The following is a 91,782-nucleotide window of genomic DNA, read 5'->3' as shown; positions in this document are numbered from 1 at the left end:
TGCCTGAAATACCGGTTTTTCTGAATCACGATAGGAACTTAGCTTAGCTGTCGATAAGCTCTGGTTCCTAAGCCCCTTTTTTAATAGCATATGCAAGCGACTCCTGATTCGGTTTGGGGAGGCCCCCATCCCTGCCTTCCCCCAGAGGGGGAAGGAGTCAAACGGGAACCAGGTCGATTCAGGAATAAATCTCGCTGCCGCCCTTGCGAAATTCCTCGGCTTTTTCCGCAAAGCCGCTGCTGATCTGCTGGATGGCAATCACGCCCGGCGCCTTCGCCAAGGTCGTCGTTGAGGGGTTCAGCCGCGCAAACTCGCGCACTTCCTGCGAAATTTTCATCGAGCAGAACTTCGGCCCGCACATCGAGCAGAAATGCGCCACCTTGGCGTTTTCCTTGGGCAGGGTTTCGTCGTGGTAGGCCATCGCCGTGTCGGGGTCGATCGCCAGGCGGAACTGGTCTTCCCAGCGGAACTCGAAGCGCGCCTTGCTGACCGCGTTGTCCCACATCTGCGCGCCCGGGTAGCCCTTGGCCAAGTCGCCCGCATGCGCGGCGATCTTGTAGGCGATCAGGCCCTGCTTCACGTCGTCGCGATTCGGCAGGCCCAGATGCTCTTTCGGCGTCACGTAGCACAGCATCGCCGTGCCGTACCAGCCGATATTGGCCGCGCCCATGGCGGACGAAATATGGTCGTAGCCGGGCGAGATGTCGGTGATCAAGGGGCCAAGCGTGTAGAACGGCGCTTCAAAGCAGGCTTCGAGCTGCTTCTCGACGTTTTCCTTGACCAGTTGCAGCGGCACATGGCCGGGGCCTTCGATCATCACCTGCACGTCGTGCTTCCACGCGATTTGCGTGAGTTCACCCAGCGTGTGCAGCTCGGCGAACTGCGCTTCGTCGTTCGCGTCGGCAATTGAGCCGGGGCGCAGGCCGTCGCCCAATGAGAAGCACACGTCGTAGGCCTTCATGATTTCGCAGATGTCCTCGAAATGCTCGTACAGAAAGCTTTCCTTGTGGTGCGACAGGCACCACTTGGCCATGATGGAGCCGCCGCGCGAGACGATGCCCGTGAGCCGGTTGGCCGTCAGCGGCACATAGGCCAGGCGCACACCGGCATGGATGGTGAAGTAGTCCACGCCCTGCTCGGCCTGCTCGATCAGCGTGTCGCGGAAGATTTCCCAGGTCAGGTCCTCGGCCTTGCCGTTGACCTTTTCCAGCGCCTGGTAAATCGGCACCGTGCCAATCGGCACCGGCGAGTTGCGCAAAATCCATTCGCGGGTTTCGTGGATGTTCTCGCCGGTCGAGAGGTCCATCACGGTGTCGGCGCCCCAGCGGATCGACCAGGCCAGCTTGTCCACTTCTTCTTCGATGCTCGACGTGACGGCCGAGTTGCCGATGTTGGCGTTGACCTTGATCAGGAAGTTGCGGCCGATGATCATCGGCTCGGTTTCGGGGTGGTTGATGTTGTTTGGAATCACGGCGCGGCCGCGCGCCACTTCGTCGCGAACGAATTCGGCGGTGATGTCCTTGGGAATCGACGCGCCGAACGAATGGCCGGTCTTGGGCATGCGCTCGGTCGCCAGGCGTTCGGCCAGTTGGGCGCGCACCAGGTTCTCGCGGATGGCGATGTATTCCATCTCCGGCGTGATGATGCCTTTGCGCGCGTAATGCATCTGCGAGACATTGGCACCCACCCTGGCGCGGCGCGGCACCGGCGCGTGGGCCATGCGCAGTGCAGCCAGCGAAGGGTCGTTCAGGCGTTCGCGGCCATAGGCGCTGCTGATGCCGGGCAGGACGTCGGTGTCTCCGCGCTCGGCTATCCAGGCGGCGCGCAATGCAGACAGGCCGCGCGTGATGTCGATCGCCACCGTCGGGTCGGTGTACACGCCTGACGAATCAAACAGGCGCAGCGGCGGATTGGCCTCGCGGCGGGTCTCGCTGCCTTCGGCCACCAGCGTGTCCGTCAGGCTGACCTCGCGAAACGGCACGCGGATGTCGGGGCGCGAGCCTTCGATGTAGATCTTGCGCGAGCCCGGAAAAGGCGTGCGCGTGATGCGGCGAGTCAGGTCCGCTGCGTTGACGGAAAGAGGGGTTTTGGCCATGGCTGTCTCCAGAAAAAGGTGGTGTGCCTGCCTGGGGAGCCGGAGCTGTCGCCGTCAAAAAACCTTCTCTACGAGGAATGACGGATTTCCGGAGCCAAAGTGCCTTGTTTCCTACGCGGGGATGATCCCGATCAGGTTCAGCGGGTCTCGCAAATTTGCGATCTCAGCCCCGGATGTGAACATCCCGGGCACCCCGACAAGCTGCAAACATTGTAAGCACTCACGGGCTGGCCGGGCAATATCCCTGTGCGGAAAGGGACGCCGTTGTCAGCCGAATCGGCTGGGCTGGCCGACCAGCTTTTTTGCCAGTTCGTCGAGCAGCCGGTTCGTGACCTGCGCGGCCGGATAACGGGTGGTGAGCACGCCGAAGCCGCCCACGTTGGTCACGCGAAAGGCGATGCAGCCGGTGTCATGGTCGGGCGTCAGCGTGATGAAGGCGTGCGCTTCGGTCTGGTAGTCGAACACATAGGCTAAAAGCTTGCTGGTTTCGGGATGGCGCTGCTCCTTGCGCTCGTGGGCGATCTGGCCGACCGACAGGCGCTCGGTCACCCGCGCCAGGTCGGGCGGAAAGTTCACGCTGACGGTGTGGGTGGCGACCGGCCCGGTGGCGGGCAACAAATCCCAGCCAACGCCGATGTAATCGCACACTTCGGCATTGCGCAGCATCTTGCGGCGCGCGTCACAGCGGAAATTGCGCTGCGCCAGCGCCGCGAAAGGGGCAAAAGGCGCCTTGCCGTCCAGGCTGTAAACCACTGGCGCCGGCGGCTTGATCACATTGAGCTGGGCGCACAAATCCTGCAGATACACCAGCGCCGTTCGGCAGGCCTGCTCGCAGGCTTGGGTAGAGGCCATGAGGTCACGCTGCGCGCCGAGTTCCAGGCCTTGCAACGCATTGGCCCGACTTTTCAGTTCCGATAAAAAACTCATGGCCAGCCCGGTTCCTGTTACGTTTGGAGGCCAAAGCATATCCCAGGCAGGCTGTAAAAAACCGGTGGTTGCCACACGGATTTCACCCAACTTTACAAACCATCACAACGGCGCAATGGCGGCGATACACAGGCGCGCCAGACTTGCATCCAAGCTGTCGCCAATTCCTGGTGCCAGACCTTTTTCACCCAAAGGGAAGCTTTTATGAAATTCGCACTCCAATCACTGAACGGCCTGGTCCTTGCCAGCCTGCTGGCCACCGCCGGCGTGAACGCCATCGCGCAAGGCACCGACGCGGCCCCGGCCGCGCTGCAACCCGGCACGTCGGCACCGGCAGCCCAGAACGCCATGCCGCATCACGGCGAACACACGATGGGCCGCCACGACTCCGCCAAAATGCAGGCCTGGATGGCCAAGCGCCAGGCCGAACTGAAAGCCAGGCTCAAGATCACGCCAGCCCAGGAAGGCGCCTGGACCACCTTCACCGCCTCGATGCAGCCGCCGGCCCGCATGATGAGCGGCGAACGTCCCATGGCCGCGCAGCGCGCCGAACTCGACAAGCTGACCACGCCCGAGCGCATCGACAAAATGAAGGCGCTGCGCACCCAGCGCATGGCTGAAATGAATGCCGAGATGGACAAGCGCGGCGACGCCACCAAGGCTTTTTACGCCGCGCTGAGCCTTGAACAGCAAAAGACCTTTGATGCCGAGCACCGCAAAATGGGTGACAGCGAAGGCCTAGGCCACCACGGCGGCATGCACTACAAGGGCTGACCGACAGCTTTTCGGTTGCGCGTATTTGCCAAGCCGGCGTCTTGAAAAAACCTGCACGGCTGCGCTTTTGCGCGCGGTGGTGCGGGTCTCTTCATGTCCGCAAGAAATAGCGGCCACTCCTTTTTTAATAGCTGACAACAACCACAGTTATTGCGTAATAGCCGCTCACCATGCATTTTTTCCCAATTCATCGGAAAAATCCTAAGGCGTTGTAAGACAAAATCCAGACCTGGCGCTGGCAGCGCCCGGCGTGCATAAACTGGTGCAATGACTGAAGTACGCAAAGGCCAGGCGCCAGCCCCGTTGTCGCGCAGCGCGTTCCATGAACGCTTCATGCAATCTTTCATGGACCCGGCATTTCGCGCTGAAGACGAAGCCATCACGCGCGTCGAAGCTCTTGCCTGGGATGCCTACCAGGAAGGCCGCAAGGAGCCACTGACAGACAAAGCTGGCCCGGGCTACGCCGATCCAGACTACGACCTGTCATCGGAGTGGCGGGCGACGCGCGAAAAGATTGAAACCGCGCAGGCCGCTTGGCACAAACCGGCCACGCGTTCACGCGTGCTGCTCATCTGTGGTTCGTCGCGCAACGACGGCTCCTGCCCTGGCGAAATCTCCAAGACCTTTCGCATGGTGAAGTGGGCCGAAGAAACACTCAAGGAGTCGCAGCTGGAGGTCGATGTGCTCGACTTAAGTCTGCTGACGTCAAGCTATCACCTCAACATCCATCCGTGCAAGGGCTGTGTGTCCACCGCCATGCCGCTGTGCCACTGGCCGTGCAGCTGCTACCCCAACCATGCGCTGGGGCAGACCAGCGACTGGATGGCCGATATTTATGAGCGCTGGACCGCCGCGCATGCCGTGATCATCGTCACGCCGGTGTACTGGTACCAGTCGCCCAGCCCGCTCAAGCTGATGATCGACCGGCTGGTCTGCGCCGACGGCGGCAACCCGGACCCAAGCTCGACGCATGGCAAAAAACCGGCAGAGGCCAAGGCGCTGGAACTCCAGGGATGGGACTACCCCAAGCACCTGGCCGGCCGGGTTTACGGCTTGGTGGTGCATGGCGACGTGGCCGGCATTGAAGGCTCGCGGCGTGGCCTGTCGGACTGGCTGGATTGGATGGGGCTGGTGGACGCCGGCAGCAAGTCGCGGCTCGACCGGTTTGTTGGTTATTACGAGCCCTATGCCACCAGCCATGACACATTGGACGTTGACACCGCCATGCAGGAAGAAGTTAAGAATGTTGCACGCGCCATAGGCCGAGCAGTTGCTGAATTGCGCGACGGGACACTTTCACGGCCCGACAAATCATTGATAGCACCCCGGCCTAAATAAACACCGCTTGCCGGCAAGCCTAGTTGCATACTGAGTATTTGGTGACCAGACCAGTCAGCGAGCGTCATATGGAGTGTTTGATCGTGCCGGGTATGGCCAAAGTTCGACAAAAAGGTATTTCAAGCCTTTCCCTGGACCCACTCGGCACCCTACTCAATTGGGAATGACTTTAAAAATTAGCTGGATAACTCGTTTCATCGCGTATTGGTGGTGGATTGACTATTAGGAGTCATGCCAGAGTTGGTTGCAGGGTTGGTCGCACTGTTGCGTTCGGTGCTTTTTGAATCCATGCCAGATTTGCCTTTCATGGAAGAACTTTGCGATTTGTCTGCTTTCTTTTCAGAATTTTTCATACTGGATTCGCGGGTCTTGCCGGCGGTTCCAGAAGCATCATGGTCACTGGCCATGCCGCCAGATTTGGCCATGCCACTGCGCGGTTTAGCGGTACCGGTAGCAGGAGGATTGCTGGAACTCATGGGCGTTCCAGAAGCGTCATTAGGGCTATTCGTAACCGAGCCCGCCATGCCCGCAGGGGTTCCACCGCTAGCGCTCGGCATTGCAGGCTTGCGTGCGGCATTGCCTGATGCGGAAGGGTTTTCAGCACTCAAAGGCTTTCCAGAAGCATCATTGGAACTATTCGTGCCCGAGCCGGCCATTCCTGAGGTAGAGCCTGCAGCCGTTCCACCGGTTTGCGCCTGGGCCACACCCCCAAGCAACAACGAAACTGCCACTGCAGCAGTCATGGAGATCGATTTCAAAAACAATTTTTTCGACATGCTATTTCCCTTACCCCGCAGGGTTGTTAAACATTACGCTCGACGCGTCGCATGCATCAAGAGCTGTCTCGAATTTAAGGTTGCTCGCCTGCCTTTTTCATCGAAAGAAAACAGGACTCCATGTAGGACGTATGGCTTTCAATAACAACAAACCAGCGCTGCCAACTGTTGGCTGCATTTCAATTCACTCCTAGTTGGGTGATGAAACAAGCACAATGCCGATGGCCGATGCCGACGATTGAATCGCCGCAGCAAGCTTTCCAGAAAACCATTCAGCCCGCAGTCAGTTAGGTTTGCCTGTCATGCCAGCTGCCGGATTGAAGAGATGTGGCGCTGGCTGGACAGGCTTAAATAAGTTACTGTCCTACAGATCCTCCAACCCTGCAGACAAACAATCACCAGGGCTTTTCGTGCCTTTTTCCGGTTCTTCACTTCCTATGCAGCCTTTCATTCCCGACCCGTCCCTGCCTGCATCGCCTAGCGCACCCGCCGACAAGGCTGCTGACCAAGTCGATTCCGAAGTCAGCGCGCCTTGTTCGTTCAAGGTGCTGACGGTCAACATCCACAAGGGGTTCACCTTTTTCAACCGCAAGTTCATCTTGTCCGAACTGCGCGACGCGGTGCGCACGGTAGGCGCGGACGTGGTGTTTTTGCAGGAAGTCGCCGGCAGCCATCTCAAGCATGCCGAAAAGTTCGACAACTACACCGACGAGCCACATTACGAATACTTGGCCGACAGCATCTGGGAACAGTTTGCCTATGGCCGCAACGCGGTCTACACCAACGGCCACCACGGCAACGCGGTGATGTCGAAGTTTCCGATTGTCAAGTTTGAAAACCGCGACATCTCCATCAGCGGCCCCGAGCGGCGCGGCATGTTGCATTGCGAACTGCAGGTGCCCGGCCAGAGCCGCAATGTGCACGCCATCTGCGTGCACCTGGGACTGGTCGAAACCCACCGCACCCAGCAGATCAAGCTGCTGTGCGACATGGTGCGCAAGGAAATCCCGGCGCGCTCGCCCGTCGTGGTGGCTGGCGACTTCAACGACTGGCGCCGCCGCGCCCATGCGCAGATGGCCAAGGGCGCGAACATGCACGAGGTTTTCGTGCAGGCCAACGGCCACGCGGCGCGCACCTTTCCGGCCCGGCTGCCGCTGCTGCAGCTCGACCGCATCTATGTGCGCAATGCGGTCGGCCATTCGCCCATCGTGCTGCCCAGCCATCCGTGGTCGCACCTGTCGGACCATGCGCCGCTGGCGGCCGAAATCAGGCTGTAAAAGCGCAGACCCAATGGCACGCCCCGGCACGACACGACAAGGTTCCCTGGAGCGCGCCCAGGCCTGCAAAGCAGGCCGCGCGGGGTCGTCATGACGCGCTGGGTCAGCGGCAACTCGTTTCACTTGCTGGAAAACGGCGAAGAATTTTTTCCGCGCGTGTTCGAGTGCATTGCAGCAGCCCGGCGCGAGGTGATGCTGGAAACCTTCATCCTGTTCGAAGACAAGGTCGGGCTGGCGCTGCATGCGGCGCTGCTGCAAGCGGCTTCGCGTGGCGCGCAGATCGACATCACGATTGACGGCTTCGGCTCGCCCGACCTGTCGCCCGCCTTCATCTCCGCCCTGCTGCAGGCCGGCGTGCGCGTGCATGTGTTCGATCCCGCGCCCCGGCTCTGGGGCTGGCGCACCAACCTGTTTCGCCGCATGCACCGCAAGATCGTGGTCGTCGATGGCGAGCGGGCCTTTGTCGGCGGCATCAACTACTCCGCCGACCACCTGGCTGACTTCGGCCCCGAGGCCAAGCAGGACTACTCGGTGGAGATCGTGGGGCCGCTGGTTGCGCAGATTCACGCGTTTGTGCACGATGCGCTGGCCGCCGGTCAGCGCAATGCGTCCCAAACCATGGCCGGCCACCTGCGCGAGCGCTTGGCCGATCGCGCCTACCGGCTGGCCGAGGGCTGGCGCACCCCATCAGCGCCAGCGGGCGACGCCGCCGCCATTTTTGTCACCCGCGACAACCGCCAACACACCACCGACATCGAGCGGCATTACCGCATCGCCATCCGCGCCGCCCGGCACCGCGTGGTGATTGCCAACGCCTACTTTTTTCCGGGCTACCGGCTGCTCAAGGAAATGCGCTGGGCCGCCCGGCGCGGCGTCGAGGTCAGGCTGATCCTGCAGGGCGAGCCCGACATGGCGATTGTCAAGACCGCCGCCAACATGCTGTACCACCACCTGCTGTCGGCCGGCGTGCAGATCTTCGAATATTGCGAGCGGCCGCTGCACGGCAAGGTTGCGGTGTCGGACGATGCCTGGTCCACGGTCGGTTCAAGCAACCTGGACCCGCTCAGCCTGTCGCTGAACCTGGAGGCCAACGTGATCATCAAGGACCGCGCCTTCAACCAGCTCCTAGGCGCGCGGCTCGACGACCTGGTGCAAAACAATTGCAGGCAGATCCATGCAGATGATCTATTGGAATCGAACTGGTGGCGCGTGTTGCGCAGCTTTTTTGTCTTTCACCTGCTCAGCCGCTTTCCGGCCTGGGCCGGCTGGCTGCCGGCGCATGCGCCGCGCCTGATGCTGGCCACGGCGCCCACCGACGCGGCCGAAACCGCCGGCACCGACCAGGTCAGCCAGGCCGACGCGGTGTGAGGCGCCCATGAGCGACAGCCTGCGGTCTTCAGCGCCCCCGGGCGGGCCGCAAGGCGTGCGGCGCAAGCTCGCCGACCGGGCTTGGTGGCCGTGGCTGCGGCGCGCCGCCTCGACCCTTTTTTTCGCGCTGGTCGCCTGGCTGCTGGTGTCGCAGGCGCACAGCATCGAATGGGGCAGGGTGCTGTCCTCGCTGCGAAACTATCCGCTGTCCGCGTCTTGGGGCGCGGTGGCGCTGGCCGCCGCCAGCTACGGGCTTTACAGCTGCTTTGACCTGCTGGGGCGCCATTACACGGGCCACACGCTACGCGCCTCCACCGTGATGCAGCTGACCTTCGTCAGCTATGCCTTCAACCTCAACCTCGGCTCGGTGGTAGGCGGCATCGCTTTTCGCTACCGGCTGTATTCGCGGCTCGGGCTGGCGCTGGGCACCATCACCCGCGTCATGTCGATCAGCATGCTGGCCAACTGGATCGGCTACCTGCTGCTCGCCGGGCTGGTGTTCAGCCTGCAGCCGCCAGCCTTGCCGCCCGGCTGGAAAATCGACGCTTTCCAGCTGCGCCTGATCGGCTTCGCGCTGCTGGCTTTGGCACTGGCCTACCTGGGCGCCTGCGCCTTTTCCAGCCAGCGCAGCTTCAGCCTGCGCGGCCATGACATCGAGCTGCCTTCGCTCAGGCTGGCCGGGCTGCAAATGGCCATGGGCGCGGCCAACTGGCTGCTGATGTCGGGCATCGTGTTCATCCTGCTGCAGCAGCGCATCGATTTTTTCAACGTCGCCAGCGTGCTGCTGCTGGCGGCGATTGCCGGCGTGATCACCCACATCCCCGGCAACCTGGGCGTGCTCGAGGCAGTATTTGTCGCACTGCTGTCGCACCGCATGGCGCAGCATGAGCTGCTGGCCGGCCTGGTGGCCTACCGCGTGGTGTATTTCCTGGCGCCGCTGCTGGTGGCTGCGGTGGTTTACCTGATGATGGAAACCCGGGCCAAAAAAGCAATCCAGACCCCTGCCTGAAAGACCGGCCAGCATTGCGGTCATTGCGCCAGCCCGGGAACCCGGCCGGCCGAATCACTGTACATTATTACAGTGCTTCAATATACCCTTCAACACAAACTGGCCATCCTGGCCGACGCCGCCAAATACGATGCGTCGTGCGCCTCCAGCGGCACCGGCAAGCGCAACTCCGTCGGCGGACGCGGCATTGGCTCGACCGAAGGCAGCGGCATCTGCCACAGCTACGCGCCCGACGGCCGCTGCATCTCGCTGCTGAAGATTTTGCTGACCAATTTCTGCACCTATGACTGCCTGTACTGCGTCAACCGGGTCAGCAGCAACGTTCCCCGGGCGCGCTTCACCGTGGACGAAGTGGTCGGCCTGACGCTTGACTTTTACCGCCGCAACTGCATAGAAGGCCTGTTCCTGTCCAGCGGCATCATCCAGAACCCCGACTACACCATGGAGCAGGTGGTCGAGGTGGCGCGCGCGCTGCGTGAAGACCACGACTTTCGCGGCTACATCCACCTCAAGACGATTCCTGACGCTTCGCCCGAACTGCTGGCGCGCGCCGGGCTGTACGCCGACCGCCTGAGCATCAACATCGAGCTGCCCACGCAAGCCGGCCTGCAGGCGCTGGCGCCCGAAAAGGACGGCCCCGCGATACAGCGGTCGATGGCGCGGCTGCGCGGTCACATCGACGACGCCCGGGGCGCCGCGCAGGACCAGTCGCGCAGCGCCATCATCTCGCTGCCGCAGTCGCGCAGGGCCGGGCGCAGCGCCGCGCCGCTTTTTGCGCCGGCCGGCCAGAGCACGCAGATGATCGTCGGCGCCGATGCGACCGATGACCGCACCATCCTGAGCGCCAGCGCAGCGCTGTACGGCGACTTCAGGATGCGGCGGGTGTACTACTCGGCCTTCAGTCCGATTCCGGATGCGTCGGCGCGCCTGCCCCTGAAACCGCCGCCGCTGATGCGCGAGCACCGGCTGTACCAGGCCGACTGGCTGATCCGGTTCTACGGCTTCACCCATGACGAGATCGTGCCTGATGCGGCCGCTTCAGCCAGCGGCATGCTGTCGCTCGACATCGACCCCAAGCTCGCCTGGGCGCTGGCGCACCGGGCACAGTTTCCGGTGGACATCAACCGCGCGCCGCGCGAAATGCTGCTGCGCGTTCCCGGCCTGGGCGTCAAGGCGGTGGTGCGCATCCTGCAGGCGCGGCGGGTGCGCGATGTGCGCGCCGACGACCTGCGGCGGCTGCATGTGCCGTTGAAAAAAGTCTGGCCTTTCGTGCTGCTGCCCGACCACCATCCCGGCGCCACGCTGGACGCCGCCAGCCTGGCCGCGAGCCTCCAGCCCGCGCCGATGCAGGCCGGCCTGTTCGACGAACCGGAGGCCGCTGAACCCCTGGCGGCGCTGCCGTCACCCCCCGCCTTGAAAGACCCGGAAGGGCAGGCCGCATGGGCCTAGAAAATGACCGGCAGACCAGCGAGTTGTTCCCGCACGCGCTGGGACCGGTGATGCTGCGCGGCCCCGCCGACCTGGACGGCTTTCGCCAAGCGGCGCGCAGCCTGCTGGCCCGGCAGGTACCGCCCGGACAGGTGTCCTGGCACACCGCCGGCGCGCCCGTACAGGACCTGTTCTCCGCGCCAGGCAATGCGGCGGCGGACCATGCCGAAGCCTTCAGCGGCGCACCGGCCGTGAAAGTGCCGGCCGAATTCATGGCGCTGTGCGAAAGCGTCGTGCTGCACCGCGACCCGAACCGCTTCGGCCTGCTCTACCGTATTTTCTGGCGCCTGGCGCACGAGCCCGGCCTGCGGCACGACCCGCTCGACCCAGACCGGATCCAGGCCGGGCACATGGCCCAGGCGGTACGGCGCGACCTGCACAAAATGAAGGCCTTCGTGCGTTTCCGCTCGGTGCAGGACGAGCGCTTCCGGGCGCATCCCGAGGACGGTCCGCTGCATGTCGCCTGGTTCGAGCCCGAACACCACATCGTCGAAGCCGTGGCGCCGTTCTTTGCGCGCCGCTTCACGCAGATGCGCTGGGCCATCCTCACGCCCGCCTGCAGCGTCGAATGGGACTGCGTCAGCCGCCACGGCCCGGTGGCCACGGCGGGCCAGCTGCGTTTTGGCCCCGGCGCGAAAAAAAGCGATGCGCCGCCCGCCGATGCCGGCGAACAGCTCTGGCTCACCTATTACCGACACACCTTCAATCCGGCGCGCCTGAAGCTCAAGGCGATGCAAAAGGAAATGCCGCGCAAATACTGGCGCAACCTGCCCGAAGCCGACTTGATCGGTCCGCTGGCTGCCATGGCGAACGAGCGCACGGAGCGCATGGTCACGCAACCGCCCACCGTCACCCGGCGCCGCCTGACCGCCGGCAGGACGACACAGCCCGCAACGCCTGAACCGCATAATTTTGATAGCTAAACACGCCCACCGGTATTGCGCTGTCGCCTTGTTTGGCTTGCAGTCTGGTGGCTATTAACGCTGCTGATTTGATCGCTGCGTTGTTTGTTGATGGCCTTTGGCTTGGTGGGTTCTTCTTTGGTTTAAGGGGTGAGCGCCTGCCCGCCGGGCAGGCGCTCCAAACTTAAAACCCAAGAAAAGCAAGCAAAAGCGAACGCAACCCTGCGCGTAACCCAAGCAAGGGCAACACCAAGAACCGATAAAGCCGTAGGCCTGCGACAAGGGCAGGTAGTTACAAAATCTGGTGGCTTTGCGTGGCATGGCTGGCCGGGGTGCAGGCCCAGCCAGCAGGTCCAAGAAGCGCCAGCCAACAATTCAAGCCGCCACCAGCCGCAAGCAGGTAATTTCCGAAGGCGAGCCAAACCGGTTCGGCGGCCCCCAGTAGCCCGTTCCCCGGCTGGTGTACACCCACAGCGTTCCCCAGCGGTGCAGGCCCGCCGTGAACGGCTGCTGAAACCGCACGAACAGGTTCCACGGATAGAACTGTCCGCCATGGGTATGCCCCGACAGCTGAAGGTCAAACCCGGCTTCAGCCGCCGCAGCCGCACTGCGCGGCTGGTGCGCCAGCAGCACGCGCACCGCCTCAAGCGGCGCACCCGCCAGCGCGCGCACCGGGTCGCTGCGGTGCGCCGGGTCAAACTGCCCTGCATTGAAATCGGTCACACCGGCCAGCACCAGCGGCCTCGCGGTCTCGCCTGCAGCAGCAATCACCACATGCTCATTGAGCAGCACCGTCAGCCCCAGGCGCCGCAGCTCGTCGATCCAGGCAGGGGCGCCCGAATAGTATTCATGGTTGCCGGTCACGAAAAACGTGCCGTGGCGCGAACGCAAGTCGGCCAGCGGCGCCACCTGCGCGGCCAGCTCGTTCACCCGGCCATCGACCAGGTCGCCGGTGATCGCCACCACATCAGCTTCCAGCGTATTGACCCGGTCCACGATGCGGCGCAGATAGCGCTGCCGGATGGTCGGCCCGACATGCACATCGCTGATCTGCGCCACGGTGAAGCCCTGCCAGGCCAGCGGCAGCGCGGCAATCGGCACATCGACCCGCACCACCGTCGCCGTGCGCCGGGCGTTCAGGAATCCCAGCAGCGCCGACAGGCCGCCCAGCAAGGGCACGGCCTGCGCCGAAAGCGTTCGCCAGGGCGCCAGTTCCAGCCCGCCCGGCGCCAGGAAATCCGCCGCCCACAGCAGGCTTAGGGCCGCGTCGCGCAGCAGCGTCAGCACCATCAGCGTCGAGAACAGGCCCATGCACAGCAGGCCGGCCCAGCCCAGCCGGTTGGCCAGCGGCGGGCGCGCGATGCGCCGGGCCATCAGCCCCAGGGGAATCAGCAGCGCGGAAGCCAGCAGCACAGCGGCCAGCACAAGCCGGGCCGACGCAAATGGCGCCAGATCGGGAATCAGGCGCAGGGCGACGTAACCATGAAGCGCGGCGCTCAGTCCGGCCAGCGTTAGAAAGTTCATCAAGTTCCGGGATAATGACCGTTTTTGTTTTCAACGTTTCCAGATGGGCGCAATCTGCATGCATTCAATGCTTGAGGCGGTTCAGACGCCGGGTCATCTCCCCGCAGCGTTTCACACGCTAACAAATGCCGCTTCCCGACGCCGGGAAGGCCGGGCTTCCTGCGCTACCCTCTGGTTTCCAGCCAGCATGGGCGCCGCCGCGCCATCGGGGTCTGCTTTCCTTTGTTCACCAAGCCTTGCCCGCCCATGACTGTCGCCACGCCCACCACCTTTGAAATCAAGAGCGCCAATTTTCCGCTGGTCGCGCTGCTACTCAAGTCCGCCGACCTGGCGGCGCTGGCGCGCGAGATGACGCTGCGCTTTGGCGACATTCCCGATTTTTTCGACCAGGATGCGCTGGTCATCGACCTGTCGCCGCTGCAAGGCCAGGGCGCGGCCGACATCGACTTTCCCGCGCTGCTGGGCCTGCTCGGCAGCTACCGGCTGGTGCCCATTGCCGTCAAGGGCGGCAACCCGGCGCAAATGGCCGCCGCCCGGCAGGCCGGACTGGTGCCCGGCAACGATACGCATTTGCTCACGCCCCGGCCAGCGGCGGCATCGGCCGAACAACCGCAGGAGCCGCAGGAGCCGCAGCAAGTGCATGCGGCGCCGCTGGGCGCGCTGGTCATCGACAAGCCGCTGCGTTCCGGCCAGCAGGTCTATGCCCGGGGCCGCGACCTGGTCGTGCTGGCCATGGTCAATGCCGGCGCCGAAGTGATTGCCGACGGCCACATCCATGTCTATGCGCCGCTGCGCGGCCGGGCCATTGCCGGCGCGCGCGGTAACACCGAGGCGCGCATCTTTGCGCTGGCGCTGGAAGCCGAACTGCTGTCGATTGCCGGCATCTACCGCACCAGCGAAAACCCGCTCCCGCCCGAAGTCGCCGGCCGCCCGACGCAAGTGCGGCTGGTCAATGACCAGGAAGGCGAAAAACTGGTCATGACGGCGATGAGCTAAAAATGGCGCATTTGCTTACATATCCGATGAGGTTTGATGCATGATGTCTTTATGACGTCCTGCCAGCCTGACCTAAACAACGCGTTACCGATTCAATAAGGACTTTTTCGAATGGCAAAAATCATTGTGGTCACCTCCGGCAAGGGCGGTGTCGGCAAGACCACCACCAGCGCCAGCTTTGCAACCGGCCTGGCCCTGCGCGGCCATAAAACCGCCGTGATCGACTTTGACGTCGGCCTGCGCAACCTGGACCTGATCATGGGCTGCGAGCGCCGTGTGGTGTATGACCTGATCAACGTGATCCAGGGCGAAGCCACGCTCAACCAGGCGCTGATCAAGGACAAGCAGGTCCCCGAACTGTTCGTGCTGGCCGCCTCGCAAACCCGCGACAAGGATGCACTCAACACCGAAGGCGTGAAAAAAATCCTCGACGACCTGGCCGCGATGGACTTCGAATACATCGTCTGCGACTCGCCCGCCGGCATCGAGACCGGCGCGCTGATGGCCATGCATTTTGCCGACGAAGCGCTGGTCGTGACCAACCCCGAAGTCTCTTCGGTACGCGACTCCGACCGCATCCTGGGCATGCTGTCGAGCAAGACGCAACGCGCCATCGACGGCGGCGAGCCGATCAAGGAGCATTTGCTCATCACTCGCTACAACCCCAGCCGCGTCGACCAGGGCCAGATGCTGTCGCTCGAAGACATCCAGGACATCTTGCGCATCAAGCTGATCGGCGTGATTCCCGAATCCGAAGTCGTGCTGCAGGCGTCCAACCAGGGCGTGCCAGCGGTACACATGCAGGGCAGCGACGTGTCCGAAGCCTACAAGGACGTGATCGATCGCTTTCTCGGCCAAGACAAGCCGATGCGCTTCATCGATGCCCAAAAACCCGGTTTCTTCAAACGCCTGTTTGGAGGAAAGTAAAAAGCCATGGCCTCATTTTTCTCCTTCTTCCTCGGCGAAAAGAAAAAAACAGCGAACGTCGCCAAGGAGCGGCTGCAGATCATCCTGTCGCATGAACGCTCCGGGCGCACCAGTTATGAGCCCGACTATTTGCCTGCACTGCAACGCGACCTGATTGCCGTGATCGCCAAATACATCAAGATCAATCCGGACGACATCAAGCTCAACCTGGAACGACAGGAAAACCTCGATGTGCTGGAAGTCAAGATCGAGCTGCCCGACAAGTAAGCGCGCCTTCCTGCGTTGTGCGTCCAAACGGGCCCGGCGGCGTGGCACATCGCGCTGCAAGGCCGGCTACATCGGCCGGATGCCGATCAGCAGGCCGTGCGCCCAGAAGGCAAACGCCGCCCAGGCCGCAAGGCCCGCCAGCACAGTGATGACGGTGCCTGAAACAGTGCCGGCCGGGTACAGGGTTCGGGCCACGCGGTCGCGCATGCGGGCCGAAAAAAAGCTCAGCACCGCCCACACCAGAAAGCTGCCAAACAGCACCACGTGGCCCCGGTTGCCGTTGGCCAGCAAATGCGCTACGGCCCAGAACGCCACGCCCAGCGCCATCGGATGGTGCACCCGCGCCTTGATGCGGTTGCGCGGGACATAGGCGGCAGCTAAAAGCACAAAGGCCACGGCGGTCAGCAGCCAAGCCACATGGCGCATGAAATACGGCGCCGGCCACCACTGGACCGGCTGCTGACGCGCCAGACTGAAGCCCCAGATGATCAGCCCCAAGCCGATCAGCGACACCAGCGAATAAGCGGTTTTCCAGGTTCCGGCGCCCAGGCGCCTGATCATGGCGGAACGCCAGCCTTCGGAAACGATGCGCGTGGAGTGCGCACCCAGGAAAAGAATCAAACCCACGATCAGCATGCCCATATGTCGCCTCCACCCGGAAATAAGTGGGTTGATTATGGGCGGCGCTTTGGCCCGTGCGAGCCGTGCAGGGCGAGCAAGCTGAAGACGGGTTGAAAAAAGCCCCGGGCCTGGCGGCTAATGCCCGCCCGAGCTTCCTCCACTGTTTCCCCGGCGTGACTGCGTCTGGTTGCTGCTGCCGATGTGCGACTCCCGGTCATTGCGGCTTTGGGGGGTTCGCCGGCCTTCGTTCTTTTGCGTGGGCTCGTGGGCGCCGGTCTTGTTGGTGTCGTTTTCAACCTTGCCGCCGTGGCCCTGGCCGCTTTCCTCATCTAGGGGCTGGTTGTCATTCTGGGTCTGTTTCTTGGTCATGCGCATCCTTCTGGAGTGTGGAGGGATCAGGACTTTTCAATCCCTTCCCGGTTCGGCCGCGTGGGCCGATGGCCGCATTTTGCGCGCCCGGCGCAAACATGCGGTGTCAGACAACAGCGCCATCCACTGCGCATAAACGGGGAGCGCAAGCCATGCCGTTGTCGTGCACTTCCAAAATGCTATGTTTTCAATAGCTATTTGCGCTTACGCAGCGTGCGCAAAAGGCATATTTATTCATAATTTTTTCAATTTCCAGCGTCCTGACGGCGGCAAGGCCTGAAGCGTGAACCAGGCGGGCCATCGGTCAGCCGGCCAATTCCGCTGTTTTTCCGAGTTACTGCCCTTTGGTTAAGCTGCATTGGATGAATGACTTTCTTGACTGGTTTCAAACCGCCGATATTTTCTCCCTGTCACTTGTCAGCCTGTCACTGGCCATTGCCGCCACGCTGGTTTCCTACCTGCTGATGCGCATCGCCTTGCGATTTGCCGTGGGACGCATGAAAAGAATCGCCGAGCAGACCACCAACCGCATTGACGACACGGTGGTCGAGGTGCTTGGCGGCAGCAACCGCTGGCTGATGCTGCTGGCCGCGCTGCTCATCGGCCTGGGCATGCTCGACCTGAACGACCGCTGGAACGCGCGCGTCGGCCAGCTCTGGTTTGTGGCCGTGGCCCTGCAGCTCGGGCTGTGGCTCACGCGGGCGATCAGCATCGGCCTGCGCCGCTACCAGGAGCGCCACTCGACCGACGGCATGACGCAGGCAGGCGCCTCCGCCACGCTGATGTCATGGGCGCTGCGCACCGTGCTGTGGACCGTGGTGCTGCTGGCCGTGCTGTCCAACGTCGGCGTGAACATCACCGCTTTTGTCGCCAGCCTGGGCGTGGGCGGCATCGCGGTGGCGCTGGCGGTGCAGAACATCCTGGGCGATTTGTTCGCCTCGCTGTCGATCGCGGTGGACAAGCCTTTTGAGGTCGGCGACTTCATCGGCATCGACAGCTTTGTCGGCACGGTGCAGTTCATCGGCCTGAAAACCACGCGCATCCGCAGCCTGAACGGCGAGCAGATCATCATCAGCAACACCGACCTGCTCAAGCAGGTGGTGAAAAACTACAAGCGCATGGAAGAGCGGCGCATCGTCTTCAAGTTCGGCGTGACCTACCGCACCACGCCAGAGCAGGCCGAGGCGATTCCGGAAATTGTCAAGCGGCTGGTCGAAGCCATCGACACGCTGCGTTTTGATCGCGCGCATCTCCTGGGTTTTGGCGACAGCTCGCTCGATTACGAAGTGGTCTATATCGTCAAGAAACCAAGCTACAACGCCTACATGGACGCCCAGCAGACGCTGAACCTGCAACTCATGCGCGAGCTGGCCGCACTGGGCGTCGATTTCGCCTTTCCGACGCGCACGGTGTACTTGGCGCCGGGGAGCGACGCCGGTGCAACGGCAAGCGAGGAGGCCGCAAATTCGGATGCGTCGCATGCGCTGGTGCGGCCAGTGCTCAACTGATAATCAGCTGGTTGGTTGCGGGCGATCCCGCAAGGCGGGCCATCCGGCTTGCTCTTAAAAAACACAAGGAACGATGGCATGGGACTGATGGACCGGGACTACATGCATGACAAATCCCGGCGTTCACGGCCGTTCAGCCCCCCGCCCGAGCGGTTTACGTGGGGCACCTTGGGTATGGTGCTTGTCTTTGTGGCGCTGCTGTTGTTTTTCTACAAGGTAGCCGAATGGAAACTCAATGGCCGACCAGCACCGCAGCCTGTTGCCGAGTCGGCACCCCAGCCAGCCCGGCCTTCAATCCCGGCGCCAAGGCCAACCCCTCCAATGCAGCCCGCCTACCCCAGCCCCTCCAACGCGGCAGCGGGCATTTCCCAAGTGACCAAGTGCGTGACGAACGGCCGCACCAACTACGGCGACGCCGCGTGCCCGCAAGGATCGGTCAGCAGCCAGGTCACCACGCGGGACAATCACAACCTGATGGCGGCCATCCGGCCAACAGCCGCCAGCCCAGCTGAAGCAACACCAACGACCCAACACATCGTTGAGGTACAAACCCGTTCCATCAGCGATGCAGCAGCCAAAAAAACGGAATGCGATTGGCTCGATTCACAAATCAAGCATTGGGATTCCATGGCGCGCCAGCCGCAAGGCGCGCAGACGCAGGACTGGATCAGCGTGCAGCGCAAGCAGGCGCGCGACCGGCAGTTTCGGATTCATTGCCGGTAAGCCTTCACCAAGCCACTGTCAGATTTTCCAATTCAAGCTCGCTAACCAAAACTGGCTCGGTAGATCACAGGGTCCAAAAGACAATGCTGATCAAGTGCCCCGGGAAGATCAAACAGGCGAGGAGATTTTCTGAATTCAAACAAACGGTAAAGATGAAACTGGTCCTTGGCTCCTTCAGACAGTGCCAGTTCACCCCGTGAAACAAAAAATGGCGTGTCGCGTCCAAAGGTCGTTGTCTTGACTTCGATGAGCCGCTCCTTGCCATCGGATTCAAATGAAAGAACGTCGTAGCCCAGGCCGTCGCCTTTCGATACGGAAACATGCTCAACCCTGTCGGCGAGTCGATGTTGACCCATCGCGACAAGGCGCCAATGCTCGAATTGAACGACAAATTCCTCCCCCGCCAAGCCGAGCGACCTGTTTTGCGCTTCGCGTTCCAGGTAGTCGCGCTTTACAGCCCTGAAAAGCAAGGAATTGACGGATTCATTGACCTGGTGCTGTTTTTTCGGTGCTTCTGACTTCACTTTCGCAAAGTCGGTCTGCACTGGTACGACCGCAGGCTGTTGCACAGCGGCGAGCGCAGCTTGGTCCAAGGTCGGTTTGCCGCGCACCTGCTCCTCTGCGACGATGCCCAGAAGCGCTTGATAATTTGAGCGTCGTTGATAACCCCGAATGGATGGAAACCCAAGATCAATCATGGCCGCGCTGATATTGCAGTGCTTGAACTCTATCGAAGCGTCAGAACGCCCATTGAGCTTGCCTTGCAGCCAGCGCCGATGCTGGGTCTTGTTGAAGCTCTGTCCAGCCAGTTCCATCGTCAGCATGTGCAGATAGTCCGCGACGATGGCCTCGACTTCTTCCCGTGACCAATCCATTGAAGCGCCCTGACCCTGTTTTTAATATGCACAAAACGGCGCCGTATCGACTCACACCAAACGCCGCGCCCGCACCGCCGCCGCCAGCTTCTCCAGCACCGGCACGGTTTGCGCAAAACTGATGCAGGCGTCGGTCACCGACACGCCGTGCTGCAAGGGCTGGCCAGCGACGATGTCCTGCCGGCCTTCGTTCAGGTGGCTTTCGATCATCAGGCCCATGATGCGGTGGTCGCCCGCCGCCACCTGACTGGCCACGTCGGCCGCGACCTCGATCTGGCGCTGGTGCTGCTTGCTGCTGTTGGCGTGCGACACGTCGATCATCACCTGCTCGCGCAGGCAGGCGGCCTTGAGCTGCGCGCAGGTGGCATCGACATCGGCTTTCGCGTAATTGGTCTGCTTGCCGCCACGCAGAATCACGTGGCAGTCGTCGTTGCCCCGGGTCTCGAAAATTGCCGCCTGGCCCATCTTCGTCATGCCCATGAAGGCGTGCGGCGCCTGCGCCGCCTGGAGGGCGTCGGCCGCCACCTTCACGCCGCCGTCGGTGCCGTTCTTGAAGCCGACCGGGCACGAGAGGCCGCTGGCAAGCTGGCGGTGGCTCTGGCTTTCGGTGGTGCGCGCGCCAATCGCGCCCCAGCTCACCAGGTCGCTAATGAACTGCGGGCTCAGCAGGTCGAGGAATTCGGTGCCTACCGGCATGCCGAGCGCCAGCACGTCGAGCAGCAGCTGGCGCGCCATTTCCAGCCCTTCGTTGATGGCAAAGCTGCCGTCCAGGCGCGGGTCGTTGATGTAGCCCTTCCAGCCCACGGTGGTTCGCGGCTTTTCGAAATACACGCGCATCACGATCAGCAGCTCGTCCTGGAGCGCTTCGGCTTGGGCCTTGAGTTGGCGCGCGTAGTCCATGGCTTGACCATGGTCGTGGATGGAGCACGGTCCGACCACGACCACCAGCCGGTCATCAAGGCCGTGCAGCACGCTGGAGATCGCGGCGCGGCTGCTTGCCACCAGCGCCTGCGCGCTGTCGGGCGCGGGCAGCCATTCCTGCAGCAGCGCCGGTGTGATCAGCGGGCGCACCGCGCCAATGCGCAGGTCGTCGATGCGGGTGTTGTCCTGGGTGGAAAGCGGCGTGGCAGTGCGGGCGTGGGTGTTCATGGTAAAAATTTAAGTTTTTTAGGGCTTTTGCGCATATTGGACGGGCGCACACAGCTATTAAATCAATAGCGTTTTAAAAAGTGTTTACGTGCTTGCATGCCTGGCCATGAGCGCGCCAACAGCCGATTTGGCACAGCGTTGCAAGGCCATCAGCAGGGCATTGTCGGGTTGGCGCACGCCGTGGCGGGTGCGCAGGTCGTGCTGGATCTGGCCGAGCAGGCCGGCGGCCATTTCGGCATCGGCCAGCGCCCGGTGCGCCTGGCCGGTGCGCGGCAGGCGGTGGTAATCGACCAGCGAGCCCAGCTTGTGGTTCGGTGCCTGTGGATAAAGCCGGCGCGACAGCAGCAGCGTGCAGATGAAGGGCTGCGGCGCGGCCAGCCCGCCAAGGGCCAGTTCTGCCTGCCAGAACTTGCGGTCGAACGCGGCGTTGTGCGCCACCAGCGGCACATCGCCGACAAAGCGGCTGGCCTCGCGCATGACCTGCGCCGCATCGGGCGCGCCAGCCACCATGGCATTGGTGATGCCGGTCAGCTGGGTGATGAAGGCCGGAATGCGAACGCCGGCATTCATCAGGCTCTGGAAACGGTCCACCACGCGGCCGCCATCGAGCAGCACGATCGCCACTTCAGTGGCGCGGTCGCCGCAGCCGGGCGAAATGCCGGTGGTTTCAAAGTCAATGACCGCAGTGATGCTCATGGAAAGCTCGTGAAAAAGGCAGGCGCCCGCCAGCGGAAGCGGGCGCTTGCTGCACCCCTCTTTCGCCTTCAGGTATCGATGTTCCCCGCGCGCAAGGCGTTTTGCTCGATGAACTCGCGGCGCGGCTCGACCTCGTCGCCCATCAGCATGGTGAAGACGCGGTCGGCTTCGATGGCGTCATCAATCTGCACCTTGAGCAGGCGGCGCACTTTCGGGTCAAGCGTGGTTTCCCAGAGCTGGGAAGGGTTCATCTCGCCCAGGCCCTTGTAGCGCTGGCGGGCCGTGCCGTTTTCAGCCTGGCCGATCAGCCAGCGCATGGCCTGGCGGAAATCGCTGATTTTTTCTTCCTTGCGCCGCTCGCCCTCGCCGCGCATGACCTTGGCGCCGCTGCCAATCAGACCCCGAAACGCAGAGGCGGCTTCGGCCAGCGTGGCGTAATCGGCCCCGACCACGAAGTCTTGCGTCAGTACGGTGCTTTTGACATTGCCGTGGTGGCGGCGGCTGATGCGCAGGATCGGCTTGTCGGAGCGTACGTCAAACTCACCCGCCACTTCGGCCGGTGCACCGGTCGTGTTCAGTTCGCGCAGCTTGGCCTGCAGAAGCGCGGCGGACGCTTCGGCGTCAGCAACCGTGTCCAGGTTCAGCGACACGCCATCGGCAATGGCGCGCAGCGCTTCGGCGTCCATGAAACTCATCAGGCGGTTGATCACTGACTCGGCGCGCTGGTGCTTGCGCGCCAGCTCGGCCAGGTCTTCGCCCGTCAGCACGGCGCTGTCGTCGGCGCTGGTTTGCACCGACGCATCTTTCAGCGCAATGCGCAGCAAGAAGCCGTCGAGCGCGGCGGTGTCCTTCAGGTATTGCTCTTCCTTGCCGGCCTTGACCTTGTACAGCGGCGGCTGGGCGATGTAGATGTGACCGCGCTCGATCAGCTCGGGCATCTGGCGGTAGAAAAAGGTCAGCAGCAGTGTGCGGATGTGCGCGCCGTCCACGTCGGCGTCGGTCATGATGATGATGCGGTGGTAGCGAAGCTTGGCAACGTTGAAGTCGTCGGTGCCGGGCGTTCCGCCCACACCGCCGCCCTTGCCGATACCGGTGCCTAAGGCAGTGATCAGGATCAGGATTTCATTGCTGGTCAGCAGCTTTTCATAGCGCGCTTTTTCGACGTTCAGGATCTTGCCCTTGAGCGGCAGAATCGCCTGGAACTTGCGGTCGCGGCCCTGCTTGGCCGAGCCGCCGGCGGAGTCGCCCTCGACCAGGTAGATTTCGCACATCGCCGGGTCTTTTTCCTGGCAGTCAGCCAGTTTGCCGGGCAGGCCCATGCCGTCGAGCACGCCTTTTCGGCGCGTCATGTCGCGCGCCTTGCGGGCGGCTTCTCTAGCCCGGGCGGCCTCGATGATCTTGCCGACGATGATCTTGGCGTCGTTCGGGCGCTCCTGCAGGTAGTCGTGCAGCAGCTTGCTGACGATGTCCTCGACCGGGCCGCGCACTTCGCTCGACACCAGCTTGTCCTTGGTCTGGCTGGAGAATTTCGGCTCGGGCACCTTCACGCTCAGCACGCAGCACAGGCCTTCGCGCATGTCGTCGCCGGTGACCTCGACCTTGGCTTTTTTCGCCAGTTCGCTGTCGTCGATGTACTTGTTGATGACGCGCGTCATCGCGGCGCGCAGGCCGGTCAGGTGGGTGCCGCCGTCACGCTGCGGAATGTTGTTGGTAAAGCAGAGAACCTGCTCGCTGTAGCCGCTGTTCCACTGCATCGCCACTTCGACGCCGATGTTGGTGCCCTGGTCGCTCTGGCGGTCGCCCATCGCGGCAAAAACGTTCGGATGCAGGACGGTTTTTCCCTTATTGATGAAAGCGACAAACCCCTTGACACCGTTGGCGCCGGCGAAGTCGTCTTCCTTGCCGGTGCGCTCGTCCTTCAGGCGAATGCGCACGCCGTTGTTCAGGAAACTCAGCTCGCGCAGGCGCTTGCTCAGGATTTCGTAATGGAAATCGTTGTTTTCCTTGAAGATGTCGGTGTCGGGCAGAAAGTGAACTTCGGTGCCGCGCTTGTCGGTCGGCCCCATCACCTTCATCGGCGACACCTCGACGCCGCCCACCGACTCGGTGATGCGGTTTTGCACAAAGCCGCGCGAGAACTCCATGACATGGACCTTGCCGTCGCGGCGGATCGTCAGCCGCAGCATTTTGGAAAGCGCATTGACGCAACTCACGCCCACGCCGTGCAGACCGCCCGACACTTTGTAGCTGTTCTGGTTGAACTTGCCGCCGGCATGCAGTTCGGTCAGCGAAATCTCGGCCGCCGAACGCTTGGGTTCGTGCTTGTCATCCATCTTGATGCCGGTCGGAATGCCGCGCCCGTTGTCCACGACGCTGACCGAGTTGTCGGTGTGGATGGTCACCAGGATGTCATCGCAGTGCCCGGCGAGGGACTCGTCGATGGAGTTGTCCACCACCTCGAACACCAGATGGTGCAGGCCGGTGCCGTCCGACGTGTCGCCGATGTACATGCCGGGCCGCTTGCGCACGGCCTCCAGCCCTTCGAGGATCTGGATCGAGCCTTCGCCGTAGGCTTCGGACGCGCCGGCCTGGTTGGTGTCGATCTTGGGCTGGAAATTGGAGCTTCCTTCGCCCGCCGACCCGTCCGAGACGTGGACTTGATCGGCTTCGTTCAGTTTGTTTTCTTCAGTCATGGCCAGCTGTTCCCAATTTCTTCAATCTCTTGAATGACCAAACCCGCGAAGCTGCGCGGGTCTGTCTTTCGCTTCAGGCGTTTTGCGCTTCCAATTGCCTCAAATCCGCATCGGCATCACGACGTATTTGAAGGCGGCGTTGTCCGGAATGGTGAGCAGGGCCGAACTGTTGGAGTCGGCCAGCTCGATTTTCACCATGTCCTGGTTCATGTTGTTCAGGGCATCGATCAGGTAGGTCACGTTGAAGCCGATCTCGATCGAGTCGCCGCCATAGTCGATGTCGAGCTCGTCGACCGCCTCTTCCTGCTCCGCATTGTTCGACGCGACGCGCAGTGTGCCGGGCTCGATGTTGAGCCGCACGCCCTTGAATTTTTCACTGGTCAGGATCGCGGTGCGCTGCAGGCTTCTGAGCAACGGTTCGCGGCCCAGCGTGATGATGTTCTTGTGGTTCTTCGGAATCACGCGGTTGTAGTCGGGGAACTTGCCTTCAACCAGCTTGGTGACGAATTCCATGCCTTCAAAACTGAACTTGGCCTGGTTGCCGGCAAACTGCATCTCGATCGCGCCTTCCTTGTCGCTGAGCAGGCGCTGCATTTCCAGCACCGTCTTGCGCGGCAGGATCACTTCCTGCTTGGGCACTTCCACATCGAGCGTCGCCGACGAAAACGCCAACCGGTGGCCATCGGTGGCCACCAGGCTGAGCTGCTTGCCTTCGGCGACGAACAAGATGCCGTTGAGGTAGTAGCGGATGTCATGCACCGCCATGGCGAACGACACCTGGTTCAGCAACTCTTTCAGCACCTTTTGCGGCACCGAGAACACCGGGCCAAAGCTGGCAGCTTCCTGCACCAGCGGAAAGTCCTCGGCGGGCAGGGTTTGCAGGGTGAAGCGACTTTTTCCGCCTTTCAAAATCAGCTTGTTCTGTGCCGATTCAAGCGAAACCGTCTGGTCGCTGGGCATGGAACGCAGCACGTCGATCAGCTTGCGGGCGCCCACGGTCGTGGTGAAGTCGCCGTCATCGCCGCCGAGCTCGGCGGTGGTACGAATCTGGATCTCCAGGTCGCTGGTCGTGAGCTGCAGCTGCGCACCCGTCTTGCGGATCATCACATTGGCCAGGATGGGCAGGGTGTGCCTGCGCTCCACGATGCCGGCGACCGATTGCAGTACGCCTAAAAACTTGTCTTGGGTGGCTTTCAGAACGATCATGTTTTCCTCTGTCTTTGTCTTTAGTTCTTTAATTCAAATTAGTAGCAGTAGTAAGGGCGGCGCTTTTCTGTGGACAGCGTCATTATTCCCTTTTTAATCAAGCACTTGGCGGTTGTTTAACCATGTGTTGCAGCGCTATGCGGATGGCTTGTCAAACATGAACAACTTTCGATTGTCATCTGCTCCTGTGGATAAGTCGTAACTTGTTCAAAACTTGTCCACAGCTTTAAAAGTTTCCGGTTTTCAACCCTTGAGTGTTTGCTCCAGCACATGCAGCTGCTGGTTGAGTTCGGTCATCAGCTGGCGTTCGGCGGCCATCTTGCGGACTGCATGCAGCACGGTGGTGTGGTCGCGCCCGCCGAACAGCTCGCCGATTTCGGGCAGGCTCTTTTGCGTCAGTTCCTTGGCCAGGTACATGGCGATCTGGCGCGGCCGGGCAATGCTGGCCGGCCGCTTCTTGGAATACATGTCGGCGACCTTGATCTTGTAGTAGTCGGCTACCGTTTTCTGGATGTTTTCCACCGAAATCTGCCGGTTCTGGATCGACAGCAGGTCGCGCAGCGCTTCCCGGGCAAGCTGGATAGAAATTTCCTTGTGGTTGAAACGTGAATACGCCAGTATCTTGCGCAGAGCGCCTTCAAGTTCGCGCACGTTGGAGCGGACATTTTTGGCAACGAAAAACGCCACTTCCTCGGGCATCACCGCGCCCTCGACATCGGCCTTGCGGATCAGGATGGCGACGCGCATTTCCAGCTCAGGCGGCTCGATGGCCACCGTCAGGCCGGAGTCAAAGCGCGACACCAGGCGCTCATGGATGTCGGTCAGCCCCTTGGGATAAGTGTCGCTGGTCATCACGATGTGCGACTTTTTCGTCAACAAGGCTTCGAACGCATTGAAGAACTCCTCCTGCGTGCGGTCCTTGTTCGCCAGAAACTGCACATCGTCGATCAGCAGCAGGTCGAGCGAGTGGTAGCGCTCCTTAAACTCGTCAAAAGTCTTGCGCTGGTAGGCCTTGACCACATCCGAGACAAACTGCTCGGCGTGGATGTACAGCACCTTGGCCGCCGGGTTGTCGGCCATCAGCTTGTTGCCGATCGCATGCATCAAATGGGTTTTTCCCAAGCCGACGCCGCCATAAATGAACAGCGGGTTGTACAACTGGCCCAGGCTGCTGGCGACATGCAGCGCGGCCGCGCGGCCCATGCGGTTGGCCGTGCCTTCGATCAGCGTGTCGAACGTCAGGGCGGAATTGAGCCGGTTCTTGAAAGCCGAACCAGCGGCGTCTTCTGCCGCTGCGACGGCAGAGGCCTGTTCGGCGGTGCCTGTGGAAGCGTCGAATTTTCGGACCAGCGGCTCTGATTTCGTGGGCGCCTCACGGGGCGCAAGAGTCAGTTCGATCGGGATTCGCTGGCCGGAAACCTGTTCGAGCAGCGCCGCAATGCGCGCCGCATACTGCGCCCGGACCCAGTCGAGCTTGAACCGGTTGCCGACCTGGACAGTCGCCTTGGACAAATCGGACGCAATGCCCACCACCAGCGGTCGTATCCAGGTATTGAACTGCTGCTCAGGAAGCTCCTGGGCCAAATGGTCAACGCAGATTTGCCACAAATCGTCGGTCTGACCCGACACAGACACTTCGCTCATGACAATTTTTGTCCTGCGAGCCGATGTAAAGCAGCCGTTCGCTGCTTGTGGATATTGTTAATTTTGAGCACCCGCAATTGTAGTCGGGGTGGCCGGTTATCCACAAATCAGGGATTTTCAAAACGAGCCTGCGCTGGCAAAAGTCGGCTGACCAGGCTGCAGATCCATCCCGCCGATGAGGCTTTTCCATTGCCCTTCTGCCGACATAAAGGCTGCCAAATGACAGGGGAAGCAAACCCTGGGGATAACTTTCTAGCAACCCATGACTTATCCACAGGTATCGGTCAAAACAAAAAGTTGTTCATATCTCAAAGACAGCTTGCATGGCGCCTTGCCACATGGTTAAACAACCGGCAAGTGCTTGATTCGAAAAGGAATAATGACGCTGTCCACAGAAAAGCGCCGCCCTTACTACTGCTACTAATTTGAATAAAGGAATTGAAGATAAAGATAGGGAATTACCATGCCAGAAAGCCGCCGTAGCGATCTGATACATCCCTCACCTTTACGTCCCCGGAACCGTGTGACTCTTGGCCTAAATTTCAGACTTTCCCCTCAGTTCAGCTGTCTGCCTTGTTGCTAGACTGTGAAAATCTGTGATAATCACGGGTTTTCCCGATTCGTAGCGGCCTGAGGCTGCCTGCGCAGCTTTGTGCGTGACTTCGAAATGAATTCACCTGTCAGGGTAGAGCAGATGTGTTGTCGGTTGCCGAGACTTGCCAGATTGGCCGTGGTTTCGTTCAGCCAATCAAGATCATTCGAATCGCCAAATGAAGCTTTACAGCTGACAGCCCAGTAACAAGCCCGTTAGGGCCACCAGGATTTATCATGAAACGCACATACCAACCCTCCAAAGTCAAGCGCGCCCGTACCCACGGTTTCCTGACACGCATGAAAACCCGCGGTGGCCGCGCAGTGATCGCTGCCCGCCGCGCCAAAGGCCGTAAACGCTTGGCTGTCTAAGCTGGTTTTCTGCGGGTAATCCGGTATTTCCGCGTTTGAACTGATGCTGGGCGCCAGTGCAGCGGCTTAAAACCCGGGCGCAGTTCCAGGCCGTTCTGGCCGGAACCATCATTGCAAAAACACCGCACTTTGCCCTGCATCGGAACCGGCTTGATGCCGGGGTCACGGCTTCACAGACCGACAAACCAGCTGAACCGGGCAGATTGTTTCGCCAGCAGGACATGTGGATCGGTGCGATGGTTCCCAAACGCTGGGCCAAACGGGCCGTGACGCGCAACGCCATCAAAAGACAAATTTACACGGTGAGTGCTGACTTTTCCCAACTGTATCCGCAGGCTGCATTCTTGGTTCGCCTGCGTAGCGGCTTCCCCCGCACTGAGTTTGTCAGCGCCGTCTCTGATCAGCTGCGGCAGGCTGTTCGCAATGAAATTCAAACCCTAATGCAAGCTGGAGCCAAGGCAGCATGAGACGTATCTTGATCACCTTGTTGCGCCTTCCACAAAAGGTTTTGATGGGCATGGTCACAGCTTACCGCTTGCTGATCAGCCCTTCACTGGGTTCGAACTGCCGTTTTGAGCCCAGTTGTTCGGCTTACTCGCTGCAGGCATTGGGCCAGCATGGCGCGGTAACGGGCAGCTACCTGACATTGCGCCGCCTGGCGCGCTGCCATCCTTGGTGCGATGGGGGGCACGACCCGGTGCCGCCGCCACAATCTGCCTCTTTTTTCAGCCGCCTGCTCAAGCCTGCGGCTTTCATTCCTTCTAAAAAGACGCCGTCATGAACGACATCCGCCGCACCATCTTGTGGGTGATTTTTGGTTTTTCCATGGTCTTGTTGTGGGACCAGTGGCAGGTTTTTCAGGGCAACAAAGCCACCTTTTTCCCGTCGAGCACCCAGACGGCCACATTGCCCGTCGCCGCTGCGCCAGCGTCTGCCGACAGCGCCGCCGTGCCGTCGCCTGCTGCCAGCGAAGCGCCCGGTTCTCCGGCTGCGGTGCCTTCCGGTGCGCCATCGGTTGCACCGTCTGCCGCCAGGGAGCGCGTGGTCGTCAACACCGATGTGCTTTCGCTGACTTTTGACAGCGAAGGCGGAACCCTGGTTCACTCGGCCTTCATCAAGTACAAGGATATGACCCACAAGGAGCAAGGGTTTGTATTGCTTGATGAAAGCACGAACCGTGTCTACGTGGCGCAGACCGGCCTGATTGCCGGCAGCAACGGCGGCACGTTCCCCACGCACAAGACGCCGATGACCTTGTTGCCGGGCGAGCGAGCGTTCAAGGAGGGGCAAAACGAGTTGCTTGTCCAATTTGAATCAACCGACCTGGGCGGCGTGAAACTGCTCAAGACCTACACCATCAGGCGCGGCGCGTATGACTTGGCGGTGCGCCATGAGGTCATCAACACTGGCACCACGCCAGTCGCTCCGCAGCTCTACCTGCAACTGGTGCGCGACGGCAACAAGCCGCCCGGCGAGTCGTCGTTCTATTCGACCTTTACCGGTCCGGCTATCTACACCGAAGCCAAGAAATACCAGAAAGTTGAATTCAAGGACATTGAAAACAACAAAGTTGATGTCGAGAAGCAGGCGACCAACGGCTACGTGGCCATGGTGCAGCATTACTTTGCATCGGCCTGGATACTGCCTGACGGCCTGAAACGCGACCTGTTTCTGCGCAAGGTCGATACCAACCTGTATGCCGTTGGCATGATCACGCCGCTGGATCCGATCGGGCCGGGTACCGCGAAGATCATCGATTCGAAATTTTTCGTCGGCCCCCAGGAGGAAAAAGTTCTTGAATCCCTGTCGCCCGGCCTGGAACTGGTGAAGGATTACGGCTGGCTGACGATCCTGGCCAAGCCGCTCTACTGGTTGCTCGACAAGCTGCACAGTTTCATCCAGAACTGGGGCTGGTCCATCGTGGCCTTGGTGCTGCTGCTGAAAATCGCCTTTTACTGGCTCAATGCCAAGGCGTATGCGAGCATGGCCAAGATGAAGGCGATCAACCCGAAGATCACCGAAATGCGCGAGCGCCTCAAGGACAAGCCGCAGGAAATGCAGCAGGCGATGATGAAGATCTACCGCGAGGAAAAAGTCAACCCGATGGGTGGCTGCTTCCCAATCATGGTCCAGATTCCGGTCTTCATTGCGCTCTACTGGGTGCTGCTGTCCAGCGTTGAGATGCGCAATGCGCCGTGGATTCTGTGGATCAAGGACTTGTCTTCACCGGACCCGCTTTACATCCTGCCGGTGGTGATGGCCCTGACGACGATGCTGCAGACCGCCTTGAATCCCGCGCCGCCTGATCCGATGCAGGCCAAGCTGATGTGGTTCATGCCGCTGATTTTCAGTGTGATGTTCTTCTTCTTCCCGGCCGGCCTGGTGCTCTACTGGATCACCAACAACATCCTGTCGATTGCCCAGCAGTGGGTCATCAATACCCGGATGGGCGTGCCGCCGCAGTTCAACCTGCCGAAGTTCAGATAAACAAAAAGGGCCGCTTAGCGGCCCTTTACCATTAAGGCGTCATGCTGGCCCGCCATCACCATCCCATTGTTGCGATTGCCACCGCGCCGGGTCGCGGCGCCGTCGGAATTATCCGTATTTCAGGCCAGCGCATTGCGCCGGTGGTTCAGGCACTGTGTGGCCGCGCACTTTCTCCGCGTCAGGCGACTTACCTGGCATTTCGGGATGCGGACGGCCAGGTGATCGACAAGGGGCTGGCGATTTTTTTTCCCGCCCCGCATTCTTTTACGGGTGAAGACGTGCTGGAATTGCAGGCGCATGGCGGCCCGGTCGTCCTGCAGCTGTTGCTGGCGCGATGCCTTGAAGCGGCCGCTGCGGCCGACCCGGTGACCGGTCAGCCGGTGCTGGCGGCGTTGCGGGTTGCCGAGCCCGGCGAATTCTCCGAGCGGGCTTTTCTCAACGACAAGATTGACCTGGCCCAAGCCGAAGCCATTGCCGACCTGATCGACGCCAGCACCGAAACAGCCGCGCGTTCCGCAGCGCGTTCCATGTCGGGCGAGTTTTCGCAAGCTGTCCAGATGCTTCTGGACCAGTTGATTCACCTGCGCATGCTGGTCGAAGCCACGCTCGATTTTCCCGAGGAAGACATCGACTTCCTGCAGCAGGCTGATGCGCATGGCCAGCTGCTGCGCCTGCAGGCGACGCTGGCCAGCGTCATGCAACGCGCTACGCAGGGTGCAATTTTGCGGGAAGGCATCAAGGTCGTGATTGCCGGCCAGCCCAACGTCGGCAAAAGCTCGCTGCTCAATGCGCTGGCGGGCGCCGAACTGGCCATCGTGACGCCGGTAGCCGGCACCACCCGCGACAAGGTGTCGCAGCTGATCCAGATCGAAGGCGTGCCGCTGCATGTGGTGGATACGGCCGGTTTGCGCGAGGCGCTCGATGAAGTCGAAAAAATCGGCATCCAGCGGGCATGGGCTGAGATTGAAAGTGCCGATGCCGTGCTGTTCCTGCACGACCTCACCCGGCAGAACACCGGCGAAAGCATTGAAGATGCTATTATTTACATAGCTGAAGACGCCCGTCTGGAAAGCGCACTGGCTATAAAACTCGCAAAAAAAACACCGATCATCGATGTCTGGAACAAATCCGACATGGCCAGCGCGGAAGTCTTGCGTCAAGTGGACGGCGGCGTGTTGATTTCCGCCAAGACCGGAGCCGGCCTTCAGACCTTGCGAGCGCAGTTGCTGCAGGTGGTGGGCTGGCAGGCTTCACCTGAAGGGGTTTTCATGGCGCGTGAACGCCATGTCAGCGCATTGCGCAAGGTGCATATGCAGTTGCTTACTGCTCAGGACCAGTTGGCCTCGGTGCTGCCCGCACTCGACCTGCTGGCCGAAGATTTGCGGCAAGCCCAGTTGCATCTGAGTTCGATCACCGGCACGTTCAGTGCTGACGATTTGCTGGGCGAAATTTTTTCCAAATTCTGCATTGGAAAATAGCGGAAATTCTCTGAAAACAAGGTATTGAAAAACTGTCTTTTTCTGTTTCTACCTTGTTTATTTTGGAAAAACAAAAATCTCGACGTATCAAAAGTAAGTGAAAGTTCAATTGATACATGAGGTGTTGGCGCAAAGGTATCTTTGCAACATCATGAATGCACTACTCCCCGGAGCTATCCGTTTCGACGTCCAGACCCTGGCCCAGGTCATCCAGAACTGCGAGGCGAGTGACGCCTTGCGCTGTCAACTCAGCCAGCCGCACTGGACGACGCTCGCCTCGTTCATGCATCCTTTTCCCCTGAACAAGGGCCAGGTCCTGATTGAGCAGGGCGCTCGGGACGCTACGCTCTATTTCATTGAAAGTGGCACCTTGAGTGCTCATTGCGAAGAAGGTGATACAAAGATCCACACGGCTTTGGTCGGCGCAGGAACTGTGCTGGGCGAGGGTTCATTTTTTTCAAACCAGCCGCGCAGAGCGACGGTCTATGCATCGAGCCCGTGCAAGATGTGGTGTCTTACCCCGCTGCGTTTCAAGGACCTGGCTCGTCACCACAGTTCCATTGCGCTTGAACTGACGTTGGCAATGGGAGCAGTCATGGCCAAGCGCCTGTGCATTCCTCCCAAGCGGGCGGCGGTGACCTGACACGCAAGACACGACAGTGATTTTTACCGCAGCAGCAGCAGCATCATCATCCTGACTGGCCTTTCATGGCGCTTAATGGATTAAATCGTTTTTGCTATTTTAATAGCTGCTTATGCAATGCAGGCGTGCGCAAACAGCCTATTTGATGTGGAAAAATTTGTTTTCTGTTAAAAATGAATGCTCTATAACCGCCAGTTGCAAGTCACTCGGTTCGTGCGCAATGACAGCCGTTCAAAAAATGGCCATGGTTCAAGGGTCAAGCAAAAGTACTTCGGGCAACAACTTTTCCCATGGCATCAAGCACCAGCGCTTCACCCATCGCCATGCCTTCCCCGGTCAGCGCGGTGATGTTGACCTGGTGCGTGACCCACACCTCGAACTTGCCTGACGGCATACCTCCCAACGCAGCGCGCAACTGCGCTGTCTGGGCGTCTCGGGTGCGGTATTCGTCAAAAAAGGAATTGAGCGCTGGCCAGACTTTGTGGCGGCCAAATGCCAGGTCGGCGGTGTCCTTGCAGCGGCACCAGGCGCTGGACTGGACAGCGCTGGGTTCCAAACCACGCGATTTGAACCATTGGCCGATGCGTTCGGCCCGGGCGCGTCCTTCAGCGCTGAGATTGCGTTGGGTGCTGCAACGGTCCAGTCGAAAGCCCGGTGGATCGCCAATGCCCGGATCGGTCTGCGCATGGCGCAGCATTACCACGCAGGCGCCAGCGACCAGGCGCGCCGCCAGCGCATCGGTTTGCGCCTGCGCCAGCCAAGGGGTGGCCAGCAATGCGCCAATAAATTGTCGTTTGTGCATGCAGGTTGGAACCCCTAGCTGTTCAAAAGTTTCTGCTCGGCCAGTGCCAGCGCTTCCGGTTTGCCCGACAGGACCAGGGTGTCCCCATCCTCCAGGCTGATGTGGTCAAGCGCCTTGAGTGTTTTGCCGTTGTTGCGCCGCAGGCTGACCACGCGCACCTCGACCTTGTGCAGGGCCAAGTCGCCGAGTGTCTGGCCGACGGAACTGAGGCCGGGAACCAGCGTCACCGTGGACAGGCGCTCTTGCTCTAGCTCGTCTGCCGTGTCGTCGTCGGCACCCCGAAAATAACCGCGCAGCAGGTTGTAGCGCGCGTCGCGCTGGTCCTGCACCACGCGGATCACGCGGCGCATGGGCACACCCACCAGCGCCAGCGCATGGCTGGCCAGCATCAGGCTGCCTTCAATCGCCTCGGGAACGACTTCTGTAGCGCCGCCTGCCTTGAGCTTTTCCAGGTCGCGGTCATCCACGGTGCGCACAATGATCGGCACTGTGGGTGCATGCGTGCGGGTATTGGCCAGCACTTTCAATGCGCTGGCTGTGTCCAGATAGGTCACCACCACGGCGCTGGCCCGCGCCAGCCCGGCCGCGATCAACGCCTGCAAGCGAACCGCATCGCCAAACACCACCGGGCTGCCTGCGGCGGCCGCCTGCCGCACCCGGTCAGGGTCCAGGTCCAGCGCGATATAGGGAATCCCTTCGCGCTCCAGCATGCGGCCCAGGTTCTGGCCGCAGCGCCCGTAGCCGCAAATGATCACGTGCCTGTTGGCGCTCATGGACTTGCTGGCAATCGTGGTCATTTGAAGCGACTGCTGCAGCCACTCGCTTGAGACCAGCTTCATCACGATGCGGTTGGCGTAGAGGATGATGAAGGGCGTGGCCAGCATCGACAGCACCATGCTGGCCAGGATGGGATTCATCAACGCAGGCGGTATGAGCTTGCTGCCTTGCGCCAGCGACAGCAGGACAAAGCCAAACTCGCCGGCTTGCGCCAAGTACAGGCCGGTGCGCAGTGCTACGCCCTCGGTCGCTCCCAGAGCGCGCGCCAGCACCGTGACCAGGATCAGCTTGAACAATACCGGCAGCGTCAGCAGCACCAGCACCAATGCCCAATGGTCAACGACCTCGTGCCAGTCCAGCATCATGCCAACGCTGATGAAAAAAAGGCCGAGCAGCACATCGTGAAAAGGCCGGATGTCGGTTTCGACCTGGTGCTTGTACTGGGTTTCGGAAATCAGCATGCCCGCGATAAAGGCGCCCAGCGCCAGGCTCAATCCAGCGAGTTCGGTCAACCATGCCAGCGCCAGCGTCACCAGCAGCAGATTCAGTACAAAAAGTTCCTCACTCTTGCGACGCGCCACGATCGTGAGCCACCAGCGCATGAGGCGCTGCCCGCCTGTCAGCAGCAGGCCCAGCAGCAGCGCAGCCTTCAGCGCGGCAATGCCCAGGCTCATGAACAGTTCCTCAGCTGGCGATCCGAGTGCAGGAATCAGCACCAGCAGCGGTACCACGGCCAGATCCTGGAAAAGCAGGACGCCCATCACCCGCTTGCCATGCTCTGACGCCATTTCCAGCCGCTCGGCCAGGAGCTTGACCACGATGGCGGTGCTGCTCATGGCCATGGCACCCGACAGCGACAGCGCGGTTTGCCACTGCATGTTCCAAAGCGTCGGCGCCATGACCGCCAAAAACAGGGAACCCACGGTGACCAGCAGCATCGTGAGCGCCACCTGAAGAAGACCGAGGCCGAACACATGGCGGCGCATCGATCGGAGCTTGGGCAGGTTGAATTCCAGCCCGATCACGAACATCAGAAATACGACGCCGAATTCGCCCAGGTGGCGCACGCCTTCGGAGTTTTGCGACAAGGCCAGCGCATGCGGGCCGATCACCACGCCGACGGCCAGATAGCCCAGCATGGGCGGCAATTTGAACGAGCGGCAAATGACTACCCCCACAACGGCGGCCAGCAGGTACAAAAGGGTCAGTTCAAGCGCACTCATTGGCTGATGGTAGCTGAAGGATATGACGTGGCTGGCCAGTCTGGTTGACCTGCCGGCATCTCTGGCAGTGACAGGCATCGATAGAATGCAGCCATGAATTTTGATGTCGCGACTATTAATGCAGGACAGGTTTTGAGCCTGGCCAGGAAAACGTTCGAGATTGAAGCCGCTGCCGTGCTGGACCTGGCCAGCCGGATCGGTGATGAGTTTGTCCAGGCGGTCGGGCTGATGGTTGCCTGCCCCGGCCGCGTGGTTGTCATGGGCATGGGAAAAAGCGGTCACATTGGCCGAAAGATTGCCGCCACGCTGGCTTCTACCGGCACAGCGGCCATGTTTGTGCATCCGGCTGAGGCCAGCCATGGCGATCTTGGGATGATCCAGGCCAGCGACGTGGTGCTGGCCATTTCCAACAGCGGCGAAAGCGAGGAACTGGTCGCGATTCTCCCCGTGTTGGGCCGCTTGGGCGTGGCGCTCGTCGCCATCACTGGCGGCCGGGAATCCACGCTGGCCAAGCAGGCCCGCATCACGCTCGACACCAGTGTTTCCAGGGAAGCCTGCCCGCTCAATCTTGCGCCGACGGCCAGCACCACGGCGCAGCTTGCCATGGGCGATGCGCTGGCTGTGGCGTTGCTCGACGCGCGCGGCTTTCGTGAAGAAGATTTTGCCCGTTCGCACCCTGGCGGTGCGCTGGGTCGCAAGTTGCTGACCCATGTGAGCGACGTGATGCGCAGCGGCAGCGCTGTCCCGCAGGTCGTTGCCGAAACTTCATTCACCGACCTCATGCGCGAGATGAGCGCCAAGGGATTGGGCGCTGCAGCTGTCGTGGATAGCCGCCAGCAGGTTCTTGGAATTTTTACCGATGGCGACTTGCGCCGGCTGGTTGAAAAAGGCGTGGATTTGCGAAGCCTTACCGCCAATGACGTGATGCATGCCGACCCGCGCACCGTAAGCAAAAGCGCGCTTGCGGTGCAAGCCGTGGCGCTGATGGAACAGTACCGCATCAACAGTGTGCTGGTGGTTGATGAAGCTGGAAGGCTGTGCGGCGCTCTCAGCAGCAACGACCTGATGCGTGCCAAGGTCATCTGATATGCCAGTCCTATCTCCTGCGACGGCTGAGCCGTTCCTGAATTTTCCACCGGAACTGCTGCTGCGGGGCCAAGGCGTCAAGGTTGCGTTTTTCGATGTGGATGGTGTCCTGACCGATGGTGGATTGTATTTTTCGGAATATCCGGACGGACATGAGCATGCCCGGGCGGTGGACGGGTTCAGGTCATCCGGCGAAATCATCAAGCGCTTCAACACACTGGACGGTCACGGGCTCAAGCTGCTGCAAAAAGCGGGCATCACGCCGGTTGTCATCACCGGCCGGGACAGTTCCGTGCTGCGTGGACGTCTGCAGGCGCTGGGAATCAACCATTGCCACTTCGGAACCGAAGACAAGCGCCCAGCCGCCGAGCAGACCCTGAAGGCCCTTGGGCTGGACTGGAGTGCGGCTGCCGCGATGGGCGACGACTGGCCGGATGTGCCCGTCATGAGCCGCTCGGCATTGAGCTGCGCGCCCGCCAATGCCCACCTGGAAGTCAGGTCACGCGCCCATCACATCACACAGGCCCGGGGAGGCGAGGGAGCTGCCCGTGAATTTTGTGATTTGTTGCTTGTCGCCGCCGGTCACTATGCCGGGCTGCTGCGCGAGTACCTTGCATGATGGATGTCTTGGACGGCCGCAAAAACGCAGGAAACTTCAAGGTGCCGCATAAAAGTGGATGGCGAAAATTTCTCTCCCTCTGGGACCGGACGGCCATGTACATGCCGCTTCTCATGATGGGAGCGCTGGCTTTGGGAACCTATTGGCTGGTGCGCAACACGCCGACTTTCAGCGCCCCGGAGGCGGTCCGGGCGGTCGTGCATGAGGTGGATTATTTCATGCAGAATTTCACCATCAAGACCTTTGACGAGGACGGCAAACTCAAAAGTGAAATTGCGGGAACGGAGGCCCGGCATTTTGCCGATACCGACATTCTGGAAATTGACCAGGCACGAATCCACAACATCAACATCAACAGGCAACTCACCACGGCCACTGCCAATCGGGCTTATTCAAACGGCGATGGCTCGGAGGTCCAATTGACTGGCAACGCACGGGTGGTGCGTGAAGCCAGTCGCAACGTACAAGGCAAGGAAGCACCGAAGCTGGAATTTCGCGGTGAATTTCTTCATGCTTTTTTGAATGAAGAACGCGTCCAGTCGCATCTGCCTGTGGTCCTGATCCGGGGCACTGACCAGTTCACCGGCAATGTTTTTACCTACAACAATCTCGACCAGGTGGCTGTTCTTACAGGCCGCGTTCGTGGGGTTTTGATGCCGAATTCAGCAAAGCAACCCCTCGCTCCTGTTTCCAAATCCCGGTGAGAAGCAGGCTGCTCCGCTTGGGTTGTTTGCTTGCCATTGACATGCAAGGGAAGTGAACTGAAATGCAAAACGGCTTCAAAATCGAAGTTTTGAAGCCGTTTCGGACATTTGTTGGTCAGAGACCAACGAAGCTGGTTATACAGGCCAGTTGGCCTGACGGGAAATAGCGCAGGGCTTAGTAGCCGCCGCGTCCGCCGCCGCCGCCACCGGAGCGTCCGCCACCAGCACCGCCACCGCCGTACGGGCTACGGAAACCACCGTCGCTGCCGCCGCCGCCGGAAGAACGACCGCCGCCGCCACCGCCGCCGTATCCGCCACCACCACCGCCGCCAGCGCCGCCACCGTAGCCGCCACCACCGCCACCGAAGCCGCCGGTGCGTGGAGGACGTGCCTCCATCGGACGAGCTTCGTTGACAACAACGCTGCGGCCGCCCAGAGGCTGACCGTTCATGCCATTGATGGCAGCTTGCGCTTCTGCGTCGCTGGCCATTTCGACAAAACCAAAGCCCTTGGAGCGACCGGTGTCGCGTTCCATCATGACTTTGGCGCTGGTTACAGCGCCGAATTGACCAAAGGATTGCTGCAGGTCTTCGTCACGCACCGAGTAAGGCAGGTTGCCAACGTAAAGTTTGTTGCCCATGAAGGGACTCCTCTAAAACACATAAATAAAAGCGATGGGGTCCCGAAAGCACAACAAATCTTCGACGTACCGCTGTAGCGCGCGAAACTTACCGATCACCTAACAAGTGCAAACTGTGAATTTGCACCGAGATATTATGCTTTACTTCCTCCAAAGTCCAACCGTGAAATTGTCCGCTGACAAGCCTTTCCACCAAGAGTTGGTAGGTGAAAACACTGACATCCTGTCGTTTTTTTTGGAACGAAAGTCGTTTGGAATTTAGGTTGCGGTTGTTGACAAATCAAAAATTCTTTACCATCTTCTTGTCTTAATAGTTACATAAAGCTACCAATTAACCTCACGCTCAGGCGTTGCGCCAATGCGGTGAATCGACCGATCGGCGCCTTCAAACTCTTCTTCCTGTGTCAATCGCAGTCCCATGGTCATTTTGAGTGCGCCATACACCAAGAATCCCATGAGCACCGCCCACGCCACGCCTATGACGGTGCCAATCAGCTGCGCGCCAAAGTTGACGCCGCCCAAGCCGCCAAACGCCTTGCTGCCAAAAATGCCTGCAGCCAGCCCGCCCCAGGTGCCGCACAGCCCGTGCAGCGGCCAGACGCCAAGCACATCGTCGATTTTCCATTTGTTCTGCGTCAGCGTGAACATCACCACAAAGACGGCTCCTGCCACGCCGCCGACGACCAGCGCGCCCAGCGGATGCATGACGTCCGAACCGGCGCACACCGCCACCAGTCCGGCCAGCGGCCCGTTGTGTACAAAACCGGGGTCGTTCTTGCCAAAAGCCAGCGCCGCCAGTGTGCCGCCGACCATCGCCATCAGCGAGTTGACCGCCACCAGGCCGGAAATCTTGTCAAGCGTTTGCGCGCTCATCACGTTGAAGCCAAACCAGCCGACCACCAAAATCCAGGCGCCCAGCGCCAGGAAGGGAATGCTGGACGGCGGATGCGCCGACATCGCGCCGTCCTTGCGGTAGCGGTTGCTGCGCGCGCCTAGCAACAGCACGGCGGGAAGCGCCAGCCAGCCGCCCAGCGCATGAACCACGACAGAGCCGGCAAAATCATGAAACTCGGCTCCGGTCAGCGACTTGATCCAAGCCTGCACGCCAAAGTGCTGATTCCAGGCGATGCCTTCAAAAAATGGATAGACAAATCCGACGATGACCCCCGTTGCAATCAGCTGGGGATAAAAGCGCGCGCGCTCGGCAATGCCACCCGAGATGATCGCCGGAATGGCGGCCGCGAAGGTCAGCAGGAAAAAGAACCGGACCAGCTCATAACCGTTCCTCGCGGCCAGTTGCTCGGCGCCGACAAAAAAATGGGTGCCGTAGGCCACGCCATAACCAACGGCAAAATACACCACGGTGGACACCGAAAAATCCACCAATATCTTGACCAGTGCGTTGACCTGGTTCTTCTTGCGCACCGTGCCGAGTTCCAGAAAGGCAAAACCGGCATGCATCGCCAGCACCATGATGCCGCCCAACAAGATGAACAAGGCATCAGAACCCTGTTTTAGTGCTTCCATAACGCGCTCTCTTTGTGAAATGTAATGTGTTGGTGCGTTTTCTGGAAAATTCCAAAAACTGCACCAAAACAAAGCAAGAAACACGCCTTGAAGAGTGAACCGTCATGGTGCGCGCTGCTTATTGTGAGAATTGCTCTTGCGCTTGTCCCGCAAGCCGCCCCCCTTATAATTCCGGCTGTCATTGGGGAGTAGCCGCCCTTCTTCACTGAGAGGGGTTTGCGTCAACAGACTTGTCTGGCCTTGCAACAAGGTCAACATGGCGCAAACAGTTTTTCAAGCCTGGCGAGACCTTTGACTGCACAGCCTCCAGAACTTTTTAAAGCTTCAGGCCGGGGATGTCGTGCAGTCATTGGTTTTTAAAACCGGCTTGAGCTGTTTTTTCATGGAAGCTTTCCTCGTCTCCACCGGTATCGTCGGCCTTGCTGAAATGGGCGACAAAACCCAGCTTCTTGCGCTGGTGCTCGCGGCCAAATTCAGAAGACCCTGGCCCATCGTCTGGGGCATCCTGGCCGCCACCATTGCCAACCATGCGATGGCTGGCGCACTCGGCGCCTGGGCGACCACCTTTCTGGGCCCGCAAACCCTGCGCTGGATTCTGGGCATTTCCTTCATCGCCATGGCGCTGTGGATGCTGATTCCCGACAAGCTCGACGAGGATGACCTCGACAAGAAGCCGCCCCGCTTCGGCGTCTTCGGCACCACGGTGTTCGTGTTTTTCCTGGCGGAGATGGGCGACAAGACGCAGATTGCCACCGTGATGCTCGCCGCGCGCTATGACGCCTATTTCTGGGTGGTCGCGGGCACCACGCTGGGCATGATGCTCGCCAATGCGCCGGTGGTCTGGCTGGGCAGCCGCTTCATGCACCTGATCCCGCTGCGCATAGTGCATGTCGTGTCGGCGCTGATCTTCGCGGCGCTCGGCGTGCTGGCGCTGGCCGTGCCGGCCTAGATTGCTATACTGGCCAGGCGCCGATTTGCTCAGCTTGCGGGCGCGTAAAAAGTACCGCTAAAGACGATTCTCCCTATCAACCCGGACTCGCCTTAGCGATGCCGGGTTTTCTTTTTTGCCACCCGAAGTTGCCGTTGTCCTGTCCCGAACCTGTACTGATTACCGTGGATTCACCCCTCACAGTGCCCATTGCCCCCGTCCTTGTCGCCGCGCCAGCCTCTATGCACTTTGCCGAAGCGCTGCCCCTGCGCAGCGGCGCCTCGATCCGCGCTTATGACCTGAGCTATGAAACCTACGGCCAGCTCAACGCCGACAAATCCAACGCGGTGCTGGTCTGCCACGCGCTCAATGCATCGCACCATGTGGCCGGCGTCTATCTGGACGAAGCCGGCCAGGTCAGGGACAAGTCCGAAGGCTGGTGGGACACCATGATCGGCCCCGGCAAGCCGCTCGACACCAACCGGTTTTTTGTGATTGGCGTGAACAACCTCGGTTCGTGCTTCGGCTCGACCGGGCCGATGCAGGTCAACCCCGACACCGGCGAAGTGTATGGTGCCGATTTTCCGGTCGTCACGGTGCAGGACTGGGTCAACGCGCAGGCCAGATTGCTCGATGCACTCGGCATCCAGACGCTGGCCGCCGTCATGGGCGGCAGCCTGGGCGGCATGCAGGCGCTCTCGTGGACGCTGCAATACCCGAATCGCGTGCGCCATGCGGTGGTCGTGGCCAGCGCGCCCAACCTGACGGCCGAGAACATCGCCTTCAACGAAGTCGCGCGCCGCGCCATCGTCACCGACCCCGACTTTCACGAAGGCCACTTCTACCGGCACGGCGTGCTGCCCAAGCGCGGCCTGCGCATTGCCCGCATGATCGGCCACATCACCTACCTGAGCGACGACGTGATGAACGAAAAGTTCGGCCGGCAGTTACGCGCCCCCACGCTCCCCGCTGCGCGTGGTTCGCTGCCCCCCGAGGGGGCCACCCCGCCTGCGGCCCGGCAAAGCCGGTTCCGTGGCCGGAACTTGGATGAACACAGCGCTAACTCCTCCAACGTGCCAACTGAAGAAGCTCAATACAAATACACCACCCAGGACGTCGAGTTTGAAATCGAAAGCTACCTGCGCTACCAAGGCGACAAGTTCGCCGAATACTTCGATGCCAACACCTATCTTTTGATCACCCGCGCGCTTGACTATTTCGACCCGGCCGGTGAATTCGGCGGCGATCTGAGCCGCGCCCTGGCGCAGGCCAGCGCCAAATTCCTGCTGGTCAGCTTCACCACCGACTGGCGCTTTTCCCCGGCGCGCAGCCGCGAGATCGTCAAGGCGCTGCTCGACAACCAGCTTGATGTGACCTACGCAGAAATCGACGCGCCGCATGGCCATGATGCTTTTTTGCTCGATGATGCGCGCTACATGGGCGTAGTGCGCTCTTATTTTGAGAGCAAGGTGGCCGTATGACCGGAACGACTCAACACGACGTGCCGCCGACGCCTGACCAGCTGTCGATTGCCCGGCTGGTGCCCCAGGGCTCGCGCGTGCTCGACCTGGGCTGCGGCAACGGCGCGCTGCTGGCCTACCTGATCAAGGAGCGTGGCTGCTCGGGCTACGGCGTCGAGATCGACGACGCCAATGTGCAGGCCTGCGTGGCGCGCGGCGTCAATGTGATCCAGTTCAACCTCGAAGACGGCCTGGCGCTGTTCGGCGACGACTCGTTCGACGTGGTGCTGCAGATCGACACGCTGCAGCATTTGCGCAATGCCGAAGTCATGCTGGTTGAGACGGCGCGCGTCGGCCGCATCGGCATCGTCGCCTTTCCCAATTTCGGCCACTGGCCGAACCGGCTGGCGGTGCTGCGCGGGCGCATGCCGGTGACCAAGGTGCTGCCCTACCAGTGGTACGACACGCCCAATATCCGCGTCGGCACGCTGCGCGATTTTGCCGCGCTGGCGGGCCAGAACCGGCTGCGGATTCTCGATTCCTTCGGTTTGCAGGATGGGCGCGAAATCCGTTTCTGGCCGAACGCGCGCGCCAGCCGGGCGGTGTTCAAGCTGCAGCGGGCCTGAGATGAGCGCCCCGGGGCCGGCGCTGGTTCCTTTCCGTGAAGCCTTGCGCTTTTGGCTGTTGCTCGGCTTCATCAGTTTTGGCGGCCCGGCCGGGCAGATTGCCATCATGCACCGCGAGCTAGTGGAAAAGCGCCGCTGGGTGTCTGAAAAGCGCTTTTTGCACGCGCTCAACTTTTGCATGGTCTTGCCCGGCCCCGAGGCGCAGCAACTTGCGACCTACCTGGGCTGGCTGATGCACCGGAGCTGGGGCGGCGTGGTGGCGGGAACCCTGTTTTTCCTGCCGTCGCTGGCGCTGCTGATCGGGCTGAGCTGGATTTACATGGCCTTTGGCCAGCAGCCGCTGGTGGCCGGGATTTTCTACGGCATCAAGCCGGCGGTGGCGGCGATTGTGCTGCACGCGCTGCACCGAATTGCCAGCAAATCATTGGGAAATCCGCTTCTTGCGCCCGTCCCATGGGCGATAGCAGCTATGAGTTTCATAGCTATATGGGCTTTGGGGCTGCCCTTTCCGCTGGTCGTGCTGACCGCCATGCTGACGGGCGCCGTTCTGGCGCGCGTGGCACCCGGCAGCCTGGCGCTCGGCAAAGGCCATGCGTCGGCGGCGCACGGCGTTCGCACCGCGTCCCTGATTGACGACGACACGCCCACGCCGCCGCATGCATTGTTCAGCCTGCCCCGGCTCGCAACAGTGATGCTGGCTGGCGCCGTGCTCTGGCTGGCACCGATGGCGGCGCTGTTTTTCAGCTATGGCTGGAACGGCACGCTGACGCAGATCGGCTGGTTTTTCACCAAGGCCGCGCTGCTGACCTTTGGCGGCGCCTATGCCGTGCTGCCGTATGTGAACCAGATGGCGGTCGAGCACTACCAGTGGCTCAGCACGGCGCAGATGATGGACGGCCTGGCGCTGGGCGAAACCACGCCCGGCCCGCTCATCATGGTGGTGGCGTTTGTCGGCTTTGTCGGCGGCTGGACCAAGCAGGTGGCCGGGCCGGATGCGCTGTTTCTGGGCGCTGCTTGGGCAGCCTGCGTGGCGACATGGTTCACCTTTTTGCCCTCGTTCATCTTCATCCTGGCGGGCGGGCCGTGGGTCGAATCGACGCGCGGCAACCTCAGGCTGACCGCGCCGCTGGCCGCCGTGACCGCCGCTGTGGTCGGCGTGATCGCGAACCTTGCTTTGTTTTTCATAGCTGCTATCGCTTACCCAGCGGGCGAAAATGGTCTATTTGATGCTCAAGCCGACTGGGTGGCGCTGACGCTGGCGTTGGCGGCGGCTCCGGCCCTGTGGCGCCTGAAGTGGGGCGTAATCCCGGTCATCGCTGCGTCGGCGGTCGCCGGGCTGCTGCTGCGCTGGTCCGGTCTGGCCTGAGTGCCTGTCACCGCAGTAGCTGGCAGTATGCTTAAACCCTCGCCATGAAACCTGTTGACGCCAGCGCCGCCACTCCCTTCCCGGCCCTCATGGGGCGGCTGGCCGAGCGCTTGTTGGGCAGCTGGGTGCGCCAGATCACGCCGGCCACGCTGCGGCTTGACGCCATGGCCGGCCTGCTCGGCGCGGTGCTGGTGCTGCCGCAAGGCATTGCCTTTGCCACGCTGGCCGGGCTGCCACCCGAATACGGGCTGTACACCGCCATCATTCCTTGCATCATCGCCGCGCTGTTCGGCTCCAGCTGGCATGTCATGTCGGGGCCGACCAACGCCAATTCGCTGGCGCTGTTTGCCATGCTGTCGCCGCTGGCGATGGCCTTCAGCCCGATGTACATCCAGCTGGCGCTGGCCGTCACCGTCATGGTTGGCGTGCTGCAGTGGCTGATTGGCGCGCTGCGGCTGGGCGTGCTGGCCAATTTCATCTCGCCCGCCGTGCTGTTTGGCTTCACGTCGGGCGCGGCGCTCTTGATTGCCGTGCATGCGCTGCCGGATTTCCTCGGCCTGGCCGCCGCGCCCGAACACAGCGCGGCGGGCGTGCTGGCGCATGTCCTGACGCAGCTGCCGCACGCCAATCCGGCGGCGCTGGCCGTGGCCGGCATCACGCTGGCGGTGGCTTTGGGGCTGCGCCGGTTTCGCCGCAACTGGCCTTACATGCTGATCGGGCTGGCCGTGGCCACCGCGCTGGCGTGGGGCTGGAGCCGCTGGACGGTGGGCAGCGCCACGCCCTCGTCGGCGCTGCGCATCGTCGGCACCATTGCCACGCCGTGGCCGCGCTTCGAGGTGCCAAGTATCAGCTGGGCGCAGGCATCCGACCTGGTCGGGCTGGCCTTTGCGCTGACCATCGTCGCGCTCGGCCAGGCGATTGCGATTGCCCGGGCGGTGGCGCTGCGCTCGGGCCAGCGCATCGACGCCAACCGCGAGTTCCGGGGCCAGGGGCTGTCGAACATCATTGGCGGATTTTTCTCCAGCTACGTGTCCTGCGGCTCGATGAACCGCTCCATGCCCAACTTGGAGGCCGGCGCCCGCACGCCGCTGGCGTCGGTGTTTTCGGCGCTGCTGCTGCTCGCGCTGGTAGCCGTCAGCGCGCCGGTGCTGGCGCAGATTCCGATGGCCGCGCTGGCGGGGCTCTTGGTGCTGGTGGCGCTGGCGCTGCTCGATTTGAAGCGCTGGCGCCATCTGTTTGCCCTGAGCCGAACCGATTTTTCGGTGGCGCTGACCACGCTGGTCGCCACGGTCACGATCCGGCTGGAAATGGCGATCCTGCTGGGCATGCTGCTGTCGCTGATGTCGTTTTTGTACCGCACCTCGCGGCCCGCCATGCGCAGCATGGGTTTTGACAGCCGCGGGCTGGAGCGGCAGTTCGTGGTGATCGACACGCCTGACGACCCTGACGAGGCGCCGCATCAAAACCTGCCCGAATGCCCGCAACTCAAGCTGCTGCGCATGGAGGGCGAGGTGTATTTCGGTGCGACCCAGCATGTGGCCGACATCCTGCACGCGCTGCGCAGCCAGCCGAATCCGCAAAAGCATTTGCTGGTCATGGCCAAGAGCATGAACTTCATCGACCTGGCCGGCGCCGAGTTGTGGGAAGCCGAGCTCGCCGCGCGCCGCGCCATGGGCGGCAACCTGTACTTTCACCGGCCGCGACCGGAAGTGATCCGCATGTGGCGCAAGACCGGTTTTACCGACGTGCTGGGACCGGAACACCAGTTCCCGGACAAATACACCGCCATTTCCCATATCTTCAGCAAGCTCGACCCCGAGATCTGTCGGCATTGCAGCGCGCGCATTTTCTGGGAATGCAAGACTGCGCCCGGCGCCGACGACCCCGCCAACCAGCCCAAAACTGAATAAAAGCCTGAACCGCCATGCCCCAATTCGCCGCCAACCTGAACTGGCTCTACGCCGAACTGCCTTTTCACCAGCGTTTTGAAGCCGCCGCCCGCGATGGCTTCAAGGCCGTTGAAATCATGTCGCCCTACAGCTGGCCGGCGGCCGAGCTGAAGGCGCTGCTGAGGGTGAACGGACTGGAACTGGTGCTCATCAACGCGCCGCCCGGCGGCACGGACGCCGCCAGCATCGAAGCGGCCTGGGCGTCGCCGCAAAAGGGAACGGCCTGCCTGCCCGGCCGCGAAGCCGAATTCAGCGCCGGAATTGCCTTGGCGCTTGGCTTCGCGCAAGCCCTGAACTGTCCGCGCATCCACGTCATGGCGGGCGTGCTGCCGGGCGGCTTGCCGCGCGAGGCCGCGCAGGCCGTGTATGTCGGCAACCTGCGCCGGGCTGCGGCACAGGCGGCGGCTGTCGGTGTGGACATGCTGATCGAGCCGATCAACACCCGTGACATTCCTGGCTATTTTTTGAACCGGCAAGACCAGGCGCACGCCATTCTGGATGAAGTCGGCGCGGAAAATCTCAAGGTGCAGATGGACGTGTACCACTGCCAGGTGGTCGAGGGCGACCTGGCGATGAAACTGCGCCGCTACCTGCCGACGGGCCGGGTCGGCCATCTCCAGATTGCGGGCGCGCCGGGACGCAACGAGCCCGACGTGGGCGAGATCAACTACCCGTATCTGTTCGCGCTGCTCGACGAGTTGGGCTATGGCGGCTGGGTCGGGTGTGAGTACAAGCCGGCGCGCGGCCTGGCGCCTGGCGCGACACCGGACGGGCTGGGCTGGCTGACACAGGCCCGTCGCGGCAGGCAGCCGTTTTAAGCGTCAACCCGCGCGGCGAAACGTCAGGTTGATGCGCTGGCGCCCCAGGCGCGGATGGTCGCCGCCCTCCAGCGGCGCCACGCCATGAAACGCCAGCCGCGACGCGCCGCCCCACACCGCCACGTCGCCATGCGCCAGCCCATACCGGGCGGGGCGGTCGCCGCGCTGCAAACCGCCAAACAGAAAAACCGCCGGCAGTCCCAGCGACACCGAGACGATGGGCGCGCCCAGGTCGCTTTCGTCGCGGTCCTGGTGCAGCGACATGCGCGCGCCGGGTTCGTAGCGGTTGATGAGGCAGGCGTCCGGCGCGAAGCCCTCGAAACCCGCCTCGGCCGCCGCCCGCGCAGCCATGTCGGCAAAGCAGGCGGGCATGGGCGGCCAGGGCTGGCCTGAGAGCGGGTCGGTGCTGGTGTAGCGGTAGCCCGTGCGGCTTGAGGTCCAGCCCAGCGCACCGCAGTTGGTCATGCCGACCGACATGGCGCGGCCGCCCGGCGTGATCAGATGGCGCAAGGGCGCGGCCGCGATGACCTGCTGCGCGGCCTGCACCAGCGCCTCGGCCAGGTCGCTGGCAAAGCCGTGCAGCAGCACCGCGCCCGGCGCGATGAGCTGGGGCGCTTCATGGGGCGCGGGCGGTTCATCGAAAAGGCTGAGCGTCACAAATGCCTCTATTTTTGGCGGATTTCATAACTGAATGGGCCATTTGTGCAATGAACACGGACGCGAGCTGCTATTAAATATGTAGTGAAATTAGAGTCTGACCCCAATTTTTTGATCCTAATTTCGTTGTTTTGATAAGAACGATGCAGAGTCGTTGCTCATCTTAAATCGTGTGTTAATGTAATATTTAGTTGCTTAATTTACGTTCGTTTCATTTATTTCTTCATATTCCACAATGTTCAAAGACCTTGTTCTACACGCTCGCTTGTCCTATAGCATCGATAGCGAACTTATCGCAATTGGGAACACGACTTGGCAAACTAAGAACGTAACTTCAGTAAGCGTCGAGCATGAGAGTATTCCAATGCTTGAAGCTGAGCCCGCATTCGCTGCACCAGAGCCAACTCGTAAATTTGGGTGGGGCGTGCTGCTACTTGGCATCGCGATTGCGTGGACTTGGTCACTGTCGTTCCAGCAACCCTCTTATGTTGGATGGCCGCTGACGGTTTTTCTTGCTCTGGCAACATGGTTTATTGGGCACTATTCACATAAGAACATGCTGAATTTGTGGAATCAACGTCGAGCAAACGTAACCCGCCAGCGCAGCGTTTGGCAAAATCTCGCAGTCAAGACTCCAGAACTCTACCGGCTCATCATTGATTCTTCTAGTGGGAAATCGGTCGCGCTAACAGCACTTGAGTTTGAGCCTGTAAATGTGGTGCATACCTCCATTTTGGCTGCGATGCGAAGCACATCTGCGGTCGCATCAAGGGGCGTGATTGATACCGTTGCGGTCTCAAAGAGATCTCCAGAAGACCTTTATGAGAAGTTCTGTGCAAGAGAAATATCGCGAGCTTGAACTGATGATTAACCATGTCACATATGGACTGCCCTAAAGTGCAAGAAATTCAAATAGTGAATGCGGGTTAGATTCAAACTAAGCTTTGATGCTACTAAATAAATAGCTGCGTACGACCATCAGTCATGCGTTACAGCCATTTTTTGCTTAATAATTCCAGCGGCCCACACGGCTTGAACATTCTCGCCAAGAGCCAAAGAACATCATTGGTCAGGTCTTGCCATGAAGCAAATGAATCATTACAAGACCTGACCCCTTTGCCGTTTCTGCGCAAGCAGCTATTAATTTTGTAGCGTGGCTGGTTATTGGCAGTTACCCTGCCGAACAGCGCAACTGTATTAACAAATAACTATTGATCGGTAGCTTTTTGCTAATACAATAAAATCATGCGCTACGACCACGACCCAAAGAAACTTGCCGCCAATGTGGCAAACCACCAGGTCTGGTTTCATGAGGCCGATGGCTTCGAGTGGTGGACTGCCAGCATTGAGGTGGACAGCCGCAAGCGCTAGGCGAGACGCGGTTTGTGGCCACTGGCTTGATGAGTACGCGGCTCTATGTGTTGGTTTACACCTTGCGCGAAACGGCTGTTCGCATCATCAGCCTGCGCAAGGCCAATTCCAGAGAGGTAAAACGTTATGCAAGTGACCACTAAATCCGGGCGCATCATCGAGATGCCCATGCCCGAAGAAGACGCCCAAATCAACGCGGGCATTGCCGCTGACCCAGACACTTTTGAGCTTGATGATGCGTTTTTCGCCACGGCCAAGCCGGCCAGCGAGTTTTTTGACGCCACGACCTATGCCGCACTGCTGACCCTCAAGCGCCGACCCGGCGAGCGCGGTGCGCAAAAGCGCCCGGTCAAGGTGCCCACGACCATCCGCTTCGATGCGGAGGTGCTGGCAGCGCTGAAAGCATCGGGGCGTGGCTGGCAGACGCGTGTCAACGACGCGATGAAAGACTGGTTGCGCACACATCGCCCGGCTGACAAGCGCTGACCGCTCAGCCCGCCGGGCCGCTGCTTCGCATGGCAGTTCTGAAATCGGTGAAATCGGGGTCAGATTCAAATTAAGCCTTGACGCTACTAAATAAATAGCTGATTTCGCCCGTCAGCCGTGCGCTAAAGCCACTTTTAATCAATAAATCCAGCGGCCCAAGCATGGCTTGAACATCACCCCGTCAGCAACCGCCGCGCATCCTTCAAAAGCAGCAGCAGCAGCAACTGGTCTTCCCGCAAGGGCGAAGGCTCAAAACCGAAGCGGCTGCAAAAACGCGCGGCCTCTTCGTCCATCGGGTGCGTGAGCAGGGCGCGGATGCCGGCCTGGTCAGAAATCATCAGCGCGCGCCGGATGGCATCCTTCAGCAATCCGATGCCAATGCCCAGCCCCCGGTCCTGAACCGATACCCCGAGCCGGGCCAGGATCACGACCGGCACCGGGTACTGGCCCATGCCCTTGCGAATGCGCTCCGGTGCCTCCAGCGTATCCACCTGGCCCACCGTCAGGCTGAAGAATCCGGCGACGCGCTCGGCCTCGGCGGCCACGAAGGTTCTGGCGGACCCGCTGGACTGGGCTTGCCGGGCGTAGCGAATCAGCCAGTCATTGAGCGCCGGTTTGCCGCAATCAAACGTGTCCAGACGATGCCCGGCCAGCAGCGGCTCGGGCGCGCCCAGCGTCACGCCGCATCCCAGGGCGCTTTGCGGGCAAGCAAGTCGCGCAAACCGGCGTTGTCTTTGGGCGGCTGGTCCAGCAGATCCATCAGCGCGCCGTACTGGCTGCCGGACACCATGAACAGCCGTTGATCGAGCAAGGTCTGCTCGGCGGCATGGCAGGCGCTGTCGAGAATGAAATCGGTCAAGGACTTGTGCGCGGCGTCGGCGGCGCGGCGCAGGATGGCTTCCTGCCGGGGCGTTGCCCTGAGCCCCAGACGGGCGGAACGCGATGCGTGGGCGGCGGGAGAAATCGTGGGTGTCATGGATGAAACCTTGAATTGAAATGACCTGAATGTTAGTACAAACGACAAACAAGTTCAATCCGTAGCTCAAGGCTGGATTCCCTCCGGGGCACCCAGCACTGCGCTGGAGCGCGGTGACCGGGATAAAGTCGATCTTCACGCCATTTTTATGATGAAAAAAGCCTTTCGCGCAATATCCACAAGAGCAAGCAGCTATCAAATGAATAGTAAAAACACCTCTTTAGCTCGCCAACTCCGCCAGAATCGGGCAGTCCGGCCGATGATTTCCCGCGCAGCAATGCGCCAGTTCCGCCAGCGTCTGGCGCATCGCTTCCATCTCGGCAATCCGCCGCTCCAGGTCGGCGACATGCGCCTCGGCGATGCGTTTGACGTCGGCGCTGGCGCGCTGCTGGTTTTGCCAGAGCTTGAGCAGTTCGGCAATCTCGGCCATGCTGAAACCCAGCAGCCGGGCGCGGCGGATGAAGCGCAGGGTGTGGATTTGCTTCTCGCCATATTGCCGGTAGCCGGCGTCGGTGCGGTGCACGGCCGGCAGCAGGCCGAGCGATTCGTAATGGCGAACCATCTTGGCCGACACGCCCGATTGGCTGGCGGCTTGGCCGATGTTGAACGGGCCGCTGTCGAGCACAGGGGCGGTCATTTCGAGCTTCCTTTCCAGCGGCGCAGCAGCAGCGCGTTCATCACCACGCTGAAGCTGCTGAAGGCCATGGCCGCGCCGGCAATCACCGGGCTGAGCAGGCCGAAAGCGGCCAGCGGAATGCCGATCACGTTGTAGAAAAACGCCCAGAACAGGTTTTGCCGGATCTTGGCGTAGGTACGGCGCGAGATGTCGATGGCGTCGGCGACCAGCGCCGGGTCGCCGCGCATCAAGGTGATGCCGGCCGCCTGCATCGCCACGTCGGTGCCGGTGGACATGGCAATGCCCACATCGGCGGCCGCCAGCGCGGGCGCGTCGTTGATGCCGTCGCCGACCATCGCCACGCGGCCGCCGTCCTGGGTCAGCTTGTCTTTCAGCTGCCCCACGATGGCTGCCTTGTTTTCGGGCAGCACCTGGAAATGCACGATGTCGATGCCAAGCTGCTTCGCCACCGCCTCGGCGCTGCCCCGGTTGTCGCCGGTCACCAGCGCGGTCTGGATGCCAAGCGCGTGCAGGCTGGCGACGGCCTGGGCGGCGCTGGCCTTGACCGTGTCGCCAAAGGCCAGCAGCGCGAGCAGCTGCGGCGCGCCAGTCACATCGGCCAGCCACGACACCGTGCGGCCTTCGGCTTCCAGCGCGGTCGCGCGGGCCGCAAACGGGTCCAAGTCGACGTTCAATTCCTGCATGAAGCGCGGGCTGCCCAGGCGCAGTTCATGGCCCTCGACCACGGCCGACATGCCGCGCCCGGCTACCGCGCGCACTTGCGATGCGGCCGGCACGGCAACCTGATCCTTCACCGCCAGTTGCGTGACCGCCTTAGCCAGCGGATGCTCGCTGCCCGACTGGATGGCGGCGGCCCAGGCCAGCGCCTGATCGCGCGAAATATCGGCGGGCTCCAGCGCGACCAGTTCGGGCTTGCCTTCGGTCAGCGTGCCGGTCTTGTCGAAGGCGACGATCTTGACCTGGTGCGCCACTTCCAGCGCTTCGGCATCCTTGATCAGAATGCCGTGCTTTGCCGCCACGCCGGTGCCGGCCATGATGGCGGTCGGCGTGGCCAGCCCCAGCGCGCACGGGCAGGCAATCACCAGCACCGCCACCGCGTTGAGGATGGCGGTTTCCCAGTTGCCGGTCGCCAAACCCCAGCCCAGCAGCGTGACAGCGGCGATGCCGATGACTACCGGCACAAACACCGCGCTGACCTGATCGACCAGCCGCTGTATCGGCGCTTTTTTGGCCTGCGCCGACTCGACCATGCGAACGATGCGCGCCAGCGTTGATTCGGCGCCGATGGCGGTGGTGCGCACCAAGATCAGCCCTTCGGCGTTGACTGCGCCGCCGGTCACGTGGTCGCCGGCATGCTTGTTGACCGGCAGGCTTTCGCCGGTGATCAGCGATTCATCGACCTCGGTCGCGCCTTCAATAATTTCGCCATCGACCGCGATGCGTTCGCCCGGCCGCACGACCACCAGGTCGCCCACCTGAACTTCGCTGATGGACACGTCCCGGTCCACGCCGCCGCGCCGGAGCCGTGCGGTTTCGGGCCGCAGCGCATTGAGCGCCCGGATGGCTTCGGTGGTCTGGCGCTTGGCGCGCGCTTCCAGCCATTTGCCCAGCAGCACCAGCGTGATGACGACGGCCGAGGCTTCAAAGTAAAGATGCGGCATGCCGTGATCGCCGTGGCGCAGCAGCAGGTAAACGCTCAGCCCGTAGGCCGCCGACGTGCCCACCGCCACCAGCAAATCCATGTTGCCGGCGCCAGCCCGAACGGCTTTCCAGCCGGCCTTGTAGAAGCGCGCGCCGAGCCAGAACTGCACCGGCGTGGCGAGCAGCCACTGAATCCAGCCATCGAGCATCCAGGACTGGCCAAACAGCATGCCGACCATCGGCAGCGCCAGCGGCGCCGACAGCGCGGCGGCCACGGCAATCGGCCACCAAGGGGCGCCGGCCGTTGCTGCCGGGCGGGCGCCCGCGGCGGCATCGGGAATCGCTTCTGCCCGGTAGCCGGCCTTTTCCACCGCCGCGATGAGTTGGGGCAGGGCGGCCGCGCCACTCGCCACGGTGACTTCGGCGGTCTCCGTTGCCAGGTTGACCTCGGCCGACAGCACGCCGGGCACCTGTTTGAGCGCCTTTTCCACGCGCGCGACGCAGGACGCGCAGGTCATGTCGCCAATCTTCAGCCGCAGCGACTGCTCGCCCTCGGCGCTGTTGGCGGTGCCGCCCACGGCATAGCCGGCTTTTTCCACGGCGGCCTTGAGCATGTCCAGCGTGACGCCCGGTCCGGCCTTGACACTGGCTTGCTCGGTGGCGAAATTGACATTGGCTTCCTCAACGCCCGGCGTGGCGGCCAGGGCTTTTTCGACCCGGGCTACGCACGAGCCGCAGGTCATGCCTTCCACGGGGAAGCGCCATTCCTTCAAGGCGGATGCGGGGGCCAGCGGGGCTGGCAGGGTGTGGCTGACGCTCATGCGTGTCTCCTGAAGATGGGGCGATGGCGCGAGTTTGAACCTTCCTATGATGGCAGGGTCAAGTGCTGGCTGACATTAACCCTGATGGACTTCATGATTTGCACCAACCCCGTTGACTTTGCCACGGTGGGAAGGTTCAGACTGACGCTTTGGAACCGGGCAGACCATCGTTTTTCGCCTAACCCCCGTGCCGGGAAACTCGTCTTGCGAGTGAAAGCGCTGGAAAGCGCCAAACAAGTTGGCGGCGGTTTTCATGTCAAAGCCCGCCCCGTTGTCACTGACAAAAAAACCGCGCCTCGTCAGCGCTGCCAGTCTCGCATCCAAAACGCACCGTGGCGCCCGAGTGGGCGTTAAGCCACCCAGGCGCAATTCGCAGGACCAACCCCAGTTGGCCTATCGCTGTGTAAGTCAGACCGCCCAGAAAAAACTGGCATTGATATTTTTACTATCGTTGTGGCACAGCACCCGGCTTGCTTGTCCAGGTGGCGCCTGAACCAGGCCATGCGTGGTGCGTAGATGACGAGGTTTGACGTCATGTCCTCGCGTAGCGACCAGCCACCACCTAGCGGTTGAAGAGGTCGATGAACACGGCCAAGTAAAGCCAGCCCTCATTAGCGGCGACGTTCGAGCGTGTCGCGCGCTCTTGATGTTTTTGTCATTCCGGTTTTTTTGTCTGAATCACTCAGCAAGGGATACGTTTTTTAAGGGCCGGTCAGTCGTGCGGCCATTGCCCATGCAGATCATTTCTCGCTTTTACGACAGTTTTCTTCTGGAATTGATGAATTTGTCGTTATTTTTAATAAAAAATGTGTTTTATATTAATATTTGAAAGTGTAAGTAAATAATTGTATTTACTATTACAACTACACCTAGCTGATAGAGCGCTCATCGGCGGGCCGAGTAAAGCGGGAAAGGTAACCATTTCCTTGTTATCCATCGGCATATCCACTTTTTACAGGACGAATAAATTGAAATTTAAATTCCATGCCTTGGCAGGCGCTGCTGCCGTGTGCAGTTTGCTGGGCCAAGCCGCTTTCGCGCAAGATACTCCCGAATTCAAGTTCAGCGGTTTTGGCACGCTGGGCGGTGTCGTCACCAACAATGACGATGCGCAGTTTCGTAGCTCCATTCGTCAAGACAAGGGCGCCGACAAGTCGGTCGATTTTGGCGTCGATTCGCGTCTGGGCCTGCAGCTCAACACCAAACTGAACAGCACCTTTTCTGGCGTGGCACAGGTGATCCTTAGCCGCGTTGACGGCAAGGAACAGCCTCGCGTGGAGTGGCTGTATGGCCAGGCTGCCGTGACGCCATGGCTGGACCTGCGCGTGGGCCGCATGGTGATGCCAGCTTTCATGGTGTCCGATTCGCTGAACGTGGGTTATTCATCGCACTGGCTTCGTGCCCCCATTGAGGCGTATGCCTTGTACTTCCCGACTGCTTTTGATGGCGCTCAAGCGCAGATGCGAACCACAGTGGCAGGTACCAATCTGACCTTGCAGGTCTCGGCAGGAAAATCAGACGTCACCGTCTATGCCTTTGGCCAGGAATTAGACGCCAAGTTGCCAAAACTGAAAGCGGTCAATTTGTTGGCTGAAAACGGTAACTGGCTGTTCCGTCTCGGACAGGTTCAAAGCAAAAATAGCGGACTCACCAATGCAAATTTGAAGCTGAACGATCTCAACGACACCTTTACCGGCGCAGGCGTTCAGTATGACAACGGCAGCCTCTTGGTGATGGCTGAGTACCTTATGCGCAAATTCAAGGGGCAGCCTTATGACGGCGCTTTTGACAGCAACTCCGGCTACATCACGGCAGGCTATCGTTTTGGCCCCTGGATGCCGTATGCGACGTTCAGCCAAAGTAAACCTAAGACTACGCTAATCAACAAAAAAATTACAGCCGAAACCAGTGCCGTCGGCCTGCGCTGGGATGCCTATAAAAACGTAGCCATCAAGGCTCAGTTCGAAAAAACCAGTCCTGGTTTCAATTTCATTGCCCCGACTGTCGGGCCGTTCACTGCCGATCCCCGCGCCTTCCCCAAGGTGAATGTGTTCAGCATGGTTGCCGACTTTGTTTTCTAAAAAGCTCAAAAACATGAAAAACAAATTTCTTCAGATCATGCTGCTGGTCGGCATGGCCACCAGCGCGCAGGCGGGTGACATCGTCGTCATCGGCAACCCGGCAGCCGCTGCGCTGACCAAGGACCAGGTGGCGGACGTTTTTCTTGGCAAGAGCCAAGCGGCCACCCCGATTGACCAAGCAGAGTCCGCACCCATACGCGCTGAGTTCTACAAGCAGGCTACAGGCCGCGACATGGCGCAAGTCAAGTCGACTTGGTCGCGTCTGGTGTTTTCGGGCAAGGGCCAGGCTCCCAAGGAAGTCGCGGACTCGGCTGCCGTGAAAAAAGCCGTGGTGGCCGATCCCAAGGCCATTGGCTATGTGTCCAAGGCGGCGGTGGACGGCAGCGTGAAGGTGATCCACTCGGTGGATTGAACACCTTCGCCAAAGGAACAGGCGAAAGCCCGTTCCTCGCCCGAGTTTACGCATTGGACCCGCTATGAATTTCAAATCAAAAATAATATTGCTGCCCGTCAGCGCCGCTGCAGTTTTTATTATCGGCATCGCTGTCAGTTTTGTAATTGGAAAAAATACCTCGGCGGTGCTGGAGAACTTGCGCGCGGTGGACTATCCCTATCTCGAACACGTGGACAAGGTTGACCGCGGTGCCGAGCAATTCAAGCTGACACTGCAATCGGCGGCGGCCGAAGGCGACGAATCCAAGCTCAAGGAGGTTGCGCAAGTGGCCACCGCCACCAAGGAAGTGCTGGGCGAGATGCAAAAAATCGACGGCAAGGCTGAAGTAGCCACGCGTCTTTTAGCCGCATTCGATGCCTACCAGCAACCCGCGCTGGGAGCCACGCAGGCCATGCTCAGCAAGGGTGACATGGGCGATCAGGTACAGCGCATGCAAACTGCGCTTAGCGCCCTTGAGCAGCAAGTGGCGGAACAAAAAAAGCAAGCCATCGAGGCCGTTGCCGCTTCACAGGATGCCGCAGCCCGTGGGGTAGAACGCGGCGTCTGGGTGGGCTTGCTCACGGGAGCCCTGGTGCTGGCGGTGCTGGCCATCGCGTCAAGAATCATTTTTGTGTCGGTGTGGCGCGACCTGGGCGATGAGCCCTCGGCTTTGCGCGAAATGGTGCAAAGCATTGCCGAAGGCGACCTTTCGGCGCACACGCTCACAGCCCAGGCGGGCCATGAAAATTCGCTTCGTGCAGCGGTCGTGAAGACTGCCGACCAGCTCAATATGACGGTAGGTAAAATCCGCCTGGCGGTCGATTCCATCGCCACCGCATCGGGGGAAATCGCCTCAGGCAATCAGGACCTGAGCACGCGCACGGAACACACCGCCTCGAACTTGCAGCAAGCGGCCAGCGCCATGGAGGAACTCACCAGCACCGTGCGCCAGACAGCTGACTCAGCGCGCCAAGCCAGTCAGTTGGCCCAGGACACTTCCGGCGCAGCCCACCGAGGCGGTGGCATCGTGTCGCAGGTAGTCACGAACATGGACGATATCAACGTAGCCTCGCGCAAGATTTTCGAAATCATTGGCGTGATCGACGGCATTGCATTTCAAACCAATATCCTGGCGCTCAATGCGGCTGTTGAGGCAGCGCGCGCAGGCGAGCAGGGCCGGGGCTTTGCCGTGGTGGCGTCTGAAGTGCGTTCTCTGGCCCAGCGCAGCGCCGATGCCGCCAAGGAGATCAAGATGCTGATCAATATCTCCAGCGACAAGGTGAAAAGTGGAACCGAACTGGTGCAGAGTGCCGGCAAAGCCATGCAGGACATTGTTGCCGGAGTGCAACGTGTGGCGGACATCATTGGTGAAATCAGCGTGGCCACGGCCGAGCAGACCACAGGCCTCGTCAATGTGAACGACTCGGTAGCCGAACTCGATCAGATGACGCAGCAAAATGCTGCCTTGGTCGAGCAAGCTGCCGCTGCGGCGCAAAGCCTGCGTGAGCAAGCCGGCATCCTGGCCGAGTCGGTCGCTACGTTCCAGTTGCGCGGTGACACGGAGCTACAGCAAAACTCCAGGCAGCATGGGCCACGGATTGCGCCTCCTGCGCTCAGCAGAATTATCAAGCCCAAGCTTAACGATCTCGCCTTGCCAATACTGGCCAAATCGGGTGGACGCTCGAATCAGGACTGGGAAACTTTTTAACCCGTGGGCTCCTGGCCACCGAGCAGTTCAATTTTTTATTCAGTGTTGCTGCCACTTCGCGCAGCAACAGCAACAGCAACAGCAAAAGCGCAGGGCGGGCTCGGATTCGCTTGATTAAAACGTCACGCTCCAGCACCACCGAACCGATTTGCTTGATGAAACCGGGAAATTATCTTTACCGCGTGCCTTTGCTCGATGGCAGGCAGCATATCCGAGGCTACAAGCTGGCGTGGCAACGCAGTGACTGACAACGCCCCGGCGCTTTCCCAGGACGCCCTTGCCCGGCTTCTGGCCCCGATCGCACGCGTTCAGAAGAAACCCACATCGCGTCCGTTCTTCATTGAAGTTGGTACTTCGGCGCTGCCGGCCACTATCCTGAACGGCTTGATTCCTGAAAGCGTCGTGCTGATTTTTGATCAGGCTGATGTGCTGAGCGCCGGCGGCCTGGCTCGGGTCATGGCATTGAACGCACAGGGTTTTGGCCTGGCGCTGCGCAATCCGGATCGGGCAGCGCTGGCGCGAGATGACGGGTTGCTTTCACTCATGACGCATGTCGAGGCTGAGTTTGGGAATCCCGATCTGGCCCAGATGGTCCGCCTTGCTGGCCAAGCAGAGCATTTGCTTGGCGTGGTGGTTAACAATGCCGCAGACTGGCAGGAGTTTGAGGTGTGTGCCGAGCTTGGTGTGATGAGTTTTTTCGGCAATCTTTGCACCGCACCGCACCGCGCCAGCAGCGTCAGTCAGTGCAACTGAACCCGCACTCGTCCATCATCGTACAGCTGATGCAGATGGTTCAGGACAATGTCGATGTCCGCGAAATGGAAAAGTTGCTCAAGTGCGATGCGACGCTTTCATACCGGCTCACCCCTGTTCTTTCAACTTTTAATCCCTCAAGGAAACCCCATGGAATTCAACGTCCCCGACATGAGCTGCGGCCACTGCGCCGGCGTCATCACCAAGGCCCTCCAGCAGCTCGACGCCGACGCCATGATCAGCATCGACCTGCCGGCTAAAAAAGTCACCGTCGAGACCGCGCAAGACCGGCAAACCGTGGCCGATGCGCTGACCGAGGCCGGCTACCCGACGCATTGAAGGCGGCGGCGCCCGTCAGGACAAACACCCGCACGGCGTTGCCGTGTGTGGCTCTATAGAATGATTCTTTCCTTCACTTCCGTCAGCGCCTGTGTCCGACCGTCTTGCCGTTTTGCCCCAATACCTGCTGCCCAAGCAGGCGCTCACCCGGTTTGCCGGTTTTGTTGCCTCGCGCGAACGCGGCTGGGTGACCACCGAAATCATCCGCCGCTTCGTTGCCAAATACCGCGTCAACATGGACGAGGCGCTGGACGCCAACATCGCCAGCTACCTGACCTTCAACGATTTCTTCACCCGCGCCCTCAAGCCCGGCACCCGGCCGCTGGCCCCGGCCGACCTGGTCTGCCCGGTCGATGGCGCGATCAGCCAGTTTGGCGCCATCGCGCATGACCAGCTGATCCAGGCCAAGGGCCACCACTATTCGACCACGGCCATGGTCGGCGGCGACGCGGCGCTGGCCGCGCAATACCTGAACGGCCATTTCGCCACGATCTACCTCAGCCCCAAGGACTACCACCGCATCCACATGCCGGCGGGCGGGCGCCTGACGCGGATGATTTACGTTCCGGGCGACCTGTTTTCGGTCAACCCGGTCACGGCGCGCGGCGTGCCGGGGCTGTTCGCGCGCAACGAGCGCGTGGTCTGCGTGTTCGAGTCGGCGCGCGGGCCGTTCGTGCTGGCGCTGGTCGGCGCGACGATTGTCGGCAGCATGGCCACGGTCTGGCACGGCGTGGTGAATCCGCCGCGTGGCAAGGTCGTGCGCGAATGGCGCTACCCGGCGTCGCCTGGGCAGCCCGAGATTTTTCTGAAGCAGGGCGAGGAAATGGGCCGCTTCTTGCTGGGTTCGACCGTCGTGCTGCTGTTTCCCAAGGGGCCGCTTCAGTTCAATCCCGACTGGGCGCCGGGCCGGGCGGTGCGGCTGGGCGAGGCGATGGCGGATTATTCGGCGGGTTCGCAGTAAATTTGGAAACGTCCCGAAAGAAGCTCATGCACCCGCTGATTTCCCAACACCGTACCGGCATTGCAGCCATCTGCCGGCGCTACCGCATCAGCCGCCTGGATGTGTTTGGCTCCGCCGCACGTGCCGACGATTTTCACCCCGCCAGCAGCGATGCCGATTTCCTGGTGGAATTCGCACCCGACGCGCATGCCGGGCTGGATGAATATTTCGGCGCCAAGGCCGCGCTGGAGCAGTTGCTGGGTCGTGGTGTTGATTTGGTGGAACCGGCCGCCGTGCGCAACCCCTATGTGCTGGCCGGCATCAACCGACATCGGGAACTGGTTTATGCAGCATGATCCGCGTGCCTATTTGCGGGACGTGCGCGAAGCGGCCTTGGCGATACAGAATTTTGTGGCGGGCTTGGATGCCGCTGCATATGCCGCCACGCCGCTGGTGCATTCAGCGGTCGAGCGCAAGTTTGAAATCATCGGCGAAGCCTTGAGTCAACTTGCCAAGCTGGATAAAGCACTGGCCGCACGCGCGCCCGGCCTGCCGCAGATCGTCGCCTTTCGCAACCAGCTGATCCGTGCCTATGCGAAGGTGAACCATGGCACGGTGTGGAACGTGGTGCAGGTTTGAGACCTGCTGACAAACCGGGTGGGGTTATTGACAGCGGCGTAAAGTAGCCATCTTGCCCAAAGCACCCCCATTTCCACTTTCGGAGTCCGCCATGAACGCCCCCCTGCACCGCGAAATCCCTGCCGCCATCCTTGACGCCGCCCAGATGCTTTCCCAAGTCACCGCCCAGTGGGACGGCGACATCGTCAAGCAATTGACCGACTACATCGCCATTCCCGCCAAATCGCCGACCTTCGACCCCGACTGGGCGCAGCACGGCTTCATCGACACCGTCATGCGCAATGCCGCCACCTGGGTCGAGGCGCAGAAGGTCGAGGGCTTGACGCTGGAAATCGTCCAGCTTGAAGGCCGCACGCCGGTGCTGTTCTTTGAAATCCCCGCGACGCGCGCCGGCTCGACGCAGACCGTGCTGATGTACGGCCACCTCGACAAGCAGCCCGAGTTCACCGGCTGGCGCAATGACCTCGGCCCGTGGACGCCGAAGTATGAAGACGGCAAGCTCTACGGACGCGGCGGCGCCGACGACGGCTATGCGGTCTATGCCAGCATCGCCGCCGTGCAGGCGCTAAAAAGCCAGAACATCGAGCATCCGCGCATCGTCGGACTGATCGAAACCTGCGAGGAAAGCGGCTCCTACGACCTGCTGCCCTACGTCGATGCGCTGCGCGAGCGGCTCGGCGAGGTCGCGCTGGTGGTCTGCCTGGACTCGGGCGCGGGCAACTACGACCAGCTCTGGCTGACCACCAGCCTGCGCGGCAACGCGGCCGGCGTGCTCAAGGTCGAGGTGCTGACCGAAGGCGTGCATTCGGGCGACGCCAGCGGCCTGGTGCCGTCGAGCTTTCGCATCATGCGCCAAGTGCTCGACCGGCTCGAAGACAGCGCCACCGGCCGGCTGCTGCCGCCAAGCTTTCATTGCGAAGTCCCGGCCGACCGGCTGGCGCAGGCGCGGGCGACGGCCGCCATTCTGGGCGACGAGCTGTACAAGCGCTTTCCGTGGGCGCATTACGACTGCGAAGGCTCGACTAATTTCACGCTGCCCACCACCACCGACCCACTGGAGGCGCTGCTCAACCGCACCTGGCGGCCGACGCTCAGCGTGACCGGCGCCGAGGGCTTTCCGTCGTTTCGCGATGCGGGCAATGTGCTGCGGCCCTACACCGCCTTCAAGCTGTCGTTGCGTTTTCCGCCGCTGATCGATGCCAGCGTGGCGGTGCAGGAACTGAAAAAGCTGCTCGAAGACAATGCGCCCTACCAGGCCAAGGTCACGTTTGAAGGCGGCGGCGGCGCCACCGGCTGGAACGCGCCGAGCACGGCGCCGTGGTTTGAAAGCGCCCTGAACGATGCATCGCAGAACTTCTTCGGCGCGCCCTGCGGAACGATTGGCCAGGGCGGAACGATTCCGTTGATGAGCCTGCTCAGCCAGGGTTTTCCCAAGGCGCAGATGATGGTTTGCGGCGTGCTGGGCCCCAAGAGCAACGCGCACGGGCCCAACGAATTCCTGCATGTGCCGTATGCCCGAAAGCTGACGGCGGCGGTGGCGCAGGTGATCGCGCGGGTTCCGGGCTGAACCTCGTTTTTTTAAGTCAAAAAGGCTTTTCCCGGATGTCTGCCGTGCGCAGGCAGCTATCAAAAAAGAAGCGCTAGTCTTCTGCCTGCTTTTTCAAGCCTTGCGCAGCCTGCGCTGCTGCAGCCCCAGCCAGCCCAGCGCCAGCGCGGTCAGGCTAAGGGGCAGCAGCGAACCCAGGTTGAGCAGCGCCCAGCCCTGCGTGGTCACCAGCACGCCCGAGGCCAGCGACGACAGCGCCAGCACCGCGAACACGCAAAAATTGAGCGCGCCCTGGGCCTTGTCCTTTTCTTCCGGCCGGTACGCGGTCAGCGCCAGCGTGGTGGCGCCGGTGAACAGGAAATTCCAGCCCAGGCCGAGCAAAAACAGCGCCAGCAAAAACTGCCTGAACTCGACGCCCGACAGGGCAATTAGCACGCAGGCGACGTTCAGCGCCAGCCCGCACGCCATGACGGTCAGCGTACCAAAGCGCTTGATCAGGTGGCCGGTGAAAAAGCCGGGCGCGAACATGCCGATCACATGCCATTCCAGCACCCACGCCACATCGGAAAACGGCAAACCGCAGACCTGCATGGCAATCGGCGTGGCGGCCATCAAGAGGTTCATCACGCCATAGCCCAGCGCACCGGCGCTTGCTGCGACGATGAAGACCGGCTGGCGCATGATCTCGCGCAGCGGCCGGCCGCCGCTGCTGGCGGTTTTTGGCGGCGGCGGCGGAAAGTGGATGAAGGCGAGCAAGGCCATCGCCAGCAGCGCCACGCCCGCCAGCGCCAGGTAGGCGCCAGCAAACGGCACGGCGGTCATGCTGCGCGTGCTTGAGGCCAGGTTCGGCCCGGCCACCGCGCCCAGCAGGCCGCCGGCCATCACCAGCGAAATCGCCTTTTCGCGAAACGCCGGTAGGGCCAGTTCGGCGGCGGCGAAGCGGTAGAGCTGCGCATTGGCGTTGTAGTAGCCGGCCACCAGCGTCGCCGTCACCAGCAGCCAGAAATTCCGGCTGTAGGCCGCGTAGCAGCACAGCAGGGCAGACAGCACGGCCACGGCCAGCCCGAGCTGGAACGAGGTCTTGCGGCCAAAGCGGCGCTGGGTCTGCGCCACCAGCCCGGTGGACAGCGCGCCGCCGACCACATAGGCCATCACCGGCAGTGTCGCCATCCAGCCCAGCGGCGCCAGGTTCAGGCCGACCAGGCCGTTGATGGCGATGAAGGTGACGTTGTTGGTCAGGAACAAGCCTTGGCAGATGGTCAGCAGCCAGAGGTTGCGGTTCATGCGCCGCCTGATGTCAGCGTGAGCAGCGACAAACAGGCCAGCGGCGCGGTCTCGGCGCGCAATATGCGCGGCCCGAGCGTGACGGGGCCAAAGCCGCAGGCGATGGCGGCGGCTTCCTCGGCCGGGCTCAGGCCGCCTTCGGGGCCGCTCAAAAAGGTCAAGGCGCCGGTGCCGGCAACGGCCTGGTTCAGCGGCCGCGTGCCGTCCTGCAGCGACAGCAGCAGGCGCGTGCCGGCGTCAACGGGCAAAAGGGCGGCTTTTTTCAGCCAGTCGGAAAGCGTGGCGACGTCGTGAATCAGCGGCACGCGGTTGCGGCCGCATTGTTCGCTGGAGGCGATGGCAATGCCGCGCCAGTGGGCAACCTTTTTGTCGGCGCGCTCGGCCTTCAGGCGCAGCACGCTGCGCTCGCTCATCACCGGCTGGATGCTGGCAGCGCCCAGTTCGGTGGCTTTTTCGATCAGCCAGTCCATGCGGTCGTTGGCCGGCATGCTGACGACCAGGTGGATGGGGCGCGCCGCCTCGCGCGCCGTGGCGGTGTACGCGCCGAGGGTGACCTCGACATCGCTGCGGCCCATGCGCTCGACGGTGGCGTCGAATTCGCCCTCCAACTCGCCCCTGCCGTTGAACAGCGTGATGTGTTCACTGGGTTGCAGGCGCAGCACCTGCACGTGGCGGGCGGTCTGCTCGGGCAGGCTGATGGAAGTGCCAGTGACGAGCGCCACGTCGGCATAAAAACGCGCGCTCACGGCGTTTGCGCCGGTCGGGAAGAAACTGGCTGAACTATAAAATCAATAGCTGCTCGCGCCGGTCCAGCATGCGCAAAATACCGATTTGGCATCAAAATGTGTACCCCACGCGGGTTTCATTGCCTTCGATCTCGTCGAGCAGCACCATCAGCGGGCCGAGCTGGCGGTATCTAGCGCAGGTGGCACGGGCATATTTGATGAAGCGCGGCGTGTCCGCCAGGTATTTTGGCTTGCCGTCGCGCAGCGTGAGGCGCGCAAAGATGCCCAGCACCTTGAGGTGGCGCTGCAGGCCCATCCATTCAACCGCCCGGTAGAACTCGCCGAAATCGTCGCCCACCGGCAAACCCGCCTTGCGCGCCTTTTGCCAGTAGCGCACGGTGATGTCGAGCACGAACTCCTCTTCCCAGCTCAGAAAGGCGTCGCGCATCAGGCTGGCGATGTCGTAGGTGATGGGGCCGTACACCGCGTCCTGGAAGTCGAGCACGCCGAGGTCGCCGTTCTGGTCAACCATCAGGTTGCGCGGCATGAAGTCGCGGTGAACATAAACGCGCGCGCCGTCCAGCGAATTCAGGTTGCTGGCCTTGATCTGCGCAAACAGCGGGTCCAGCCGGCCCATCAGGTTGGCATCCAGTTGAAAGTCGCGATGCCGGCCGACATACCACTCCGGGAACAGCGCCAGCTCGCGCGACAGCAGCGCGTCGTCGTAAGGCGGCAGCACGCCGGGTTTGGACGCGAGCTGCCACTGCACCAGCACGTCCACCGCCTGCATGTAGAGGTCGAAGTGCGCCGTGGTGGCCTCTAGCCTGGCATCGACGGCGGCGGGCGGCGCGATCACGTCCATCATGGTTGGTGCGCCCAGGTCGCTCAGCAGCATGAAGCCCAGCGGCGCATCCCAGGCCAGCACGCGCGGCGCCTTCAGGCCGGCGCCCTGCATCAGGCCGGCCACCTTGGCGAAAGGCGCGCAGTCTTCCTGGGCCGGGGGCGCGTCCATGATGATGAAACTCTGGCTGCCGCTGGCGGCATCGACCCTGAAATAGCGGCGAAAGCTGGCATCGGCCGAAGCCAGCCGGACGGTCTCTGGCCGCAAACCGTGCTCTGGCGCCACGGCGGCGAGCCATTGGGCGAAGGCGCTGGCGCGCGCGGGGTCAAGCCAGTCGGGGGGAGGGGAAGCGGTCATGTTTTCAAAGCCCTTGGTCGGTGCGGCAGCCCGGCGCGGGCCGGGGCAGGAGGGTCATGGATAATCAAGCCTGATTTTACAAACGGGTTTATCTCATACAAACGATGCGCCACGCATCCCGCTCCTTCTTTATTCTTTCCCCGGTGGCCCATGCGGTCTCCCGGCTGGCAATGCTCGCCACGCTCGGCTTGGGCGCGGCCGGACCTGGCCATGCGCAGGCGCCTGCCGTGGCGGCCGACGGCGCCGTGCCGTCCGCGCCCCTGGCGCTCAAAAGCTCGCCGCTGCTGGCCGAGGGTGTTTCGAAGGCGCCCGGGGACGAGGGGCCGACCTTCGTCTTCGGCGACACGATTTCGGGCCGCCCGGACCTAGAAACGGTGATCGAGGGCAATGCGGAATTGCGCCGAGGCGCCACCTCAATGCGCGCCGACCGCATCGAGTATTACCAGCCCGACGACCAGTTAAAAAGCACGGGCAATGTGCGCATCAACAATGCCGGCAACCGCTTTGAAGGCCCGGAACTGCAGCTCAAGCTTGACCGTTTCGAGGGTTTTTTCACCACGCCGCGCTACCGCTTCCTGCAAAACGGCGGCAACGGCCAGGCCGAGCGGGTCGATTTCATCGACGACAAGCACTTCAGCGCGCACCGCGCCAGCTACACCACCTGCGAACGGGGTAACGAGGAAAGCTGGAAGCCGGCCTGGGAAATGACCGCGACGCGGGTCGACTTCGACCTGGACCGCGAGGTTGGCGTGGCCACCGGCGCGGTCGTGCGCTTCAAGCAGGTGCCGATCCTGGCGTTTCCCAAGGTCAGCTTTCCGCTCAGCGACAAGCGCAAATCGGGCTTCTTGCCGCCGACGCTGGGCCTGGATTCGCTCAACGGCTTTGAAGTCCGCCAGCCGTATTACTTCGACATCGCGCCCAACCGGGATGCGACCTTCTCGCCCGCCATCATGACCAAGCGCGGCGTCGACCTGGCCGGCGAGTTCCGTTACCTGGAGCCGACCTACAGCGGCCAGCTGCGCGCCAATGTCTTGCCCGGCGACAAGCTGCGCGGGCGCGACCGCTGGTCGTATTCGCTGCAGCACCTCGGCGCCATCGACACCGGCGTGCCGTCCATCGGCGGCGTGGGGCTGAACCTCAATTTGAACAAGGTCAGCGACAACGACTACTGGCGTGACTTTCCGGTCGCCACCGGCCAGGTCACGCAGCGGCTGCTGACGCAGGACGCATCGCTGAGCTGGAGCAAAGGTTTTTTTTCCTCGTCGGTGCGCGCGCTGAAGTGGCAGACGCTGCAGGATGTCAACTCGCCGATCATCCCGCCGTATGACCGCCTGCCGCAGCTGACCGCCGCCTACACCCGTTTCGATGCGCCGCTGCTGGGCTTGGGCAGCGGCTTTGACTGGTCGGCCCAAGCCGATTTCACCCGATTTTCAGCCGACCAGAACCTGACCAAGCAGCCCAACGGCAACCGGGCCTTTACCCGGCTGCAGGTCAGCCGCCCGTGGCTAGCGCCGTGGGGCTACGTCACGCCCAAGGTGCAGCTGCATGCGACCAGCTACCAGCTGGAGTCGCCGCTGGCCAACGGCGCCACGTCGGCCTCGCGCGTCGTGCCGACCTTCAGCCTGGACAGCGGCCTGACGTTCGAGCGCGACGCCAGCTATTTCGGCCGCAGCTTCACCCAGACGCTGGAGCCGCGCGCCTTTTATGTGCGAACGCCTTACCGCGACCAAAGCTTTCTGCCCAATTACGACTCGGGCGCCAACAGCTTCAACTTCGCCACTGTCTTCACCGAGAACGCCTTTGTCGGCAACGACCGCATCTCGGACGCCAACCTGCTCACGCTGGGCCTGACCTCGCGGCTGCTCGACCCGGCCACCGGCGCCGAGGCGGTGCGCCTGGGCGTGGCGCAGCGCCTGCGCTTTGACGACCAGCGCGTCAGCCTGCCGGCCATTGGCACCACGCCCGTTCCCGGCGCGCTGCCGGTCACCGACCGCGTCAGCGATCTGCTGGTGGGCGCTTCGGTCAACTGGGTGCCGCAGTGGACCTTCGACAGCACCGTCCAGTACAACCCCAAGATCAAGGAATCGGAACTGGCGTCCATCGGCGTGCGCTACAACCCGGGCAACTACCGCACCGTCAGCGCCGCCTTTCGCCGCCAGCGCAACATCAGCCAGCAGATCGACGTCGGCTGGCAGTGGCCGATCAACGACCTGTGGGGCGACAAGGGCCAGGACCTGGGCGCCGGACGCGGCCAGGGCGGCGGGCGCTACTACAGCGTGGGCCGGCTGAACTACAGCACGCTGGAGAAAAAGCTGGTCGATGCGGTGGTCGGCATTGAATACGATGGCTGCTGCTGGATTGGCCGCGTCGTGCTGCAGCGTTCGCAAAACAGCACGGTGACGTCCAACACGCGCATCTTGTTCCAGCTTGAAATGGTGGGTTTTTCGCGCATCGGCTCCAGCCCGCTCGAAACGCTCAAGAGCAACGTGCCACGCTACCAGAACCTGCGTGACAAAATCAGCCCCCCCAGCCGCTTTACCACTTATGACTAAACACCGCTTCCCCCCTGTCCGGCCGCTGTCCGCCGCGCTGGTGCTTTTGCTGGCGCTGCCCCTGGGCGCCGTGCAGGCTCAGATCGCCCCGCCCTCCGCCACGCCGCGCCTGGTGCTGCCCGCTCCGCCAGCTGCCAGCACGGCACCGCGCGCAGGCGCCCCGCGCCAGGCCGACTTCATCGTGGTGGTCGTCAATTCCGAGCCGATCACCAACAACGAAGTGCGCGCCAAGCTGCTGCGCACCGAGCAGATGCTCAAGCAGCAAGGCACCGCCGTGCCGCCGCGCAACGAGCTGCTGCCGCAACTGATCGAGCGCATGATCAGCGACAAGGCGCAGCTACAGGCCGCGCAGGCCTCGGGCCTGAAGATCGACGACAACGCCGTCGAGGGCGCGGTCCAGACGGTGGCCCGGCAGAACCAGATCACGGTTGACGAGCTGCGCCGGCGCCTGACGGCCGACGGCATCGACTATGCCCAGTTCCGCTCGGAGATCCGCGACGAACTGCTCATCAGCCGGCTGCGTCAGCGCGAAGTCAAGGCCGACGTCAGCGAGTCGGACATCGACGCCTACCTGCGCGATCAGCAAGGCCAGCCGGGTGCGGCCAGCGCAGCGCCGGCGGCGCTCAACCTGGCTGAAATCCTGGTGGCGGTGCCTGAAAACGCCACGCCCGAACAGGTCGCCAGCCTGCAAGCCAAGGCCCAGCAGGTGCTGGAGCGCGCCCGCTCCGGCGCCGACTTCGCCGCGCTGGCGGCCGAGGTTTCGGCGTCGGCGTCGCGCGGCAACGGCGGCCAGATGGGGCTGCGCAGCGCCGACCGCTATCCGCCGCTGTTTGTCGAGGTGACACAAAGCCTGCGCGCCGGCGGCCTGGCCGGTCCGGTGCGCAGCGCCGCCGGTTTCCACATCCTGAAGGTGATCGAAAAACGCCAGGGCGGCCTGCCCGACGCCGTCGTCGCGCAAACCCGTGCGCGCCACATCCTGCTGCGGCTGACGCCCCAGCTGACCGAAGCGGCCGCCATCGAGAAACTCGCCGGCTTCAAAAAGCGTGTCGCCGCCGGCCAGGCCGACTTTGCGGCGCTGGCGCGCGAAAACAGCCAGGATGGCTCGGCCAAGCAGGGCGGCGACCTGGGCTGGGCACCGGCCGGCGCCTTTGTTCCGGAATTTGAAAAGGTCATGAATGCCCTGGCGCCCAACCAGGTGTCCGACCCCCTGGTGTCGCGCTTCGGCGTTCACCTGCTGCAGGTGCTGGAGCGCCGCGAAGTGCCGGTGTCCGCACGTGACCAGCGCGAGATGGTGCGCGGCATGCTGCGCGAGAAAAAGCAGGAAGAAGCGCTGGTGCGCTGGGCCCAGGACATTCGCGGCCGCGCGTATGTCGAGTTTCGCGAGCCGCCGCAGTGAAGCACATCCCACGCAAACGCTTCGGCCAGCATTTCCTGACCGACCGGCTAATCATCGATAGCATTGTTGAGGCGATTGCGCCCTTGCCGGGCCAGCCAATGGTCGAGATCGGCCCCGGCCTGGCTGCCATGACGCGGCCTCTGGTGGCGCGGCTTGGGCATCTGACGGTGATCGAGCTGGACCGTGATCTGGCGCACCAGCTGCGCTCGCATCCGCATCTGACGGTGGTCGAGTCCGATGTGCTGCGGGTCGATTTCAGGCAGCTGGCGGAGCAGATCCAATTGCAGGCAACGCAAGCAGCCTCTTCCGGCCAGTCAGGGCCGCGGGACTGGCTTTGCCAGACCGCAGGCGCAGCGGCCCCCTCGGGGGGCAGCGAACCACGCGAAGCGGGGAGCGTGGGGGCCCACAAACTCCGTGTTGTTGGAAACCTGCCTTACAACATCTCCACGCCCATCCTGTTTCATCTGCTTGATGCAGTCGATGTGATCGAGGACCAGCATTTCATGCTGCAAAAGGAGGTCATCGACCGCATGGTAGCCAAGCCCTCGACCAGTGACTACGGCCGGCTGAGCGTCATGCTGCAGTGGCGCTACGCCATGGAAAACGTGCTGTACGTTCCGCCGCAGAGCTTTGACCCGCCGCCGCGCGTGGACAGCGCCATCGTGCGCATGGTGCCGCATGCCGAGCCGGAAAAGCTCGACGTCAAGCTGCTCAGTGAACTGGTGCGTGTGGCGTTCAGCCAGCGCCGCAAGCTGCTGCGCCACACGCTGGGCCAATGGCTGGAGCAGCACGACTATGCCGGTGAATTCGATGTCAGGCGGCGCGCCGAAGAGGTTCCGGTGGCTGAATACCTGGCGCTGGCGCAAACCGTGCTGGCCGATGGCAGGCATTCGACAACCAAGGAAGCGATCCAGTAGGCAAATTTTCCAAAGGCTGCGCTTTGATTGATGCAATGCCAATGAAGAACAGTTACATTTGTCAGCTTATGAAAATTTTTGTCATTTCCTTACCCGAAGCCAAGGAACGGCGGGAACTCATCGATCAGCAAATGTCCGCCGCAGGGCTTGCCTATTCGATCATTGACGGTATCAGGCCTACTGCTGCCCAGATCCAAAGCAGCGGGTACAACGTGCGCCAGCGCCATTTTCGCTATGGCTACGGCATGTCGGCTGGCGAGGTAGGCTGCTTCCTGGCCCATCGGACAGCATGGCAAGCGGTGCAAGCGCAGCATGAAAAATGCCTCATCCTGGAAGACGATGCAGTCGTTTCCGAGCTGAATTCATTTTTGCTTGAATGCCTGCAGCATTCGCCGTACGGTCTGATTCGGCTTGCAGGAAGCTTTAGGAAGCGGCATAAGTTCATTGGCAACACGACTTACGCCAAGTATTGGGGCGATCCTGCCGGGACCGTTGCCTACGTGATCGGCCCTCAAGAAGCGAAAAAGCTGCTTGAAAAATCAGGCAGCTTCTACATGGCGGTTGACGACTTTATGGAAGCCCGACAAATGCATGGCGTACATACTTATGCGCGCTTTCCTTACCCGGTGCGGCACTCTGGCCAAGACAGCCACATCAATGACAGAAATCGCCCGCCTTTGTTCGTCCCCACCCGCCTGCGGCGGATGCTGGTGCGTATTCCTGGAGATTTGAGCAAATATTTTTACCGCTTGGCTTACTGGTATTTTTGACTTGGAACCCGCGCCCGCCATACTAAAAAAAAGCCCGCGCAATGCGGGCTTTTTCACAGCGTCGGGCCTTGAAAGTTAGGCCGCTGCAAGCCAGTAACTTGCATTGAAAGGACTGCTCATGCGCAGCGCCAGCGGCGATACATCGAGAAGTTTGTCGGTCGGCATCGGTTCTTCACCGTCTAGTACGACTTGCTGGGCCTGATTAGCCCGATCCCCTTGGCCAATGTCCGGGGAGCGGGCTACAGAAAAGAATAGAAGCACCGGAACGGTATCTTGCGATCCGCCCAGTAGTCGGCTGCATCCCTGAAAATGTCGAGCAGTTGCTCGCGCGCTTCCTTGTCGAACTTGGCATGCGCGGGAATCTGCTCCAGCACGACGATAAAGCCGGGCTGCGGGCCTGACTTGTGCACCAGGTCGGTCATGCAGTCGTACAGGGCATCGAAGTTCTTGCCGAAGTGCGCCGGAAAGGTGTACTGGGCCGCGATCATGTCCAGAATGTCCTGCTTGCTCTGGGCGCTGCTCAGATTCGCATACAGGAAGTGCTGGTTCAGCTTCGTGGCAGCTTCCTGCAACTCAGGCACGCGGAATGCGCGTATGGACTGCACAATGTTGGGCCGTATGCCCTTCAAAGGTGTTTCGTCGTCCTTACGAAGTGGTGTATCCATCTCCGCTTCTCTTTCTCTTAGGTCTAAAGTCAAAATAACAACCACAGTCCTGGTTAATGAACGATTTTGCGAAAACTCGCATAGTGATCGTCGGTGTAAAAACAGGCATCGGGCGTTGCGGCTTGCAAGCCACCACACACGATGCGCCGGGCTCCGCGGCTGCGCTCTCCAGGTGTCCTGACGGTATATTCACGGTAATAAGCGCGAACATTGGCGGGAAGCAGCCGTTCCCGGTTGCCAAACACCACGCCGTCCTTGTCATGCCTGAAGGGCCCGCCCTGGTAAATCAGCGTCAGCATGCTGCGCCCTTGGGGAGGCAACAAGGCAACGGCTACCGTTTCAGTGGACGCTGGCGTGAAAACGCCTCTGGCTTGCACTGTGTCGGAATACAGGCCCGCGACACCGGTCAGACCGACCGAAAATGCCAGCAGCATCGTGCTGCTGGCCCGACGCCAGCGACCCCACCCATTACGCAACATGAAAAATACCTTTCTTGAATCCGGAGCCAGCCTGACAAGTTGTCGGGTTAACCCTAAAATTTCAAGAGGGGTAGTTTGCCGCATGCCGAAAGAAAAGGCAAGCGATTGCTGAAATTTTAGGCATTAAAAAGAGGGCTATAAAGCCCTCTGCATTCGCTGTCGCCTGGAGCGAACTGGCTTAGCGCGCGGCGTTGGCGTCTGCCACCGTGAGTGCGGTCATGTTGACGATCCGGCGCACCGTGGCCGTGGGCGTCAGGATATGCATCGGCTTGTTGGCGCCCAGCAGCACCGGGCCGATGGCGATGTTGCCGCCAGCAGCGGTCTTGAGCAGGTTGTAGGAAATGTTGGCTGCATCGATATTGGGCAGGACCAGCAGATTGGCTTCGCCGCCCAGTGTGCTGTTGGGCATGATGAGGCTGCGGGCAGCGGGGTCCAGCGCCACGTCGCCATGCATTTCTCCATCGACTTCCAGCCAGGGAGCCCGCTCGCGCAGCAATTCCAGCGTGCTGCGCATTTTCAGGGCGCTCGGATGATTGGACGATCCGAAGTTCGAATGCGACAGCAGGGCGGCCTTGGGCTTGATGCCGAAACGCATCATTTCCTCGGCGGCCATGGTGGTGATCTCGGCCAGTTGCTCGGCGGTCGGGTCGTAGTTGACATGCGTGTCTAGCAAAAACACCTGGCGGCCCGGCAGCATCAGGCCGTTCATGCAGGCGTAGGTGTGAACGCCTTCGCGCTTGCCGATGACCTGGTCCAGATAGGCAAGGTGGTGGGACGTGGTGCCCCAAGTGCCGCAGATCAGGCCATCGACGTCGCCCTTGAGCAACAGCATGCCGGCAATCAGCGTCAGGCGGCGGCGCATCTCGATCTTGGCCATCTGCACGGTCACGCCACTGCGCTCGGTCAGGCGGTGGTAGGTTTGCCAGAAGTCGCGGTAGCGGTGGTCCTGCTCGACATTGACCACGTCGTAATCGAGCTCTTCCTTCAGCCGCAGGCCGAACTTTTCAATGCGCTGGGCGATGATGGCCGGCCGGCCTATCAGCGTCGGGCGGGCCAGGTTTTCATCCACCACGATCTGGCAGGCGCGCAGCACGCGCTCTTCCTCGCCTTCGGCATAGGCGATACGTTTGCGGCTGGCGGTCTTGGCGGCGGCAAAAATCGGCTTCATCACCGTACCGGACGCATAAACAAAGCTTTGCAGCCGTTCGCGGTATTGGTCCATGTCCTGGATCGGCCTGAGCGCGACGCCGCTGTCGGCCGCAGCCTGGGCGACCGCCGGCGCGATCTTCATCATCAGGCGCGGATCAAACGGCTTGGGAATCAGGTATTCGGGGCCGAACGTCAGTTGTTCGCCGGCATAGGCGGCGGCCACCACTTCGCTCTGCTCGGCCTGCGCCAGTTCGGCAATCGCATGCACCGCGGCAATTTCCATCTCGAGCGTGATGGTGGAGGCGCCAGCGTCCAGTGCACCCCGGAAGATGTAGGGAAAGCACAGGACGTTGTTGACCTGGTTCGGGTAATCGGCGCGGCCTGTCGCCATGATGGCGTCATCGCGCACCGACATGATGTCTTCCGGCGTGATCTCGGGGTTCGGGTTGGCCAGTGCAAAAATGATGGGCCGTGCGGCCATTTTGGCGACCATGTCTTTTTTCAGCACGCCGCCCGCCGACAGGCCCAGGAAGATGTCTGCGCCTTCAATCATCTCGCCCAAGGTGCGGGCCGAGGTGGGCTGGGCAAACTCAATCTTGTCCTCGTCCATCAGCTCGGTTCGGCCTTCGTAGACCACGCCGGCCAGGTCGGTCACGTAAATGTTTTCGCGCGGAATGCCGAGCTTGAGCAACAGCTTCAGGCAGGCCAGCGCGGCAGCGCCCGCGCCCGAGGTCACCAGCTTGACTTTTTTCGGGTCCTTGCCGGCCACCTTGAGGGCGTTGAGCATGGCCGCGCCGACCGTGATGGCCGTGCCATGCTGGTCATCGTGAAAGACCGGGATCTTCATGCGCTTGCGCAGTTCGCGCTCAACGAAAAAGCAGTCAGGCGCCTTGATGTCTTCAAGGTTGATGGCGCCGAAGGTCGGCTCCAGCGAGGCAATGATCTCGACCAGCCTGGCCGGGTCTTTTTCGTCGATCTCGATGTCGAACACGTCCACGCCGGCAAACTTCTTGAACAAAACCGCCTTGCCCTCCATCACCGGCTTGGAGGCCAGCGGTCCGATGTCGCCCAGGCCCAGCACGGCGGTGCCGTTGGTGATCACGGCCACCAGGTTGCCCCGGCTGGTGTACTTAAACACGGCGTTCGGGTCCTTGACGATTTCCTCGCAGGGCGCGGCCACACCGGGCGAGTAGGCAAGGGACAGGTCGCGCTGGTTGGTCAGTTGCTTGGTGGCTGCAATCGCCAACTTGCCGGGCTTGGGGAATTCATGGTATTCAAGCGCGGCGCGGCGTAGTTCGGCACGCTTTTCATCACGCTCCAAATCGGTGTCAGGGGGCGTTGCAGCGGATGGGGTAAGCATTGAAAATGTCTCCAGCAAAGACGGTCAGCGCGGCCGTCAACTTTTTGTACGGTCTGCGATTGTAGGCCGCGCAAATGACTGGCTCAGTGTGGGAAAGCCGCATTCAAAGGCGATGTGCTTTTAACTTTTTCGCACAGATCAAAGCCTTGCGGCATTCAAGGCCGCGCTGAATCCTTGTTCCACGTTCGCTGTGAAAACCCATGGGTTAACCCTTATTCGGTGTGGGTTGTACTTTTAATAAGATGGGTTGTACTAATTTTGCAATAAAGGTGTAACCCATGTCCACAGTCACACTCGGCCTCAAGGTTGACGAAGCGCTTCGAGCCCGCATCCGGGAGGCCGCAGCCCAGCAGGGCCGGGCCCCGCACTGGCTGATCAAGCAAGCCGTGCTGCAGTATGTGGAAAACATGGAGCGGGGGCTGTCGCCACTGGGTGCAACCCAGGGTGCAACCGGGCTGGCTGAAATGACTGAGCCTGACGATATCCACGAACTGCAGGCCAGCACCGCAAGTGCTGCGCAGCCCTTCCTCGACTGGGCGCAAAACGTGCTGCCGCAGAACGAACTGCGCGCCGCCATCACCGCCGCCTGGCACCGGCCGGAGCCGGAGTGCTTGCCCATGCTGGTGCAACTGGCGCACACCCTTGATGCCACGCAGCGCGCCGCCATCGAAGAAGTCGCGACACGGCTGGTGGAAGGCCTGCGCGGCAAGAAGGACGCCGGCGGCGTCGAAGCGCTGGTGCAGGAGTTCTCGCTGTCCAGTCAGGAGGGCGTGGCGCTGATGTGCCTGGCCGAGGCGCTGCTGCGCATTCCCGACAACGCCACGCGTGACGCGCTGATCCGCGACAAGATCAGCCGGGGCGACTGGCATTCGCACCTGGGCAACTCGCCGTCGATGTTTGTCAACGCCGCCGTCTGGGGCCTGATGCTGACGGGCAAGCTGACGTCCACCAGCAGCGAGAAAAGCCTGGCCTCGTCGCTGACCCGGTTGATCGGCAAGGGCGGCGAGCCGCTGATTCGCCAGGGCGTGCACCGCGCGATGAAGCTCATGGGCGAGCAGTTCGTCACCGGCCAGACCATTTCCGAAGCCCTGGCCAACAGCCGCCCGCTCGAAAAATCCGGCTTTCGCTATTCCTACGACATGCTGGGCGAAGCCGCCGCGACCGAGCAGGACGCCGAGCGCTACCTGGCGTCCTACGAGCAGGCGATCCATGCCATCGGCAAGGCCTCGCACGGGCGCGGCATCCATGAAGGACCGGGTATTTCGGTCAAGCTGTCGGCGCTGCACCCGCGCTACAGCCGCGCCCAGCGCGACCGCGTGATGGGCGAACTGCTGCCGCGCCTGCTCAAGCTCACGCTGCTGGCGCGCCAGTACGACATCGGCCTGAACATCGACGCCGAGGAGGCCGACCGGCTGGAGCTGTCGCTCGACCTGCTGGAAAGCCTGTGCTTCGAGCCGGCGCTCAGGGGCTGGAACGGTATCGGCTTCGTGGTGCAGGCCTACCAGAAGCGCTGCCCCTACGTGATCGACTACCTGATCGACCTGGCGCGGCGCAGCAGCCACCGGCTGATGATCCGGCTGGTCAAGGGCGCCTACTGGGACAGCGAGATCAAGCGCGCCCAGCTGGACGGCCATGAGGGTTACCCGGTGTTCACGCGCAAGGTGCATACCGACGTGTCCTACCTCGCTTGCGCGCGCAAGCTCTTGGGCGCGCCCGATGCGGTGTATCCGCAGTTCGCCACCCACAACGCGCAGACCGTAGCAAGCATTTACCACATGGCCGGCAACAACTACTACAGCGGCCAGTACGAATTCCAGTGCCTGCACGGCATGGGCGAGCCACTGTATAACCAGGTCACGGGCAACGCCGCCGACGGCAAGCTGGGCCGGCCGTGCCGCATCTACGCTCCGGTAGGCACGCACGAAACGCTGCTGGCCTACTTGGTGCGCCGCCTGCTGGAAAACGGCGCCAACACCTCGTTCGTGAACCGCATCGGCGATGCCAATGTGCCGGTGGCCGAACTGGTGACGGACCCGGTGCTTGAGGCGCGGCAGATCGCGCTTGAAACCGGTCAGCTCGGCGCGCCGCATCCGAAAATTGTGCTGCCGCGCCAGCTGTTCGCCGACCTGGGGCCGCAGTCGCGCCTGAACTCGTCGGGCCTGAACCTGGCGCATGAGCAGCAACTGGCGTCGCTCGCCGCCGGCCTGCTGCGCAGCACGCAAGGCATTTATGCCGCTTGCGCAGGCGGGGCGGGCGTATCCAGCTTCAATTTTGATAGCGCTGCCGCCGACGGCTGGCAGCCGGTGCGCAACCCTTCGGACACGCGTGACCTTGTTGGCTGGGTGCGCCCGGCCACTGCTGAAGAAGTCGATATGGCCGTCAGCCGCGCCGCCAGAGCCGCGCAGATCTGGCAGGGCACGCCGCCTTCGGCGCGCGCCGCCTGTTTGACACGCGCCGCCGACCTGCTGGAGCAGCGCACGCAAAGCCTGCTCGGCCTGATCGTTCGCGAGGCCGGCAAGTCGCTGCCCAACGCGATTGCCGAGGTGCGCGAGGCGGTGGACTTTTTGCGCTATTACGCCGCGCAGGTCGAGGCGACCTTCGACAACGACTCGCACCGCCCGCTCGGCGTGGTGCTGTGCATCAGCCCGTGGAACTTCCCGCTGGCGATTTTTGCCGGCCAGGTGGCCGCCGCGCTGGCCAGCGGCAACTGCGCGCTGGCCAAGCCGGCCGAGCAGACGCCGCTGGTCGCTAGCGTGATGGTGAAAATCCTGATTGAGGCCGGCGTGCCGCCCGACGCGGTGCAACTGGTTCCCGGCAGCGGCGACAGCGTGGGCGCCGCGCTGGTGGCGCACCCGCTGGTGGCCGGCGTGATGTTCACCGGCTCGACCGAGGTGTCGCGCCTGATCGCGCAGACGCTGGCGAAACGCCTGAGCCCGCAGGGCCGTCCCATTGCATTGATCGCCGAAACCGGCGGCCAGAACGCGCTGGTGGCCGACTCGTCGGCGCTGGCCGAGCAGCTGGTCGGCGACGTGCTCGCCTCGGCTTTTGATTCGGCCGGCCAGCGCTGCTCGGCGCTGCGCCTGCTGTGCATCCAGGAAGACGGCGCTGGACGCGTGGTGGAGATGATCAAGCACGCCATGCGCGAATGGGTCATGGGCAACACCGACCGCATGCACACCGATGTCGGCCCGGTGATTGATGAGGACGCGCGCGCGCAGATCGAGCAGCACATTGCCGCCATGCAGGCCGCCGGCCAGCCGGTGACCCGCATGGCGCGCGATGAAAGCGCCGGCCAGGGCCATTTCGTGATGCCCGCGCTGATCGAGATCGACAGCATCGCCCGGCTGCAGCGCGAGGTCTTTGGCCCGGTGCTGCATGTGCTGCGCTACCGCCGCGAGCAGCTCGGCGCGGTGCTCGACGCCATCAACGCCACCGGCTACGGCCTGACCTTCGGCGTGCACAGCCGCATCGACGAAACCATTGCCCTGGTCACGCAAAAAGTGCAGGCCGGCAACCTCTACGTCAACCGCAACGTGATTGGCGCGGTGGTCGGCGTGCAGCCCTTCGGCGGCATGGGCCTGTCGGGCACCGGCCCCAAGGCGGGCGGCCCGCTGTACCTGTACCGTCTGCTGCAGGCTGGCCCGGCGCAAGGCAACCTGGCGCTGGCCGCCTTGCCGGCCATGCCGGTCAGCCGCATGAGTCCGCCCGTCATGGCGCGCAAACCGTCTGATCTGCCCGGTCTGCGCGCCCTGCAAAGCCTGGTCTCCGCCTTGCAAGGCCAGCCGTTTGCCGCGCTGGCCGGCTGGCAGAGCAGCGGCGATGCCGCCCGGGCGGCGGCGGCGTGCGAAAGCTACCGCGCCCACAGCGTGCTCGGCCAGCTGTTCACGCTGCCCGGACCGACCGGCGAATCGAACCGCTACCAGCTGCTGCCGCGCGGCGCCGTCTGGGCCGCGCCGCAGACCGCGCTGGGCCTGGTGCACCACGTCGCGGCGGCGCTGGCCAGCGGCAACCCGTGCTGGCTGGAAGTGCCCTTGCCCCGCAGCCCGGTGGCTGAGGCGCTCGCCGCCCTGCCGCCCGAGGTGCAGGCCTTCGTGCAGACACGCAGCGCTGACCAGTTGCTGGGCGAAACGCACCTGAGCGCGATGCTGTTCGAGGGCGACGGCGATGCCTTGCAGGCCTTGCTGCCGCGCGTCGCGCAGCGCCCTGGCGCCATCGTGCGTATCGAGAACCTGACGCCGGCGCAACTGGCTGCCGGAGCGGTGTACGACGTGAGCGCGCTGATGCATGAGCAAAGCATCAGCACCAACACCGCCGCCGCCGGCGGCAACGCGCAACTCATGACGATGGGCTGATCCATGGCCCGGGCGGCCGGGCATCCTTTCTGCGCAGCCTGTTTCCATTTTTTCCACGACAGCCGTCCCGCTACCCCGGGACGGCCTGGCGCGATTTTTTTGTCCGGCCTGAGCGAAGCCTGGATCGTGGCGCCCGTGATGGGCTATTTCGCCGTCACCGGCGGCTTGCAGCCGGCGCAGTCGATGGCCGACCTGATGGAGCCGGCCAAGCTCGACATGATGAAGGGCGCCTCGTTTGTCGACATCGTCATCGCTGATGGCCTGGGGACTGGGTTACTTCGGCCAGCCGCACATCCTGGTGCGCTTCATGGCGGCTGAATCGGTGGCGGTCGGTTTTGTCGGCATTCCCTACTTCCTGGCGCATCCGGAAGGCGCGGCGGCAGTGAACGCCAATTCCGAAACCGTGTTCATCGAAATGGCCAAGCAGCTGTTCAACCCCTGGGTCGCCGGCCTGCTGCTGGCGGCCATCCTGGCCGCCGTGATGAGCACGCTTTCGTGCCAGCTGCTGGTCTGCTCCAGCGCGCTGACCGAAGACATCTACCGCACCTTTCTGCGCAAGAACGCTGGCCAGACCGAACTGGTGTGGGTTGGCCGGGCCATGGTGATGGCGGTGGCGCTGCTGGCCATCCTGATTGCCCGCAACCCCGAAGCCAAGGTGCTCGGCATGGTCAGCTACGCCTGGGCGTGTTTTGGCGCGGCCTTCGGCCCGGTCATCATCTTGTCGCTGTTCTGGTCACGCATGACGCGCAATGGCGCGCTGGCCGGCATGGTGGTGGGCGCGGTGACGGTGGTGTTGTGGAAGCAAGGCAGCTGGTTTGGTCTGTACGAGATCGTTCCCGGCTTCATCCTGGCCTGGCTTGCCGCCGTGATCATGAGCCGCCTCGGCCAGCCTTCAGCCACCATGCTGCAAAAGCACCAGGCGGTGGAAACCGAGCTGGCCAAAGCCTTCGCCTGAGGCGGCAAGCCTCATGACGAGGCCGCTGACAGGCCAGGCGAGGCCTTGGTCGGTCGGCCCCAACGCTGCCAGGCCTTTTCATGGAAGAAAAAGGCAAAGGCCTGCACCGTCGGCTCCAGCAGGCTTAGCGTCAGCGACAGCAGGAAGTCGCCGGTGACCGCATAGGCCACCAGGGCGGCGACCGTGACGTGCAGCAGGTAGTAGGTTCCGGTTTTCTTCAGGGCCGGCAAGTTGTCGCGGACAAACTGGGTCATGGTTTTTCCTTCAGTTTTATAGTCAAAATGGCCTTTTGCGCAATAGCCACGGGCGCAGGCAGCTATCAATAAAGTATTGATAATAATATTTGACTAGGGAAAAGACCAGTTGGATTTGCCTAAGCAAGCCATAGCGCTGGGCATAGGCAGCTCTTTTTTTTAAAAGCGCAAAACCCCTTGCCTGTTGCGGCGGATCAGGGGCTGGCGCGGTCCGGTTCGGCGGGCGATGAAATGTCGCCCAGCGAGTTGGCCACGTCCACATCGCCGTCCGGGCCTTTGGCGGCAATGTCGCCGAGCGACACGATGCCGATCAGCCGGCCTTGCCCGTCCACCACCGGCATGCGGCGGATCTGGTTCTGGCCCATGGTGGCCAGGGTTTGCTGCACATCGTCGTTTTCATGCGCGGTGCGCACATGGGTGCTCATCACATCGGCCAGCGTCGCCGTGCCGGCGTCCATCGACTCGGCCACGCCGCGCACCACGATGTCGCGGTCCGTCACCATGCCGACCAGCTTGTCCCCTTCGCACACGGGAATCACGCCTACGTTGAGTTCCTCCATCACCTGCGCGGCCAGCACAATGGTGCTGGTGGGGCGCAGGCTGCGCGGATTGCGGGTCATGACGTCGGAAACAGTGGGCATCAGAAAACTCCTGCGTTGGGCCGGCGGGTTGCCGGTGCTGGCAGCCAGCTTAGGGGCTACGCCAGACATGGCTATCAGCCGCCGCGCATGCTGGCGTAGGACGGCAGCGCGCCGGCCCGGTCATGCCTTTCGCGTCACCTTGATTTCGCCAGCTGGCTGGCGTTGGCCGGTCCCTCGATGCCCGACGCCAGGCTGCGTTCCCCGCTGACCAGCCGGTACACCACGCCTGCCGCGCCCGCGCCGAGCAAAGGCGCGACCCAGAACAGCCACAGCTGCGACAGCGCCCAGTCGCCGACGAAGATCGCCGGGCCGGTGCTGCGCGCCGGATTGACCGAGGTGTTGGTGACCGGAATGCTGATCAGGTGGATCAGCGTCAGCGCCAGGCCGATGGCAATCGGCGCAAAACCGCTGGGCGCGCGCTCGTCGGTCGCCCCCAGAATGATCATGAGAAAAAAGAAGGTCATCACGAACTCGGTCACCAGCGCAGCCGTCATCGTGTAGCCGCCCGGCGAATGCTCGCCATAGCCGTTGGAAGCCAGCCCGTCGTTCAGCTCAAAGCCGGCCTTGCCGCTGGCGATCAGGTACAGCACGCCGGCCGCCGCGACGGCGCCGACCACCTGGGCCACGGCATACGGCAGCAGGTCCTTGGCTTTGAACCGGCCGCCAATGACCAGGCCAAAGGACACGGCCGGGTTCAGGTGGCAGCCGGAAACATGGCCCAGCGCAAAGGCCATGGTCAGCACGGTCAGTCCGAAGGCCAGCGACACCCCGGTCAGGCCGATGCCCACACCCGGAAAGGCCGCCGCGATCACGGCGCTGCCGCAACCCCCGAGAACCAGCCAGAAAGTGCCGAAGAACTCGGCGGCAAGTCGATTGGACAAGGGCATGTCTTTCTCTCCCGAAGTTTGAAAAATGGAGGGACGCAAGGCAAGCGGTCCGCAGGCTGGCTTGCCCGAAAAAGAATACTGCTTTTGCCCTTGGCGCGACAAGCTGGGCAGGGTGAACGCAGTGGCGCCCAAGTCACGAAAAACGACGCAATTCGGGACCGGCCAGCGGCCTTGAACCCTTGTTTTCCGCTTGTCAACAAGCGTGAAGCAGGGGTGAAAAAGCCAAGGTGCAAATTACAAATGAATGGGTTCTTCACCGGATTTTTTTGGCCGGTGGTTAACCCCTCTTGGAGAAGTGGCCTGATTGGCGCAAAATGCGCCAATCAGGAGATTTTCATGGCATCACCATCCACCGGTTTTTCATCCGTCAAACTTCCCGCCGCCCTGGTGCAGCAAGCCCGCGAGGCCGCCCAGCCGCTGCGCCGCTCGGTCGCCGGCCAGGTCGAATACTGGGCCACGCTGGGCCGCATCGTCGAGCATTCGGGCCTGACGGCGCAAGAGGCGCAGGCGGCGATCGAGGGCTATGAGGCGGCTGCCAAAGCAGTTCGCCAAAAAGCGCCGGATTCGCTGGAAGCACTCAAGATGCGGGTGCTTGCGGCCAGCACCAGCGGGGTCTTGCAAGCGAATATCCGCACGATTGTTGAAGAGAACCGCCAGCAGGCCGCCGTGCAGCGAGCGGTTGCTTGAGTCAGCCCATTTTTCACCTTCTGGCCGGACCGAATGGCGCGGGGAAATCCACACTTTACCGCGCCTTGGTGGCCAGCGGCGCCATTGAAAGCGATCTGGAATTTGTCAACGCCGACCTGCACGAAAGGGACTGTTTGTAGCATGTTCCTGATCTGCAGCAGCGTTCCGAAGCCGCGCGGGAATGGGCTGACACGAGGCGGGAGACATTATTCAATGCCCAAGTCAGGTTTGTCAGCGAAACGGTTTTTTCGCACGAATCAAAACTGAACCTCATTCGCCATGCGCAGTCGCTGAGTTATCAGGTGGTGCTGTATGTGGTTTCCCTGGACGATCCGCAGCGACTGCTGGCCCGCGTCAGCCAGCGCGTCAGGGAAGGCGGCCACAACGTCCCGGCCAGCCGCATTCTGGGGCGCTATCCGCGCACCATGGCTCATCTTGGGCAAGCGGTGCGTATCGCCGATCTGGTTTTTCTCTACGACGCAGCCGAAGTGGAGCAGGGCGCGCACCGGTTGGTGGCGCTGTGCGAAAGGGCGCGGACGACTGTGCTGGTGGACGAGCTGCTGCGCTGGGCGGCGGCAATGCTGACCGCGAAGTAAGCTTTTTACCCTTTCGCAGTCTCGAAATGCGCCAGGCCTGCCCGCCCTCAAGCCGCCACAAACCGCTCCCGCAAATACGCAATGATCTTGTCCGACTCATAGAGCCACTGGCTCCTGCCGGCTTTGTCGGTGATTTTCAAGCAAGGCACCTTGGCCTGGCCGCCGCCCTTGAGCAAGGCCTGCCGGTGCGGGCCTTCGGGCTGGGCGTCGATGCGCTCGATGTTCAGCGACAGGCGGCTCATTTCCTGGCGCACCTTGATGCAGAACGGGCAGGTCTGGTACTGGTAAAGCGTCAGCGACTTGCACTGGCGGTTGACCTTGTCCTGCGCGGCCTGGATGCGCACCACGCCCTTGGGCCGGGTGAGGTTTTCCTTGAGCAGCATGACCGGGCCGAGCACGGAGCGCAGGGTTCTAAAGAAGAAGCGGATAAAAGTTTTCATGGTCAATTTTAGGGTGTGTGGCGCTGGCTCAACCGCGCATCAGCGCTTCGATCTCGCTGGCCTTGACCGGCACGCCGCGCGTCATCAATTCGCAGCCTTCGGCCGTGACCAGCGCATCGTCCTCGATGCGGATGCCGATGTCCCAGAATTTCTTCGGCACGCCCTTGGCCGGGCGCACGTACAGGCCGGGCTCGATGGTCAGCACCATGCCGGGGTTCAGGATGCGCGACGGCTTGCGCATGACCATCTGGCCGAGCGCGTCTTTTTCGGGCCGCGGCGCGCTGCCGGGCTCGGTGTAGTCGCCACAGTCGTGCACATCCATGCCCATCCAGTGGCCGGTGCGGTGCATGTAAAACTGGCGGTAGGCGCCCGATTCGAGCACGTCATCGACGCTGCCGTGCTTGGCCTTCGCCAGCAAACCGGTGTCCAGCATGCCTTCAATCAGCACCCGCGTGGCGGCGTTGTGTGGGTCGGTGAAACGGTTGCCGGGCCGGGTCGCGGCAATCGCCGCTTCCTGCGACGCCTGCACGATGTCGTAGAGGATGCGCTGTGCCGGGGTGAATTTGCCATCGGCCGGAAAGGTGCGCGTGATGTCGCTGGCGTAACCTTCCAGCTCGCAGCCGGCGTCGATCAGGCACAGCTGGCCGGGTTTGAGTTCGGCGTTGCCGGCGCGGTAATGCAGCACGCAGGCATTCGCCCCGGCGGCGACGATGCTGGTGTAGGCCGGGAATTCGGAGCCGTGGCGGCGGAATTCGTGCAGCAGTTCGGCTTCGAGGTGGTATTCGCGCAGGCCGCCGTTCACGCCATTGCGCAGCATGGCGCTTGATGTCTGCATGGCGCGCACATGGCCGCCGGCTGAAATACCGCCGGCGCGCCGCAAAATGGCGATTTCGTGCGCGTCCTTGACCAGCCGCATCTCGTCGAGCGGCTTGCACAGGTCGTGCTGGCTTTGCGGGCATTCGGCGCCCAGGCGGACCCTGGCGCGCACCTTGTTGAGCCAGCCATCGACCTGCGTTTCCAGGCCCTTGTGCATGGCGAAGGGAAACCACACTGCGGGCTGGTTGGCCAGCAGGTCGGGCATTTTCTCGTCGAGCGTATCCACGCTGAAGGCGGCATCGACGCCAAGTTGCACCGGCGCCGCGTCGGGGCCAAGCCGGATGCCGTCCCAGATCTCGCGCTCCAGGTCCTTGGGCCGGCAAAACAGCGTGCTCTTGACGGTTTTGCCGCTGCCCTCGATCACCAGCCAGGCGCCGGGCTCGCTGAAGCCGGTCAGGTAGTAAAAATAGCTGTCGTGGCGGTAGGGAAAGTCGCTGTCGCGGTTGCGCGGCAGTTCGGGCGCGGTGGGCAGCACGGCCACGCCGCCGCCGGCCTTGATCAGGGCGCGGCCAATGGCGGCGCGGCGTTTGGCATAAATGGCGGAAGGGTTCAACAGGGTGCTCATGGGGCGGAATGCTTTCAGTTCGGAAAAGATAGGTTCAGTTCGGCCAGCCGCTCGGGCGTGCCGACATCGGTCCAGGCGCCCAAATAAAGCTCGGCGCTGACCTGGCGGCGGTCCATCGCCGCGCGGAGCAGCGGCGCCAGCGCGACCGCCAGGCCTTGCGAATTGCCGAAAGGCAGGCTGTCGAACAGCTCGCGCCGGTACAGGCCGATGGTGCTGTAGGTGTGGCGCGGCGCCGGGTCGTCGGCTGCCAGGTTGAGCGCCAGGCCGCTCGCGTCCAGACCAAAATCGCCGCGCGGGTTGTGCGGCGGGTTGGGCACCAGCCACAGGTGGGCCAGCTTGCCGCCAGCGATGAAACGGCTGACGGCTTCTGCCGAGAATTCAAAACCGGGCACGAACACATCGGCGGCCAGCAGCCAGAACACGTCGCCTAGCAGCGGCAGCGCGCGTGCGATGCCGCCGGCGGTTTCCAGCGCGTAGCCAAAATCTTCGCCCTCGTGCGAGTATGAAAATGATAGCTGCTCACGCCCGCCAGTACTGCGCAAAAGGTCTAAATGGCTTGAAATATTCTCGCCCAGCCAGGCGGTGTTGATGACCAGCTCGTGAACGCCGCCGCGCGCCAGCGCTTCCACATGCCAGTCGATCAGCGCCTTGCCCTGAACCTTGAGCAGCGGCTTGGGGCAGTCGTCGGTCAGCGGACGCATGCGCTCGCCGCGCCCGGCGGCCAGGATCATGGCCGGGATTGGCGGGCTCACTTGCGCGCCCCGAATGGCCGGCGGTCGTGGCGGAAGAAAGCGCTTGCGCGGAGGGGCTTGGTTTGCATGAACACGACTTTAGGGCATTTGCCGCCGCCGCTGTTGCAGCAGCGCCAAAGGGCCGCCCGCGCAGCGGCCGTTAAAATGCCGGATTACCTTGATTACCGAATACCTCCGGAGCTTAGCCTGATGGCCAAAACTGAAATGATGGCGAATGCGATACGCGCACTCGCAATGGACGCCGTGCAACAAGCCAATTCGGGCCATCCCGGCGCCCCCATGGGCATGGCCGACATGGCCGTTGCGCTCTGGGGCGACCACCTCCGGCACAACCCCGCCAACCCGCACTGGATGAACCGCGACCGCTTCGTGCTGAGCAACGGCCATGCGTCGATGCTGATCTATTCGGTGCTGCACCTGACCGGCTACGACCTGCCTGTCACCGAGCTGAAAAACTTCCGCCAGATCGGCTCCAAGACCCCCGGCCACCCCGAAGTGGACGTGACGCCCGGCATCGAGACCACCACCGGACCGCTCGGCCAGGGCCTGACCAATGCCGTCGGCATGGCGCTGGCTGAAAAGCTGCTGGCCAGCGAATTCAACCGCACCGTGGGCAAGCTTGAGCACACCATCGTTGACCACCACACTTTTGTGTTCATGGGCGACGGCTGCCTGATGGAAGGCATCAGCCACGAGGCCATCGCGCTGGCCGGCGCCTGGAAGCTGAACAAGCTGATCGCGCTGTACGACGACAACGGCATTTCCATCGACGGCCAGGTCGCGCCCTGGTTCATCGACAACACACCGATGCGTTTCACCGCCTGCGGCTGGAACGTGATTGACGCCGTGGACGGCCACGATTCCCAAGCCGTGTCCGCCGCGATTGCCCAGGCCAAAAAGAACACCGACAAGCCGACGCTGATCGTCTGCAAGACGCACATCGGCAAGGGTTCGCCGAACCGCGCCAACACTTCCAAAGCCCACGGCGAACCACTGGGTGCCGAGGAAATCGGCCTCACGCGCACCGCCATCAACTGGCCGCATACGCCGTTTGATATGCCCAAGGAAACCTACGCCGCCTGGGACGCCAAGGTCAAGGGTGGCAAGGCCGAGGCTGCGTGGGACAAGAAGTTCGCCGCCTACACCAAGGCCCATCCCGAGCTGGCGGCCGAATTCGTTCGCCGCATGCAGGGCGAGCTGCCGAAAAGCTTTTCGCAGCTGGCCGTCGATGCCGTCGTCGCCGCGCACACCAAGGCCGAAACCGTGGCTTCGCGCAAGGCGTCGCAGCTGGCGCTCGAATCGTTCACCGCCGGCCTGCCCGAACTGCTCGGCGGCTCAGCCGACCTGACCGGCTCGAACCTGACCAACACCCATTCCACGCCCAGCCTGCGCTTTGACGTCAATGGCGGCGTGGTGCAGACCGAGGCCGTCAACGGCAGCCTGGTCGGCGGGCGCCACATCAACTACGGCGTGCGCGAATTCGGCATGGCCGCCATCATGAACGGCGTGGCGCTGCATGGCGGCTTCATTCCCTACGGCGGCACCTTTTTGACGTTCAGCGACTACTCACGCAACGCCATCCGCATGGCCGCGCTCATGAAGCTGCGCGTGGTGCATGTGTTCACGCACGACTCGATCGGTCTGGGCGAGGACGGCCCGACGCACCAGTCGATCGAGCATGCTGCCAGCCTGCGCCTGATTCCAAACCTGGACGTCTGGCGTCCGGGCGACACGGCTGAAACCGCCGTGGCCTGGGCCGTGGCGCTGCAGAACAAGACCCGGCCGACGGCGCTGCTGCTGAGCCGCCAGAACCTGCCCTACGCGCCGAAAGACGACGTCGGCCAGATCAGCAAGGGCGCCTACGTGCTGGCCGAGCCGGCCGAAGTCGGCCTGAAGCAAAAAGCCCAGGCCGTGATCATCGCCACCGGCTCCGAAGTGCAGCTGGCGCTGAAGGCGCAGGAACTGCTGGCGGCGCAAAAAATCGCGGTGCGCGTGGTCTCGATGCCGAGCAACACGACGTTCGACCGCCAAGACGCGGCCTACAAGTCGAAAATCCTGCCCGAAGGCATCCCGCGCATCGCCGTGGAAATGGGCGTGACCGACGGCTGGTGGAAATACGGCTGCGCTGCCGTCATCGGCATCGACACCTTCGGCGAGTCGGCACCGGCCGGCGTGCTGTTCAAGCACTTCGGCTTCACGCCTGACAACGTGGTGGCGACCGTGCGCAAGGTGCTGCGTAAAAAGTAAGTGCCGTTCCGGCCCGTTCGGCCGGGGGGGTTGCAAGTTAACCAACTGGAGCTAAAGCAAATGACGATCAAGATGGGTATCAACGGCTTCGGCCGCATCGGCCGCAACGTGTTGCGCGCCGCCGTGCAGAACTTCAGCGACATCGAGATCGTCGCGATCAATGACCTGCTCGAACCAGAGTACCTGGCCTACATGCTGCAGTACGACTCGGTGCACGGCCGCTTCAAGGGCGAGGTTTCGGTCGAGGGCAACACCTTGATCGTCAACGGCAAGCGCATCCGCTTGAGCCAGGAACGCGACCCGCTGAACCTGAAGTGGGCCGAAGTCGGCGCCGACGTCGTGCTGGAAGCCACCGGCCTGTTCCTGGACAAGGCCGCCGGTGAAAAGCACCTGGCCGCCGGCGCGAAGAAGGTCATCTTCTCGGCCCCATCGAAAGACGACACGCCGATGTTCGTCTTTGGCGTGAACGACAGCACCTATGCCGGCCAGGCGATCATCAGCAATGCCAGCTGCACCACCAACTGCCTGGCGCCCGTCGCCAAGGTGCTGAATGACAAGTGGGGCATCAAGCGCGGTCTGATGACGACGGTTCACGCCGCCACCGCCACGCAAAAAACCGTTGACGGCCCTTCGAACAAGGACTGGCGCGGCGGCCGTGGCATTCTGGAAAACATCATTCCCTCGTCCACTGGCGCGGCCAAGGCGGTCGGTGTGGTGATTCCCGAGCTGAACAAGAAGCTCACCGGCATGTCTTTCCGCGTACCGACCAGCGACGTGTCGGTGGTTGACCTGACCTGCGAATTGAACAGCGAAGCCACGCTCGACGAAATCCGCGCCGAGATGAAGGCGCAAAGCGAAGGCGCGCTAAAAGGCGTGCTGGGCTATACCGAAGACAAGGTCGTGGCGACCGACTTCCGTGGCGACACCCGCACTTCGATTTTTGACGCCGACGCCAGCATTGCGCTGGACGGCACTTTCGTGAAGATCGTTGCCTGGTACGACAACGAATGGGGATATTCGAACAAGTGCCTGGAGATGGCGCGCGTCGTGTCGAAGTAATTCGCCGCTGCCTTTGATAAAAAACGCGCCTCCGGGCGCGTTTTTTTATGGCTGTGGCGCAACAACGCGCCCGGAACCTGCTTGTCCTGATGGTTCACCTTGCACGACGGGCCGCGCCGTTTGAATACACTGGCCCGGATGAGCCTTCTTCTTCAAGCACATTGCGAGCCGGACCGCCTGGTTTCGTACTACTGGAGTGGCGATGCCCTCCGCAGCCGAAGCGTGAGCGATGTCGTGCTCTTGGCCATGCTCGACGTGCCCGCGCCCCCGGCAAGGCTGGTGGCAGACTGGCAAAGGGACATCTCGCAGCGCCTGGCGCTGGAGCCCGGCGATGTCGAGGTGCTGCCCCTGGCGCGAGCGCGCATGCGCTGGCCGGACTACCGGCACTGTGTGCAGGCGGTGTCCGACTGGACGCGAACGCTTGGCCTGCCCGGGCTGCTGGCCTCCAGCGACGTCGCCCTGATGGCCTGTCGGGGCGCGAAGTACCACCATGACGGCGCGCAGTACGGCGCTGCTGCTTTTTGCAATCTATTCTTGGGCGAAGACCGGGGGCTGGACCTGCATTTCCCGCATACAGGCCACCGAATCCCGCTGGCCCGGGGAACGGCCGTGGTGTTCGACACGGGCCAGCCGCACGGCGTCATCGCGCGGGGCAGCGGCGGCTTTGAGGCGGCCGACTTCCCCGCCGAGCGGGACTGCACGCAGGTATTCCTGACCTGGGAGCTTCCCGTCGAGGATGCGAATCTCGGAAACGCCCTTCGGATCGCCTTCGACATCGACCCGTCGACCGCGTTGCTGCTGAGTGATGAACAAGTCTGGTGCAACGGCGCGCAGGCCAGTGTGTGCCCCGATTCCGGCCGGTGGCGACAGGCGGCTGGCTAGCACGGCTTCGTCCTGACCATCCTTGCCGGCATGCAAGTCGTCTAGCAATTCTTGCTACTGAATTTATAGCTACTTACGCAATCCAGCCGTGCGATAACGACCAATTTGACTCTATAAATCGGCATCCAGCCGTTTCACGATGACGTTCCAGTTCCGCGCCTCCACCGGCGTGATCGACAGGCCATTCGCTTCAGGACGTGGCGCGCAATAGCTTCCCCCTCATCATTCCTGCCTTCGCGGGAACGACGACATGAATTTCAAGACGCCAAGGGAAAACGAAAGTTATCTTTGGCCTCGTCCTGGTGTCGCGTCACGACGAAAGTAGTCGGGTAAAGCCGTTTGAGCTTGACGCGGGCATCCTTGATCGTGAACTGCCAGTTGACTTTGGCCTGAAGGCTGTCGCGGCGGGCCTGCCAGGCGGTGACTCCGTTGCGCACGGTCTCGATGCTGTCGATGCGCCGATCCAGACACTGGCTCACCATGACGTTGATCTCGATCTCGGCCATATTGAGCCCGCTGCCGTGCTTGGGGGTGTAGACGAACTCGAAGCGGTCCCACAGCGCCTTTGCCTGCTCGGCGGCAAACGCCTCGTACAGCGAGCCCGGGGTGTGCGTGTTCAGGTTGTCCATGACCAGCGTGATGCGTTCGGCATCGGGATAGCTTTCAGCGATGTCTTGCACGAACACGGCCCAGTCCAGCTTGGTCCGGCGCTCGGTGACCTTGCTCAAGCGCCGCCCGGCCAGCGGCTCGCTGGCCATGAACACGTTGCACACGCCGCAGCGTTCATATTCGTAGTCATGGTGCTCGGGCCGGCCGGGCGCCGCGGCAATGGGTTCGCGGGTCTCGCGAATGAGTTGCCGGGGCGTCTCGTCCATGCATACCACCGGGTTCTTGGCATCGTAGGGCCGGCGGGCGCATTGGCGAGGTCTTTGACGCCCTGGTCACCGGCGCGGCGCCCAAAGGGACTTTTGTGCGCATCTCCAGCCCCATGCTCGAAGGCCGGGTGGTACGCGGTTTCGAAGGGCTTGACGTGGGCGATGCAACGCGCGTGCGGCTGCTGGCGGTGGATGCCGAAAAAAGCTTTATCGACTTCGAGCGCGCCTGAGCGCCGCAGCCCTATCGACGGCTGCAATGTAACGTCTGGTGAAAACCCCTTGCAGTCGCACCTGCCAGCGCCACCTGCGCTGGACACGGGTCCATCAGGAGCCGATCAGGAAGGGTATTGCTTGCCATGTTGAAACGTTTGACTCTGCTCTGGACCGTCGTGCGCGGCGACGCGCGGCAATTGTGGTTTGCCCTGCGCCACCCCGACGCGCCAAGCTGGCTGAAGTGGGGCACGGCGCTGATCGCGCTGTATGCGCTCTCGCCGATTGACCTGATTCCCGATGTGCTGCCGGTGATCGGCATGGTCGACGACCTGGTGCTGGTGCCGCTGGCGATTCGCTGGCTGCTCAATCGCCTGCCACCGGAGATTGCCCAGGCAGCGGCCCGGCGGCGCGCGGGCTAGTGTCGCGTCATGAAAGAATTGACGCGACACTAGTTCCTTGAGGCCGGATTCTGTCAACTCCATGCCCATGATGGCGCCGGTCCAGCCGAAGCCGACCAGCACCGCATCGACCTCGGGTTTTCTTGTCATGGCCATGGCGCTGGCCTCAGCCTTGCGGCCCGTTGATGGTGACGGGCGGAAGCGGGTAACGCACGCCTGGGCGGCCGACCCAGCAGCCGCGAGCGCACCAACCGGCACGATGGCGACAGAGCGACGCAAGAAGCCACGCCGGACTTGATCGCGGAGCGATCGTGGAACCTCCTCAACGTTCA

General features: G+C 62.1%; 86 protein-coding genes, 2 pseudogenes and 2 riboswitches. Of the genes and pseudogenes, 54 read left to right on the top strand and 34 right to left on the bottom strand.

Annotation, left to right across the window (positions count from 1 at the left end; all coding sequences use genetic code 11):
* Positions 1-178: 178 nt before the first annotated feature.
* Positions 179-2,095, bottom strand: coding sequence for a phosphomethylpyrimidine synthase ThiC (thiC, locus tag ACP7AD_RS10955; RefSeq protein ID WP_426147063.1), 1,917 nt, complete (start codon positions 2,093-2,095; stop codon positions 179-181).
* A gap of 91 nt (positions 2,096-2,186) precedes the next feature.
* A riboswitch (TPP riboswitch) is annotated at positions 2,187-2,301 on the bottom strand.
* A gap of 61 nt (positions 2,302-2,362) precedes the next feature.
* Positions 2,363-3,022 (bottom strand): hypothetical protein, encoded by a 660-nt coding sequence (locus ACP7AD_RS10950; RefSeq protein WP_426147062.1) that lies wholly within the window; start codon positions 3,020-3,022, stop codon positions 2,363-2,365.
* A gap of 204 nt (positions 3,023-3,226) precedes the next feature.
* Here ACP7AD_RS10950 and ACP7AD_RS10945 point away from each other — a divergent pair, with 204 nt between their 5' ends.
* Entirely contained in the window at positions 3,227-3,796 is a 570-nt protein-coding gene (locus ACP7AD_RS10945) for a Spy/CpxP family protein refolding chaperone (protein ID WP_426147060.1), read from the top strand.
* Here ACP7AD_RS10945 and ACP7AD_RS10940 read toward each other — a convergent pair.
* The gene (locus tag ACP7AD_RS10940; RefSeq protein ID WP_426147076.1) at positions 3,784-4,131 is read right to left on the bottom strand and encodes a hypothetical protein; all 348 of its coding nucleotides are present in this window, start codon (positions 4,129-4,131) and stop codon (positions 3,784-3,786) included. The genes ACP7AD_RS10945 and ACP7AD_RS10940 overlap by 13 nt on opposite strands.
* Here ACP7AD_RS10940 and ACP7AD_RS10935 point away from each other — a divergent pair.
* The 7 genes from ACP7AD_RS10935 to ACP7AD_RS10905 all read left to right on the top strand — a co-directional run bounded on the left by ACP7AD_RS10935 (position 4,064) and on the right by ACP7AD_RS10905 (position 11,975).
* Positions 4,064-5,134: a flavodoxin family protein gene (locus ACP7AD_RS10935; protein WP_426147058.1), complete on the top strand. Its 1,071-nt coding sequence runs from the start codon at positions 4,064-4,066 to the stop codon at positions 5,132-5,134. The genes ACP7AD_RS10940 and ACP7AD_RS10935 overlap by 68 nt on opposite strands.
* Before the next feature lie 231 nt (positions 5,135-5,365).
* A complete protein-coding gene (locus ACP7AD_RS10930; RefSeq protein WP_426166116.1) occupies positions 5,366-6,055 on the top strand; it encodes a hypothetical protein in 690 nt (229 codons plus the stop codon).
* A 292-nt stretch (positions 6,056-6,347) separates the two neighbouring features.
* The gene (locus ACP7AD_RS10925; RefSeq protein WP_426147054.1) at positions 6,348-7,187 is read left to right on the top strand and encodes an endonuclease/exonuclease/phosphatase family protein; all 840 of its coding nucleotides are present in this window, start codon (positions 6,348-6,350) and stop codon (positions 7,185-7,187) included.
* Between the two features lie 90 nt (positions 7,188-7,277).
* A complete protein-coding gene (gene clsB, locus ACP7AD_RS10920) occupies positions 7,278-8,555 on the top strand; it encodes a cardiolipin synthase ClsB (RefSeq protein WP_426147053.1) in 1,278 nt (425 codons plus the stop codon).
* A gap of 7 nt (positions 8,556-8,562) precedes the next feature.
* Entirely contained in the window at positions 8,563-9,564 is a 1,002-nt protein-coding gene (locus ACP7AD_RS10915) for a lysylphosphatidylglycerol synthase transmembrane domain-containing protein (RefSeq protein WP_426147052.1), read from the top strand.
* A gap of 72 nt (positions 9,565-9,636) precedes the next feature.
* Positions 9,637-11,013, top strand: coding sequence for a putative DNA modification/repair radical SAM protein (locus tag ACP7AD_RS10910; protein WP_426147050.1), 1,377 nt, complete (start codon positions 9,637-9,639; stop codon positions 11,011-11,013).
* Positions 11,004-11,975 carry a TIGR03915 family putative DNA repair protein gene (locus ACP7AD_RS10905; RefSeq protein WP_426147048.1) on the top strand — a complete coding sequence of 324 codons (972 nt, stop codon included), beginning with the start codon at positions 11,004-11,006 and terminating at the stop codon, positions 11,973-11,975. The genes ACP7AD_RS10910 and ACP7AD_RS10905 overlap by 10 nt, the downstream gene beginning before the upstream one ends.
* Before the next feature lie 354 nt (positions 11,976-12,329).
* On the opposite strand, the gene ACP7AD_RS10900 is transcribed toward ACP7AD_RS10905, so the two are convergent.
* Complete coding sequence (locus ACP7AD_RS10900) at positions 12,330-13,478, bottom strand: metallophosphoesterase (RefSeq protein ID WP_426147046.1); 1,149 nt, start codon at positions 13,476-13,478, stop codon at positions 12,330-12,332.
* Positions 13,479-13,724: 246 nt separating this feature from the next.
* Between ACP7AD_RS10900 and minC the strand changes: the two genes are divergently transcribed.
* The 3 genes from minC (at position 13,725) to minE (ending at position 15,668) form a co-directional block, all read left to right on the top strand.
* Positions 13,725-14,474, top strand: coding sequence for a septum site-determining protein MinC (gene minC, locus ACP7AD_RS10895; RefSeq protein ID WP_426147044.1), 750 nt, complete (start codon positions 13,725-13,727; stop codon positions 14,472-14,474).
* Positions 14,475-14,585: 111 nt separating this feature from the next.
* Positions 14,586-15,401: a septum site-determining protein MinD gene (gene minD, locus ACP7AD_RS10890; protein ID WP_426147043.1), complete on the top strand. Its 816-nt coding sequence runs from the start codon at positions 14,586-14,588 to the stop codon at positions 15,399-15,401.
* Positions 15,402-15,407: 6 nt separating this feature from the next.
* A complete protein-coding gene (gene minE, locus ACP7AD_RS10885; protein WP_426147041.1) occupies positions 15,408-15,668 on the top strand; it encodes a cell division topological specificity factor MinE in 261 nt (86 codons plus the stop codon).
* A gap of 66 nt (positions 15,669-15,734) precedes the next feature.
* Here minE and ACP7AD_RS10880 read toward each other — a convergent pair whose 3' ends face one another.
* Both ACP7AD_RS10880 and ACP7AD_RS10875 read right to left on the bottom strand, forming a co-directional pair.
* On the bottom strand, positions 15,735-16,310 hold the full coding sequence (locus ACP7AD_RS10880; RefSeq protein WP_426147040.1) for an NnrU family protein: 576 nt from the start codon (positions 16,308-16,310) through the stop codon (positions 15,735-15,737).
* Between the two features lie 114 nt (positions 16,311-16,424).
* Positions 16,425-16,658, bottom strand: a complete 234-nt coding sequence (locus ACP7AD_RS10875) for a hypothetical protein (protein ID WP_426147038.1) — start codon at positions 16,656-16,658, stop codon at positions 16,425-16,427.
* Positions 16,659-17,020: 362 nt separating this feature from the next.
* On the opposite strand from ACP7AD_RS10875, the gene ACP7AD_RS10870 reads away from it, so the two are divergent.
* A complete protein-coding gene (locus tag ACP7AD_RS10870) occupies positions 17,021-18,166 on the top strand; it encodes a mechanosensitive ion channel family protein (protein WP_426147036.1) in 1,146 nt (381 codons plus the stop codon).
* A 78-nt stretch (positions 18,167-18,244) separates the two neighbouring features.
* Complete coding sequence (locus ACP7AD_RS10865) at positions 18,245-18,889, top strand: hypothetical protein (protein ID WP_426147034.1); 645 nt, start codon at positions 18,245-18,247, stop codon at positions 18,887-18,889.
* 41 nt (positions 18,890-18,930) lie between these two features.
* On the opposite strand, the gene ACP7AD_RS10860 is transcribed toward ACP7AD_RS10865, so the two are convergent.
* The 6 genes from ACP7AD_RS10860 to dnaA all read right to left on the bottom strand — a co-directional run bounded on the left by ACP7AD_RS10860 (position 18,931) and on the right by dnaA (position 27,152).
* The gene (locus ACP7AD_RS10860) at positions 18,931-19,764 is read right to left on the bottom strand and encodes a DUF3883 domain-containing protein (RefSeq protein WP_426147032.1); all 834 of its coding nucleotides are present in this window, start codon (positions 19,762-19,764) and stop codon (positions 18,931-18,933) included.
* 51 nt (positions 19,765-19,815) lie between these two features.
* Entirely contained in the window at positions 19,816-20,913 is a 1,098-nt protein-coding gene (locus tag ACP7AD_RS10855) for a 3-deoxy-7-phosphoheptulonate synthase (protein ID WP_426147030.1), read from the bottom strand.
* An 84-nt stretch (positions 20,914-20,997) separates the two neighbouring features.
* The gene (locus ACP7AD_RS10850; protein WP_426147028.1) at positions 20,998-21,609 is read right to left on the bottom strand and encodes a 3'-5' exonuclease; all 612 of its coding nucleotides are present in this window, start codon (positions 21,607-21,609) and stop codon (positions 20,998-21,000) included.
* Between the two features lie 68 nt (positions 21,610-21,677).
* Positions 21,678-24,302, bottom strand: a complete 2,625-nt coding sequence (gene gyrB / locus ACP7AD_RS10845; RefSeq protein WP_426147027.1) for a DNA topoisomerase (ATP-hydrolyzing) subunit B — start codon at positions 24,300-24,302, stop codon at positions 21,678-21,680.
* 99 nt (positions 24,303-24,401) lie between these two features.
* On the bottom strand, positions 24,402-25,508 hold the full coding sequence (gene dnaN / locus ACP7AD_RS10840) for a DNA polymerase III subunit beta (RefSeq protein ID WP_426147025.1): 1,107 nt from the start codon (positions 25,506-25,508) through the stop codon (positions 24,402-24,404).
* 243 nt (positions 25,509-25,751) lie between these two features.
* Complete coding sequence (gene dnaA / locus ACP7AD_RS10835; protein ID WP_426147024.1) at positions 25,752-27,152, bottom strand: chromosomal replication initiator protein DnaA; 1,401 nt, start codon at positions 27,150-27,152, stop codon at positions 25,752-25,754.
* An 828-nt stretch (positions 27,153-27,980) separates the two neighbouring features.
* On the opposite strand from dnaA, the gene rpmH reads away from it, so the two are divergent.
* From rpmH to ACP7AD_RS10805, 6 genes are all read left to right on the top strand, one after another.
* Complete coding sequence (rpmH, locus tag ACP7AD_RS10830) at positions 27,981-28,115, top strand: 50S ribosomal protein L34 (protein WP_007862708.1); 135 nt, start codon at positions 27,981-27,983, stop codon at positions 28,113-28,115.
* 56 nt (positions 28,116-28,171) lie between these two features.
* Positions 28,172-28,582, top strand: coding sequence for a ribonuclease P protein component (locus ACP7AD_RS10825; protein WP_426147021.1), 411 nt, complete (start codon positions 28,172-28,174; stop codon positions 28,580-28,582).
* On the top strand, positions 28,579-28,896 hold the full coding sequence (gene yidD, locus ACP7AD_RS10820) for a membrane protein insertion efficiency factor YidD (protein WP_426147020.1): 318 nt from the start codon (positions 28,579-28,581) through the stop codon (positions 28,894-28,896). Before ACP7AD_RS10825 ends, yidD begins: the two co-directional genes overlap by 4 nt.
* Positions 28,893-30,602, top strand: a complete 1,710-nt coding sequence (gene yidC, locus ACP7AD_RS10815; protein WP_426147018.1) for a membrane protein insertase YidC — start codon at positions 28,893-28,895, stop codon at positions 30,600-30,602. The genes yidD and yidC overlap by 4 nt, the downstream gene beginning before the upstream one ends.
* A 41-nt stretch (positions 30,603-30,643) precedes the next feature.
* Positions 30,644-32,080 (top strand): tRNA uridine-5-carboxymethylaminomethyl(34) synthesis GTPase MnmE, encoded by a 1,437-nt coding sequence (gene mnmE, locus ACP7AD_RS10810; protein WP_426147016.1) that lies wholly within the window; start codon positions 30,644-30,646, stop codon positions 32,078-32,080.
* Positions 32,081-32,231: 151 nt separating this feature from the next.
* Positions 32,232-32,723, top strand: coding sequence for a Crp/Fnr family transcriptional regulator (locus tag ACP7AD_RS10805; protein ID WP_426147014.1), 492 nt, complete (start codon positions 32,232-32,234; stop codon positions 32,721-32,723).
* A gap of 256 nt (positions 32,724-32,979) precedes the next feature.
* Here ACP7AD_RS10805 and ACP7AD_RS10800 read toward each other — a convergent pair whose 3' ends face one another.
* Entirely contained in the window at positions 32,980-33,525 is a 546-nt protein-coding gene (locus tag ACP7AD_RS10800) for a histidine phosphatase family protein (RefSeq protein WP_426147012.1), read from the bottom strand.
* A gap of 14 nt (positions 33,526-33,539) precedes the next feature.
* Positions 33,540-35,525: a cation:proton antiporter gene (locus ACP7AD_RS10795; protein ID WP_426147010.1), complete on the bottom strand. Its 1,986-nt coding sequence runs from the start codon at positions 35,523-35,525 to the stop codon at positions 33,540-33,542.
* A gap of 93 nt (positions 35,526-35,618) precedes the next feature.
* On the opposite strand from ACP7AD_RS10795, the gene ACP7AD_RS10790 reads away from it, so the two are divergent.
* From ACP7AD_RS10790 to lptC, 3 genes are read left to right on the top strand one after another with little or no spacing between them, the layout of a single operon-like run.
* Positions 35,619-36,611 carry a KpsF/GutQ family sugar-phosphate isomerase gene (locus tag ACP7AD_RS10790; protein WP_426147008.1) on the top strand — a complete coding sequence of 331 codons (993 nt, stop codon included), beginning with the start codon at positions 35,619-35,621 and terminating at the stop codon, positions 36,609-36,611.
* Between the two features lies 1 nt (position 36,612).
* On the top strand, positions 36,613-37,230 hold the full coding sequence (locus ACP7AD_RS10785) for a KdsC family phosphatase (RefSeq protein WP_426147006.1): 618 nt from the start codon (positions 36,613-36,615) through the stop codon (positions 37,228-37,230).
* Positions 37,227-37,934: an LPS export ABC transporter periplasmic protein LptC gene (gene lptC / locus ACP7AD_RS10780; protein WP_426147004.1), complete on the top strand. Its 708-nt coding sequence runs from the start codon at positions 37,227-37,229 to the stop codon at positions 37,932-37,934. The genes ACP7AD_RS10785 and lptC overlap by 4 nt, the downstream gene beginning before the upstream one ends.
* Before the next feature lie 175 nt (positions 37,935-38,109).
* Here the strand turns inward: lptC and ACP7AD_RS10775 are convergent, their stop codons facing one another.
* Together ACP7AD_RS10775 and ACP7AD_RS10770 are read right to left on the bottom strand one after the other, a co-directional pair.
* Positions 38,110-38,574 (bottom strand): RNA recognition motif domain-containing protein, encoded by a 465-nt coding sequence (locus ACP7AD_RS10775; RefSeq protein ID WP_426147002.1) that lies wholly within the window; start codon positions 38,572-38,574, stop codon positions 38,110-38,112.
* Positions 38,575-38,898: 324 nt separating this feature from the next.
* Positions 38,899-40,101, bottom strand: coding sequence for an ammonium transporter (locus tag ACP7AD_RS10770; RefSeq protein WP_426147000.1), 1,203 nt, complete (start codon positions 40,099-40,101; stop codon positions 38,899-38,901).
* A 171-nt stretch (positions 40,102-40,272) separates the two neighbouring features.
* Positions 40,273-40,426, top strand: a riboswitch (yybP-ykoY riboswitch).
* Between the two features lie 57 nt (positions 40,427-40,483).
* On the opposite strand from ACP7AD_RS10770, the gene ACP7AD_RS10765 reads away from it, so the two are divergent.
* The 6 genes from ACP7AD_RS10765 to otnI all read left to right on the top strand — a co-directional run bounded on the left by ACP7AD_RS10765 (position 40,484) and on the right by otnI (position 47,248).
* Positions 40,484-41,050, top strand: coding sequence for a TMEM165/GDT1 family protein (locus ACP7AD_RS10765; RefSeq protein ID WP_426146998.1), 567 nt, complete (start codon positions 40,484-40,486; stop codon positions 41,048-41,050).
* A 221-nt stretch (positions 41,051-41,271) separates the two neighbouring features.
* On the top strand, positions 41,272-42,510 hold the full coding sequence (gene metX, locus ACP7AD_RS10760) for a homoserine O-acetyltransferase MetX (protein ID WP_426147074.1): 1,239 nt from the start codon (positions 41,272-41,274) through the stop codon (positions 42,508-42,510).
* Complete coding sequence (metW, locus tag ACP7AD_RS10755; protein WP_426146996.1) at positions 42,507-43,115, top strand: methionine biosynthesis protein MetW; 609 nt, start codon at positions 42,507-42,509, stop codon at positions 43,113-43,115. The genes metX and metW overlap by 4 nt, the downstream gene beginning before the upstream one ends.
* A gap of 1 nt (position 43,116) precedes the next feature.
* Entirely contained in the window at positions 43,117-44,481 is a 1,365-nt protein-coding gene (chrA, locus tag ACP7AD_RS10750; RefSeq protein ID WP_426146994.1) for a chromate efflux transporter, read from the top strand.
* A gap of 44 nt (positions 44,482-44,525) precedes the next feature.
* Entirely contained in the window at positions 44,526-46,391 is a 1,866-nt protein-coding gene (locus ACP7AD_RS10745) for a SulP family inorganic anion transporter (protein ID WP_426146992.1), read from the top strand.
* Positions 46,392-46,405: 14 nt separating this feature from the next.
* Positions 46,406-47,248: a 2-oxo-tetronate isomerase gene (gene otnI, locus ACP7AD_RS10740; RefSeq protein ID WP_426146991.1), complete on the top strand. Its 843-nt coding sequence runs from the start codon at positions 46,406-46,408 to the stop codon at positions 47,246-47,248.
* A gap of 3 nt (positions 47,249-47,251) precedes the next feature.
* On the opposite strand, the gene alkB is transcribed toward otnI, so the two are convergent.
* Positions 47,252-47,905, bottom strand: coding sequence for a DNA oxidative demethylase AlkB (gene alkB, locus ACP7AD_RS10735; protein WP_426146990.1), 654 nt, complete (start codon positions 47,903-47,905; stop codon positions 47,252-47,254).
* A gap of 235 nt (positions 47,906-48,140) precedes the next feature.
* On the opposite strand from alkB, the gene ACP7AD_RS10730 reads away from it, so the two are divergent.
* The 4 genes from ACP7AD_RS10730 to ACP7AD_RS10715 all read left to right on the top strand — a co-directional run bounded on the left by ACP7AD_RS10730 (position 48,141) and on the right by ACP7AD_RS10715 (position 49,762).
* Positions 48,141-48,764 carry a hypothetical protein gene (locus ACP7AD_RS10730; protein WP_426146988.1) on the top strand — a complete coding sequence of 208 codons (624 nt, stop codon included), beginning with the start codon at positions 48,141-48,143 and terminating at the stop codon, positions 48,762-48,764.
* A 386-nt stretch (positions 48,765-49,150) separates the two neighbouring features.
* Entirely contained in the window at positions 49,151-49,276 is a 126-nt protein-coding gene (locus ACP7AD_RS10725; RefSeq protein ID WP_426146986.1) for a hypothetical protein, read from the top strand.
* Positions 49,277-49,305: 29 nt separating this feature from the next.
* A complete protein-coding gene (locus ACP7AD_RS10720) occupies positions 49,306-49,419 on the top strand; it encodes a hypothetical protein (RefSeq protein WP_426146985.1) in 114 nt (37 codons plus the stop codon).
* A gap of 19 nt (positions 49,420-49,438) precedes the next feature.
* Positions 49,439-49,762 (top strand): BrnA antitoxin family protein, encoded by a 324-nt coding sequence (locus ACP7AD_RS10715; protein ID WP_426147072.1) that lies wholly within the window; start codon positions 49,439-49,441, stop codon positions 49,760-49,762.
* Positions 49,763-49,935: 173 nt separating this feature from the next.
* Here the strand turns inward: ACP7AD_RS10715 and ACP7AD_RS10710 are convergent, their stop codons facing one another.
* From ACP7AD_RS10710 to ACP7AD_RS10695, 4 genes are all read right to left on the bottom strand, one after another.
* A complete protein-coding gene (locus ACP7AD_RS10710; RefSeq protein WP_426146983.1) occupies positions 49,936-50,442 on the bottom strand; it encodes a GNAT family N-acetyltransferase in 507 nt (168 codons plus the stop codon).
* Positions 50,439-50,738 (bottom strand): DUF1778 domain-containing protein, encoded by a 300-nt coding sequence (locus ACP7AD_RS10705; protein WP_426146981.1) that lies wholly within the window; start codon positions 50,736-50,738, stop codon positions 50,439-50,441. Before ACP7AD_RS10705 ends, ACP7AD_RS10710 begins: the two co-directional genes overlap by 4 nt.
* 220 nt (positions 50,739-50,958) lie before the next feature.
* The gene (gene cueR / locus ACP7AD_RS10700) at positions 50,959-51,375 is read right to left on the bottom strand and encodes a Cu(I)-responsive transcriptional regulator (protein WP_426146980.1); all 417 of its coding nucleotides are present in this window, start codon (positions 51,373-51,375) and stop codon (positions 50,959-50,961) included.
* Positions 51,372-53,837 carry a heavy metal translocating P-type ATPase gene (locus ACP7AD_RS10695; RefSeq protein WP_426146979.1) on the bottom strand — a complete coding sequence of 822 codons (2,466 nt, stop codon included), beginning with the start codon at positions 53,835-53,837 and terminating at the stop codon, positions 51,372-51,374. Before ACP7AD_RS10695 ends, cueR begins: the two co-directional genes overlap by 4 nt.
* Positions 53,838-54,805: 968 nt before the next feature.
* Between ACP7AD_RS10695 and ACP7AD_RS10690 the strand changes: the two genes are divergently transcribed.
* The 9 genes from ACP7AD_RS10690 to ACP7AD_RS10650 all read left to right on the top strand — a co-directional run bounded on the left by ACP7AD_RS10690 (position 54,806) and on the right by ACP7AD_RS10650 (position 62,297).
* Positions 54,806-55,918, top strand: coding sequence for a hypothetical protein (locus ACP7AD_RS10690; protein ID WP_426146977.1), 1,113 nt, complete (start codon positions 54,806-54,808; stop codon positions 55,916-55,918).
* Positions 55,919-55,931: 13 nt separating this feature from the next.
* The gene (locus ACP7AD_RS10685; RefSeq protein ID WP_426146976.1) at positions 55,932-56,330 is read left to right on the top strand and encodes a hypothetical protein; all 399 of its coding nucleotides are present in this window, start codon (positions 55,932-55,934) and stop codon (positions 56,328-56,330) included.
* A gap of 64 nt (positions 56,331-56,394) precedes the next feature.
* Complete coding sequence (locus tag ACP7AD_RS10680) at positions 56,395-58,059, top strand: methyl-accepting chemotaxis protein (RefSeq protein WP_426146974.1); 1,665 nt, start codon at positions 56,395-56,397, stop codon at positions 58,057-58,059.
* Positions 58,060-58,299: 240 nt separating this feature from the next.
* Complete coding sequence (locus ACP7AD_RS10675; RefSeq protein WP_426146973.1) at positions 58,300-58,812, top strand: hypothetical protein; 513 nt, start codon at positions 58,300-58,302, stop codon at positions 58,810-58,812.
* A 150-nt stretch (positions 58,813-58,962) separates the two neighbouring features.
* Positions 58,963-59,151, top strand: a complete 189-nt coding sequence (locus ACP7AD_RS10670) for a heavy-metal-associated domain-containing protein (protein ID WP_029527000.1) — start codon at positions 58,963-58,965, stop codon at positions 59,149-59,151.
* A gap of 91 nt (positions 59,152-59,242) precedes the next feature.
* Positions 59,243-60,112 (top strand): archaetidylserine decarboxylase, encoded by an 870-nt coding sequence (gene asd / locus ACP7AD_RS10665; RefSeq protein ID WP_426146971.1) that lies wholly within the window; start codon positions 59,243-59,245, stop codon positions 60,110-60,112.
* A gap of 26 nt (positions 60,113-60,138) precedes the next feature.
* Positions 60,139-60,447 (top strand): nucleotidyltransferase family protein, encoded by a 309-nt coding sequence (locus ACP7AD_RS10660; RefSeq protein ID WP_426146969.1) that lies wholly within the window; start codon positions 60,139-60,141, stop codon positions 60,445-60,447.
* On the top strand, positions 60,437-60,730 hold the full coding sequence (locus ACP7AD_RS10655) for a DUF86 domain-containing protein (protein ID WP_426146968.1): 294 nt from the start codon (positions 60,437-60,439) through the stop codon (positions 60,728-60,730). The genes ACP7AD_RS10660 and ACP7AD_RS10655 overlap by 11 nt, the downstream gene beginning before the upstream one ends.
* A gap of 91 nt (positions 60,731-60,821) precedes the next feature.
* Positions 60,822-62,297 carry a M20 family metallopeptidase gene (locus ACP7AD_RS10650; RefSeq protein WP_426146967.1) on the top strand — a complete coding sequence of 492 codons (1,476 nt, stop codon included), beginning with the start codon at positions 60,822-60,824 and terminating at the stop codon, positions 62,295-62,297.
* Between the two features lie 93 nt (positions 62,298-62,390).
* On the opposite strand, the gene ACP7AD_RS10645 is transcribed toward ACP7AD_RS10650, so the two are convergent.
* The 3 genes from ACP7AD_RS10645 to ACP7AD_RS10635 form a co-directional block, all read right to left on the bottom strand.
* Entirely contained in the window at positions 62,391-63,560 is a 1,170-nt protein-coding gene (locus ACP7AD_RS10645; protein WP_426146965.1) for an MFS transporter, read from the bottom strand.
* A complete protein-coding gene (locus ACP7AD_RS10640) occupies positions 63,557-64,306 on the bottom strand; it encodes a 16S rRNA (uracil(1498)-N(3))-methyltransferase (protein ID WP_426146964.1) in 750 nt (249 codons plus the stop codon). The genes ACP7AD_RS10645 and ACP7AD_RS10640 overlap by 4 nt, the downstream gene beginning before the upstream one ends.
* A 91-nt stretch (positions 64,307-64,397) precedes the next feature.
* Complete coding sequence (locus ACP7AD_RS10635; RefSeq protein WP_426146962.1) at positions 64,398-65,483, bottom strand: aminoglycoside phosphotransferase family protein; 1,086 nt, start codon at positions 65,481-65,483, stop codon at positions 64,398-64,400.
* Positions 65,484-65,587: 104 nt separating this feature from the next.
* Here ACP7AD_RS10635 and ACP7AD_RS10630 point away from each other — a divergent pair, with 104 nt between their 5' ends.
* The 4 genes from ACP7AD_RS10630 to ACP7AD_RS10615 are packed head-to-tail and all read left to right on the top strand — an operon-like array spanning position 65,588 to position 71,118.
* Positions 65,588-68,035, top strand: coding sequence for an LPS-assembly protein LptD (locus tag ACP7AD_RS10630; protein WP_426146960.1), 2,448 nt, complete (start codon positions 65,588-65,590; stop codon positions 68,033-68,035).
* Positions 68,028-69,431 carry a peptidylprolyl isomerase gene (locus tag ACP7AD_RS10625; protein WP_426146959.1) on the top strand — a complete coding sequence of 468 codons (1,404 nt, stop codon included), beginning with the start codon at positions 68,028-68,030 and terminating at the stop codon, positions 69,429-69,431. Before ACP7AD_RS10630 ends, ACP7AD_RS10625 begins: the two co-directional genes overlap by 8 nt.
* A complete protein-coding gene (locus ACP7AD_RS10620; protein WP_426146958.1) occupies positions 69,428-70,348 on the top strand; it encodes a ribosomal RNA small subunit methyltransferase A in 921 nt (306 codons plus the stop codon). The genes ACP7AD_RS10625 and ACP7AD_RS10620 overlap by 4 nt, the downstream gene beginning before the upstream one ends.
* Before the next feature lie 23 nt (positions 70,349-70,371).
* Entirely contained in the window at positions 70,372-71,118 is a 747-nt protein-coding gene (locus ACP7AD_RS10615; protein ID WP_426166112.1) for a glycosyltransferase family 25 protein, read from the top strand.
* Positions 71,119-71,357: 239 nt separating this feature from the next.
* Here ACP7AD_RS10615 and ACP7AD_RS10610 read toward each other — a convergent pair whose 3' ends face one another.
* The 3 genes from ACP7AD_RS10610 to ACP7AD_RS10600 form a co-directional block, all read right to left on the bottom strand.
* Positions 71,358-71,783: a barstar family protein gene (locus ACP7AD_RS10610; RefSeq protein ID WP_426146954.1), complete on the bottom strand. Its 426-nt coding sequence runs from the start codon at positions 71,781-71,783 to the stop codon at positions 71,358-71,360.
* Between the two features lie 53 nt (positions 71,784-71,836).
* Positions 71,837-72,262 (bottom strand): ribonuclease domain-containing protein, encoded by a 426-nt coding sequence (locus ACP7AD_RS10605; protein ID WP_426146952.1) that lies wholly within the window; start codon positions 72,260-72,262, stop codon positions 71,837-71,839.
* Between the two features lie 178 nt (positions 72,263-72,440).
* A complete protein-coding gene (locus ACP7AD_RS10600; RefSeq protein WP_426146951.1) occupies positions 72,441-74,771 on the bottom strand; it encodes an NADP-dependent malic enzyme in 2,331 nt (776 codons plus the stop codon).
* A gap of 278 nt (positions 74,772-75,049) precedes the next feature.
* Here ACP7AD_RS10600 and putA point away from each other — a divergent pair, with 278 nt between their 5' ends.
* Together putA and ACP7AD_RS10590 are read left to right on the top strand one after the other, a co-directional pair.
* Positions 75,050-79,123 (top strand): trifunctional transcriptional regulator/proline dehydrogenase/L-glutamate gamma-semialdehyde dehydrogenase, encoded by a 4,074-nt coding sequence (gene putA / locus ACP7AD_RS10595; protein ID WP_426146949.1) that lies wholly within the window; start codon positions 75,050-75,052, stop codon positions 79,121-79,123.
* 117 nt (positions 79,124-79,240) lie between these two features.
* Positions 79,241-80,078 (top strand): annotated as a pseudogene (locus ACP7AD_RS10590) (sodium:solute symporter family transporter); the annotation flags it as partial.
* 11 nt (positions 80,079-80,089) lie between these two features.
* On the opposite strand, the gene ACP7AD_RS10585 reads toward ACP7AD_RS10590, so the two are convergent.
* The 3 genes from ACP7AD_RS10585 to aqpZ form a co-directional block, all read right to left on the bottom strand.
* Complete coding sequence (locus ACP7AD_RS10585) at positions 80,090-80,332, bottom strand: DUF2061 domain-containing protein (protein WP_426146948.1); 243 nt, start codon at positions 80,330-80,332, stop codon at positions 80,090-80,092.
* A 194-nt stretch (positions 80,333-80,526) separates the two neighbouring features.
* Complete coding sequence (locus ACP7AD_RS10580; RefSeq protein ID WP_426146946.1) at positions 80,527-80,973, bottom strand: CBS domain-containing protein; 447 nt, start codon at positions 80,971-80,973, stop codon at positions 80,527-80,529.
* Between the two features lie 134 nt (positions 80,974-81,107).
* Positions 81,108-81,860, bottom strand: coding sequence for an aquaporin Z (aqpZ, locus tag ACP7AD_RS10575; RefSeq protein ID WP_426146944.1), 753 nt, complete (start codon positions 81,858-81,860; stop codon positions 81,108-81,110).
* Positions 81,861-82,196: 336 nt separating this feature from the next.
* On the opposite strand from aqpZ, the gene ACP7AD_RS10570 reads away from it, so the two are divergent.
* On the top strand, positions 82,197-82,547 hold the full coding sequence (locus ACP7AD_RS10570; RefSeq protein WP_426146943.1) for a TA system antitoxin ParD family protein: 351 nt from the start codon (positions 82,197-82,199) through the stop codon (positions 82,545-82,547).
* Between the two features lie 314 nt (positions 82,548-82,861).
* Positions 82,862-83,143 carry a hypothetical protein gene (locus tag ACP7AD_RS10565; RefSeq protein WP_426166109.1) on the top strand — a complete coding sequence of 94 codons (282 nt, stop codon included), beginning with the start codon at positions 82,862-82,864 and terminating at the stop codon, positions 83,141-83,143.
* A gap of 47 nt (positions 83,144-83,190) precedes the next feature.
* Here ACP7AD_RS10565 and ACP7AD_RS10560 read toward each other — a convergent pair whose 3' ends face one another.
* From ACP7AD_RS10560 to ACP7AD_RS10550, 3 genes are read right to left on the bottom strand one after another with little or no spacing between them, the layout of a single operon-like run.
* Entirely contained in the window at positions 83,191-83,583 is a 393-nt protein-coding gene (locus tag ACP7AD_RS10560) for a glutaredoxin family protein (protein WP_426146940.1), read from the bottom strand.
* A 28-nt stretch (positions 83,584-83,611) separates the two neighbouring features.
* Positions 83,612-85,024 carry an aminopeptidase P N-terminal domain-containing protein gene (locus ACP7AD_RS10555; RefSeq protein WP_426146938.1) on the bottom strand — a complete coding sequence of 471 codons (1,413 nt, stop codon included), beginning with the start codon at positions 85,022-85,024 and terminating at the stop codon, positions 83,612-83,614.
* Positions 85,025-85,038: 14 nt separating this feature from the next.
* Positions 85,039-85,755, bottom strand: a complete 717-nt coding sequence (locus ACP7AD_RS10550; protein ID WP_426147071.1) for a nucleotidyltransferase family protein — start codon at positions 85,753-85,755, stop codon at positions 85,039-85,041.
* A 210-nt stretch (positions 85,756-85,965) separates the two neighbouring features.
* Here ACP7AD_RS10550 and tkt point away from each other — a divergent pair, with 210 nt between their 5' ends.
* The 3 genes from tkt to ACP7AD_RS10535 all read left to right on the top strand — a co-directional run bounded on the left by tkt (position 85,966) and on the right by ACP7AD_RS10535 (position 89,964).
* A complete protein-coding gene (gene tkt / locus ACP7AD_RS10545; protein WP_426146936.1) occupies positions 85,966-88,023 on the top strand; it encodes a transketolase in 2,058 nt (685 codons plus the stop codon).
* Positions 88,024-88,083: 60 nt separating this feature from the next.
* Positions 88,084-89,082, top strand: coding sequence for a type I glyceraldehyde-3-phosphate dehydrogenase (gene gap, locus ACP7AD_RS10540; protein ID WP_426146935.1), 999 nt, complete (start codon positions 88,084-88,086; stop codon positions 89,080-89,082).
* A 138-nt stretch (positions 89,083-89,220) separates the two neighbouring features.
* Positions 89,221-89,964 (top strand): hypothetical protein, encoded by a 744-nt coding sequence (locus tag ACP7AD_RS10535; protein WP_426146933.1) that lies wholly within the window; start codon positions 89,221-89,223, stop codon positions 89,962-89,964.
* Positions 89,965-90,221: 257 nt separating this feature from the next.
* Here ACP7AD_RS10535 and ACP7AD_RS10530 read toward each other — a convergent pair.
* A pseudogene (locus ACP7AD_RS10530) lies at positions 90,222-90,875 on the bottom strand (IS630 family transposase); the annotation flags it as partial.
* Between ACP7AD_RS10530 and ACP7AD_RS10525 the strand changes: the two are divergent.
* On the top strand, positions 90,842-91,069 hold the full coding sequence (locus ACP7AD_RS10525) for a hypothetical protein (protein WP_426147070.1): 228 nt from the start codon (positions 90,842-90,844) through the stop codon (positions 91,067-91,069). The pseudogene ACP7AD_RS10530 and the gene ACP7AD_RS10525 overlap by 34 nt on opposite strands.
* Positions 91,070-91,195: 126 nt before the next feature.
* Complete coding sequence (locus ACP7AD_RS10520; protein ID WP_426146932.1) at positions 91,196-91,471, top strand: YkvA family protein; 276 nt, start codon at positions 91,196-91,198, stop codon at positions 91,469-91,471.
* Positions 91,472-91,782: the final 311 nt, after the last annotated feature.

Origin of the sequence: Polaromonas sp. DSP2-3-2b2 (assembly GCF_049895905.1) — a bacterium.
Classification (GTDB): domain Bacteria; phylum Pseudomonadota; class Gammaproteobacteria; order Burkholderiales; family Burkholderiaceae_C; genus Polaromonas.
This window is presented reverse-complemented; position numbering and strand designations above follow the sequence as displayed.

What these genes read in the sequence shown, in the direction of transcription:
- ACP7AD_RS10860 (WP_426147032.1), bottom strand. Translation starts at nt 19,764, where the DNA reads ATGGATTGGTCACGGGAAGAAGTCGAGGCCATCGTCGCGGACTATCTG.
- ACP7AD_RS10805 (WP_426147014.1), top strand. Translation starts at nt 32,232, where the DNA reads ATGAATGCACTACTCCCCGGAGCTATCCGTTTCGACGTCCAGACCCTG.
- ACP7AD_RS10605 (WP_426146952.1), bottom strand. Translation starts at nt 72,262, where the DNA reads ATGTTGCGTAATGGGTGGGGTCGCTGGCGTCGGGCCAGCAGCACGATG.
- ACP7AD_RS10715 (WP_426147072.1), top strand. Translation starts at nt 49,439, where the DNA reads ATGCCCATGCCCGAAGAAGACGCCCAAATCAACGCGGGCATTGCCGCT.
- chrA (WP_426146994.1), top strand. Translation starts at nt 43,117, where the DNA reads ATGAGCGCCCCGGGGCCGGCGCTGGTTCCTTTCCGTGAAGCCTTGCGC.
- ACP7AD_RS10940 (WP_426147076.1), bottom strand. Translation starts at nt 4,131, where the DNA reads ATGAAGCGTTCATGGAACGCGCTGCGCGACAACGGGGCTGGCGCCTGG.
- ACP7AD_RS10585 (WP_426146948.1), bottom strand. Translation starts at nt 80,332, where the DNA reads ATGACCCAGTTTGTCCGCGACAACTTGCCGGCCCTGAAGAAAACCGGA.
- metW (WP_426146996.1), top strand. Translation starts at nt 42,507, where the DNA reads ATGACCGGAACGACTCAACACGACGTGCCGCCGACGCCTGACCAGCTG.
- ACP7AD_RS10935 (WP_426147058.1), top strand. Translation starts at nt 4,064, where the DNA reads ATGACTGAAGTACGCAAAGGCCAGGCGCCAGCCCCGTTGTCGCGCAGC.
- lptC (WP_426147004.1), top strand. Translation starts at nt 37,227, where the DNA reads ATGATGGATGTCTTGGACGGCCGCAAAAACGCAGGAAACTTCAAGGTG.
- ACP7AD_RS10905 (WP_426147048.1), top strand. Translation starts at nt 11,004, where the DNA reads ATGGGCCTAGAAAATGACCGGCAGACCAGCGAGTTGTTCCCGCACGCG.
- ACP7AD_RS10645 (WP_426146965.1), bottom strand. Translation starts at nt 63,560, where the DNA reads ATGAACCGCAACCTCTGGCTGCTGACCATCTGCCAAGGCTTGTTCCTG.
- ACP7AD_RS10660 (WP_426146969.1), top strand. Translation starts at nt 60,139, where the DNA reads ATGCACCCGCTGATTTCCCAACACCGTACCGGCATTGCAGCCATCTGC.
- minE (WP_426147041.1), top strand. Translation starts at nt 15,408, where the DNA reads ATGGCCTCATTTTTCTCCTTCTTCCTCGGCGAAAAGAAAAAAACAGCG.
- ACP7AD_RS10765 (WP_426146998.1), top strand. Translation starts at nt 40,484, where the DNA reads ATGGAAGCTTTCCTCGTCTCCACCGGTATCGTCGGCCTTGCTGAAATG.
- clsB (WP_426147053.1), top strand. Translation starts at nt 7,278, where the DNA reads ATGACGCGCTGGGTCAGCGGCAACTCGTTTCACTTGCTGGAAAACGGC.
- ACP7AD_RS10635 (WP_426146962.1), bottom strand. Translation starts at nt 65,483, where the DNA reads ATGACCGCTTCCCCTCCCCCCGACTGGCTTGACCCCGCGCGCGCCAGC.
- ACP7AD_RS10930 (WP_426166116.1), top strand. Translation starts at nt 5,366, where the DNA reads ATGCCAGAGTTGGTTGCAGGGTTGGTCGCACTGTTGCGTTCGGTGCTT.
- ACP7AD_RS10875 (WP_426147038.1), bottom strand. Translation starts at nt 16,658, where the DNA reads ATGACCAAGAAACAGACCCAGAATGACAACCAGCCCCTAGATGAGGAA.
- dnaN (WP_426147025.1), bottom strand. Translation starts at nt 25,508, where the DNA reads ATGATCGTTCTGAAAGCCACCCAAGACAAGTTTTTAGGCGTACTGCAA.
- ACP7AD_RS10785 (WP_426147006.1), top strand. Translation starts at nt 36,613, where the DNA reads ATGCCAGTCCTATCTCCTGCGACGGCTGAGCCGTTCCTGAATTTTCCA.
- ACP7AD_RS10865 (WP_426147034.1), top strand. Translation starts at nt 18,245, where the DNA reads ATGGGACTGATGGACCGGGACTACATGCATGACAAATCCCGGCGTTCA.
- ACP7AD_RS10945 (WP_426147060.1), top strand. Translation starts at nt 3,227, where the DNA reads ATGAAATTCGCACTCCAATCACTGAACGGCCTGGTCCTTGCCAGCCTG.
- tkt (WP_426146936.1), top strand. Translation starts at nt 85,966, where the DNA reads ATGGCCAAAACTGAAATGATGGCGAATGCGATACGCGCACTCGCAATG.
- minD (WP_426147043.1), top strand. Translation starts at nt 14,586, where the DNA reads ATGGCAAAAATCATTGTGGTCACCTCCGGCAAGGGCGGTGTCGGCAAG.
- ACP7AD_RS10625 (WP_426146959.1), top strand. Translation starts at nt 68,028, where the DNA reads ATGACTAAACACCGCTTCCCCCCTGTCCGGCCGCTGTCCGCCGCGCTG.
- ACP7AD_RS10745 (WP_426146992.1), top strand. Translation starts at nt 44,526, where the DNA reads ATGAAACCTGTTGACGCCAGCGCCGCCACTCCCTTCCCGGCCCTCATG.
- gyrB (WP_426147027.1), bottom strand. Translation starts at nt 24,302, where the DNA reads ATGACTGAAGAAAACAAACTGAACGAAGCCGATCAAGTCCACGTCTCG.
- cueR (WP_426146980.1), bottom strand. Translation starts at nt 51,375, where the DNA reads ATGACCGCCCCTGTGCTCGACAGCGGCCCGTTCAACATCGGCCAAGCC.
- ACP7AD_RS10560 (WP_426146940.1), bottom strand. Translation starts at nt 83,583, where the DNA reads ATGAAAACTTTTATCCGCTTCTTCTTTAGAACCCTGCGCTCCGTGCTC.
- ACP7AD_RS10555 (WP_426146938.1), bottom strand. Translation starts at nt 85,024, where the DNA reads ATGAGCACCCTGTTGAACCCTTCCGCCATTTATGCCAAACGCCGCGCC.
- ACP7AD_RS10695 (WP_426146979.1), bottom strand. Translation starts at nt 53,837, where the DNA reads ATGAGCGTCAGCCACACCCTGCCAGCCCCGCTGGCCCCCGCATCCGCC.
- aqpZ (WP_426146944.1), bottom strand. Translation starts at nt 81,860, where the DNA reads ATGCCCTTGTCCAATCGACTTGCCGCCGAGTTCTTCGGCACTTTCTGG.
- ACP7AD_RS10570 (WP_426146943.1), top strand. Translation starts at nt 82,197, where the DNA reads ATGGCATCACCATCCACCGGTTTTTCATCCGTCAAACTTCCCGCCGCC.
- ACP7AD_RS10730 (WP_426146988.1), top strand. Translation starts at nt 48,141, where the DNA reads ATGTTCAAAGACCTTGTTCTACACGCTCGCTTGTCCTATAGCATCGAT.
- ACP7AD_RS10915 (WP_426147052.1), top strand. Translation starts at nt 8,563, where the DNA reads ATGAGCGACAGCCTGCGGTCTTCAGCGCCCCCGGGCGGGCCGCAAGGC.
- ACP7AD_RS10600 (WP_426146951.1), bottom strand. Translation starts at nt 74,771, where the DNA reads ATGCTTACCCCATCCGCTGCAACGCCCCCTGACACCGATTTGGAGCGT.
- ACP7AD_RS10775 (WP_426147002.1), bottom strand. Translation starts at nt 38,574, where the DNA reads ATGGGCAACAAACTTTACGTTGGCAACCTGCCTTACTCGGTGCGTGAC.
- ACP7AD_RS10580 (WP_426146946.1), bottom strand. Translation starts at nt 80,973, where the DNA reads ATGCCCACTGTTTCCGACGTCATGACCCGCAATCCGCGCAGCCTGCGC.
- metX (WP_426147074.1), top strand. Translation starts at nt 41,272, where the DNA reads ATGCACTTTGCCGAAGCGCTGCCCCTGCGCAGCGGCGCCTCGATCCGC.
- ACP7AD_RS10680 (WP_426146974.1), top strand. Translation starts at nt 56,395, where the DNA reads ATGAATTTCAAATCAAAAATAATATTGCTGCCCGTCAGCGCCGCTGCA.
- ACP7AD_RS10650 (WP_426146967.1), top strand. Translation starts at nt 60,822, where the DNA reads ATGAACGCCCCCCTGCACCGCGAAATCCCTGCCGCCATCCTTGACGCC.
- ACP7AD_RS10655 (WP_426146968.1), top strand. Translation starts at nt 60,437, where the DNA reads ATGCAGCATGATCCGCGTGCCTATTTGCGGGACGTGCGCGAAGCGGCC.
- ACP7AD_RS10950 (WP_426147062.1), bottom strand. Translation starts at nt 3,022, where the DNA reads ATGAGTTTTTTATCGGAACTGAAAAGTCGGGCCAATGCGTTGCAAGGC.
- ACP7AD_RS10855 (WP_426147030.1), bottom strand. Translation starts at nt 20,913, where the DNA reads ATGAACACCCACGCCCGCACTGCCACGCCGCTTTCCACCCAGGACAAC.
- yidD (WP_426147020.1), top strand. Translation starts at nt 28,579, where the DNA reads ATGAGACGTATCTTGATCACCTTGTTGCGCCTTCCACAAAAGGTTTTG.
- ACP7AD_RS10520 (WP_426146932.1), top strand. Translation starts at nt 91,196, where the DNA reads ATGTTGAAACGTTTGACTCTGCTCTGGACCGTCGTGCGCGGCGACGCG.
- ACP7AD_RS10670 (WP_029527000.1), top strand. Translation starts at nt 58,963, where the DNA reads ATGGAATTCAACGTCCCCGACATGAGCTGCGGCCACTGCGCCGGCGTC.
- ACP7AD_RS10630 (WP_426146960.1), top strand. Translation starts at nt 65,588, where the DNA reads ATGCGCCACGCATCCCGCTCCTTCTTTATTCTTTCCCCGGTGGCCCAT.
- ACP7AD_RS10705 (WP_426146981.1), bottom strand. Translation starts at nt 50,738, where the DNA reads ATGACACCCACGATTTCTCCCGCCGCCCACGCATCGCGTTCCGCCCGT.
- ACP7AD_RS10770 (WP_426147000.1), bottom strand. Translation starts at nt 40,101, where the DNA reads ATGGAAGCACTAAAACAGGGTTCTGATGCCTTGTTCATCTTGTTGGGC.
- thiC (WP_426147063.1), bottom strand. Translation starts at nt 2,095, where the DNA reads ATGGCCAAAACCCCTCTTTCCGTCAACGCAGCGGACCTGACTCGCCGC.
- rpmH (WP_007862708.1), top strand. Translation starts at nt 27,981, where the DNA reads ATGAAACGCACATACCAACCCTCCAAAGTCAAGCGCGCCCGTACCCAC.
- ACP7AD_RS10685 (WP_426146976.1), top strand. Translation starts at nt 55,932, where the DNA reads ATGAAAAACAAATTTCTTCAGATCATGCTGCTGGTCGGCATGGCCACC.
- mnmE (WP_426147016.1), top strand. Translation starts at nt 30,644, where the DNA reads ATGCTGGCCCGCCATCACCATCCCATTGTTGCGATTGCCACCGCGCCG.
- yidC (WP_426147018.1), top strand. Translation starts at nt 28,893, where the DNA reads ATGAACGACATCCGCCGCACCATCTTGTGGGTGATTTTTGGTTTTTCC.
- ACP7AD_RS10800 (WP_426147012.1), bottom strand. Translation starts at nt 33,525, where the DNA reads ATGCACAAACGACAATTTATTGGCGCATTGCTGGCCACCCCTTGGCTG.
- ACP7AD_RS10925 (WP_426147054.1), top strand. Translation starts at nt 6,348, where the DNA reads ATGCAGCCTTTCATTCCCGACCCGTCCCTGCCTGCATCGCCTAGCGCA.
- ACP7AD_RS10535 (WP_426146933.1), top strand. Translation starts at nt 89,221, where the DNA reads ATGAGCCTTCTTCTTCAAGCACATTGCGAGCCGGACCGCCTGGTTTCG.
- ACP7AD_RS10725 (WP_426146986.1), top strand. Translation starts at nt 49,151, where the DNA reads ATGCGCTACGACCACGACCCAAAGAAACTTGCCGCCAATGTGGCAAAC.
- ACP7AD_RS10900 (WP_426147046.1), bottom strand. Translation starts at nt 13,478, where the DNA reads ATGAACTTTCTAACGCTGGCCGGACTGAGCGCCGCGCTTCATGGTTAC.
- gap (WP_426146935.1), top strand. Translation starts at nt 88,084, where the DNA reads ATGACGATCAAGATGGGTATCAACGGCTTCGGCCGCATCGGCCGCAAC.
- ACP7AD_RS10795 (WP_426147010.1), bottom strand. Translation starts at nt 35,525, where the DNA reads ATGAGTGCGCTTGAACTGACCCTTTTGTACCTGCTGGCCGCCGTTGTG.
- minC (WP_426147044.1), top strand. Translation starts at nt 13,725, where the DNA reads ATGACTGTCGCCACGCCCACCACCTTTGAAATCAAGAGCGCCAATTTT.
- ACP7AD_RS10870 (WP_426147036.1), top strand. Translation starts at nt 17,021, where the DNA reads ATGAATGACTTTCTTGACTGGTTTCAAACCGCCGATATTTTCTCCCTG.
- ACP7AD_RS10720 (WP_426146985.1), top strand. Translation starts at nt 49,306, where the DNA reads ATGAGTACGCGGCTCTATGTGTTGGTTTACACCTTGCGCGAAACGGCT.
- ACP7AD_RS10610 (WP_426146954.1), bottom strand. Translation starts at nt 71,783, where the DNA reads ATGGATACACCACTTCGTAAGGACGACGAAACACCTTTGAAGGGCATA.
- otnI (WP_426146991.1), top strand. Translation starts at nt 46,406, where the DNA reads ATGCCCCAATTCGCCGCCAACCTGAACTGGCTCTACGCCGAACTGCCT.
- ACP7AD_RS10790 (WP_426147008.1), top strand. Translation starts at nt 35,619, where the DNA reads ATGAATTTTGATGTCGCGACTATTAATGCAGGACAGGTTTTGAGCCTG.
- ACP7AD_RS10850 (WP_426147028.1), bottom strand. Translation starts at nt 21,609, where the DNA reads ATGAGCATCACTGCGGTCATTGACTTTGAAACCACCGGCATTTCGCCC.
- dnaA (WP_426147024.1), bottom strand. Translation starts at nt 27,152, where the DNA reads ATGAGCGAAGTGTCTGTGTCGGGTCAGACCGACGATTTGTGGCAAATC.
- ACP7AD_RS10550 (WP_426147071.1), bottom strand. Translation starts at nt 85,755, where the DNA reads ATGATCCTGGCCGCCGGGCGCGGCGAGCGCATGCGTCCGCTGACCGAC.
- putA (WP_426146949.1), top strand. Translation starts at nt 75,050, where the DNA reads ATGTCCACAGTCACACTCGGCCTCAAGGTTGACGAAGCGCTTCGAGCC.
- ACP7AD_RS10880 (WP_426147040.1), bottom strand. Translation starts at nt 16,310, where the DNA reads ATGGGCATGCTGATCGTGGGTTTGATTCTTTTCCTGGGTGCGCACTCC.